Genomic DNA, 89,419 nt, shown 5'->3' on the forward strand with positions numbered 1-89,419 from the left:
GGTCTTGTAGGTCGGGGATGTAGGTCTGCTCATGCACCCCAGCTACCACGCTGGATTCATGAGATGAATCCCACAGGGGTTTGTGCAACAGAGCCATTTGACAGCAGAAACGCGCCTAGTGCGGCACCCCCGATCATGATCATCTCGAAAGGCAGGGATTTGAGAATGATCCCCAGCTTGCCGCCGGCAAGAATATACCCGCCGAACACCATGACGAAGATTATGACAATACCGACGAGGCCGAACATCGGCACCTCCTTCCCGCTGCATCTCCAACGATCTTTCCGCGTGGCAGGTTAAGATTCCCTCACTCCCTTGGAGCATTCGCGTTGCGACCCGCGATCAGCACGCTCATCGCATAGGCCGTATCCGGCGGCATTCCGGCGAGGATTGCCGCAGCAGCCTGCGGCTGCATCCTTCCAAGGAAACCTGCGGCAAACTGCGGGTCCATCCCGGCAAAGATCGCTGCGGCCTCTTTGGGCTTCATGGCCTGATAGACTTCGGTCAGTTGCGTAAGATCCCGCTCTGCCGCACCGTCGGCGAGCGAAAGCGTTGCGCGAAGACGATCCTCGGCGGTCGCGAGCTCGGCCAGCCGTCTGGTCACAACATCCTCAGCAAGTGCAAGCGCTGCGGTCTTTTCAGCCAGTGCTGCTTCCTGCACCCTGACCCTTTGCTCCCGCAGAGAAAGCGCCTCGACCAGAGCGGCGGGCGGCGTGGGGCAGTTCAGCGGAACCGCCGCCGGGCCTGTCTCCTCCGATGCGGCCAGTGCCTGACCGACGTTGGTGCCGATCCGCAGTGATGCGCTTGCCAGAAGCAGGACCGACAGCAGATAGAGCGCGCCACGTCCGGGCCGACGCACCATCCTGCTCATATTCCGGTCTCCGCTTCATCGCGGCCATTCCGCCGACGCACGAACCGCAATCGCCGGTCCCCCGCATCATCGTCGGCCCGCTCCGGCAGATCGTGCAGCGAGGCCAGCATGACCTCCAGTCGCGCGGCGGCGGTTTCGGCGCGCAAGGTCAGTGATTCCAGCGTCGCGGCAGAGCCGGTTGCGGCGGCCTGCGCCCTGGCCAAAGCGCGGGTCATATCGTCGACCTGTGCCGAAAGAACGGCAATCGCACCACCCATTCCGGATTCAAGTGTCGAGAACCGTTTCAGCCGTGCCGAAAGCACATAGCAGTAGAACGCGACGCCAAACGTTCCCGCAACCATCAGAATATCTGCGACAAATGTCATGACTGCCCTCAGTTCAGAACAAATTCGGTGACAAGCAGGTCGCGCACGCGCCCCTCGCCTGTGACCACCTGAATGCGGCGCAGAAGCTGCGCCCTGATCTTCAGAAGGGCACTGGGGTTCTGCAATTCGGCCACTTCGACGGCCCGCAGATAGGAATTGATGACATCCAGAATCCGGGGCATCAGGTTGGCAACCTCGGTCGTATAGATGGGCGAAACCTCCAGCTGCGATCCGAACTTGAGATGCTGGTTGTTTCCTGCGGCACCAAGGGACATCACCACCGTATCGACCGGCACAAAAGCGAGATCGGGCAGGTTTTCTGCCGGAGGTTCCACCTTGGCCGAATGGCCAGGCAGGGGGATCAAACCGCTGTAGGTGCCATAAAACCCGCCCGCTGCGAGCACCAAGGCGAGAATGCCCCCCACCAGCAGAGGCTTTTTGGAAGCTTTTTTCGACGCCGCTTCCTGCGGCTCTTGCGTGTCTGCCATGGCTCTCTCCGCAACCTTTCGGGAAAAAGCTATAACGCCAAGGTCACTAACCGATTGTTAAGCCCGATCCCGCATGAGTCGTCTGAACGGGGGCAGATGCCCGCACGGCGGAGACGGCGCATGCAGAATCTGATTTCGCTTTGGTCGCAGATGAATCTGCGCAGACGAGTCACGCTGATCGGGGTAACGCTGGCCGTATTTCTTCTGGTTTTCGCCATGTCGCAGATCGCCGGGCGCACGGAATATGCCCTTCTCTACTCCGGGCTGGAGCCTCAGGCGGCAGGCGAAATCGTTGCGGCGCTGGAACAGCGCGGTATCGCCTATGAGGTGCGCGGCAACGCCATTCAGGTCGATGCCGCGCGCCGGGATACGATTCGCATGACCCTTGCTGCCGAAGGCCTGCCCGCTGCGGGGGGCGCAGGCTATGAGCTTCTGGATGGTATGTCCGGTTTTGGCACCACTTCGCAGATGTTCGATGCCGCCTATTGGCGAGCGAAGGAGGGTGAGCTGGCCCGAACCATTCTGGCCAACCCGGCGATTCGCAACGCGAGGGTTCATATCGCCCAGTCTGCTGCGCAACCCTTTCGCAAATCTGCGCCGCCCACTGCTTCGGTCACCGTCACCACAGCCTCAGGGACAGTTTCAGCCGAACAGGCAAAGGCTCTGCGCCATCTGGTTGCGGCCGCAGTCAGCGGAATGCGGCCGGAAGATGTTGCTGTCATCGACAGCGTGGGCGGTCTGGTTCCGCCAGACTCCGACCCCGCCACGAATGCCGCGGCTTCTGACCGGGAAACTGCCTTGCGCCAGAATATCGAGCGTCTTCTTGAAGCCCGCGTCGGACCGGGGAACGCCGTGGTCGAACTCTCGCTGGATCTGGTCACCGATCAGGAGCAGATCACCGAGCACAAATTCGATCCGCAGGGCCGGGTGGCGATCTCGACCGATACGACCGAGAAATCGGGCACCAATCGTGAGGCCAATCAGGATGTCACGGTCGCTTCCAACCTTCCCGAAGGGAATGCCGGACAGAATGGCGGCAGTCAAAGCCAGAGCAGCGAAACACGCGAAAGGGTGAACTTCGAGGTTTCGGAAACCCGGCGCGAGCTGGTCCGGGGTCCGGGCACCATTCGAAGACTCACCATCGCCGTTCTGGTGAACGGCCTGCCCAGCCTCGGGCAGGATGGAAGCACAAGCTGGCAGCCCCGACCCGAGACGGAGCTTGCCGATCTGCGCGAACTCGTTGCTTCCGCCTCAGGGCTCGACACGTCGCGTGGTGATGTCCTGACCCTGAAATCCCTGTCTTTCGAGTCGTTTGCGCCGCAGGGCACTTTGGCCGAGGCGAGCTGGCTGCCGCCGCTTGACGTGATGCGGCTTGTCCAGATTGGTGCGCTTGCACTTGTGACGCTGGTGCTTGGGATTTTTGTTCTGCGTCCCCTGCTGACCGGCGCCAGGCAGATCCCTGACTCGGATACCCCCCTTCTGCCCGCAACCGGCACCGGTATACTGCCTGTCCCCGCGGGCATGACCGAAAGTCCGCGCGTGGTTTCGGGCGAGATTGACGATATCGGCGATATTTCCGGCTTCGCCGATATCCCCGGCGAGAGTGTCGACCTTCCTGATGATCCGGTCGACAGGCTTCGTCGACTGATCGAGGCACGTCAGGCCGAATCCGTGCAGATCCTGCGCGGCTGGCTGGAAGAGCCGGAAGAGAGGGCATCGTGACCCTGAAGCTTGAAGTCTTCGAGTCGCGGGAAGAATCCGAGGCAGCGACACCTCCGCGTGCCTCGGTTGCCGAGGAAGAGCGGCTTGCAGCCTATGAACAGGGATATTCCGCCGGCTGGGAAGATGCCGCGAATGCCGCGAGTCAGGAGCAGGGCCGGATGACGGCCGACCTTGCCCGCAGCATTCAGGCGCTTGGCTTCACATTTCATGATGCGCGGATGCATGTGCTGAAGGCGCTGGCACCGCTGATGCAGGAAATCGCCTGCCGCCTGCTGCCCGGGGTCGCCCGCGAGGCACTTGCGCCAACAGTGCTCGAAACCCTGATGCCCCTGGCGGAGGAACTGGCAGAGGCACCTGTTGAGCTCGTGCTCAATCCTGCCGCGCGCACGTCGGTGGAGATCCTGCTTGGCCAGGCAACAGGGCTTCCGCTTCGTCTGGTCGAGGAGCCGACCCTGAGTGAGGGGCAGGTCTATCTGCGCCTCGGGGAAACAGAAGCGCAGATAGACCTTGATCGCGCGACCAGCGAACTGACCGCAGCGGTTCGCAATTTCTTTGGATTATCAGAACAGGATCGCACAGCATGAACGACACGGCAGATAGCAACCCTTTCGGGCAGGTGCCCATAGAAATCGTGATTTCCGTGGGCAAGGCACGGCCACGCATCCGGGATCTTCTGAAACTCCAGCGTGATGCGGTCCTGCCGCTCGACCGCCGTGTGGACGATCCGGTGGAACTTTACGTTGGCGACCGGCTCATCGCGCGGGGCGAGTTGCAGGAGATGGAGGGTGATCAGGCCGGGCAACTGGCGGTTCGCCTGACCGAAGTCGCCAATCTGCGTGGTGAGCTGTAATGCGGGGAACCCTTTTGACTGGCACTCTGCTGCTGCTGGCCGGCCCGGTAGCGGCGCAAAGCCTGACGGTCGATCTGGGCGCGGGGCCGACATTGGGCCTGCGGTCCATGCAACTGATCGCGCTGATCACATTGCTTGGCCTGGTGCCGGGACTTGCAGTCATGGTGACCTGCTTTCCCTTTATCCTGACCGTGCTGTCCATCCTGCGACAGGCGATCGGCCTGCAACAGGCCCCACCCAACATGCTGATGGTCAGCCTCGCCCTGTTCCTGACCTGGTTCGTCATGGACCCCGTTCTGACAGAGGCATGGACCAAAGGCGCAGGCCCGCTGTCACGGGGCGAGATTGAATTGCAGGAGGCGATCCCACTGACCATCGCGCCCTTCCGCCGCTTCATGGCCGCGCGAACGAACCCCGAGACCTATGCCGAACTCGCCTCGCTGCGCGAGAACGAGCCACCCGAGGTCACAGATGCCGCACTGCCGCTGCTGGTGCCGTCCTTTCTGCTGTCCGAACTGCGCCGCGCCTTTGAAATCGGCTTCATGGTCTTCCTGCCCTTCCTGATCATCGACCTGGTTGTTGCCGCGATCCTGATGTCCATGGGCATGATGATGGTGCCGCCAGCCATCGTTTCCCTGCCCTTCAAGCTGGCGTTCTTCGTCGTTGCCGACGGGTGGAGCCTGCTGTCCGGTGCGCTGGTCCGAAGTTACCTTTAACGCTCGCGCAGCGCCTGCTGCGATTTGTAAAGCGGCTTGGTCAGATAGGTCAGAATGGTCTTGCCACCGGTCTGCAATTCCACATCCGCCAGCATGCCGGGCCGGATTTCCAGCGCCTGCTGGCGTTCGGTCAGCTTCGACAGGTCCACCTTTACCGTGACCTTGTAATGCGGGTCGCCATCGGGATTGCGCGAGCGATCATCCTTGAACGTATCGGCAGAAATGAAATCGACCTTGCCCTGAAGCGTGCCATAAATCGTGTAATCATAGGCGGTCAGCTTGATCGTGGCATCCTGATCCTTGCGGACCTGCGCGATATCCTCTGGTTTCACCCGCGCCTCGATGTAAAGCTCGTCCTCCAGCGGAATGATCTGAAGGATTTCCTCGCCCGGGCGGACCACACCGCCGATAGTGGTGATCGACAGTTTGTTGACCACGCCTTTCATCGGCGCCACCAGAACCGTGCGGCGCAACTGGTCTTCCGCGATCTTCAGCTGCTGTTTCAACGAGGTCAGCTTGGCCAGCGTCTCGGAATAGTTGGTGGCGCGATCCAGCTCCATCTGGGTAATCACGTCATTCAGCCGGTTTTCGGCTTCCGACTGCTGCTTGCGCGCATTCGTCACCTCGATCAGCGGCACCACTTCCATCGCAAGCATCTTCTCAAGGATCTCAAGTTCCTTGTTCGCCTGCTTCAGAACCTGCTCGGCGCCTTCTTTCTTGGAAGAGAAGTCGCTTTGCCGGGCCCCGAGAAGTGTGGTTTCCGAGGCCACGATATCCGGCACCCGCGCGGCATACTCCGGTGGCACATCGAAATCCGCGAGGTTCAGCATCTCGGCCTCCAGCCGGAGACGGCGGATTTCCAGTGTCGCAACCTGATCGGTCAGATCGTCCACCTGGGATTGGTATTGCGTGCCGTAAAGGCGGGCCAGAACCTGACCGGGTTTGACGATATCGCCCTCCGACACGTTCAGTTCGGCCAGAATGCCGCCCTCAAGGTTGTTGATGATCTGCGGACGCGACGAGGAAACCACCGTTCCGGGTGCATGCACGATCTCTGCCACCCAGGCGATGGCCGACCACAACAGAAAGACGACAACCGCAAGACCGATAACCCAGATGGTGACTGAGGGGCGGCGGGTGCGTTCGGACAGGTCGTGATCGAAGGCTGCGCTGCTCATGCCTTGCCCCCCTGCGCCTTGGACAGATGCGCCAGCACGGCGTCGCGCGGGCCATCGACGGCCATCTTGCCGTTCTGGAGGATCACCGTGCGTTCCGTCAGTTGCAGGATCGGCACGCGGTGGGTGGCGATGATCGCAGTGCGCCCCTTCAGCCAGCCATGCAACCGGCTGACCAATGTCGCCTCAAGGGTCTGGTCGAGCGCGGCGGTCGGTTCGTCCAGCAACACGACTGACGGGTCTTGCAGCCAGAGTCGCGCCCAGCCGATGCTTTGCCGCTGCCCGACCGAAAGCCCCTCGCCCAGTTCGCGGATCTCCAGATCAAGCCCGCGCGGATGGTTGCGCACGAAGGGGCCAAGACCCGCAAAATCCAGCGCGGCGAACAGCCGGTCATCATCGCGTTCCAGTTGGGTGAGGTTCAGGTTGTCGCGCAGGCTGCCCGCAAACAGTCGCACCTCCTGCCCTAGATAGCCGATCCCGCGGCGCAGGTCGCGCGGATGCACCTGCCCCAGATCCACCCCGTCGATCAGGATGCGGCCGCGCGTCGGGTCAAACAGACCCGCCAGCAACCGCAGCAGCGTCGATTTGCCGGAACCATTGGCCCCCAGCACCGCGACGTGCTGGCCGGGCGGAATGGCAATGCCGGGGATATCGACCACGGCGCTGGATTTCTCATCATAGCGGAATTCCACGTTGCGCAGCTCGAACCCGCCTTTGATGCGGTCACGGCGCAAATAGCTGCGGCCCGCTTCCTCCTGCTGTTCGGCACTGGCGATGCTTTCCAGCCCGTCCAGCGCCGCGCGCACATTGGCCCAGCGCGCCAGCGTGGCAGAAATCTGCGACAGCGGGCCAAGCGTGCGCGAGGTCAGGATACCGATGGCGATGATCGTTCCCACCGTGAAATCGCCGGCAAAAACCTTGTAGGCCCCCACAACCACGGCGCTGACATAGGTCGCCTGCTGCACGCCCTGCGCCCAATAGGTCAGCAGCGACGACATATGCCGCTGTTCCGAAGATTTCAGCGCCGAAAGCGCAGTCAACTCGGCCCAGATGCGAGAAATCCGGTCCTGCGCGCGCTGGGTTGTGACCGTTTCATGTTCATAGACCGCTTCGTAAAGCAGCCGCGCCGCGCGGGTGGAGGCGCCCTGTGTCGCTTGTGTCAGCGCGATCATGCGCTTCTGGAAGAACAGGCCCGGCGCCACCATCAGGATGCCGCCGACCACCAGAATCCATACCAGATTGCCGCCGATCGAGGCGACAAGCAGGAAGAAAATGATCAGGAAGGGCAGATCCGCCAATGTGCCGATGGTGGTGGAGGTAAAGAATTCACGCACCGAAGAGAACTCGCGCATCGCCGAAAAGGTTTGCGACGGCGTGCGTTTTCCGGGGGCGGCGCGCATGTTCAGCAGCCGCTGCATCAGCCGTTCCTGCACCGACAGTTCGATCCGGCGGCCGGTGGTATCCATCAGGGTCGAGCGGGCGACCTTCAGCATGCCCTCAAGCACCACCGCCAGAAAGGCGCCCAGGGCCAGAACCCAGAGTGTGGGCTCCGACTGGTGCGGAATCACCCGGTCGTAGACCTGAAGCGAAAACAGCGCGACGGCGACCGCCAGCAGGTTCGCAACCAGCGAACCGGCCGCAACCTCTGCCAGCTGGCGGCGATACCCCCTGAACTCACCCCAGAACCAGTGCGGACGCGGCGCATCCTCGGCGTGGCGTTGTTCCAGCGCCGCCATCGAAGGCCGTGCACGCAGGAAAGTGCCACCGAACACCGCCGCAAATTCCTCCAGTGCGACTTCGGCACGCTTGTCCGGCAGGGTGGCGTCATAGATCGTCACGCTGTCATCGGATTGCGAAAGCACCAGAACAAGCTGCCCCGAGGACATTTGCGCAAGTGCGGGCCAGAAGGCAGGCTCTGGCGCAGCAGCACGATCAACCCGCGCGACAAGGCCCAGTTCGGTCAGCGCGCGACAAAGGTGATTGAGGTCAGGTGTCGCCCCGGCGTCGGCATGCCGTACCATCGCCTCGGCCAGATCGGCGGCGGAAAGCTCGGCGCCGGTCAGACCCAGATAGATCGTCGCCAGCCGCGCGCGGGCCAGGGCCTTTTCGCCCGGCTTCACGGCGGGATGTGCCGGGGCGGCGAGGCGCGGCTGCACCGCACTGCGATTGGCATTCAACTCGAATGCGACGACCCGATCGGTCATAGCTGCGCCCCGCTTACCAGAACCCCGCGGTCGCGGGCGATTTCCAGCCTGCGCAACGCAATTTCATATTTCAGTCCGGCCTGTTCGCGCTGCATCGCGACGACGGTCTCGAACATGCCCACCAACTCCATCAGCGGGCGGCGGCCCATCTTGTATTGCTGGGTAAAAGTCGCAAGCGTCGCCTCGGTCTGCGCAAGAACAGTCGCGCCCTCGGCCTCCCGTGCCTGCAAGGTGGCAATGTCATGCTGAAGCGAGACAATCCGCCGGTTGGTATCTTCGGCGCTTTTGGCAATCCGACGGTCCACCACATCGCCTGTGGATTTCAGCGCCTCAAGCTCGGCCCCGGTGCCAAAGCCAAAGGCATTGTCGGCCCCGATAGAGAGGCCGGACAGCAGGCCATCGTCATTCAGCTTCGCCTCGGCCTTCATCCCCGGAAAATAGCCCGCACGCAGGATATCAGCCTCGGCCAGCGTGCGCGTGCCCTCGGCGCGGGTTTTCAGGACCGCAATCGGCTCTGGTGTGGCGGCATCCGGCGGCAAGGACTGAAGACCCGAAACGGCATCCAGCGGCCGGGACGACATCGCGTTCAGCTCAGCCAGGGTCTGGCTGGCATTGAACCTGTCATCATTGAACCTTGCCCGCATCTCGGCGGTTTTCTGTTCGATGACCCGCTGCTCGGAACGGTCTGACAGGCCGCCATCGGCGCGGATCGTGACGATCCGCTGAAATTCGGCCATGCGGGCCACTGCCGCTTCGGACAGCCGCGCGTAATCGCGCGATTGCTGCGTCTTGATATACAGCGACAGGCCATCATAGACGCGCGCATTGGCATCGGCAGCCAGCGAGGCGGCGGCCACTTCGACATCAGCAGCGGAATAGGCCCGTTCGGCCTTCCTTGCGCCGCCGTCGAAAATGGTCTGCTCGATCAGGATGGAAGCGGCGACCGCACCAAGCGAGGTCAGGCTGACGCTCGGCCCGATCTTTGGCAGCCAGTTTTTTGACTTCGCCTCGGACCGCAGCCGCGCCACCCGCAGCTCGGCACGGGCCACACCGGCATTGGCCTCGGTCACGGCCTGCGCGACCTCGGCATAAGGGCCGGAAGGTGGCAGGATCGACTGGCGCGCCAGCAACGCGTCGATGATGTCGGACCGCTGTTTGGCATCCTGCCCGGCGCGACGAAGTTCCGTCATTCCAGCCGGTTGGTCGGGGCGATATCCCGCCCCGAACCCTGATTTGGTTACATCCGGCCCCGGACCGCCCATGCAGCCGGCCAGCGCCAGCACAAGCGTCAGGGCCGGGCCGGGGCGCAAAACCCCGGCGCGAACTGGTTTACACTGCACGGGCATCCTGTGCCCTCCGTCAGATCAACGTCGTATTGATATCGTCGTCGATCAGAACCGAACCGTGCCCGTCGCCCAGCGTGTAAACCGTATAGGTCTGCCCGTCGATCGACTGGGTGCCCGTCGCGGCGAAGTCGCCGCTCAGCTTCACGTCATCGGCCGCATCACCCTTGATCATCATCTGATTGTCCGGCCCGGTCAGGCGGGTCAGGTCATCTGCCGTCAGGGTCATCTGCGCATCCGGTGCCCAGGTCAGGTCCACCGCCGCGAAATCGAAGCCGTGCAGCCCGGCGCGATCAAGATCGACCTCCACCGAATTCGTGGTGTTCACGATCAGCAGCGTGGAGGACGAGTTACCCGCCGCATCCGCATTGTTGATCACCAGATAGCTGCCGTCCGGCACCGTACCGCCAAAGCGGAACTCGGTTTCGTTGAAGGTGGCGTTATCGGTTTCCGTCGCCGAAACATGGCTCACCGCGCCCGAAGCATCCACACGGTCGAATGTGTAGATGTCATCGGTCATCTCGGTATAGAGCGCCCGCATGCCGATGGCGTTACCCAAGGCATCCTTTGTCGGCGTGATCGCGGTGATCTCCGGCGACAGCGGTGCGACCGTATCGACATGGATCGTTTCGGTGAAGAAATCGACGTTGCCGACGCTGTCGGTGGCGCTGACGCGGATGTCGGTATCAATGCCATCCCCGACCGGCAGTTCGCCCGCCGCCAGGGTGACCGACCACTTGCCATCCGCACCGGCATTCACCGTATGGCGCGTGCCGTTCTCCAGCGTCACGGTCACGGTCGAATTGGCCTCGACCGTGCCCTGAACCACAACGCCCTGGGCATATTCGGCGGCATTCACCACGCCATCGCCCGCGATCTCGCCCGAAAGGCCCAGATTGCGCACCAGCGTGTCGACATGCACGGCCTGAGTCAGCGTCTTCGTGTTGCCGATGTGATCGGTCGCCACCATGGTCATCGTCAGGTCATGCTCACCCGCCGGGATCTCGGCCGAGGGCACCCGGACAGACCAGTTGCCGCTGGCATCGACCGTCGCATTGTGCCACGCACCATCGGCCAGCTTGACCACAACGCGCGAGCCGACTTCAACCGTGCCCGAGACGACAAGATCATTGGCCGCTTCCGCGCCATTGATCACATCATCCCCCGCACCGGCGAAGTTCTGCACCTCGGTGTCAATCGAGACCGTATGCGTTGCCGTGTCGGTGTTGCCCGCCGCATCCGTCGTTGTCACACTGACGACCGAGTCGCGGGTTCCTTCGGCAATTTCGCTGCCGAGGTAGGTCACGCTCCACTGGCCATCGGCGCCCACGGTCGTCGTGCGGGTGATACCCTCGAATGTCACTTCGACCGATGCACCGGCCTCGCCCTCGCCGGTCAGCACGATGCCCGCGCTGCCCGAACGCTCGGCGGCCGAGATGTAGTTATCCCCCATCTGCGGATCGTCGATGCTGAGCGAGATTTCGGTATCCACGTCGATGGTGTGGGTCGCGGTCGCGCTGTTGCCCGCCGCATCCACCGCCGTGACCGTGGCCACCGTGCCGCTGTAGGTGCCCGAGGCCACCACACCGGCCGCGAAGCTCGCGGTCCACGACCCATCGGCAGCCACCACCGCATTCACCGTGGTGCCCAGCCATTCAACCGTCACTGTTGCCCCGGCCTGAGCCGAGCCGGTCATGGTGATCGTACCAGCCGCCTCGGCCGCGTTGATCACATCGTCCCCGGCAATGGCGGCATCCGCGAAGGCCACGGTGGTGAAAGTATCCACCACCACGGTTTCATGGATGACCGTCTGGTTGCCCAGCGGATCAGTCGCGGTGATCGTCGCGGCATAGCTGTGCTCACCCGCGGCGATTTCCTCGGTCGAGAAGGTCACAGACCAGTTGCCCTCGGCATCGACCACAGTCGTGTGGGTCGTGCCCTCGATCTCGACTTCGATCGTGGCGCCAGCCTCGCCTTCGCCCCCGATGGTCACGCCATCAAGATATTCGGCGCCGTTCTCAATGTCGCCGACACTTTCCACCCCCGAGGTCGCCGAGACTTCGGGCGGGGTCATGTCGATCACGAAGCTCGGACCGTCAAGCTCATAGGTGAACCCGCCGCCGGTCACGGTGACTTCGGCCCGGAACGAACCGTCCGAGGGGAACGAGCCATCTTCGAAAGTGACACCCCAGGTGCCACTTTCGGTGATCGTGGTGGTCTGCGTCTGATCGCCGACAACTACGGTCACGGTATCGCCCGGCTCGCCGGTGCCGGTCACGACACAGCGCGGTTCCTCGGTGTTGGTCGTCAGAGTGTCGGATGACTCGGGGTGATCGACGGTCGGGGTGGCACGGGTATCGCCGTCACCATCTCCGTCGCCGTCGCCGTCACCATCTCCGTCGCCGTCGCCATCTCCGTCGCCGTCGCCATCTCCGTCGCCGTCGCCATCTCCGTCGCCGTCGCCATCTCCGTCGCCGTCGCCATCTCCGTCGCCGTCGCCGTCGCCGTCACCATCTCCGTCGCCGTCACCATCTCCGTCGCCGTCGCCGTCACCATCTCCGTCGCCGTCGCCGTCGCCGTCACCATCTCCGTCGCCGTCGCCGTCACCATCTCCGTCGCCGTCGCCGTCACCATCTCCGTCGCCGTCGCCGTCACCATCTCCGTCGCCGGTGCCATCGGTGCCATTACCGCCACCGCCGCCCAGAAGGGCAGCGCCACCGATAAGACCGGCCGCAAGCGCGCCTGCGCCAAGGCCACCACCAAGCAGGCCGGGGGCCAGGAAGCCCATACCGGCCGGCTCGTCGCTGACCATTTCAGCAGCGGCATAGTTGTCGGCTTCCGCAAAACGGATGTCGTCGAGAGTGGAAAACTTGTTCCAGGCGTCGACCGGGCCATAGCTGGCATAGATCACGCCATTTGCGCCGCTGTCTTGCAGCAGCACTTCGCTGACTTCACCATCAGCCGAAAGGTAAAGCCGGTTCACCCGGCCCGGGTCTGCATCGAAGAACCCGGCGAGGTCGACCGTCTGGCCATCCACCAGTTTCACGATCAGATCGGCGCCCTTGCGCTCGTATCCTACGACGCTGGAATGCGCGAGGTGCAACGAGACCTGCTCGCCGGACCCTACCTGAATGAAATTGCTTCCACTTCCACCTGCCGTGCCCTGCACGACACCGCCCGCAGAATTGCGGACAGCGAACTTAATCGCTTGCACCATTTTACTGCTCCGCCTCAAATCCGGGATAATGCCCGGATGATGGGTTATGGCCCCGTTATCGGGGTCCGATTGCCACCATCAATACGCGCGGACCGGCACAATTTCTAGGGGGCAGAAATGGTTGTGCCGCATTTTCTTCCAATTTCCCCATATTCTGGCCACATTTGTTGCTTCGGAGACCAGATAAGCCTTCAGAAAATCCAGAGCCTATATATAGAGGGAACTGGAAGGACTAATACAATCTCTGGCCATCTTCATCGAAGAAGAACAGTTTATTCTCGTCATAGTTGAGCGAGATTTCCTCATCCACCGCGAACTCATGTTCCCCAAACAGCCGGATGGTGATCAGACCATGTGTCGGATTGACCACATAAACCAGAGTTTCGCCGCCCAGTTTTTCGAGGTGGCTGACTTTCGCCACCAGCTTCCCGGCACCGCGATCCAGCGTCAGATGCTCAGGCCGGACACCGACAGTTGCCGCCCGCAGGCCCAGCGCCTCGCCGTTCAGGAAGTTCATCTGGGGCGAACCGATGAAACCCGCGACGAAGGTATTCGCCGGATTGTTGTAAAGCTCCATCGGGGCACCGACCTGCTCGACCCGGCCTGCCCGCAGAACAACGATCCGGTCGGCCAGAGTCATCGCCTCGACCTGATCATGCGTCACATAGATCATGGTCGCGCCAAGATCGCGGTGCAGCCGGGCAATCTCGATCCGGGTCTGCACCCGCAGCGCGGCATCAAGGTTCGACAAGGGCTCGTCGAACAGAAACAGCTTGGGCCGCCGCACGATGGCCCGGCCGATGGCAACCCGCTGGCGCTGCCCGCCCGAAAGCTCCGCCGGGCGCCGCTCCATCAGGGCATCCAGCGACAGCATGGCAGCGGCCTTGTCGGTTGCCTGCGCAATTTCGGCCTTCGGTACCCCGGCCTGCTTCAGCGCCAGACCCATGTTGTCGCGCACGGTCAGATGCGGGTAAAGCGCATAGCTCTGGAACACCATGGCAATCTCGCGCTTCGCGGGCGCCACATCGTTGACCCGCCGCCCGTCAATCATCACATCGCCGGAGCTTACATCCTCCAGCCCTGCGATCATCCGCAGCAGGGTGGATTTACCGCAACCGGACGGGCCGACGAAGACGCAAAACTCGCCATCGTTCACCGTCAGATCGACACCCTTGATGACATCGGTCGCGCCGAAGGATTTCGTCACTTTGGTCAGATTGAGCGTTCCCACAGGGCGGTTCCTTACAGTTTCACGGGATGGCCGGTGCGCACGCTTTCATCCGCCGCAAGGCAGATGGCGAGCGACCGGACGGCATCGGTCATATGGCGGCCAAGGTCGAGGTCTTCGCGGATCGCCCGCGCGACGAAAGCCTGTTCGCGGTCGCAAAGCGCCTGATGGCCGGGTTCATCGGTCATGTTCAGGTCTTCATCCCCCTGCCCCACGCGATGAATGCGCAGAGTGGAGGTCTTGGTATGTGTGTCGATATCATCTGACCGCGCGCTTTCGGGCATACGGATCGAAACGGCACCGCGCGGGCTGACGACATCCTTCACGAAGAAGGCGGTGTCGCTCATCATCGGGCCCCAGCCGGCCTCGTACCAGCCGCAGGAGCCATCGGAGAACAGCACCTGAAAATGGCCGTAGTTATACATCTCCGGCGCAATCTCGTCCGACAGCCGCAGCCCCATCCCCCGCACCTCCACCGGCGCGGCATCGGTGATCTGGCACATCACGTCGACGTAATGCACCCCGCAATCCACGATGGGCGGCGTGGTCTGCATCAGCGCCTTGTGAACCTCCCAGGTCGGGCCGGAGGATTGCTGGTTCAGGTTCAGGCGGAACACATAGGGCCCGCCCAGATCGCGCGCTTCCGCGATCAGCCGCTGCCAGCTTGGATGGTGGCGCAGGATATAGCCCACCACCAGCTTGCGGTTCAGTCGCGTGGCGGTCGCCACCACTCGTTCGGCATCGGCCACCGTCGTCGCCAGCGGCTTTTCGACGAAGACATGCGCGCCCGCCTCCATCGCCGCCACGGCGTAATCGGCATGGCTGTCGGAATAGGTGGCTACACAAACCAGATCAGGCTTCAGCCGCTCCAGCGCCTCGGCATAATCATGGCTCAGCGGGTAGCTGCGCAACGCCTCGGGCAGATCCGGCACCGAGCGGTTCACCAGCCCGACAATCTGAAAGGCAGGGTCATTATGATAGGCAAGCGCATGGCTTTGCCCCATGTTTCCAAGGCCGGCAACAAGAATCCGGATCATTTCACTGCCCCCGCTGTGATGCCGCGGATCAGCTGCCGCGAGAAGATCAGATACAGAACAAGCACCGGCACGATGGCGAGGCTCAGCGCCGCCAGCACCGCGTTCCAGTTGGTGACGAACTGCCCGATGAACACCTGGCTGCCCAGCGTGATGGTCTTCGTCGCCTCGGACGGCGCCAGGATCAGCGGGAACCACAGGTCATTCCAGATCGGGATGAGGGTAAACACCGCCACCGTTGCCATGGCGGGCCGGACCAACGGCAACACCAGCCGGAAGAAGATCGTGTATTCGCTGAGGCCATCAATGCGCCCGGCATTCTTCAGATCGGCGGAGACATTGCGCATGAACTCCGACAGGATGAACACCGCCAGCGGCAGGCCCTGTGCGGTATAGACAAGGATCAGCGCGGTCAGCGTATTCACCAACCCGCTTGCCACCATCATTTGCAGGATCGCCACGGTGCCCAGCCGGATCGGGATCATGATGCCCAGCGCAAGATACAGCCCCATCAGCAGATTGCCGCGGAACCTGTATTCCGACAGGGCAAAGGCCGCCATCGCGCCGAACATCAGCACGAAGAACAGGCTCACCACCGTCACCGACATGGAGTTCAGGAAATACTGAAAGAAGTCGCCCTGCTTCAGCACAGTCTGATAGCCGACCAGATCGAAGGTTGCGGGTCCGGGCAGGGCCAGCGGATCGGCAAAGATCGCCTTGCGTGACTTGAAGCTGTTGATGACCGTCACGAACACCGGGAACAACGCGATGACCGTATAGGTGATCAGGATGGCATGCGCCCCGAAGGTGCGGGCGGTGGAATGGCGTGCCTGGCTCATGGCGGCCCCCTCAGAACTGATAGCGGCGCAGCCGCGTCTGGATGGCGAACAGGTAGAAACAGACGCCGACAAGGATGATCCCGAACATCGCCGTCGCAATCGTCGCCCCCATATGCGGGTCGCCCAGTTGCAACTGGAAGCCAAAGAAAGTGCGATAGAGGAACGTCCCCAGGATGTCGGTCGCAAAATTCGGCCCGGCCAGCGCGCCCTGCGCCACATAGATCAGGTCAAATGCATTGAAGTTGCCGACAAAGGTCAGGATCGAGATGATCCCGATCGACGGCAGGATCAGTGGCAGCTTGATCTTCCAGAACTGCGACCAGCCGGTCACCCCGTCCATCTCTGCCGCCTCGATCACCTCATCCGGGATCGACAGCAGCGCAGCATAGATGAGCATCATCGGAATGCCCACGAACTGCCAGACCGAAATCAGGGCCAGCGTCGTCAGCGCATATTCCTCTTTCCCCAGCCAGGGCGCGAACAGGCTCTTCAGCCCCACCGCATCCAGCATCCCCGGCGCAATCCCCCAGATCGGCGAAAGGATCAGTTTCCACACGAAGCCCACGATGACAAAGCTCAGGATCGTCGGAATGAAGATCGCCGTGCGATAGAAGGCCGAGAACCGCAACCGGGGCGAAGACAACAGCGCCGCCAGCAAGATCCCCACCGGGTTCTGCACCAGCATATGCACCAGGAAGAACCAGGCGTTGTTCGCCAGCGCGTTCCAGAACGCCCCTGACCAACGCGGATCACCGAACAATGTCGCGAAATTCGCCAGCCCCACGAAAAGCCGCGTCTTGGTTTCGTCCAGATTGAACAGCGACAGGTTCAGCGTGCCGAACAGCGGCACGATCATCAGCGCTGTATAAACCAACACCGCAGGTGCCAGAAATACCACGATATGCCAGCGAACAGGCTTCCGCTGCGCCATGACCGTCCCCTTTGCTTCTTGAAAAATACTCTCGGGGGTCCGGGGGGGCAGACAGCCCCCCGGCCTCTCCGCAAGAACAGCCTTACTTGGCCTTTTGCGGCTCGTACCAGCTGGCAAGCCCGTCCTGAAGCCGCTTGGCGGCATCTTCCGGGGTCTCGGTGCCCTTGATCACATTGGCGCTGGCATTCCAGGTCTCGTTCTCAAGGTTCGGCGTGCCGCGCGACAGGATCTGGTAGGTGGACCGGATCGTCGGCTTGCAGGTCTCGCGCCAGCCCACGAACTCCTTGGCCAGCGGATCTTCCATCTCCACCGGAGTGGAATTCAGCGAGAAGAAGCCAGGCAGGGCATTTGCGTAGAGTTTCGCAAATTCGGGCGAGCCTACCCAGTCAAGGAACACTTTCGCGGCGTCAGGATGGGCCGTCTTCGCATTCATACCCAGCCCGATGTCGGTGTGATCCGAGATGTAGCAATCAGCCCCGGCAGCCGGCACCGGCGGGGCAAAGGCGCCCATCTTGAATCCGGCCTGCGCGTTGAAGCCCGAGATTTCCCACGACCCGGCCGGGTAAATCGCCGCGCGGCCCAGCGTGAACAGGTTCTGGCTGTCCGGATAGGTCTGCGCCTCGAACCCGTCACCCAGATAGTCCTTCCATTTCGCCAGCTGGCGATAGGGTGCGACCCAGGCCTCATCCGTCAGCTTCTGGGTGCCTGCGATCAGCGCCTTGCGGCCTTCCTCGCCCTTCCAGTAGTTCGGACCGATGTTCTGATAGCCCATGGTCGCAGCTTCCCACTGGTCATTGGTGCCCATCGCCATCGGGATATAGGTGCCATCTGCCTTGATCTTGTCGAGCGCGGCAAAGAACTCGGCCTCGGTCTTGGGCACTTCGATACCCAGTTCGGCGAAAGCATCGGCATTGTAGATGAAGCCGTGGATCACCGATGCCATCGGCACACAGAACGTGGCCGCGCCGTCATCCGTCTGCCAGGCCGATTTCGCCACATCCGAGAAATTCGCCATCGAGGCGAGACCCGAAAGGTCGGCAAGCTGACCCTTGTTGTAAAGCTCCAGCGAGGCGTCGAATGGGCGGCAGGTGATCAGGTCGCCCGCCGAACCGGCATCCAGCTTCGAGTTCAGGACAGCATTGTATTCCGCTGGGGCGGAAGGGGCAAAGACCACCTTGATACCCGGATTGGCCGCCTCGAAAGCCGGAATGATGGTATCCTGCCAGATCGACAGGTCATCGTTGCGCCAGCTTTCGATGGTCAGCGTGACATCCTCGGCCTGTGCCGCCCCTGCGAGCATGGTGCTCGCCAGCAGCGCGAAACGCATGGTTCTTTTCATCGTCATCTCCCTGATGCGGGCCTTGTTCCGGCCCTGTGGCTGTTATCGTTCAAGTAGTTCGGCCAGATGCCCGCCGCTGCGATCCAGCGCGACCCGCGCCTCTGCGGGCGACAGGCCCTGCGCAACCAGGATCGCGGGCTTCACCGCGCCTTCAGTCTGTGACAATGCGGCGTCAGCCTCTGCCCGGCTGACCCGTGCGACCGCCGCGACGATGCGCGCCGCACGGTCGAGCAGCTTGGCATTGTCGGCGATCACATTGACCATATAGCCGTCGTGCACATGGCCAAGGCGCAGCCCGATCAGCACCGACACCATGTTCAGCGCCGCTTTCTGCGCCGTTCCTGCCCCCATCCGGGTGGAACCGGAAACAACCTCGGCCCCGGTTTCCAGCAGGACCGGCAGATCCGCCCGCGCCAGCAGCGCAGAACCTGCGACATTGGCAAAGCCCGCCACCGTCACCCCGCGCGCCTGCGCGGCCTCGGCCAGCGTCAGCGCGTAGGGCGTCGTGCCCGACGCCGACAGGACCAGCAGCACATCGCCCGCGCCAAGGCGCGAGGCCTCAAGATCCGCCAATGCAAGTGCCGGATCATCCTCGACCGCGCCCGTCATATGCAGCAGCGCAGCGGCCCCCCCGGCAAACATCATCGGCGTGCGATCCGGCGACAGGCCGAATGTTCCCGCAAGCTCCAGGCAATCCGCAAGCGCCATCAACCCGGAGCTGCCCGCCCCGCCATAGCCCAGGCGCCCGCCCCGACGCAGCGATTCAGCCCCGGCGTCAGCCACACGTTCCAGCGCGGCAAGCGCCGGACGCACCGCCGCAAGTGCCGCGACCTGCGCATCCAGAAGCAGGGCAAGCACCTCATCCGCCGGGCGCGCGTGCAGCCCTTCGGATTGTGTATGACGTGCTTCGGTGCTGCGTATTGCCATGTGATTCCCCCTTGCCTCTGGATAATGCCAAACCAATACCAATTGTAAAGAACAATCTTCAATCTTACAGAAATCCCTTGTTTTTCAGAGATGTGAACTTTCCCCTTTTCATTTGGTATTGTTTTGGTATTTTATATGTAGCGTGAGGAGCAGCATGGTCGTCTTTCTGGGAATCGATGGTGGCGGCACCGGATGTCGCGCGGCTGTAGCCGATAGCGCGGGCACCATTCTGGGGCTGGGCGCGGCCGGGCCTGCGAATGTGAACACCGACGTCACCGGGACCTTTGCCAATATCATGACGGCCACCAGACAGGCCCTGTCCGGCCACACCATTGCGGAAACCGATCTTGTGGCCGTGCTGGGGCTGGCGGGCGCGAATATCAGCGCGGCAGTGGATCACCTGCACCAGATGCTGCCCTTCGCCCGCACCCGCATCGTCACAGATGCCGTGACCGCAGCCCGCGGCGCTTTGGGTGGGGCGGATGGGATCGTCGCGGCCATGGGCACCGGATCGGTTTTTGCCGTCCAGCGTGCGGGCGTTATGCGGCAGTTTGGCGGACGGGGTTTTGTTCTGGGCGATCAGGGCAGCGGCGCCGTTCTGGGTCGCACCCTGCTGGCCGAAGCCCTGCGCGCCGATGACGGCTTTGCCCCGATGACACCACTTCTGGCCGAAGTCCTCGGCGAATTTGGCGGGATCGAGGGAATCATAACTTTCGGCTTTCGCGCCAGACCCGCAGAATTTGCCGCCCTCGCCCCCCGCATCGTGCAAAGCGACGATCCGGCAGCCCGGCGCATTTTCGAAGACGCGGTGAAAGAAGTGCGCGGCATCGTTGAAACGCTTCAGGCGGGGGACAGGCTGCCGCTTGTATTTCTGGGTGGCCTCGGACCGTCTTATTCCAGACACCTCGGCGAACTGTGGGAAATCCGCGCACCACTCGGCTCGGGTCTGGACGGGGCGGTGCGACTGGCGCTGGAGGAGGCGTGATGGATCACCTGTTTTCTCCCGAGGGGTTTGACGATACCGGCGCCGGGCCGCTGTATGTGCAATTGCACCGCCGGATTGCGGAGGCCATCGCCTCGGGCCGCCTGAAACCCGGTGACAGCCTGCCGGCCGAACGCGAGATGGCGGCGATGACCGGCCTCTCGCGGGTCACTGTCCGTAAAGGGGTGGAGGCGCTGGTCGCCTCTGGCCAGCTGGTGCAGCGGCGCGGCTCCGGCACTTTCGTCGCGCCAAAGGTCGAGAAACTGGAACAGGCGCTGTCACTACTGACCTCGTTCACCGAGGATATGCGGCGGCGCGGGCTGAACTCGGAATCCCGCTGGCTGTCCCGTGCCCTCCACAGCCCCTCGCCCGAGGAAGTGATGGCACTGGGCCTTGCCGCTGATGAGCGTGTGGCCCGGCTGGAACGGGTGCGCACCAGTGACGGCCTGCCGCTGGCCATCGAGCGCGCCTCGCTGCCGCAGGCGATCCTGCCCGAACCGGAGCGGGTGACGACCTCACTTTATGCCGAATTGCAGGCACGCGGCCTGCGCCCGGTGCGTGCCGTGCAACGCATTTCCGCTGTCAACGTGACACCCCGTGACGCCGAACTTCTGGACGTGCCCGCCGGGGTCGCCGGGCTGCGGATCGAGCGGATTTCCTACTTGCCCGGTGGCAAGGTGGTGGAATTCACCCGCTCTCTTTATCGCGGCGATGCCTATGACTTCGCCGTGGAACTGAAACTTGCCCCCGAGGGCGAAAGGAAAGCCGAATGACCGACAGCCACATGGCCCGCGAAGTGGCCGAAATCCCCGAAGCGGCGGCCCGGTTTCTGGAACGGTCGCGCATTGCCGTGGTCGCGGCGGCGGCGGCACTGCGCCGCACTGACCCCGGCCTGATCGCCACCGTCGCACGGGGCTCGTCCGATCATGCGGCAACCTACCTGAAATATGCGATCGAGCTGGAGGCGGGCATTCCCGTCGCCTCGGTCGGGCCGTCGGTCGCCTCGATCTACAAGCGCCCGCTGAAGCTGCGGCAGGCGGCCTGTATCGGGATTTCACAGTCTGGCCGCAGCCCGGACATCGTGGAAATGATGCGCGCGGCGGGCGAAGGCGGAGCACTGTCCATCGCCATCACCAATTATGCCGACAGTCCGATGGCGCAGGCCTCGGCCCATTGCCTGCCCTTGCAGGCGGGCGAAGAGAAAAGTGTGGCCGCCACCAAGACTTTCGTCACCAGCGTGCTGGCCGGGCTCGCCCTGCTGGCGGAATGGCGCGAGGATGAGGCGCTGCGCGCAGCGGTCGCCGGGCTGCCAGAGGCGCTGTCCCGCGCCGTGACGCTGGACTGGTCACCGCTGTCGGCGCGGTTGGCACGGGCGAACTCGGCCTTCGTGCTGGGCCGGGGGCCGGGGTTCGCCGTGGCCAGCGAGGCAGCGCTGAAGTTCAAGGAAACCTCGGGCATCCATGCCGAAGCCTATAGCGCGGCAGAGGTGTTGCATGGCCCCGCCGCCATCGTGCAGGCCCAGTTTCCGGTTGTGGCGCTGGGGGTCGAGGATGCCGCTCTGCCGCAACTGACGGCGACCGCCGCACGGCTGACAGCGCAGGGCGCCGATGTTTTCGTGACCGGCGCCGAGGTCGAGGGCGCGACCACGCTGCCATCGGTCGACGGGCTGCATCCGCTGGTGGCACCTCTGGTACTGATCGCGGGGTTCTATGCCTTCGTCGAGGGGCTGGCCCGCCGTCGCGGCTTTGACCCCGACACCCCGCCGCATCTCCGCAAGGTGACGGAGACAGTCTGATGCGACAGGTTCTGACGGGGGCCCGGATTTTTGACGGACAAAGCTTTCGGGAAAATGCAGCGCTGGTGATCGAAGGCGACCGGATCGCCGCGCTGATCCCGGCAGACACGGCGCCCGCTGATGCCCGCCCGGTCGAGGGAACCATCGCACCCGCGTTTCTGGACCTTCAGGTCAACGGTGGCGGCGGGCATCTGGTGGGCTCGGAAACCACGGTCGAGGGGCTGCGTCAGGTTTGCGCGGCGCATCTGCGGTTGGGGGCCGCAGGGGTATTGCCCACGCTGATCACCGATACCGCCGAAACCACCGCCCGCGTGATTGGGGCAGGCATTGCCGCAGCGGAGGCCCGGATGCCCGGCTTTCTGGGCCTGCACCTGGAAGGCCCGCACCTGGACCCGCGCCGCAAGGGCGCGCATGACCCCGCGCTGATCCGGCCGATGGAGGCGCAAGACCTCGCGCGCCTCTGCGAGGCCGCGCGGCGCTTGCCCGTTCTGATGGTGACGCTGGCCCCCGAAAGCGTGACGCTGGACCAGATTGCGGCGCTGGCCGAAGCGGGCGTGATCGTCAGCCTTGGCCACAGCGATTGCAGCTATGACACCGCACGGGCAGGCTTTGCTGCCGGAGCGGGCTGCGCCACGCATCTGTTCAACGCCATGAGCCAGATCGGAAACCGCGCACCGGGTCTGGCCGGGGCGATCCTTGATGGTGATGCTTTCGCAGGGCTGATTGCCGATGGGATCCATGTCCATCCGGCGGTGATGCGCATGGCGTTGGCGGCGCGACGCGAGGGGATTTTCCTCGTGACCGATTGCATGGCCTTCGCGGGCACAGACGCCACTGAAATGCTGCTGAACGGACGCCGCGTGCTGCGCCGGGACGGGCGGCTGACGCTGGAGGATGGCACGCTCGCCGGGGCCGACCTCACACTGGCCGAGGCGATCCGTATTCTCATCCGCGATGTTGGGATCCCACCCGAACGCGCCTTGCGCATGGCCAGCGCGGAACCCGCGCGCCTGCTGGGCCTGCAAGACCGCTACGGCGCAATCGCTCCGGGGCGAGCGGCGGATCTCGTGGTGCTTGGGCCGGATGGCAGCCTGACAGCCACCTGTCACGGCGGCGTCTGGCTTTAGACGCCCCGCCGCCGCATCTCGGCCAGCAGGTCATCAAGGCGCCAGCCGACGCGGCCGGTCAACCCGTCGCGCACCGCCCAGCCCAGAAGCCGCAGGAACGTGCGGCGGTTTTCACCCTGTGCCATGCCCCGCAACAGCCACTTCGGCAGCACCACCGCCAGCGCGGGCCAGAACCACAGGCCCGCCGCCTGTTTGTAAAGCAAAAGCAGGTTGCGGTGATAGAAATAGGTCTTCCAGACCGGGGTGAACTGGCCTTTCGCACCGATGGTCGAGCAATCATGCTCGAACCGGATGCCGGGGAAGAAGCCGATCCGCCCGCCTGCCCGGCTGATCGCCATGGAATAAAGCCCGTCCTCGGCATAGACGAACAGCCGCCCATCGGGGAAGCCGGCAAGGCCGATGGCCCGGCGCGACAGAAAGAGACCGACGAAAGACCCGCCATCCACCGGCGTGGGCGCGTCTTTTACATAATCCGCATCCGTCAGGTGAAAGGCTGCCCGTCCCCCGCCCGCCATGGTGCGCAGGAAGATCGAAGGGTGCCAGAACGGGTTGAGCACCGGCCGGTTCATGCCGCAAACCCGCCCGTCGGGGTAATAGACCGCTGCGGCCACTGCATCCCAGCCGCTTTTGTCCGTTTCCAGAAACGCCGTAAGTGCGCCTTGCTCTGGCCGTGCATCGTCGTCCATCACCACAATCCAGTCAGGATCGCAGGTGGCAACCGCATGGCGCAGCCCGGCCTCGAACCCGCCTGCCCCGCCAAGGTTTTCCGCCATTTCCAGAACATCCAGCCGCGCATCCGGCTGCGCCGCCAGCCATTCGCGCGAGCCATCGGTCGAACCGTTGTCGACCACGATCAAACGGTCCAGTGGCCCGGCCAGAAGCCGTTCCACCGTCCGGGTGATCTGAGCAAAACGGTTGAAGGTCACCACAACGGCACACAAACCATTGCCGGGCGTCCTGTATTCCACGTCCAACTGATACATCTCCGCGCGCAGGGCGTTTGCCTGCCACTAGCACAGATCACCCGGATGTAAAGATTGCAGAACCGGCACCGGGGTTGTGGCCGCCCCGCCCCGGCGCCATATTGCCGGCAGGAGGATGCGCAATGGCAGACGACAAGTTTCCCGGCTGGCACGGAACCACCATTCTGGCCGTCCGGCGCGGCGGCGAGGTGGTGGTGGCGGGCGACGGACAGGTGAGCCTGGGCCAGACCGTTATCAAGGGCACGGCCCGCAAGGTGCGCAGGCTGTCGCCTGGCGGGCGCGATGTGGTCTGCGGCTTCGCCGGATCGACCGCCGATGCCTTCACCCTGCTGGAGCGTCTGGAGAAGAAGCTGGAAACCGCACCGGGTCAGCTGGCGCGTGCCTGCGTCGATCTGGCGAAAGACTGGCGGATGGACAAATACCTCCGCAATCTGGAGGCCATGCTGATCGTGACGGACGGTGCGGACCTGTTTGTCATCACCGGCGCAGGTGACGTGCTGGAGCCGGAGCATGACATCGCCGCCATCGGATCGGGCGGCAACTTCGCGCTCGCCGCCGCGCGCGGGCTGATGCAGACCGATTTCGACGCCGAAACCATCGCCCGCAAGGCCATGGCCATCGCAGCGGACATCTGCGTTTACACGAATGGAAATCTGACGGTGGAGCGGATCGCGAAATGACCAACCTCACCCCGCGCGAGATCGTCTCGGAACTGGATCGTTTCATCATCGGGCAGGCCGATGCCAAGCGTGCGGTTGCCGTTGCGCTACGCAACCGCTGGCGGCGCAAACAGTTGGGCGACGACCTGCGCGACGAGGTTTACCCCAAGAACATCCTGATGATCGGCCCCACCGGCGTCGGCAAGACCGAGATCAGCCGTCGTCTGGCCCGGCTGGCCCGCGCGCCCTTCCTCAAGGTCGAGGCGACGAAGTTTACCGAAGTGGGCTATGTGGGCCGCGATGTGGACAGCATCATCCGCGATCTGGTGGATGCGGCGATGATCGAAACGCGCGAGCGGATGCGCGAGGATGTGAAGGCCCGCGCGCTCAAGGCCGCCGAGGATCGGGTGATCGAGGCCATCGCCGGCAAGGACGCCCGTGAACAGACACGCGAGATGTTCCGCAAGAAGCTCAAGTCCGGTGAGCTGGATCAGACCATGATCGAGCTGGATGTGGCCGACAGCGCCCCTTTCCCGATGATGATGGGCGGTGGCAACGGCATGGAAATGCAGATGCAGGGCCTTCAAGACCTGTTCAAAGCCTTCGGTGGCCGCACTACCCGCAAGAAAATGACCGTGGCGGACAGCTATGACATCCTGCTGGGGCAGGAGGCTGACAAGCTGCTGGATGACGAGGCGGTCAAGGCCGCTGCGTTGGAAGCGGTGCAGGAAAACGGCATCGTCTTTCTGGATGAGATCGACAAGATCTGCGCCCGCGCGGATGCCCGTGGCGCCGATGTCAGCCGGGAAGGTGTGCAGCGCGACCTGCTGCCGCTGATCGAGGGCACGACGGTTTCCACCAAATACGGCCCTGTAAAAACCGACCATATCCTGTTCATCGCTTCGGGTGCCTTCCATGTGGCCAAACCCTCGGATCTGCTGCCGGAATTGCAGGGTCGTCTGCCGATCCGGGTAGAATTGCAGGTGCTGACCGAGGGCGATTTTGTTCGCATCCTGACCGAGACGGACAATGCGCTGACCCGTCAGTATGCCGCACTGATGGCCACGGAAGAGGTGACGGTCAGCTTTACCGAAGACGGGATCGCCGCGCTGGCCCGGATTGCGGCCGACGTGAACCGCAGCGTCGAGAATATCGGCGCGCGGCGGCTTTACACGATTCTGGAACGCGTTTTCGAAGAACTGTCCTTCACCGCCCCGGACCGCGCTGGTGAAACGGTTGTGGTTGACGGTGCCTTTGTTGAACAGAATGTGGGGGCGCTGGCGAAATCCGCCGATCTGAGCCGTTACGTCCTCTGATCCCTCTTGGCGCGCGGCGTCAAATCGGCAATGCCTTGGGCGTAGCAGGAGTTTTCTCGTGACCGCCCATCGTATTGCCCTTGGCATCGCCCTGACACTTCTGGTCGCCTGTTCACCGCGGGGCGCGATCACACTGGACCCGGCGGCGGCGCAGGTTGGCGCCGTCGAAGAGATTTTCGTCGCGACAACACGACAGATCGACCCTGAAACCGGCACCTTCGGCAGGCAGCGGTCAGAGACCGAGCATTTCGCCCGGTTCGAGATTTCCGTACCGCCGGAACGCAAGCTCGGGTCGATCACCTTCCCCCGGCGCGGCGGAAAGCCGGATCCGGCCAAGGACTTCCTGACGACGGAACAGCTCATCCATCCGAATGCGGCGACCTTCCAGAAGGATCTGTCCACCGCCCTGAGCAGCCTGCCCCGCGGCAAGCGGGATGCGGTTATCTATGTCCATGGTTTCAATAACACTTTTGCCGAGGGCCTGTATCGGATCGCCCAGTTGAGCCATGACCTGAACATGCCGGGCGTGACGCTGCACTATTCCTGGCCTTCCGCCGGAAATCCGCTGGGTTATGTGGCGGATCGCGATTCCTCGATGTTTGCCCGCGACGGGCTGGAGGAGCTGATGGACCGCGCCGCCGATGCCGGCGCGGAGCGGATCGTGCTTGTCGCACATTCGATGGGTTCTGCCCTCACGATGGAGGCGCTGCGTCAGGTCGCCATCCGCAACAACAAGGATCTGATGCGTCGCATTTCTGGCGTGATTCTGATCTCGCCCGATATCGACGTGGATCTGTTCCGCACGCAGGCCCGTGCCTACGGGACATTGCCGCAGCCCTTCCTCATCTTCGGGTCCGACCGCGATACATTGCTGAATATTTCAGCCAAGCTCACGGGCGCCCCGGAGCGGCTGGGGAACCTGCGCGATATTTCGCGCGTCGCAGATCTGAAGGTCACCTTCCTTGATACCGTGGCATTTTCCGAAGGGGCGGGGCACTTCAACCTCGGTGACAGCCCGGCGCTGATCCAGCTGATGAACCGGATCGGGGATGTGGACGCGGCTTTCGGATCGGATCAGCGCGGCAAGGTGGGTCTGCTGCCCGGAGTCGTGCTGACGGTGCAAAGCGCCACGCAGATCGTGCTCCGGCCCGTGGGCGCGGTGGCGGAGGAACTGGCGAACTAGCGCCCGCGCCGCAGATAGACGTAGTAAGCCCCTGTTCCGCCATGCTTCAGATGCGCCTCGGTCACTTGCAGGACGCAGGGACCGAGTGGCGGCAGGCGCAGCCAGTGCGGCACCTGATGTTTCAGCACGCCATAACGCTGCGGGATGGGGCCGAAATCCGGCCCGGGTTTGCCCTTTCCGGTGATCACCAGAACCAGCCGCAGCCCCTGCGACCAGCTGTTCATCACAAAACGGATGAGTTCGGGATGGGCTTCAGCGACGGTCATTCCGTGCAGGTCGATCCGCGCCTCGGGCACCAGCTTGCCACGGATCATGCGGCCATGCTGCTTGTGATCCATCTGGACAGGCTGGGCAGTAAGACGATCCGGCAAGGAAGGTTGCAGATCGTGCCGCGCCTCGGTCTTGCTGCGCTCGCCGATGCGAAAGCGATTCAGCCCTGGTTCCGGCGGGGTGGGTTGCACCTCGGGCCGATGCAGCGGCGCCTCCGGCGTTTCATCGGCCGGGGGCAGGTGGTTGCCACCATGCATCGGCCGCGCGGTGCGGGCCACGGCCTGCCAGAGCTCGCGCTCGTCCGGGCGAAGGCTGCGACGGCGGGCCATGGCTCAGCCCTCGGGGTAAAGCGCATAGGCAAGGTCGATGGGCAGAAGTACGACCATACGCCCGCCGTCCTTGACCGCCCCCGCCGCATCACCCGCAGCATCGCCCGTCCCGTAGAAGATATCGGCACGTTGCGCGCCCTTGATCGCACCGCCAGTATCCTGCGCCACCATCAGGCGGTGCAGCGGCGCGCGGCCCGTCTTCTCGATCCAGATCGGTGCACCCAGCGGATTATGCGCGGGGTCGACCGCCAGTGACCGCATCCCCGTGATGGACCGGCCCATCGCGCCGATCGGACCCTTCTCTGGTGCAAGATCGGGCAGTCGGCGGAAAAACACATAAGAGGGGTTGGTATCCAGCAGATCCATTCCCGTGCCAGGATTAGATCGCACCCAGGACCGGATCGCCTGCGCCGAAACCTGATCAGGCGTATGCGTGCCACGACGGATCATCTCTTGCCCGACCGAGCGGTAGGGGTGGCCGTTCTTGCCCGCATATCCCACCCGCATTACACGGCCATCAGGCAGACGGATGCGGCCAGATCCTTGAATCTGCAAGAAAAACACCTCAACCGGATCTTCCAGCCAGGCAAGCTCCAGCCCGCGTCCGCGCAGTGCACCGCCTTCGATGGCCGCGCGGCTGTGAAACTGCATGCCGTCACGGAGTTCCGGCGGACGACCATAGATCGGCCAGGCATATCTTGGTGACCGCGTGAGCGATCCGTGCAGCTCCGGCTCATAATATCCGGTGAAGAGGGCAGGCGGTGTGCCTATAACCAGCGGACGGAAGAAAAGCTCGAAAAACTGCCGAGCCGAGGCGGGGCTTGCCCCCGCCTGCGTCGCGAATTTGCAGATCGGCCCCCATTCGGGTTCCTTCAGCAAATCGCAGCTGTCCTGAAAGACCTTCAGCGCCGCGCGCTGATCATCTTCTTCCCAGCCGTCGAGATCGTGAAAGGACAGGATCTGTGCCTGCGCGCTCATCGCCGCACCGACGGCAAGAATTGCCGCGAGCAGAAAGGCGCGAGCGGCACCCATCACTCCCCGGTCGCGACAAGCTGCCAGTTGGGATCGGCGGCACCCATACGGCGCGCGAAGGTCCAGACATCACGCTGGCGCTTCACCTCGGTCGGACTGCCTTCGATCACTTCGCCAGCCTTGTTGCGAACGACCGAGGTAAGCTCTCCGACAAAGCGCACCGTCACTTCACCCTCGCGCGTGGTCTGATCGAAAGTGGCATCGTTCAGCCCCATTTCCCGCAGGCCGACAAAGCTTGCCTCGACCGTCAGACCCTGTTCCTCACGCACGCGCACAGCCGAAGCGAAGCTGTCGTAGACGTCCGGCGACAGGAACGCCTTAACCTGCGACAGATCGCCCCGCTCGAACGCCATCAGGATCATTTCATAGGCGCCGCGGGCACCCTGAAGAAACGTGTTGACCGAAAACGACGGCTCCGCCTGTTTCATCGCGGCAAGCGCGACGGCGGCGGGGCTGCCCTCGGGCACATGATCAGTGATATCGCGATCCGGTCCGCCCTCGATCACATCGAATTTACGCTGCTGAACCGGGTCTGGCCGCGCAGCTTCCTCGGGCGGCAAGGGCGGCTTTTCAAAGCCTTCGCGCGTGCCCAGAACGCTGCGCAGCTTGAGGATCAGGAAGACCGCGATCCCGGCAAGGACAAGAAGTTGGATCAGCGCGTTGTTCATTTGGCCTCGGCACGTCGGTTGGTGGTTGGGGTTGGTAACTGGCCCCCTTCGCCCCTATGTAGGGAAGGGGTGTGGACAAGTCTACCTTCACACCACGAAGTTCATGACGGGAGATTGCAAGATGCGGCTGTTTGGCCCGATCCTGGTGCTGACGCTGATTGAAATAGCACTGTTCATCACGGTCGGTGGCTGGCTGGGCCTTGGCCTGTCGCTGCTGGTGATCCTGGGCACGGCGGTTCTGGGTTCCGGTCTGCTGCGGCTGCAAGGGCAACGCATGGCACTTGATCTGCGTCAGGCCATGAACGGGATCGGGGATCCGTTATCACCCATGGCGCAGCGTGGCCTGATCATGATGGCTGCGGCCCTTCTGATCCTTCCGGGTTTTCTGGGCGATACGCTGGGGCTGCTGCTGCTGCTGCCTCCGGTCCGGCATATGATCATTGCCATGGTCGGCCGCCGGGTGCAGATGCACCGCCCGCCCATGAATGATCCGCACCGGCACGGCGTGGTGATTGACGCGGATTTCGTCGAACTGGACGAGCCGCCTTCCGGACCGCCACCAGCGCGACGTTCGGGCTGGACGCAGGATTGAGGCGCCGCGCGGCGGATGCTAGGAAGAACAGGATCAAGGTGGCCGGAATGGCCAAACCAACAGGAGATTTGCAATGACCGAAGCCAATGGCGAAACTCAGGGCCAGGGCGAAGCGCAGAACGGCGGCTCCCAGGTGCGGATGAGCGTTCTCGCCCAGTTCATCCGTGACATGTCCTTTGAAAATGTTGTCGCGCAGAAGGGCCTTCAGGGCGGTGATGTGCAGCCCGATGTGCAGGTGGCGGTCAGCCTTGACGCCCGCAAGCGCCCTGCGGATCACCAGTACGAGGTGATGCACAAGTTCCGTGTGACCTCGAAGAACAAAGCCAACGGCGACACGCTGTTCCTGCTGGAGCTGGATTACGGCGGGATTTTCCACGTCGAGGGCGTGCCGGACGAGCAGTTGCATCCGTTCCTGCTGATCGAATGCCCGCGCCTTCTGTTCCCCTTCGTGCGCCGCATCATCTCGGACATTACGCGCGATGGTGGCTTCCCGCCGCTGAATATCGACACCGTGGATTATCTGGCGCTGTATCGTCAGGAACTGGCGCGCCGCGCCCAGGCACAATCCGCCGAAGCGGTTCCGGTTCAGTAATCAGCCACGCTTGAGCCAGATTGCCCCGTCGCCCATCTTTGCCACAAAGGCCTCATGGGCGGCGGCTTCCGTCGCAGTGATCCGCGGAGCAAGCGGGGTCGGACGTGGACGCGGACGCCATGTCGAATCTTCCTGAACCGCATCCTTGCGCGGGGTGACGCTGGCCGGGGCCAGAACAAGGTCAGGCTGCCGCCCGCCGATCAGTTCAAGATAGACTTCTGCCAGAATTTCGCTGTCGAGAAGTGCTCCGTGCTTTTCACGCATCGAATTGTCGATACCGAACCGACGGCACAGAGCATCCAGCGAGGCGGGCGAGCCCGGAAATCTTGACCGCGCGATCATCAGCGTGTCGATAGCCTGATTGTTCGGCAGTTGCGGAAAGCCGTGGGTCCGCAACTCCCAGTTCAGGAATTTCATGTCGAAGCTGGCATTGTGGATGACCAGCTTGGCTTCGCCCACGAAATCGAGGAAATTCTGCGCTTCCTGCCGGAACAGGGGCTTGTCGCGCAGAAAATCATCCCCCAGCCCGTGCACCTCGAACGCCTCTTTCGGCATAGGGCGTTCGGGGTTCAGGTAAACGTGAAACGTCCTGCCGGTCGGCAGATGATTGAACAGTTCGACCGCGCCAATCTCGACAATACGATGCCCTTCGGAAGGTTCGAATCCCGTGGTTTCGGTATCAAGGACGATCTCACGCATCGCAGCTCTCCCGAATATAGGCGATCAGCGCCGTGACCGCCGCCTCGACGGAGGCGAGGCTCAGCGTTTCGATGATATGTGTCGCGCGGGCGCGTTTCTGCGGGTCGGGCATCTGCCGCGAGAGGATAAGGCCAAACTGCGCCTCAGTCATTCCGGGTCTTGCTAGTACGCGCGCGCGTTGCAGGGCAGGGGGGGCGGTCACCAGAAGCGTGGCATCCATTTCCGCCTCTGTCCCCTTCTCAAAAAGAAGAGGAATATCAAAAACAGCAATATCAGTGACTGTTTCTGCCGCGAACCTGTCCCGGTCTGCTGCGACGAGCGGATGAACAATAGCCTCGATATCGGCAAGAAAGGCAGGGTCTTTCGCCAGTTCCTGTTTCAGCACGTCGCGTGAAACCCCGAGCTCCGACGCTGCGGTCGGGATCAGCCTGGCAATCGGCGCAACAGCCGCGCCGCCCGGCGCGTAAAGGCGATGCACGGCCGCATCCGCATCCCATACCGGCAAACCAGATTTGCGGAAAAACTCCGCCGTCGTGGATTTTCCCATCCCAATCGAGCCGGTGAGGCCAAGCCGAAACGCTGTCATGCTGACAGAACCGCCTGCCTGGTCGCTTCATCAACCTCGGGGCGATGGCCAAACCAGCGTTCGAATCCCGGCGCAGCCTGATGGAGCAACATGCCAAGACCGTCGACCACCGTGGCTCCCGCCGCCTCTGCCTCAATCAGGAACTGGGTTTTCAGCGGTGTATAGACCAGATCCGTCGCAAGGGCGCCCGGTTCCATCGCATCAAGCGGCACCCGAAACTCCGGCTTGCCTGTCATGCCCAGCGAGGTGGTATTAACCACAGTCGCCGCACCTTCGAGCATGTTTCCAGCCTGAATCCAGTCATGCACCATCACCTTCGCCCCGAAATCGCTGCGAAAGACTTCGGCGCGTGGCCGGGTACGGTTTGCGATACGGATTTCGGGCGCGCCAACTTCGATCAAGGCAGCGACAACAGCCCGTGCAGCACCCCCCGCCCCAAAGACCACAGCCGGCCCTGCGGCGGGGTTCCACTGCGGAGCGTTCTGCCGCAAATTCGCTATGAACCCCGCGCCATCGGTATTGTCGGCGTGAATCCGACCATCTTTGCGGAAGATCAGCGTATTGGCCGCACCGATCAACGCCGCGCGATCTGTCACGATATCGGCAAGGCCGAGAATGGTCTCTTTATGCGGAATAGTGACGTTCAGCCCGACAAAGCCCATGCGGGGCAGCAGGCGCAGCGCCTCTGGCAGATCGGCCTGCGCAATGTCCATCGGGATATAATGGCCCTTGATGCCATAGCGGCGCAGCCAGTAGCCATGCAGCGCGGGCGAACGGCTGTGCGCGATCGGAGAGCCGATCACGCCGGCCAGCGGAAGGCGCGGATGGTCTGTCATGTCTCGATGAACCCCCGAAGTTCCAGATAGGCCAGCAGCGGCAGAAGCGGCAGCCCCAGAACTGCAAAGTAATCACCCCGGATGTCGGTGAAAAGCCGCACGCCCTCTTCTTCCAGCTTATATCCCCCGGCAGAGTGGCGCAGGCTGTCCCAGTTGCGGGAAATGTAGCCATCCAGCCAAGCGTCGGAAAACTCCCGCATGGTCAGATCCACCCGGCCGATATGGCGCCAGACCGGCTTTGCCTGATCGTAAAGAACCAGGGCTGACAGCAGCCGATGGGTCTTGCCACGCATCGCAAGCAGTTGAACCCGCGCTTCATCGGGCGAGGCGGGCTTGCCCCAGGCACGACGATCAAACTCCAGCACCTGATCACAGCCAAGAACCAGCGCATCGGGATGCCGTTCAGCGATCTTGCGCGCCTTCATCTCGGCGAGAGCATCGGCGATATCCTGCGGATGTGCGCCCTCAGCCTCCAGCGCGGCGCGGATGGTTTCCTCATCAATGCGGGCGGGCAGCGCACTCGCCGCGACCCCTGCGTTATGCAGAAGCGCGAGGCGCGTTGGGGAAGCGGAGGCAAGCAGGATCTGGCGCGGCATCTGGGGGCGTATCTGTGGAAAATCTGGGTTTGTTCCCAAGGTCGGTCTTGGGGTCATTCAGGCGTCTGGCAAGGATTGGCGACGGCAATCCCGGTTTGTCAAGCAAAGCCGGAATCTTTTCCACCTGTGGGAAGGACATCCCGGCGGCTTGGGACAGCGGAGTAACACACAATGCCGGTATGGCTGACCGCTGTTTGCGAGAAAAGCTCATCTATCTGAAAATAATGGAGAAAGTTCCAAATTTTCTGGTTTCTTCCATAGGTTATGCGAAGTTATCCACCATCGGGCGTATGTGGAAAAGCCTGGGGGTTGCGCCGCAAATCCTGTTATCCACTGCCCCAATCACATCATTCCTTTTTCTCTTTCTTTTATTAATAAGAGGTAAGCACAGCAGGAGGCAGACATGGGCGATTTTCTGGCGGGAGCCTATCCTTGGCTGAAGTTCCTGCATGTGATCTCGGTGATCAGCTGGATGGCAGGTCTGTTCTACCTGCCTCGGCTCTACGTCTATCACGTTGAAAAAGTGTCAAAAGGTTCGGAAACCGATGCTCTTTTTCAGCTTATGGAGCGGCGTCTGCTGCGGGCGATCATGAATCCTGCGATGATCGCGACCTGGCTTTTCGGACTCGCCCTTGTACTCACGCCCGGCATTGTGGACTGGTCGATGATCTGGCCCTGGACAAAGGCCGCGAGCGTGCTTGGCATGACATGGTTTCACATGTGGCTTGCCGCCCGCCGCAAGGATTTCGTCGCTGGGATGAATGCAAAGACCGGGCGGACCTACCGGATGATGAACGAAGTTCCGACGCTTCTGATGATCGTGATCGTGGCCTCGGTCATCGTGAAGTTCTGATTTTGTTGACTCAGGGCTGTCGCAGGCTTATGTGGGCCGCTGAGCAGGGCCGTCCGGCCTGATGCGTTTCCCGATGACAGAACGATCCGGGCCCCCATTGGGGCTTTCGTGGATGGACCATTTCCCATGACCCTTGAACGGCTGAACCTTTCCGATCTGAAAGCCAAGACCCCGGCAGAACTGCTGGCGATGGCCGAGGAATGGGAGATCGAGAACGCGCCTTCCATGCGGAAGGGCGAGATGATGTTCTCGATCCTGAAAGAGCATGCCGAAGAAGGCTGGGAGATTGGCGGCGACGGCGTTCTGGAAGTGTTGCAGGATGGCTTTGGCTTTTTGCGCAGCCCCGAAGCCAACTATCTGCCTGGTCCCGATGACATCTATGTCAGCCCCGAGATGATCCGCCAGTTCAGCCTGCGCACCGGGGACACCATCGAGGGTGTCATTCAGGGGCCGCGGGACAATGAGCGCTATTTCAGCCTCGTGAAAGCGGAGCGAATCAACTTTGACGATCCCGAGAAGGCCAAGCACAAGGTCCATTTCGACAACCTGACGCCGCTTTACCCCGATGAGCGGCTGAAGATGGAAATTGAAGACCCGACCATCAAGGACCGTTCGGCCCGTATCATTGACCTGGTGGCCCCTATCGGGAAGGGCCAGCGGGCGCTGATCGTGGCACCGCCGCGCACGGGTAAAACCGTGCTTTTGCAGAATATTGCGCATTCCATCGAGGTTAACCACCCGGAATGCTATCTGATCGTTCTGCTGATCGACGAACGTCCTGAAGAAGTGACGGACATGCAGCGCAGCGTCAAGGGCGAGGTCGTTTCCTCGACCTTCGACGAACCTGCCACCCGGCACGTTGCGGTGGCGGAAATGGTGATCGAGAAGGCGAAACGCCTGGTCGAGCACAAGCGTGATGTCGTTATCCTGCTGGACTCGATTACGCGTCTGGGCCGGGCTTTCAACACCGTGGTACCGTCGAGCGGCAAGGTGTTGACCGGCGGTGTTGATGCCAATGCTCTGCAGAGGCCGAAGCGGTTCTTTGGGGCGGCGCGAAACATCGAGGAAGGCGGCTCGTTGACCATCATCGCAACGGCGCTGATCGACACGGGCAGCCGGATGGACGAAGTGATCTTTGAAGAATTCAAGGGCACAGGTAACAGCGAGATCGTGCTGGACCGTAAAGTCGCGGACAAGCGGGTATTCCCGGCGATGGATATTCTCAAATCCGGTACCCGGAAGGAGGATCTTCTGGTCGAGAAGGCGGATCTGCAAAAGACCTATGTGCTGCGCCGTATCCTGAACCCGATGGGTACCACGGATGCCATCGAGTTCCTGATCGGGAAGCTGAAGCAGACCAAGAGCAATTCCGAATTCTTCGATTCGATGAATACCTGATCACGGCGTGATACGGGTGCGGGATGGATACGATTTATGCCTTGGCCTCGGCTCGCGGACGTGCGGGCGTGGCGATCATTCGGGTGTCCGGACCCGCAGCCTTTGAGGCTGCGCGAAAGCTGACGCGTGGCGCTTTGCCACCTGAACGTCAGGCCGTCCTTCGCAAGATCGAGCTGGATGGCGAGATTTTGGACGAAGGCCTGCTGCTGCTGTTCGGCGCGGAGCGGAGCTTTACGGGGGAGGCCGTTGCAGAGTTCCACCTCCATGGTTCGATTGCCGTAACGGGTGCCGTCCTGCGCGCGATGTCAACGATTCCAGGCTTGCGGCCTGCGGGTCCCGGGGAGTTTACGCGCCGGGCCCTAGAGAACGGGCGACTGGATCTTGCTCAGGTCGAAGCACTGGCCGATCTGATCGACGCGGAAACCGAGGCTCAGCGTCGTCAGGCTGTGCGCGTTCTTTCCGGGCATATCGGTCAGCGGGTGGAGGCGTGGCGCGGGCGCCTGCTGCGCGCGGCTGCGCTGATTGAAGCGACGATTGATTTTGTTGATGAGGATGTCCCGGTCGACGTTACCCCTGAGGTTCGCGAGATCGCGACCGCCCTCCTGGATGAGATGCAGAAAGAGATTTCGGCATCTGCGGTCGCAGAAAGGGTGCGTCAAGGCTTCGAGGTGGCGATCGTTGGTGCGCCGAATGCAGGCAAGTCGACGCTGCTGAATGCGTTGGCGGGGCGGGAGGCTGCGATTACCTCCGAGGTCGCAGGCACGACGCGCGATGTGATCGAAGTCCGAATGGACATCGCCGGATTTCCGGTCACCTTGCTGGATACTGCGGGGCTGCGCGAAACCGACGATCATGTGGAGGGCATCGGTATTGCCCGTGCCATAGAGCGCGCGGGTCAGGCCGATCTGCGGATATTCCTGCTGGAAAACAGAGCCGATGTGTTGCCGATGACACCGGAGGAGGGGGATATCATCCTCCTCGGTAAGGCTGATCTGTGGGAAGATGCCAATATTCTTTCTGTTTCTGGCAAGACGGGGCAGGGTCTCGACAGGTTGGTTGAACGGATTGGCCAGCAATTGAGCGGTCGCTATGATGGTGAGCCGCTGCTGATTCGTGAACGTCAGAGGCTGGCCTTGATGGATGCGGCCGCGTCATTGAAGGTCGCACTTGCCTGGCTGTCCAGTTATGATAGCCGGGTAGAACTGGTTGCCGAATCCCTTCGTGCGGCGAGCCGGTCGCTGGATATGCTGATTGGCAGGATCGGGGTTGAAGATATCCTCGGTGAGATTTTCTCGAGTTTCTGCATCGGAAAGTAGGAGTGTTCCACGTGAAACATTTCGATGTCATTGTCATTGGCGCAGGTCATGCTGGCTGTGAGGCTGCGGCAGCAGCTGCGCGGATGGGTGCGCGCACGGCATTGGTAACGTTGCGAATGGCAGATATCGGCACCATGTCCTGTAACCCGGCCATTGGTGGGCTTGGGAAGGGGCATATCGTGCGCGAAATCGACGCGCTGGATGGTGTGATGGGCCGTGTTGCCGACCGTGCAGGAATTCAGTTTCGTCTGCTGAACAGGCGGAAAGGCCCGGCAGTGCAGGGGCCTCGGGCGCAGGCGGATCGCAAGATCTATCGGGCCGAAATGTTTGCAGCGCTTTCCAATTATGAAAATCTTGAGATTGTTGAGGGAGAAGTGGCCGATATCCTTGCCAGGGATGGCAAGGTTCATGGTGTCATGCTCGCAGATCAAAGCGAGATACTTGCGCGACAGGTGATCCTGACGGCGGGAACCTTCCTCAATGGCGTGATTCACATTGGTGATGTGAAGCGCAGTGCTGGCCGGATGGGGGACAGGCCTTCGATACTGCTGGCGGATCGCCTTGCAGAGTTTGATCTGCCGCGCGGTCGGCTGAAAACCGGAACTCCACCGCGACTGGATGGACGGAGCATCGACTGGTCGATTCTGGACAGACAGGAGGGCGATGCCGATCCGGTTCTGTTTTCCTTTGCCCACCGGAAACCTTTTGTCCGACAGATCTCTTGCGGAATTACTCACACTAACGAGCAGACGCATGACATCATTCGGAAAAATCTGGATCGGTCAGCGATGTACGGTGGGCATATCGAAGGAGTAGGGCCGCGATACTGCCCCTCGATCGAGGATAAGGTTGTCCGTTTTGCTGACAAGACCAGCCATCAGGTGTTTCTTGAACCTGAGGGCCTGGATGACGATACGGTCTATCCGAATGGGATTTCCAGCTCCTTGCCGATTGAAGTGCAAGAAGCTTATGTGCGGTCCATCCGCGGGCTGGAGAACACCCGTATTCTTCAGCCGGCCTATGCTATCGAATACGATTTCTTCGATCCTCGCAGCCTGAAGCAGACGCTGGAAACGCGTGCGCTTCAGGGGCTTTACTTTGCCGGGCAGATCAATGGCACGACGGGATATGAAGAAGCTGCGGCGCAGGGGCTGGTTGCAGGCCTGAACGCTGCGGCGACGGCGCTGGGGCGCGATGCCATCATCTTCTCGCGCACCGATAGCTATATCGGCGTAATGATCGATGATCTCCTGACCTTCGGCGTCACCGAGCCATATCGCATGTTCACTTCCCGAGCAGAGTTTCGGTTGTTGCTTCGTGCAGATAATGCGGATCAGAGGTTGACAACGAAGGGCCGCGAGGCCGGTTGTATCAGCGATGAACGCTGGGCATTGTTTGAAACGAAGTCGAGGCAGCTTGCCCAGGGCCGTGCTGCGCTGTCTGCGTGTCAGGTGGCACCGAAAGAGGCCGTTGCCATGGGGATCAATGTGAGCCTGGAAGGGGGGCGGCGCTCGGCGTTGCAGCTTTTGACTTTCCCTGATGTTGGGCCGAATGATCTGCGTGGCCTGGCCGAAGATTTTGACAGCCTGCCGGATGATATCAAGATGCAGCTGCGCATTGATGCGCTCTACGATGCATTTTCGGATCGGCAGAAGACGGATGTGATGGCAATTCGGCAGGATGAGGGAAATATGATCCCACCCTCGCTGGACTACCGCGCCATTTCAGGGCTTTCGAATGAGCTGGCAGACAAGCTCAGCCGGATACAGCCGGCCAATATCGGTCAGGCAAGCCGGATCGAAGGGATGACGCCTGCGGCTTTGGTTCTGATCATGGCGCGGATTTCAAAAGAGAAACCTGAACGGATTGCCTCGTGACGCTTCCTGATGGTATCGGAGTAGATGTTTCACGTGAAACATCTGATGCGCTGACGCGGTATGTCAAGCTGCTGGAAAAGTGGAACAAGGCGATCAACCTCGTTTCAAAAGGAACGGTTGCGGATATCTGGACAAGGCATATTGCCGATTCCGCCCAGCTTTTCAGAATGCTGCCTGCCCAGGCTTCAAGTTGGGTGGATCTCGGCTCTGGTGGGGGTCTTCCGGGGCTGGTTCTGGCGATTCTGAGTCGCGATCTGGAGCGGGAGTTGAATTTTGTTCTGGTTGAATCTGACCAGCGAAAGGCAACGTTTCTGCGGCAGGTTGCGATGGAGCTTGCGCTTCCTGTAAAGGTTTATGCTTGTCGCGTGGAAAATCTGCCGGTGGGACTTCGCGCTGATGTCGTTTCTGCGCGCGCGCTGGCGCCTTTGCAGGATCTTTGCACCATGGCTTCACCGCTCCTCGCACCAGACGGGATATGTATTTTTCCGAAGGGCGAGACCGCCGGGCAGGAGATTGAGGCTGCAATGCAGCATTGGCACTTTGATCTTGAACGCTTCCCGAGTATCACAAGTGCGAACTCTGAAATCCTGAAACTTTCGAAGATCCGTCATGTCTGATCCCAGCCGACCGAAGCTTCCCCGTATCGTGGCGGTCACCAATCAGAAGGGTGGCGTTGGAAAGACGACAACCGCCATCAATCTGGCGGCCGGGCTGGTCGAACTGGGTGCCCGGGTGCTGGTGGTTGATCTTGATCCGCAGGGGAATGCGTCCACCGGCCTCGGGATTGAGGCACAAGACCGGGCAGTTACCACTTACGACGTGCTGCTGGATGATGTGCCGATCTCGGACGCGGTTCAGACCACAATCATCGAGAACCTGTTGATTTGTCCGGCCAACGCAGATCTTGCCTCGGCCGATATCGAGCTTGTAGCGAACGAGAAGCGCAGTTTTCTGTTGCACGATGCCTTGCGCGCCATCGATATCGACAATCTGAAGCTGGATTATGTCCTGCTGGACTGCCCACCCTCGCTGAGCTTGCTGACCGTGAACGCCCTTTGCGCCGCACATTCGGTGCTTATTCCTTTGCAGAGCGAGTTTTTCGCGTTGGAGGGCTTGTCCCAGCTCATGCTGACCATCCGCCAGGTCCGGGAGGCAGCAAATCCTGCCTTGCGGATCGAAGGGGTGGTTCTGACCATGCACGATGCGCGGAACAACCTTTCCCAGCAGGTTGAGGCTGATGCCCGTGCGACGCTGGGTGATCTGGTTTTCAAGACCATCGTGCCGCGGAATGTCCGCGTCAGCGAGGCGCCTTCTTATGCAATGCCGGTGCTGACTTATGATTCTGCCTCCAAGGGAAGCGAAGCTTATCGCGCCCTGGCTCTGGAACTGGCGGTGCGGCACGGATTAGCGCAGGAAAGGATCTGACGATGGAAAAGAAAGTTGAACGCCGTGGCCTTGGCCGTGGTCTTTCCGCGTTGATGGCCGATGTGAGCGTGAGCAACCCTCAGGAGGTTCCGGGAACCGCCCGGAAGCCCGATGTCCTGCCCATCGAGGCCATAAAGCCGAACCCGGATCAGCCCCGTCGCAGTTTTACGGATGGTGATCTGGAGGATCTTGCAGCGTCGATCCGTCAGAAGGGTGTATTGCAGCCGCTGATCGTAAGGCCGGTGGAAGCGGGATATGAGATTGTGGCGGGTGAGCGGCGCTGGCGGGCGGCCCAACTTGCAAACCTGCATCAGCTTCCTGTTCTGATCCGGGATTTCGATGACACGGAAGTGCTTGAGATCGCGATTATCGAGAACATTCAGCGCGAGGACCTGAACGCGATCGAAGAGGCTCTGGCTTTCCGGCAGCTGATGGACCGTTTTGGCCATACCCAGGAAAAGCTGGCAGAGGCGCTTTCCAAGAGCCGCAGCTATATCGCGAACCTGCTGCGGCTTTTGAACCTGCCCGAAGATGTGCAGCGGCATGTCCGTGACGGGCGGCTGAGCGCCGGTCATGCACGGGCACTGGTAACCCATTCCGATGCCTCCGCCATTGCGCAAGAGGTCATCGCGAAGGGCCTGTCTGTGCGGGAGACCGAAGAGCTGGTTCGGAAAGTTGGGGCGCCCGCTCGCACCCGGCGATCCGCTCAGGCCGGGGCGTCGGAGAAAGACGCGGATACAAGAGCCCTTGAACTCGATCTGTCAGCGAATCTTGGAATGGGCGTGACCATCGCGCATGGGGTCGATGGTGAGGGCACATTGTCGATTCGCTATCAGTCGCTCGACGAGCTGGATTTGCTGTGCCAAACGCTTTCTGTCATGCGTCGGGACGTGTCCATATGAACAATGCAGCGGCGGCCATTGCGGTCGCCTGCAGGGCTAAGACGCGATAATCCAGCCCGATTGCCAGAGCCAGCAGTACGGAAGCAACCATTGAACCTGTGCTCAGCCGCTTCGCCCAAGGAGAAATCGCACCCCGCTCGCGCCAGGCCATAATAGGTGGCCCCAGCCTCGGATGCGAGATGATCCAGTTATGGAGGCGTTCTGAGGATTTCGAAAATCCGAATGCAGCAAGGATAAGGAATGGCACCGTGGGCAGGATCGGAGTGACAATGCCGATGACACCCAGGGCGAGGGCCAGCACTCCGATCAGAAGCCAGAGAATGCGCATCTAAAGTGCCCCTGCCAGCTGCTCGATCACCGCATTCAGAAGCGGGCGACCCTTTCTTGTGACGCGCAAAGTGTCTGCTTGCAGGTCGATCATGCCCAGCTCACTCAGCTCGGCCAGCTTGCCGGCACGGATGGATGCGTGTGCCATAGCCTCCAGACGAGAAAGTGAGATACCGCTACCGAGCCGGAGGCCCATCAGGAGGTATTCGAGGGCGCAATCCATCTCTCCCAGCGGCTCCAGTTCCAGATTGCCTCGATCTTTGGCTGTTTCACACCATTGGACGGGCATCGGCTGCATCGTCGTGGCATAGCGAGTATCGCCAAGCGTCAGGCGACCATGCGCCCCGGGCCCGACGCCCGCATAGTCACCTGCCGACCAGTAAATCATGTTGTGCCGGGATTCAGTCCCAATGCGGGCGTGATTGGAAACCTCATAGGCAGGCAGCCCGGCTGCTTCCATCATGTCTTGTGTCACGGCGAAGAAATCTGCGCCCTGGTTCTCATCGGGAAGGCCCAACAGCTGTCCGCGTGCAAAGCGCTCGCCAAAGACAGTGCCTTGTTCAATTGTCAGCTGGTATAGCGACATATGGGAGGCGCCAAGTGCGATAGCCCGGGCAAGCTCCTTCTGCCAGCTTTCAAGGCTTTGGTTCTGGCGGGCATAGATAAGGTCGAAGGAAACGCGGTCAAACGTACCCTGCGCGATGTCAAGTGCGCGGAGCCCCTCTGCGACGGTATGCTTGCGGCCAAGCATTCGCAGGTCGGTGTCGTCCAGAGCCTGCATGCCGAGAGAAACCCGGTTCACGCCAGCCGTGCGATAGCCCTGAAAATTGGCCGCATCCACAGAGCCGGGGTTTGCCTCCAGCGTAATCTCGATGTCGTTCGCGAAGTCCCAGTGATCTGCGGCGCGTTCAAGGATCGCTGCCACGGTGTCCGGTCGCATCAGGGAAGGGGTCCCACCGCCAAAATAGATCGAATTGAGTACGCGCCGCCCTGTCATTGTGGCGACGCGATCAATCTCCTGTTCATAGGCGGCTGCCCAGGCACTTTGGTCGATCTTCCCGGCGACATGGCTGTTGAAATCGCAATAGGGGCATTTCGACTGGCAGAAGGGCCAGTGAAGATACAGCCCGAAGCCTCCGGACCGCCAGTCTTCCTTCGCAATTGGCGCGGTATCTGCGGGAGCCCGGGGCAGGGGATGTTTCACGTGAAACACTCCATGAGCTTATGGAATGCTCTGGCGCGATGGCTGATCCGGTTTTTTTCCCAGCGATCCATCTCACCAAAGGTCTGGCTGTAACCTTCGGGGATAAAAATCGGGTCGTAGCCATGCCCCTGATCCCCCCGTGGAGGCCAGCTGAGATGCCCCGGCATCTGGCCTTCGAACACTTCGTCATGGCCATCAGGCCAGGCGAGAACCAAGGTGCAGCAGAAGCTGGCATGATAAGGTGGCGCGGCGGCGATGCTGCAAAGCTCGTCTTGCACGCGCTGCATGGCCATCCCGAAATTCCTGCCATCCGGCGTTTCAGCCCAATCTGCCGTATAGACCCCGGGCGCGCCGCCCAAAGCCTGAACGGAAAGACCGGAATCGTCCGCCAATGCAGGCAGACCGGCTGCCCGAGCGGCGGCGTGGGCTTTAATGCGCGCGTTTCCGACGAAGGTTGTCTCGGTTTCCGCAGGCTCTGCCAGCCCCAGATCTGCCGCAGAAACCACCGAGATGCCAAAAGGTTTCAGCAGGTCGGCGATTTCCTCGAGCTTGCCCTTGTTGTGGGTGGCAACCAGAAGTGTTTGATCCGAAAACTTCCGCATTATGCGATGGCCGAGTTCTGGATCGCGACAAGATCGGCAATGCCCCTCTCTGCAAGGTCAAGCAACTGTGCCATCTGCTCCCGTGAGAAGGTCGCGCCTTCCGCTGACATCTGAACTTCGATCAATCGTTGCGATCCCGTCAAAACGAAGTTGCCATCGGTGCCTGCGGCGGAGTCCTCGGGGTAATCCAGGTCGAGCACGGGTTGGCCTGCGTAGATCCCGCAGGAAACGGCGGCGACGTTGTCCATGATCGGATCGCTTGTCAGAAGGCCGGCCTTAAGAAGCTTGTTTACCGCAAGGCGCAAGGCGACCCAGCCGCCGGTGATAGAGGCACAACGTGTGCCGCCATCGGCCTGGATCACATCGCAGTCCACCACAATCTGCCGTTCGCCAAGCGCCGAGCGATCAATCCCCGCGCGTAGCGAGCGGCCAATCAGGCGCTGAATCTCCTGCGTCCGCCCGCCTTGCTTGCCAGCGGCAGCCTCCCGACGAGTGCGGCTGGTTGTGGCGCGGGGAAGCATGCCGTATTCAGCCGTTACCCAACCCAGTCCCGTGTTCTTCAGGAAGGGCGGAGTCTTGTCTTCGATTGTCGCGGTGCAGATGACATGGGTATTTCCCATGCGGATGAGGCAGGACCCTTCAGCATGCAACGAGACATTGGTCTCGATGCTGACTGCACGAAGTTGATCGAGTTTTCTTCCGGAAGGCCGCATCTTTGTCATCCTGTAATTGGGTGCCTTCAGGTATCGCCAGCCCTATATGGGATGCAACTGTTATTGACGCTGCCGCGTTCCCCACCTTTATTGAACTTCCAGTGATGCGGACAATGCCATGGGCTCGAACAGCAATATCCTGACCGAACTGAACCAGCGTTCGCGCGAGGTGTTTCGACGTGTAGTCGAAACCTATCTGGAATCAGGCGATCCGGTGGGCTCACGAACGCTGACCCGCGGCTTCTCTGAAAAGATCAGCGCCGCCACGATCCGCAATGTCATGCAGGACCTGGAATATCTTGGCCTTCTGAACAGTCCGCATATTTCGGCCGGCCGAATTCCGACGCAGCTTGGGCTTCGCATGTTTGTTGACGGGCTTCTGGAGGTTGGTGCGGTTGCCCATGCGGATCGGGAAATTCTGGAATCCACGCTGGGCCATGAAGCCCCTGATGTGGCGTCGACGCTGGATCGCGTGGGCGCTGCGCTTTCCGGGATTACGCGGGGGGCCAGTATTGTCCTTGCGCCGAAGCACGACGAGGCCGAAATCCGACATATTGAGTTCGTCAATCTCGGGCCGGGGCGGGCACTGGTTGTGCTGGTGCTTTCGGATGGCCAGGTTGAGAACCGCGTTTTTACCCCGCCGCCGGGGCTGACGCCTTCGGCGATGCGCGAGGCGGCAAACCTGCTGAACGCCCTTGCCGGAGGTAAAACACTCAGCGCACTGCGCAGCACAGTGCGTCGCGATATGGATTCCCGGCGACGTGAGATCGACACACTGGCCCAGGCGCTGGTCGAAAGCGGCATCGCGCTTTGGGAAAACGCCGGCGAAACCGGAGAGCGTCTGATCGTCCGGGGCCGCGCCAATCTGCTGGAGGGGACTCGCGAGGCGGATGATCTGGAGCGTGTTCGCCGTCTTTTCGATGATCTTGAACGCACGCGGGACCTGGCGGATTTCCTTGATCTTACAGAGCAGGGTGACGGGGTTCGAATTTTTATTGGCTCAGAGAACAAACTCTTTTCACTTTCGGGTTCCTCTCTGGTGGTCTCTCCCTATATGAACGCTGATCGGAAGATTATCGGTGCGGTGGGTGTGATCGGGCCGACGCGTCTGAACTATGGGCGTGTCGTTCCGGTTGTCGACTATACGGCCCAACTGGTGAGTCGGTTGGTGTCGGATCGCGGCCGAGGTTAGAAGTGACAAAGGATATGAAGATGGCTGATGAAAGTGCATCGAGCCCTGAGCTGAACCTTGAAGAACTGGAAGAGTTCATCGGTGCGGATGAGCTTGAGGCGATCCGCGCTGAGCGTGATGCGTTTCGCGACAAATTCATGCGCGCGCTTGCCGATGCGGAGAACGCCCGCAAGCGCGGGGAGCGTGATCGTCGTGAGGCCGAGCAATATGGTGGTTCGAAACTCGCCCGCGACATGCTTCCGGTTTACGACAATCTGCGCCGGGCTCTGAATGCCGTGCCGGAGGAAAACCGCGCGCAGTCTGCCGCTCTGATTGAAGGCATCGAACTGACCTTGCGCGAACTGCTGGGCGTGCTGAACAAGCATGGTATCTCTCTGATCGTGCCCGAAGTGGGTGAAAGCTTTGACCCGCAGATGCATCAGGCAATGTTCGAGGCACCGCTTCCGGGAACGAAGGCTGGTCAGATCATTCAGGTTCTTACCGAAGGCTTCATGATCCACGACCGCCTTCTGCGCCCTGCGCAAGTCGGCGTCAGTTCGAATACCGCAGGCTAAATTCTGCTTTGTTTCACGTGAAACATCGGGGCGCTGGCTATTCAGCCAGCGCCTTTTTCAATTCATAAACCAGATTGAGCGCCGCCATCGGTGTCAGTTCATCCGGGTTAACCGATTTCAGCCGCTCCTCCAGCGCCGATTCCTTCGGCGGGGCGGGCGACACGGGTGGTGCAATGCGGAAGAGCGGCAAATCATCGACCAGCGTTCTGCGCCGGTTTCCGCCATCCCGATCCCCCGATTCCAACGCCTCAAGAACCACCTTTGCACGCTCGATGACCGGCTCGGGCAGCCCCGCGAGCTTGGCCACCTGCACGCCATAGGAACGGTCCGCCGCGCCGCGTCGCACTTCATGCAGGAAAATCACATCGCCTTTCCATTCCTTGACGCTTACCGTCGCATTCTCCACGCCGGGCAGCTTCTGGGCGAGTGATGTCATCTCGTGGTAATGGGTTGCGAACAAAGCACGACAGCGGTTGGCATCGTGCAGATGTTCAAGTGTGGCCCAGGCAATCGAAAGGCCATCATAGGTCGCCGTCCCCCGGCCGATTTCATCCAGTATGACAAAGGCCCGGTCATCTGCCTGGTTCAGGATCGCCGCCGTTTCCACCATTTCGACCATGAAGGTTGATCGCCCGCGCGCGAGATCGTCCGAGGCACCGACGCGGCTGAACAGCTGGCTTACCAGGCCGATATGAGCCTTCGCGGCGGGAACGAAGGAGCCCGACTGGGCCAGTAGCGCAATCAGCGCATTCTGGCGCAGGAAGGTCGACTTACCAGCCATGTTGGGGCCCGTCAGCAGCCAGATCGCGGGGGCGTCGCGTGCGGTCAGCGCGCAATCATTGGCAACGAAGGCTGCGGCGCCCTGGCGTTGGAGTGCTCGTTCCACAACCGGATGCCGACCGCCTTCAATCAGGAAGGCATGGCTTGCATCAACCCTGGGCCGGGTCCATCCTTCGCCGGATGCGAGATCTGCGAACGCGGCTGCAACATCCAGCTCGGCAAGGCCCGCCGCGGCAAATCCGATCGGGCCGGCAGCAGACAGTATAGCCGTACGCAACCTGTTGAAATGGTTCTTCTCCAGCTCAAGCGCATGATTGCCAGCGTTCAGGATGCGGGTTTCCAATTCACTCAGCGGAAGCGTCGTGAAGCGGACCTGGTTCGCTGTGGTCTGCCGGTGAATGAACTTTTCGTTCAGCGGTGCCGACATCATCTTTTCAGCATGCGTTGCTGTGACTTCGATGAAGTAACCAAGCACATTGTTATGTTTGATTTTCAGGCTCTGTACGCCTGTTTCGGCGGCATAATCGGCCTGCATCCCGGCGATCACGGCCCTGCCTTCATCACGAAGCTTCCGCGTCTCGTCGAGATCGGGGTCAAAACCGGCTGAAATAAAGCCGCCATCCCGGGCCAGAAGTGGCGGATCCTCTACAAGAGATTGATCTAAAAGGGAAATTATGTCCTCATTTCCGGTCAGTGATTTTGCGGCCTGGGTCAGAAGACCGTCGTCCACCCCTGCCACGAGACTGGCAATCAATTGCGCCTGCGACAGCCCGTTCCGGATTGCAGCCAGGTCGCGCGGGCCGCCCCGATCCAGCGCAAGTCTCGAAAGCGCACGATCCATGTCCGGTACACGGCGCAGCGCCTCGCGTAACTGATTGCGCAACCCTGACTGGGCCAGCAGGCAGTCGACGGAGTCGAGTCGCCCACTGATAACGTTCAGATCGCGGGAAGGGGCCGACAGCCTGCGTTCCAGCAGCCGCGCCCCGCCTGCGGTCGCTGTCCGGTCGACGGTTTCAAGAAGTGAACCCGCGCGGCCGCCAGCGAGGGCAGAGGTGATTTCAAGATTGCGGCGGGTCGCAGCGTCGATCAGCATTGCGCCGCCCAGTGCCTCGCGCACCGGCGGGCGCAGCAGCGGCAGCTTGCCTCGCTGGGTCAGGTCCAGATAGTCGACGAGCGCGCCCATGGCAGACAGTTCTGCGCGCCCATAGGTGCCGAAGGCATCCAGCGTCGCAACCTGCCACAGCGCGCACAGCCGCCGCTCCGCCCCGGCAGAGTCGTAAGAGGCGCGCGCGACTTCGGTCACGGCAGCACCAAGATCCGTCGCCACCGAGGTTACCGGCGTATCACTGGCATCGCTGACCAGAATTTCACGCGGCATCAGACGCGCCAGCTCAGGTGCCAGACGGGCGCGGGCACAAGGCATCACCCGTAACTCGCCTGTGGAAATGTCGGTCCAGGCGAGCGCACCCTCGTCACGCACCTCTGCCCAGGCGCAAAGAAAGTTATGCCGCCGCGCCTCCAGCAGGGAATCCTCGGTGAGTGTTCCCGGCGTGACAAGCCGGACGACATCGCGCCGCACCACGGATTTTGAGCCGCGCTTTTTCGCTTCGGCGGGATCTTCCATCTGCTCGGCAATTGCCACGCGAAAGCCCTTGCGGATCAGCGACAGCAAATGCCCCTCGGCGGCGACCACCGGCACACCGCACATCGGGATTGGTTCGCCCAGATGAAAGCCACGCTTCGTCAGCGCGATGTCCAGCGCCTCGGACGCCGCAACAGCATCATCAAAGAACATCTCGTAGAAGTCGCCCATCCGGTAGAACAGGATCGCATCGGAATACTGCGCCTTAATCTCCAGATATTGCGCCATCATCGGCGTCACGCTGTCGTCGGTCACACTGGTCCCCTTCCATCGGCAAGGGTGACCCTACAAAAGGCGAAACCCGGCGAAAAGCGGCAAACCGCAATTGGCACAGGGTCGCGGGGGCGGTAAGAGGGCAGGATAACCCCACAGGATGGCCCCCTGATGACCAAGACCAAGATTACACCCGAAGAGGCGCTCGCATACCATCTGGAACCGCGCCCCGGCAAATACGACATCGTCGCCTCGACCCCGATGGCCACCCAGCGCGACCTGTCGCTGGCCTATAGCCCGGGTGTAGCCGTTCCGGTGCAGGCCATCGCGGAGCGGCCGGAGACGGCATACGATTATACGGTGAAGGGGAATATGGTCGCGGTCGTCTCGAACGGCACCGCCATTCTGGGTCTGGGCAATCTGGGCGCGTTGGCCTCTAAGCCGGTGATGGAGGGTAAGGCCGTCCTGTTCAAGCGTTTCGCCGATGTGAACGCCATCGACATCGAGCTGGATACCGAAGACCCGGACGAGATCATTCAGGCCGTTCGCCTCATGGGGCCGACCTTCGGGGGGATTAACCTCGAAGACATCAAGGCGCCGGAATGCTTCATCATTGAACAGCGGTTGAAAGAGATCATGGACATTCCGGTGTTCCATGACGACCAGCATGGCACGGCCGTGATTTGCGCTGCGGGTCTGCTCAATGCGCTCGAAATCAGCGGCAAGAAGATCGAGGACGTGAAGATTGTCCTCAACGGGGCCGGGGCAGCGGGGATTGCCTGTCTGGAACTGCTGAAGGCCATGGGGGCCAGGCATGACAACTGTATCATGTGCGATACCAAGGGCGTGATCTGGCAGGGCCGGACTGAGGGCATGAACCAGTGGAAGTCGGCCCATGCGGCGCGCACTGATGCCCGCACTCTGGAAGAGGCGATGATGGGGGCCGATGTTTTCCTTGGTGTTTCGGCCAAGGGTGCGGTGACGCCGGAGATGGTGGCTTCGATGGCCGATAATCCGGTGATCTTCGCCATGGCCAACCCGGACCCCGAAATCACGCCGGAAGAGGCGCATGCGGTCCGGGCTGATGCCATCGTGGCGACCGGGCGCAGCGATTACCCCAATCAGGTCAATAACGTTCTGGGTTTCCCCTATCTGTTCCGGGGCGCGCTGGATATTCATGCCCGCGCCATCAATGACGAGATGAAGATTGCCTGCGCCAAGGCGCTGGCTGCCCTCGCGCGCGAGGACGTGCCGGACGAGGTGGCAATGGCCTATGGCCGCAAGCTCAGCTTCGGGCGCGACTACATCATCCCCACGCCCTTCGACCCCCGCCTGATTCATGTCATACCGCCTGCCGTTGCCAAGGCAGGCATGGATACCGGCGTTGCGCGTCGGCCGATCATTGATCTGAAAGGGTATGAGGCAAGCCTTAAGGCCCGGATGGACCCGACGGCCTCGATCCTTCAGGGTGTGCATGCCCGCGCCAAGGCGGCGCAGGCGCGGATGATCTTTGCGGAGGGTGACGACCCGCGCGTCCTGCGCGCGGCGGTTGCCTATCAGCGGTCAGGCCTGGGCCGCGCGCTGGTGGTCGGTCGCGAGACGGATGTCCGCGAAAAGCTGGAAGCCGCCGGGCTTCAGGATGCCGTGCGCGAACTGGAGGTGGTGAATGCCGCCAATTCCCGACATCTCGACCAGTATCGGGATTTTCTTTACAAAAGGCTGCAACGTCAAGGGTTTGATAGCCACGACATCCGCCGTCTGGCCACGCGTGACCGGCATGTTTTCTCGGCCCTGATGCTGGCCCACGGGCATGGCGATGCGCTGGTAACCGGGGCCACCCGCAAATCGGCGCATGTGCTGAACCTGATCAATCACGTCTTTGATGCAAAGGCCGCGGATGGCGCGGTGGGCGTGACAGCCCTGCTGAACAAGGGGCGGATCATCCTGATCAGCGATACGCTGGTGCATGAATGGCCGGAACCGGAAGACCTCGCCACGATCGCCATTCGGTCGGCGGGTGTGGCGCGCAGCCTTGGGATCGAGCCGCGCGTGGCCTTCGTCAGCTTCTCGACCTTCGGTTATCCGGTCTCGGAGCGTGCGACCAAAATGCACGAGGCGCCCAAGGTTCTGGACCGCATGAAGGTCGATTTCGAATATGATGGCGAAATGACCGTGGATGTGGCGCTGAATGCGCAAACCATGGCGCAGTATCCGTTCTGCCGCCTCTCTGGACCTGCCAATATCCTGGTTGTTCCAGCGCGGCATTCGGCCTCGATCTCGGTCAAGCTGATGCAGGAAATGGCCGGGGCTACCGTGATCGGGCCGATTCTGACCGGGGTCAAAAAGCCGATCCAGATCTGCTCGACCAATTCGACGGTGAATGACATTCTGAATATGGCGGCCCTTGCCGCCTGCAATATCGGCTAAGGGCGGGGCGCGGCATGGCGATATTCAATCTCGGTTCGATCAATATCGACCTTGTATATCAGGTGCCGCATCTGCCCAAGCCGGGCGAGACCCTGTCTGCGCTGGCCTTTTCGCAGGGTCTGGGCGGGAAGGGGGCAAACCAGTCTGTCGCTGCGGCGCGAGCCGGGGCAAGCTGTATTCATATTGGCGCCACAGGGCCGGGCAGTGAATGGCTGCTCGCGCTCATGTCGGATTACGGGGTGGATACCGGATCGGTAACACAGCTCGATGAACCGACAGGCCACGCTGTGATCAACGTTGATCCTGAGGCAGAGAACAGCATCGTCATCTATCCTGGCGCCAATCGGCAGATCACCGGCGCGATGGTCGAGGTTGCCTTGGCGCGGGCAGTGGCGGGCGATAGCCTGCTGTTGCAGAACGAGACTTCGGCTCAGCAGGAGGCTGCGGCTCTGGCGCGGGCCAGGGGCATGCGGGTAGTCTATTCGGCCGCCCCATTTGATCTGGCGGCGGTGCGTTCTGTTCTTGGCCATGTTTCGCTGCTGGTGATGAACGAAGGCGAAGCGGCAGAACTGCGCGCGGCCGAAGGACAACTGCCTGCGGTCGATTGCATCATCACCCGAGGTGCAAATGGCGCAGAATGGATTTCCGCGGAAACAGAGCCGCTTTTCATGCCATCTTTCCGCGTGGAGCCCGTTGATACGACCGGTGCAGGCGATACGTTCATCGGCACTTTGGTCGCGGCGCTTGATCTGGGGCTTGATCGTTCTTCGGCCATGCGCCGCGCCGCGGCAGCTTCGGCACTGCAGGTCACGCGACCCGGCGCGGCGCAGGCGATCCCCGCTGCCGCCGAGGTGACTGCATTTCTCGCAGCGCAGGGCGCTTAGTCGACAAGCATCATCCGGGCCTTGCGGGTCCAGAGCAGCGCCGTCTCGATCTGTCGACCGGGGTAGATTTGCGTTAATGCGGCGCGATAGGCGCGCATCTGGCGTATGAGGCCCTCGGGTATCTCTTGCGGTGCTTCCGGTACGATTGCATTGGATTTGAAATCCACGGCGATAACCCGGCTCGGCAGAACGATCAGCCGATCAATCGCACCGGCAAGCGGCTGGCCCTGAAATTCTGCAACGACAGAGACTTCGCGTAGCGTTGATGGCGCGAAAATCTGCTGAAATTCGGGCCTGTCAATGACCGATCGTGCTTCGAAAAGCAGTTCTGCCCGAAGGACGGGATCGGGGATCAATATTTCGGCAAGCCGGGTCTGACGTTCTGCGGTCAGACCTGGCAGGTGTTCGAACAATCCGTGCAGCAGAGTGCCGCGCGCCTTCGCATCCGGGTTTTCGCCCTCGTAATCGCCCGCAAGAACCTTGGCTCCGCCAAGATTGCTGGGGTTCAGCATCTGTGCCGGGCGCAGGGCAGGCGCCGCAGGTTGCAAAGCCCAGGCAGGCAGAGGCTGCGGTGTTTCCGGGGGGGCCTCCGTCGTCAGGTTGTCCTGCGGCTTAGGCCAAACTCCAAACTCATGCACCAGTCGACCCTTCACCGACGGAACCGCACCGCTTTTCTCCGCCCCGGTGCGGATCAGATCGTACCATGCGGGTGGCTTGTCGCTGTCGGCCTTGCCGCTTTGCGAGGCCAGTTTGCCAGCGGCCGCCACGATCAGCCAGGACTGTGCACGGGTCATGGCGACGTAGAGCAGGCGCATCTCCTCAGCCCGGCTGCGCCGGGCACGCTCGGCGCGGATGCGGGAAATGTCGGCGGGGCTGGCATCCGCCGGGGTGCGCCAGACCGCCGTGTCATGCATCCGAAACAACTCATCCCGGTCATTCGCGGTCATGTCTGCGGTATCGGGCAAGATCACGATCGGGGCCTCCAGGCCCTTGGAGCCATGAACCGTCATCACCCGGATTTTCCGGCCCCCCGAATCCATCTGGCGTTTCACCTCGATATCATCGGTCTGAAGCCAGGTCAGAAAGCCGGTGAGGCTGGGTACATCGTTGCGTTCATAGGCGAGTGCCTGGGAAAGCAGCTCATCAATCCCGTCCTCGGCTTCCTCACCCAGCCGGGCCAGCAAGCGCCGCCGCCCGTCGTGCCGGGTCAGCGCGCGTTCAATCAGATCGAACGGGCGCAGGAAGTCGGCCTGATCACGCAGATCATGCAGCATGGCAAGCAAGTCGGGAAATGTCTCTGTCTGTGCCCGAAGGGCTTCCCACAGGTAGCCTTTTCGAGGTTGTGCCAGAGCGTAGAGTTGCTGCTCGCTCCAGCCGCACAGAGGAGAGCGCAGCAGTTCAGCCAGCGCCAGATCATCCTCGGGCGTCGCCAGAAAGGCCAGAAGCGCGGTCAGGTCTTTTACCGCGATTTCACCACCAAGATGCAGCCGGTCGGCCCCCGCGATGGGCAGTTTCGCGGCTTTACAGGCGCGGATGATCTCTGCAAACAGCGGCGAACGGCGGCGCACGAGGATCAGGAAATCCCCCGCATGCACAGGTCGCGCCCCCGTCGCATCGGGTATCATCGTGCCATTGCCGAGGATTTCCCTAATGCGGTCGGCGATCTGCCGCGCGAGGATTGCGTTATGGTGCTCGCCGGTGACCAGATCGACGGGGTTCGCCCAATCGCCGTCCTCAGGTGTGTCAGCCGGCTCAACGGGGGGCCAGATCTCGACCCGGCCAGGCATGGCGTCGCGGAAGGCGATGTGATGCGAGGGGCCACCGAGGTCGGGGTGCAGGTCTGGCGGAAAGGTCTGGTCCACGAGTCGCAGGATCGCCTGCGACGAACGGAAGGAATATTCCAGCTCCAGCGCGTTGAAAGGGGCATCAATCGCTTTCAAGCGCCCTGCGAAAGCCTCACGCATTTCCGCGAAGGCAGTCACATCGGCCCCCTGGAAGGAATAGATGGATTGCTTCTGGTCTCCGACGACGAAGATTGTGCGCTCGATCTCCCGCGCCCCGGTTCCGGCCGTAAACTCCTGTGCCAGAAGTTCGATCACCTTCCATTGATCTGGCGAGGTGTCCTGCGCTTCATCGACGAGAATGTGGTCAATGCCCCCATCCAGCCTGAACAACACCCATTGCGCTACTGTTGGGTCCGTCAGCAGGCCCATTGCGCGTGAAATCAGATCGTCGAAATCAAGCGCACCGCGCAAGGCCTTGCGATGCGCATAGGCGGGCAAAAACGCCGCGGCGAAAGAGTGCAGTCGCGCAGTCCGATCCGCTGCAGCGAGGGCCAATCGCCTTGGTCGCGCAGCCTCTACTCTGAGCATCAGGGCATGCAGGGCCGGTGACAGGGCTGCAAGTTTGGGTTGCGTGGCCTTGGTGGCAAGCTGGTCGCCCTTGGCGGTGAAGCGTTTGCTTTCCTCCTTCACGTTGCCACTGAACAGCAACACCTCTTCCAGAGCGGCAAGCATGGTCAGATCCTGCCGCGCGCCACGCAGGGCGGCAAGTTTGGCCCCTGCCTGCTGATCCTTGGTGGAACCTGTCATAAGAATGTCGGCGGTGTCCGACAGAAGGCCGGCTTCCCCACCAAGAAAGACCTCGTCCAGCAGGTCTATGGCGGTAAAACCGGGTGGCAGACCAAAAAGTGTCAGGCACCCTGCCGCGTCCAGCGGGGGCGACAGTGCATCGGAGTGGCGGGCGATTTCGGCGGTAAGCGCCGAAAAGTCCTCGCCCGTATAGATCGCTGCCAATGCTGCAATCACATCGGACTTTGATCCAGAAGCAAGGTCCGCGACAATATCTTCGCGCAGCAGTTTGGCGGCACGCTCGTCCATCTCGGTGAATTGCGGCGAAACCCCCGCCTCCAGCGGAAAGCGACGCAACAGGCTGGCGCAGAAGCTGTGGATGGTCTGGATGCGCAAGCCACCGGGGGTCTCAATGGCACGGGCGAACAGGCGCCGCGCTTCGGCCAGTGTTTCACGTGAAACGGGCGCGATGGCGCCAAGGTTCAGCAGCGCCTCCCGCAGGTCAAGGTCGGGCTTCATCGCCCATTCGCCCAGCCGCTGAAACAGCCGGTTCTGCATCTCTGACGCGGCGGCCTTGGTATAGGTCAGGCACAGGATGCGGCCGGGCTCGACCCCGGAAAGCAGCAGCCGCGCCACTCGGTCAGTCAGGACGCGGGTCTTGCCCGATCCCGCATTGGCGGAAAGCCAGGTCGAATATCCGGGATCTGCGGCCTGCACCTGCCGTTCACTGGCGGCGTTGCGAGTCATTCCACATCCTCCGGCGTCGCGCTGTCAGTCATGTCCCATTCCCCGAAACGGGCGAGATGGTCATAGTCGCCGGGAAACCGGCTGGCAAAAACCGCCCGTCTGGCGGTATAGCCCGTTTGGCGGCTCTGATAGCGCCGGACAAGGCGATGGAGGTCTTCCCAGACCTTGTCCAGGTCCTCAGGCATCAGGGCAGTGGTTTCCAGCTTCGGGTTGGTGCCCAGTCCGACATAGGTAATCCGGGCGACCTCGGTCGGGCCGACCTCCTTGAAAGCGCCACGTTCGGCCATGGCCGCCGCCAGAAGAAGCTGTTTGTCGAATTGCTCCTGCTGCTTGCGGGTCGGGGGCGTGCCGGTCTTGTAATCCAGAATGTGCAGGCGTCCGTCCGGCAGCAGGTCGATGCGGTCCGGTGTGCCGAACAGTTCGAAATCCAGCGGATCAAGCCCGATGCGGCCACGCTGCTCCAGACTGACGGGCACCCCGCCATCCGCGCCGTCGTGGCTGATGAAGAAATCGGCAGCACGCGAAATCCGGGCCAGCCACAGAACCCGAGCGGCTGGCCAGGGCACCTCTGTTTCCAGCACTTCGGCGGCAAGGCTGATTAGCCGGTCTCTTGCGGCCTCCATGCTTTCGGCCTGCCGCTCCCGAACAAACCGCTCCAGAATCTTGTGCAGGATAGAACCACGCAGCCGCGCATCGGATTCTCGATGCAGTGGCTCAAGCTTGTTCAGACGCAAGATGTAGCGAGCATAGATCGCGTAGGGATCGCGGATAAGCGTTGCCACCCGCGTCAGCGCGAGCTCTTTCGGGCGGGCAGCAACGGGGGGGCGGGGGGCGGGGCGATGCGCGGAAGGCAGTTGGGCGGCAGGCTGCTCCAGCCGTTTTGCCAGCATCAGCCAATCCTGTCCGCGTGCCCGCATGGCTTCGAGCCCCTCGCGGCCGCCACGCTCCGGCAGACCGTCCAGAAGGTTTGTCAGGCGGTTCACCCAGCGGGAAGGGACGGTTTCCGCATCCGCGTCCCGCCGGGCGCGGGTCAGAACCACTTCACCAGCCGCTATGGCTTGCTGATAGTCATGGGCGGCTAGGCCGATACGCCGTTCTGGCAATAACAGAGCCGCATCCTTGCGCATTTTCCGGTTCAGCCAGGGGTCGGGAGGTGGCAACTGGGGCCAGATCCCGTCATTCAACCCGCCAAGGATTACCAGATCGGCACCCTGAACACGGGCCTCCAGTGTGCCCCAGATCATCAGGCCGGGATGGCCCAGAACCTCATCGCGGACTTCTCCACGGTTCAGGACGGCATCGAACAGGTCTCGATAATCGTGCAGCGCGAAATCGCCCCCGGCATCCGCCTCGGAGCGTAGGGCATCGACCTGCGCAAGTGCCGCCTCTCCGGCGGCTGCGTGCCACAATTCGCCCGTATCCACTCCCCAGGGGCCGCGGGAAACAGTCTCTGTTATTGCCAGATGATGTTCCAGCCGTGCGGCCAGAGAGGTATCGGCAAGCGACGCGGCAGCATCAAGGATGTCGGAAATCCAGGCGACCCAGCCGGGCGCGAGCGGATCATTCCGCGCTTCGGCCCAATGCGCCAGCATAGCTTTGTCGGGGAAGGGCGGACCAAATCGGCGCAGGTGCAACTCAAGATCCCGGGTCAGCCGCAGATGGCTGCCTCGATCCCCGCCGGTCGCAGTCAGCGGGTGTTTCAGCAGGGTCAGCAGCGTCTCGCCGGAAATCCTTTCGCCCAGCAATCGCGCGACATGCCGCAGCAACCGGCCCGGGGCGGACAGAGCGAGCGGCCTGCCAGCGGAATCATCGGGAACAAGGCCCCAGCGATCCAGTGCCGCCGTAACGCGGCGTGTCAGGTTCCGATCCGGGGTGATCAGGGCCGCCGAACGCCCGTCCTCAACCGCCTTGCGCAAGATCAGCGCCACGGAAAGCGCCTCGTCGCGCGGAGACTCCGCCTCGATCAACGTCAGATCGGCGGTCGTGGCGACAAGATCGTCCAGCATCTGCCCCTCGGTCAGCCACTGGTCTGTGACCGGCGCTGGACGCAGTGACAGTGAAACAAGCGCATTCCGTGCCGGATTCGGCGCTTCTGTTGCCGTCCAGCGCCGCACGTCGCCGGGCCTGGCATCCAGCGCGTCCATCAGGCGACGGAAGCGGTATTGCGGGTGATCCTCGGCCGTCAGCGCATCAGACATTCCTGACCAAACGGCGAGTGGCAGGTCGAAATCATACCCCGGCAGGACGAGCGCACCCTGCGGCAGTGCCGCAACAGCCTGCATGAATCGCAGGGTGGTCCCGCGCGAGCCGGTTGAACCCGCAAGGATGACCGGCCCCGAAGGCGGATCGGTAGCCCACCGCTTTGCAAGCGCCTCGACGGTGCGGCGCTGTCGGGCTTCGGGGTCGGGGGCTTCCGCAGTTCCGAAGAAAGGTTCCACGATGCCAAGGAATTGCTGCGTCCGCGTCCAATGGGCGGAATGGTTCGACACATCCAGCGCGGCAATCGTCTCGGGCGCGACGCCTTCGCCCTGCATTTCGTCCATCAGGGCGGCGAGGCTGTCCGCAAGATCGTAAAGGGCGGCACGGGGGGCAAGATCGGGCGCAGAATCCAGCAGACCGGCGATCAGCCGTGTCAGCTCCAGCCGACGCCGCAGGGGCGATACGGCGGGCGGTATCCCCTCCAGCGACGCTTCGATCCCCAGATCGGTAATCAACCGTATTTGCGGCAGAAAGCCGGGGCCTGAAGCTGCAAACAGCTCGACGATGCGTCGGCGCATGCGCTGGGTATTCACGAAAAGCTGCACACGGGCCATGGCCTCGGGCGGCTCGCCCTCCAGACGGTCGCGCAGGCCGCGCACGAGTTCGGCCGGAAAGTCCACACCCGGTGGCAGCGCGAACAGGCGGGACTGGCCGGGTTCAAACATCTCTGGCCTTCCCAAGGAGCGCTTCGGCCTCGGCAATTCCCTCTGGCCGTCCGACATCACACCATCCGCCATCATGCACGACGCCGAAGGCACGCCCCTCGGCAATCGCGATATCCCACAGCCGGTTCAGCGAGAAAACAGTCTCTGATATGGCCGAAATATGCTTCGGAGACAGAATTTGCGCACCAAGATAGGCATAGCTCGGTGCGCCTTTGGCGCGGACAATTCTGCCATCTTCGTCCATGACGAAATCCCCGGTGCCGCGATAGCCTGTGGCCTTTTCGGCAGGCAGCAGCAGCAGCAGCGCATCCATCCGGCTGGCATCCCACCGCGACGCAAGCTGGCTCAGCGCGGGTGCGCCGGTCCAGACTGCATCGCTGTTCAGGGTGTAGAGCGGGCCGGGGCCGAGCTGGGGCAGGGCGGCGCGCAATCCGCCGCCGGTTTCCAAGATCGCGTCGCTTTCATCAGAGAACGCAATTTTCTCTCGGTCCGCAAGATGGGTGCGGATCATCTCGGGGCGGTAGTGCAGGTTAATGACGATCTGACGGGGCCTGATGGCCGCTGCCTGATCCAGCGCATGATCTATCAGGGGGCGTCCCGCCACTTCGATCATCGGCTTGGGTCTGTCTGCTGTCAGTGCGCCCATCCGCGTGCCGAAACCGGCAGCGAAAAGCATCACGGCATCGGGAATGCACGGCATTGGCCTTCGATCCTTACAAGGGCTTCAGGGGTCGGTTCCGGCAGGAGCCGGGCGCAAACCTCGGCCAGTTCCGTCAGTTCGGGATGCGCAAGGTTGCGTTGCAACTGGCCCCAGACGCGGGGCACCAGGCGCAGATAGGCAGGCTTGCCCGCAACAAGGCAGAGGCGTGCGAAAATGCCAAGAATGCGCAGGGCACGTTGCGCCCCCAGCGCAGCATAGGTAGCGGAAAAATGGTCTGCGGGAATGTCCAGCGCCTTGCGAAAGGTCGCACAAACAGCGGTCTCTGTTTCGGGCGCCACGTTACGGCGGGCATCCTGCAACAACGAAACCAGATCATAGGCAGGCTGCCCCATCTGGGCGAGCTGGAAATCCAGCAGCCCGACCCGTGCAAGGCCGCTGCGGTCGTCCAGCCACAGCAGGTTTTCCGCATGATAGTCACGTAGAATAAGAACGCGCGGGCCATCTGCAAGACGCCGCAGGCTGCGCGTCAGGCAATCCACGAACAGCTCTCTGTCGCCGCTGTCGCCCAGAATTGCATGGCGATACCAGTCCAGCGCGAAAGCGGCAGCCCGGGCCCAGTCCGCCGCGCCAGGATCGGGCAGATTCTCGGGTGCGGGAGCGGCCTGAAGGTGCAGCAACACCTCTGCCGCCGCATAATACAGCGCTGGTTCCCGCGCCGGAGCTTGCGAGACCAGTCGCGCAAAGATGCCGTCCCCCAGATCTTCCAGCAGCAGGAAACCGTGATCGAAGTCGCTGGCCTTCACTTCGGGCGCCGAAAGGCCGAGCGCGCGCAGATGCCCGGCGATACGGGCGAAATCGCGCGGATCATCGCCCCTACCCGGTGGAGCATCCATCAAAACTGCGCTTCTGCCGTTCAGCGTCAGGCGCTGATAGCTGCGATCCGATGCGTCACCAGCAAGGTGCCGGCGCGTCGCCGCACCCCAACCTGCCCGTTGCAGAAAGGCCTCTGCCTGGGTTTTTCGCAGATCCGTCATGCGTCCAAAGCCATGAAAGCGCCGCGCAAATCGTCGCGTTTACCGAAATCCAGCATCGCAAGGCGGCCCTCACCTTCGGGGCGGAACGCGATGCGGAGGGCATCGGGCGGGGTTTGGTTGCCAAGCCGGTCTGGCCATTCGACCAGACAGATCGCCGTCTCGAAAGCCGAGATCAGACCCAGTTCCGCAACCTCATCGGGATGGCCAAGCCGATAAAGATCGGCGTGCCAGATATCGCCCCGCGGATCTTCATAGGTCTGGACCAGCGTATAGGTCGGCGAGGGGACATCGACCTCTGCGCCAAGCCGCTGGCGGATGAAGGCGCGGGAGAAATGGGTTTTTCCAGCACCGATGCCGCCCTCCAGCAGCAGGGTCATGCCCGGCTGCGCAAGGGTCGCAAGGCGACGCGCCAGCCGGTCTGTCGCAGTATCGTCTGGCAGGAAAAGGGTAAGGGGCGGGTGGCTGTTCATGCCCGCAGTTTTATCCGCCGCGTTTGCGGCTGCAACCCGGCTCAGGCGCGCAGACGTTCCGTTGCCATCGCGCCCGTCGCATCCTCGATCCGGGTGGCGATTTCAAAACGGGCAAGGGTGGCGCCGCCGGGCAGGGCCGAAATGCGGCATTCGACCAGACGCCCGTCCAGCAGGCGGGCTTCTCCGTGCAGGGGCGCGCTGTCGGTATCATGGGCCGCAGCAAAGCTTTCCGCTTCGGCCCAGAACGGATTTGGCGCGCTGCGGCCCTGCCAGTGCGCACAAAGCGTCGCGAAACTGCCTTCTGAAACGGTGCTCGCCGGATCGTGGCCCCACAACCGGCAATAGGCCGCATTTGCCATCACCAGCGCAGAGGCTGGGGAGAAGACCGCAAGCGCCTGATCCACGGAATCGACAACCGCCTGGCTAAGCTCCAGATCGGCCCGGTATCGCCGTATGCGGCCGATTTCGGTTGAAATATCCTCGATCAGCAGCGCCAGCGCGCCGTTGGGATGGGGGCGTCCGACCACCTTGTAGGTGAGGCCGGACGGCAGGCTCCATGTTTCCTCGAACAGGCCGGAGGAGGCCGCCTGTTCCAGCGCCACCATCTGCCGACGCCAGGTGCGATAATCTTTCGGTTCCGGGATCATGTCGCGGTCGCGCATGGCGTCCAGAAAGGCAAACAGCGTTGGGCGCATCGAAAGGAAATCGGGCTGAAGGCCTGAGAGATCCAGCAAGGCAGGATTGAACAGCACAAGTTGGCGCTGGCGGTCGAAAATCGCCAGCCCGATCGGCAGATGGGCGAAGGTTTTGACCAGGGTTTGCGTGAAATCCCGTAGCGATGCCTCGGCCATTACCAGCGTATCGGCTGGCAGCGCGAATACCAACTGTTCGGCGTCGTCCTGATAGGCGTGAAGTTCGAACCATTTGTCGGGTTGCCCCTGCTGCACCAGCCGGTGACGCAGGGCGGTGCCGGGTTGGTCGGTTGTGCGCTCAAAAAGGCGCGGCAGTGGCCATGTCAGATCCTGTCCGGGGGGTAAACCATCTGCAACGCGGTGCAGATAGGCGGCGTTGGCCCACAGAAGCTGGCCATCCGGTCTTTCACGCCAGACCGGCATCGGGGCCAGCGCCAGCGTATTGCGCAGCCGGCTCAGCTCGTCCTCCGTTGCCTTGCGGGTCAGTGCGTCGTGATTTGGAGCGGTGGCCTGAGCCTCCGGGTCTTCGAGGCTGATCCGGGTCAGCCCGCCGGCCAGTTCGGCCCGCAACAGAATGGGCGTTCCGTTCGTGTCGCAGGAGGTGAGGATCAGCAGCCCTTCCTCGGCGAGATTGGCAAAACGGCTTTCGAAATCGGCAAACCGCGCGCCGAGATAGGAGCGGAGCCGCAGCCAGGCAGGGCCCCGGATCGGGCTTTGGCTGATCAGGGCTCGGGCGGCGGGTGTCGCATCCAGAAGCGTTTCGCCGTCGAAAAGAAAGCTGGTTCCACCTGCGGTATCGGCGAAGATGGAGCGCGGTCCGCGCTGGGTCTGCGGATCAAGGGCCGCAATGGTGAACAGGCCGGCGACAGCGGCCAGAATGGACACAAGGAGCATCATGAAGGCCAGGGCCCAGTCGATCACCATCGAAATTCTCGCACAAGGTTTCAGCCGCAACCTTGGCGGGTGATAGTTAAGGCTTGGTTAAGGCATTGATTGCAGTCATCGCCCCTGAGGCGAAAGCCGCGAAAACCTGTCAGCTGTTCAGCGAGTTCTCTCCCAGGGCGCCGGTTTCAGCCAGAATGCGGTTGGCGGGCCAGATCACCTCGACAATGGCGCCGCGCCGGTCTGCCATCGCCTCAGGCTGTGCATTGGCGAAGGACAGCCGGGCGCCCGTCCTTTCCAGCAGGGTTTTCGCGATGAACATGCCGAGACCCATGCCCTCATACCCCGGTCGTTGCGCGGGATCGGCCTTGCGATTGCGCAGAAAGGGTTCGCCCATCCGGCCCAGAAGATGCGGGGGATAGCCCGGCCCGTCATCGACAATCCGCAAGACAAGCCGATCGCCCCGCCATTCTGCATCGACCCAGACATTGGCATCTGCGAAATCCACGGCATTCTGGATCAGGTTGCGCAGGCCGTGCAGGATCTCGGGCTGCCGCTGAACCACCGGGTCGCTGTCAGGCAGGGTGAAATGCACCGCCTTACCCCGCTTCAGATGCGGTTCGGCGGCCTCGCGCAATACGAGGCTCAGCGGCCCCTGCCGCATCAGCCGGTCATCCTTGCCCGCCTGCCCCATGGAACGCAGGATGTCGCGGCAACGGTCTGCCTGATCGCGGATCAGTTGCGCGTCGTCGCGCAGGTCTGGGTGATCTTCCAACTCCTCCATCAACTCGGCGCTGACCAGCTTGATCGTGGCCAGCGGTGTGCCCAGTTCATGCGCCGCTGCCGCCACCACACCGCCCAGATCAGTCAGCTTCTGCGCCCGTGCCAGCGCCATCTGGGTTGCGAGCAACGCATCCTGCATCGCGTGAATCTCTGCTGCGACGCGGTGGGCATAGATCCCGAGGAAGACGATGCCGATGACGATGGCCAGCCAGAAGCCGAATGAAAACAGCCGGGGCAGGGCAAAGATTGTACCGTCCCCCATGCTCATCGGCACGGCGAACAGGGCAACGACAGAGACCAGAACCAGTGCCACCGTGCCCAGAACCAGCGTCGCCCGTCCCTCCAGCGCTGTTGCGGAAATCGTGACCGGCGCCAGAAACAACAGGGCGAAAGGGTTGGTCAGCCCGCCTGTCAGCATCAGCAGGGTAGCGAGCTGCGTCAGGTCGAACAGCAGGGTGAAGAATACCTGCCGTTCGGTGAGGCGGGTGCTTTCGGGGAAGATGAAGACCGAGATCAGGTTGACGATAACGGACGCGCCCACCACCAGCAGGCAAAGCCCCAGCGGCAGCCGGATTTCCAGCCAGAACTGCGCGGCGAGAAGCGCGATGATCTGGCCGCCAATGGCGATCCAGCGCAACAGGTTCAGCGTGCCCAGGCGCAGCAGGTCTCCGGGGGCCTGAGTGCCGGGCAGGGGCGGTTCGTCCGGGGAAAGGGGCAATGCGGCCATGGTCCTTGCTGTCGCAGAAGGGTGTTTTGGCATTGTTAAAAGTCTCATGATGCGGGATCAATGCGCCACGCAAGAAAGGGGAAAGCCATGTCAAAGCTCTATGCAGGTCTCGCGGTGGCGGTGGTCGTCGGTCTGGTTGGCGGCAGTGCGCTGTGGATCATGTCGAACAAGGCGTCCGATGCGTTCGCGCAATGCCGTGCCGGAGCAGTTGGCGGCGGCGAGATCGGCGGCCCCTTCACGCTGGTCGATGGCGATGGCCGGACGGTAACCGACAAGGATGTTCTCACCAAACCCTCACTGGTCTATTTCGGCTACACGTTCTGCCCGGACGTCTGCCCCTTCGACAATGCCCGTAACGCGGAGGCAATCGACCTGCTGGTGGACCGTGGCTATGACGTGCAGCCGGTGTTCATCTCGATTGACCCGGAGCGAGATACGCCCGAAGTGGTGAAGGATTTCGCGGCCAACCTGCATCCCCGCATGATCGGTCTGACCGGCTCGGCCGAACAGGTGAAGGCGGCTTCGCTGGCCTACAAGACCTATTTCAAGAAACAGGAGGCCGAGGACGAATTCTATCTCGTCGATCACTCGACCTTCACCTATCTGATGCTGCCGGGCAGCGGCTTTGCCGAGTTCTACAAACGCGAGGCAACGCCCGAGCAGATGGCCGACAGTGTTGCCTGTTTTGTCGATGCGGCAAAAGCTGCCGGTCAAAATTGACCTTCCGGTGAATTCGCCCTAGGGTCGGCAGGATTTTCACGACGGAGAGCATCGCCATGGCAGAGGATCTGAGCGCCGAAATCGGGCCGGACCGTTCGCTTCTTCTGGTGGATGACGACGAATCCTTCGTGAAACGCCTTGCCAAGGCGATGGAAAAGCGCGGCTTCATCCCCGAAACCGCCGAAACGGTGGCGGAAGGGAAGGCCATCGCACAAAGCCGTCCGCCCGCCTTTGCTGTGGTCGACCTGCGCCTGGAAGATGGCAACGGGCTTGATGTGGTCGAAGCGCTGCGTGAACGCCGCCCCGATTGCCGGATCGTCGTGCTGACGGGTTATGGAGCCATTGCCACCGCAGTCGCTGCGGTGAAGATCGGTGCCACTGATTACCTGGCCAAGCCCGCCGACGCGAATGAGGTCACCAATGCCCTTCTGGCGCGGGGTGATCTGTTGCCCTCGCCGCCGGAAAACCCGATGTCCGCCGACCGCGTGCGGTGGGAACATATCCAGCGCGTCTATGAGATGTGCGACCGCAATGTCTCGGAAACTGCGCGGCGGCTGAACATGCACCGCCGCACGCTTCAGCGGATTCTGGCCAAGCGCAGCCCGAAGTAAATCGCCTGACAGCGTATATTTGCCGTGCTGCAGTGCGGCTCTTGCCGCGTGGCAAGAACGAACGCTTCCCAAACCGCTGGTTTTGCGCTATGCGGGCGCCCATCTGAGACGTGAGGCCATGCCCCGGGCCGCATGCATGAGGATTGGGGGCGGCGGCAATGGGGCCGCCAGACATCGGGAGACCCGGGATGCGCCCGGGAGAGCTCCCAGGATAGGATGACAGATGTTCAATATCACGAAAAAGTCGATCCAGTGGGGCGATGAAACGCTCACGCTGGAAACCGGGAAGGTTGCGCGCCAGGCCGATGGTTCGGTCATCGCGACGCTGGGCGAAACCAGCGTCATGGCGAACGTGACCTTCGCCAAGAAGGCGAAGCCCGGTCAAGACTTCTTCCCCCTGACCGTTCACTACCAGGAAAAATATTACGCCGCCGGCAAGATCCCCGGCGGCTTCTTCAAACGTGAGGCCCGGCCGTCCGAAAAAGAGACGCTGGTTTCCCGTCTGATCGACCGCCCGTGCCGCCCGCTGTTCGTCGAAGGCTTCAAGAACGAAGTGCTGGTCATGGCAACCGTTCTGTCCTGTGACCTCGTGAATGACCCCGATATCGTGGCGATGATCGCGGCCTCCGCCGCGCTGACCCTGTCTGGCGTGCCCTTCATGGGTCCGATCGGCGCCGCGCGCGTTGGCTTCGTCGATGGCAAATATGTGCTGAACCCGGCGATGGACGACATGACCCAGCTCCGCACCAAGCCGGAGCAGCGTCTGGACCTCGTGGTCGCGGGCACCAAGACCGCCGTGATGATGGTGGAATCGGAAGCTTACGAGTTGTCCGAAGAAGAAATGCTGGGCGCCGTGAAGTTCGGTCACGAGGCGATGCAGCCGGTAATCGACCTGATCATCTCGCTGGCTGAAACCGCCGCGAAAGAGCCCTTCGATTTCTCGCCGCCGGACATTGCAGAACTCTACGGCAAAGTGAAAGCCGCTGGCGAGGCGCAGATGCGCGCCGCCTTCGCGCTGAAGGACAAGCAGGAACGTACCAACGCCATTTCCGCCGCTGTCGCCGCGATCACCGCGTCGCTGTCGGAGGAAGACCAGGCCGACATCAACCTCGGCTCGGCGATCAAGAAGCTGGAAAGCGCGATCCTGCGCGGCGACATCATCAACGGTGGCGCCCGGATCGACGGTCGCGACACCAGGACCGTGCGTCCGATCGTGTCGGAAACCGGCATCCTGCCGCGCGCCCATGGGTCGGCCCTGTTCACCCGCGGTGAAACGCAAGGTCTGGTCGTCACCACGCTGGGTACCGGCGAGGATGAACAGATCATCGACGCACTGAACGGCAACTACCGTTCCAACTTCCTGCTGCACTATAACTTCCCGCCCTATTCGGTTGGTGAAGTGGGCCGCGTCGGCTCGCCTGGTCGCCGCGAGATCGGTCACGGCAAGCTGGCATGGCGTGCACTGCAAGCCGTGCTGCCGGCGCCGACCGATTTCCCCTACACCATCCGCGTGGTGTCGGAGATCACCGAATCGAACGGCTCCTCCTCGATGGCTTCGGTTTGTGGTGGCTCGCTGTCGATGATGGATGCGGGCGTGCCGCTGAAAGCGCCGGTCGCCGGTGTGGCCATGGGCCTCATTCTGGAAGATGACGGCAAATGGGCCGTGCTGACCGACATCCTCGGCGACGAGGATCACCTCGGCGACATGGACTTCAAGGTTGCAGGCACCGAATCTGGCATCACCTCGCTGCAAATGGACATTAAGGTCGCGGGCATCACGCCCGAGATCATGGAGCAGGCCCTGGCGCAGGCCAAGGACGGCCGGATGCACATTCTGGGCGAGATGAACAAGGCGCTGTCGGCCCCGCAGGGCTTCAGCGAATACGCCCCGAAGATCGAGACCCTCTCAATCCCTACCGACAAGATCCGCGAAGTGATTGGTTCGGGTGGCAAGGTGATCCGCGAGATCGTGGAAACCTCGGGCGCCAAGGTCGACATCAATGACGACGGCGTCATCAAGATTGCGTCCTCGTCGGCCGATGCCATCAAGAAGGCCTATGACATGATCTGGTCGATCGTGGCAGAGCCGGAAGAAGGCCAGATCTACACCGGCAAGGTCGTGAAGCTGGTCGATTTCGGCGCCTTCGTGAACTTCTTCGGCAAGCGTGACGGCCTGGTCCATGTGTCGCAGATCGCCAACAAGCGCCTGAACCACCCGAACGAGGTTCTGAAGGAAGGTCAGGAAGTGAAGGTCAAGCTTCTGGGCTTCGACGACCGTGGCAAGGTGCGCCTTGGCATGAAGATGGTCGACCAGGAGACGGGGGCAGAAATCGTGCCCGAGAAGAAGGAAAAGGAAGAAGCCTCCGAAGGCTGACTTTCTGAAAGGCCCCGGCGATGTCCGGGGCCTTTTGCTTCAGGCATCCTGTCGGGTGATATCAGTGATCAGCACATCGCTGACAATGCCGGGCAGGATGGTGCGCGCCGACTCCAGCAGGGCCCGGCGCAGCGGCGCAAGGCTGGTGCCTTCGGTGAAAGTGCCCCGAAAGCCGCCGCTGTTGGCATGATCGAACAGGATTTGCAGGAAACTGTCGCGCAGCTTCGGCTCGCGTGCAAAGACGGTTTCCTGTGCACCCGCCGTGGTCTCCAGGCTGAGAAACAGCACCACGACCGAGCTGATGCGGCCATCTTCGACAATCGGCACGATGAACTGGTTGCTCAGCTTCACATATTCAGGCCCGGTATTGCCCTCTTCCGACCCGTGCCCCTCTGCCGGGGCGGGCGCATCATGTGACGCATCTGCCGCCACATCCTGCCCGGCCTCTTGCGGCGGAGCTTCGGTCGGTCGCAGGAAATAGCCGCCGGCAAGGCCGCCGAACAGGCCGACAAGCGCGAGGATCAGGGGGAGGATCAGGCGTTTCATGGCGATCAGAATGGCAAGAGAACATCGGCGATCTGCTGGCCATAGCGCGGCTGCTGCACATCAGTGATCTGGCCGCGCCCGCCATAGGAAATCCGGGCGCCCGCGATCTTGTCATAGGTGATCTCGTTCTGGCGCGAGATATCTGCTGGCCGGACGTAGCCGGTCACGATCAGCTCGCGCAGCTCGTAATTTACCCGGACCTCCTGCTGGCCTTCGATCCGCAATACGCCATTCGCAAGTTCTTCGACCACCGTGGCGGCAACCCTCAGGGTGAGCTTTTCCTTGCGCGACACCGATCCCTGGCCCTGATAGGCAGAGCTGGAGCGGGTTTCGACCGCGTCGGCCATGCTGGCGCCCTCAGGCAATTTCTCGTTCAGGCGCTCGGGAATGCCGAACAGGGATGGTATGCCCATCGAGTCATTTCCCGCGCGGCTGCGGCCAGATGTATTCGACATCTCGGCCTTGTCGTCGATTTCGATAACAACGGTCAGGATGTCGCCACGCCGCGCAGCCCGGCGCTCGCCGAACAGCGCCTCGCGGTTCGCTGACCACAGCGACGAGGCATCCGCAGGCGTTGCGGGCGGGATGTCATGTGGCAGCGGTGTCGAATACATTGCATGATGCTGGTAACTGCCTTCCAGTGGTGAGAAATCCGGGCTTTTTCCAACCTCTGCCAATCGCGAGCAGGCGCTCAGGCACAGGGTCAGAAGGATCAGGCGATACATGGCGCTCCTCAGGGTTGGGGGCTGGTGATGACGGTGCCATCCGAGCTGACGCGGCCGGTAACGGTGCTGCGGGACGACAGGTTCATGACCCGCACCGTTTCGCCCACCCCGGCCCGCGCCAGTGCGCGGCCTTCGGTCAGGATGTGCAGGGGGCCGGTGCTAAAGCGCAGCGTCACGATCTGGTTGCGTTCGATCAGGGCGGGGGGGCCGATATCTTCGGGCCGGATCGGACGGTTGGCATAGATCGCCACGCGCGCCTCCATCCCTACCACCTGAAGCGGATCATCGAAGCCCTTGCCGCCGGAAACCTGCATCACATCGGCGTCGGTCAGGATGTCCAGCGCGCGAATGGTCCGGGTTGCGACCAGCGTATCGGCCAGCGCGGGCAGCGGCAGCAGGGCAAGCATCAGCCATCGCATCAGCGCACCTGTGTCGTGGCAGCCAGCATCTGGTCGGCAGCGGTGATCACCTTGGCATTCAGCTCGTATCCGCGCTGGGCCTTGATGAGTTCGGTAACCTCGCGCACCGCATCGACCGAGCTTTCCTCAAGGTAACCCTGCCGCAGGCTGCCCAGCCCGTCACTGCCTGGTGTGCCGCTTTGCGCCGGCCCGGATGCAGCCGTTTCAAGGTAAAGATTGCCGCCGATCGCCTCCAACCCCTTCTCGTTGGTGAAACCGGCGAGGGTGATCTGGCCAAGAAGCTGCGGCTGCACCTGATTGGCAAAATAGGCATAAACCTCGCCTTGTGCATTGATGGTCAGGCTGCGGGCATCAGCGGGTATGGTGATGCCTGGCGCAACTTCGTGACCTTCGGAGGTGACGATCAGCCCGTCGGCCGTGCGTTTCAGCCCGCCATCGCGGGTATAGGCAGTGCCGCCGGAGGGTAACGTTACCTCCAGATACCCGCGCCCTTCGATGGCCAGGTCAAGGTCGCCATTGGTCTGGCTCAGCGTGCCCTGCGACAGCACCACCGAAACAGCGGCCGGACGCACACCCATGCCCATCTGCACGCCGGTTGGCAGCATCGCACCATTCTCGGCCGAAATCGTGCCGGGCCTGGCGATCTGTTCGTATTGCAGATCTGCAAATTCGGCCCGCCGGGCGTTGTACGCGGTTGTCGACATGTTCGCGAGATTGTTTGACACGACATCGACGCGCATCTGTTGTGCCGCCATGCCGCTCGCCGCGATCTGAAGCGCCTTCATTTCATCCTCCGAGTGTTCGTATCGCCGTCTGCATCCGCTCGTCCTCACGGTCGAGGAAGCTTTGGCCCAGCTCATAGGCACGCTGGACTTCCATCATCCGGGCGATCTCTGAAAAGGTGTTGACGTTGCTGCCCTCAAGACTGCCCTGGTGCATCCTGCCCCCCTGCATCGGCAGGATTTCTCCCTCGACCGAAAACAGTGTGCCGCCCTCGTGGCGTAGTGCGGTGGCGTTTTGGGGCTGCCACAGACCGATCCGGGCCAGCGGTCCCTGAATGGTCGAGAGCGTGCCATCTTCCGACAGTGCGATCTGACCGGCATCAGCCGGTACGAAAACTGGCCCTCCTGCCTCGTCCAGCAGGCGGTAGCCTTCCGCGTTCACCAGTTCGCCGGTGGCGGAGGGCGTGAAATGTCCGGCGCGGGTCAGCCGGTTTCCCTGCGGCGTCTCGATCTGGAAAAAGCCATCCCCGTCGACCGCAAAATCGAATGTCCCGCCGGTCTGTTGCATCTCTCCGCGGCTCAGATCCACATTGCGGGCCGAAGCATGGGCCATGGACAGCGACGGTGCATCGTCAAGCGCCTTCACATACTCCGCAAAAACCACGCCCTCGCGCCGGAAGCCGGTGGTTGAACTGTTGGCGATATTGTTGGCGATGACCTGCAATTCGTGCAGCAGGCCGTTCTGCCGTGTCAGCGTGGTATAGCCAGAGGCATCCATGGTCAGCCTCCGGCGATCTGCGGGATGATGCGGTCGGTGAAGAAGCCCACCAGCGTCGCGGTCATGAAGCTCATCGAGACCCAGAAGACGATCAGCATGGCGCCGACCTTGGGCACGAACGTCAGTGTCATTTCCTGCACCGAGGTCAGGGCCTGCAACAGGCCGATGGCAAGGCCCGCAATCAGCGCGACGGCAAGAAGCGGGGCAGAAACCCTGACCGCGATCCAGAGTGCCTGACGCAGCAGATCAAAGACCTGATCAGCGGTCATACCGGCATCCTCAGGATTTCCTGATAGGCCTCGACCACTTTGTCGCGCACGGTGACGGCGGTTTCCACTGCCAGTTCGCTGGCGGAAAGCGCCTGAACCAGCGCATGCGGATCGGCGTTGCCGGTCATGGCCGCGCGGGCAGTTGCCTCGCCCTGCGAGAGGATCTGTTCAAACTCCTGCGCCGCGGCAACAAGTCCATCGGTCTGTCCGGCGTCAGGGGGGACGGCGACCACCGGGCGGGCAAGGCCATAGCTGCGGGCGGCCGAAGCGGGGTTCATGTCCATTCTGGACCTCCTTATTTGCGCAAAAGATCAAACAGGCTTTGCGTCATGCGGCGCGCCTGATCGAAAAGTTTCAGATTGGCTTCGTAGCTGCGCTGTGCCTCGCGGGCGTCGGCCACCTCGACCACCAGATCGACGTTGGAGCCATCGTAGTGCCCGGTCTCGTCGGCAAGCGGGTGCCCTGGCGCATAGATACGGTTCAGTGCGCTGCGATCCAGGCGGACAGGCCCCGGTTCCACCCCCGATCCATCCGCGATTTCGCGAAAACTGATCAGCTTGCGATGATAGCCGGGCGTATCAACATTGGCCATGTTTTCAGATACATGCCGCAATCTGGCAGCCTGTGCCTGCATCCCGGAGGCGGCCTGCAACAGGGCGTTGAGCAGATCTGACATGGCCTATCTCCGCCCCAGGCTGGTTCGCAGGACGCTGGCGGCGCTGCGATAGATCCCCAGCGCCATCTCGTGCTGCTGTCCGACTTCGACCGACTTCACCATCTCGGTTTCCAGCGAGACAGTATTGCCGTTCGGTGCGGCTGCTCCCCTTTGCGTGCGGAGGACGGGGGCAGGGCCATCGGTTTCTCCGGACAACAGGTGACCGGGGCGGGTCCGGCGCAGAGCATCCTGTGATGCGTCATAAACCTCGGCAAAAGGCGGCAGATCCCGCGCCTTGAAGCCCGGCGTATCGGCATTTGCCACATTGCGTGCGATTTCGGCCTGCCGCGCGCCAGCATGCACTGCCATCGCCTGCGCCATTCTGACAAGTTCAAGTTTTTCGAACATCGGGGCTTCTCCCTCGACAACCTTCATCAAGGCTTAAGGGTGATTCCTTTAGAAACGGTAAGCGGCGAACAAAGGGAGAATCTCATGGCCGGCCTCTTTGATGCCTTGCAAGCCGAAATCGCGGCGATTGCGCCCGTGCGCCGGATCGGCCGCATCACCGAGATCGGGCGCGGCACGCTGGCGGTGAGCGGGCTGGCAGGCTGTGCCGGTCTTGGGGATCGTGTGTGCATTGGCAGAGGCTACGGCGAAGTGATCCGCCTTTCGCGCGAGGGGGCAACGATCCTGCCCGACAACCCGCCAGAGGGTATCCGGATCGGCGATCCGGTGGATCTCGTCGGTCCGGCAACCATCGCGCCGGACGACAGTTGGATCGGGCGTATCGTCGATCCTTACGGCCTGCCGCTGGATGGCCGCCCGTTGTTTCGCGGCCCGGTTTCGCGGCCGCTGCGCGCCGCCGCGCCTGCTGCCGCGCAGCGTCGTCATCTGGGCGGGCGATTACGCACCGGAACAGCGGCCTTCGACACGCTTCTGCCGCTGGTGCGCGGGCAGAGAATTGGGCTTTTCGCGGGCTCCGGGGTCGGCAAATCCTCGCTGCTGGCGAAATTCGCTCGGGGGGTGGAGGCGGATGTCGTTGTCATTGCGCTGATTGGCGAGCGCGGGCGCGAACTGCGGGATTTCACCGAGAAGGTGCTCGGTCCGCAGGGCATGGCGCGGTCGGTCGTAGTGGCCGCGACGTCGGACCAGTCACCGCTGGCCCGCCGCCGCTGTGCCTGGGCGGCGATGTCTGTCGCGGAACATTTCCGCGATCAGGGGCGCCATGTACTGTTTCTGGCCGATTCGATCACCCGCTTCGCGGAGGCGCATCGCGAGGTCGCGCTTGCCTCCGGCGAGGGCGGAGATCTGCGGGGCTACCCGCCGTCCGTTGCACATATGATCATGTCTTTGGCCGAAAGGGCGGGGCCGGGACCGCAGGAGGCGGGGGATATCACGGCGGTCCTGTCCGTGCTGGTTGCCGGGTCTGATATGGAAGAGCCGGTGGCCGATATCCTGCGCGGTGTACTGGATGGTCATGTGGTCATGGACCGGCGGATTGCCGAGCGTGGACGATTTCCGGCGATCGACCTGCTGCGATCCGTGTCGCGCAGCCTGCCCGACGCCGCCAATGCGGAGGAAAATGCACTGATCGGTGAGGCGAGGCGCCTGCTGGGGGCGTATGACCGCGCCGAGATGATGATTCAGGCGGGTCTCTACAGCAAAGGGTCCGATCCGGTGGTGGACCGGGCAATCAGGGTCTGGCCCGCGCTGGATGGTTTCCTGGCCGAGGACTCGCCCGAGGGGATCGCGGCAAGTTTCCGTCGGCTTGCAGCCTGTCTTGCGCTGTGATGGGACTGGGCGTCATGACAGGCTCTGAACCGAACCCTCCTGCCCCGTCCGAGGCCGCCCGGACATGGGCGCGCATCGCCGCGCTGAGTTTTGGCGGCCCGGCGGGCCAGATTGCGGTGATGCACCGTATTCTGGTCGAGGAGAAACGCTGGATCGGCGAGCGACGTTTTCTGCATGCCCTGAATTTCTGCATGTTGCTGCCAGGACCTGAGGCGCAGCAGCTTGCCACCTATCTGGGCTGGCTGCTGAATGGCACGCGCGGCGGGCTGATTGCGGGTGGGCTGTTCATCCTTCCCGGTCTGCTGTCGATCATGGCGCTCAGCTGGCTTTATGCCCTGCATGGCGAGGCGCCGCTGGTGGCTGCCATATTTTTCGGGCTGAAGGCCGGGGTGTTGGCCATTGTGCTGCAAGCGGTCATACGTCTGGGACGGCGGGCGTTGGGTGGCTGGCTGGCGCGCATTGTCGCGGTGGTCTCGTTCCTGTCGATCTTCGTTCTGGACGTGCCCTTTCCGGTCATTGTGATCGGTGCGGCACTGATAGGCCTGCTCGCCGGGCGCGGGGGGCAGAGCCGGAAGGGGGAACCGGATGAAGACGGGTTGAAGACGCCCCCGATGGCCGGAGCGTTGTTCGCGGGATGTCTGGCCTTGCTGGCATGGCTGGTCCCGGTGGTCCTGCTTGCGCTTTTTGTCCCCGGCACGGTTTTCGATGTGATTGCGCGCTTCTTTTCGCAGATGGCGGTGGTCACGTTCGGCGGTGCCTATGCGGCGCTGGCCTGGGTCGCCCAGGAGGCTGTGGCGGTGCAGGGATGGCTGCGCCCGGGGGAAATGCTGGACGGTCTGGGGCTGGCAGAAACCACGCCGGGGCCGCTGATCATGGTGCTGCAATTCGTGGGCTTTCTCGCCGCCTTCCGCGATGCAGGTGGTTTGCCGCCGCTTCTGGCGGGGACGCTGGGCGGCCTGCTTGCAACCTGGGTGACCTTTGCCCCCTGTTTCGCCTGGATCTTCCTTTGTGCCCCCTGGATGGAAAGGTTGCGCGGCAGTGTGGCGCCTGCGGCTGCGCTGTCCATGGTGACGGCGGCGGTGGTCGGCGTCATTCTGAATCTCGCCCTCTGGTTTGCTCTGCACAGCCTCTTCGGGGACGTCATGCTCTGGCAGGCCGGACCCGTCCGGTTGACTCTGCCGGTGCTGGTCAGCTTCGTGCCGTCGTTCGCCGCCCTGACGCTGCTGGCGCTGGGCCTGATCTTCTGGCGAGGTGTTGGCATCGGCACCACGCTTGGCATCATGGCGGTGGTCGGGGTGGTAGTGCATCTGGCCGGTTTGGTCTGAGCCTGTTTCCCGTGGAACAGGCCGCTGCGCGACCGACCAGAAATCGGTTCCGGGGCGGGAATACGCCTGCTAGGCTGAGGCTCTGGCCAAACGTGAGGACAGAGCCATGCCTGCCACCCGCCGCCTTTTTCTTGCCGCGCCAGCCCTCTTGCTGGCGACGCGTGGTTTTGCGCAGGCGCCTGTCGGTGTCACGCTGGCGCTGACCGGGCAGGCCATTCTGTCGCGCGGAAATGCGGAACAGGCGTTGCACCCTGACGATCCGCTGCATGAAGGCGATACCGTCAGCACGGGTGCCGCAAGCCTTGCTGCGCTGGAGCTGTTTACCGCGACACGGATCAACCTTGGCCCCGAAGCGCGGTTTATGCTTGATCGCTTTGCGGCCGATCTGGGGGGGACGATCACGATTGGCGGGGCCATGGTCTTCGACCGGCCCGATACGCTGGCGCCGCTGGACCTTGAAGTGCAAAGCACCTTCGCCCGTATCGGCGTGCGCGGAACGCGGTTCTACGCGGGGCCGAGCCGGGGCGTTTTCGGGATTTTCGTTCAGCGCGGCCGGGTTGAGGTCATGGCTGCGGGGCAAATCCGGCAGATCGGCGCGGGTGAAGGGGTGAATATCCCCGCTCCCGGGGCGGCACCGTCAGAGGTCAGCATCTGGGGGGCCGAACGGATTGTCGAGGCGTTCACGAGTGTCGGCCTGACCCCGTAAACCGTCCCTTGTCATCTGCCCCAAGCGCGGTTTTCCTTTCCGGCAGAAAGGCCTATATCTTACCTCCGACCTGTTTTGAGGCAGTTTCCCCATGTTCCGGTTTTTTGAAGGGCTTGTTGACCCTTATCAATCCTATGCGCGCAGCGATGCCCCGCCCCGCAGGCTTTGGCCCTTCCTGAGGGAATACGTCCGGCCATTCCGCGGCGTTTTCGCGGTAACAGCGCTGCTTTCGGTGCTTGCAGCAGGGTCGGATGTGGCGCTGATCTGGTATGTGGGGCGTCTGGTCGACTTGCTGGCCACGGCCAGCCCTGCCGAGGTCTGGAATGGCCATGGAACCGAGATCATTGCGGTCGGTCTTGCCGTACTGATCCTTCGGCCGCTGTTGCTGGTGTCGAATGTGGCGCTGCTGCACAACACCATCCTGCCGAATTTCGGAACGATGATCCGCTTTCGCGCGCATGATCATGTGCTGCGCCAGCCTGTCGGCTGGTTTGAAAGCGATTTCGCGGGTCGCATTGCCAACCGGGTGATGCAGACGCCCCCGGCGGCGGGGGATGCGGTGTTCCAGACCTTTGATGCCGTGGCTTTTGCCAGTGTTACCATTGTCGGTGCAGGTATCATGCTGGCCGATGCCGACCCGCGTCTGGTGCTGCCGCTTCTGGTCTGGTTTGCGCTTTATGCGGCGCTGGTGCGCTGGACGCTGCGGCGCGCCGGGCCTGCCTCGAAGGCCAGTTCCGATGCGCGGTCAGCCATCACCGGGCGTGTGGTGGATGCATATACCAATATCCATTCGGTAAAGCTGTTTGCGCATCACGATCTGGAAATGCGGCATGCGACTGATGCCATCGAGCATGCGCGATCCACATTCCAGAAGGAAATGCGGGTTATCACCAAGATGGACCTTGCGCTGACCGGCCTCAACGGCGGGCTGATCGTGGCTGTTACCGGCTGGGCGCTGGTCCTGTGGTATCAGGGGCAGGCGAGCGTTGGCACCGTGGCGGCGGCGACTGCGCTGGTGTTGCGGCTCAATAACATGACCTACTGGATCATGTGGGCGACCACCTCGCTGGTGCAGGCGCTGGGCGTGGTGCAGGAGGGGATGGAGACGATCACCCAGCCCATCGGTCTGGTCGATGCCCGCGAGGCAAGGCCCCTGTACCTGACCAGAGGCGAGATCCGGCTGGAAGGTGTGTCCCATCACTATGGGCGCGGTTCGGGCGGCCTGCGTGATGTTAACCTGACCCTGAGGCCGGGTGAGCGGATTGGCGTTGTCGGCAGGTCCGGCGCGGGCAAGTCCACACTGGTGAAGCTGATGCTGCGGTTCTACGATTGCGAGCAGGGGCGCATCCTGATCGACGGGCAGGATATCTCGCAGGTCACACAAGACAGCCTGCGCCGCGAGATCGGCATGGTTCAGCAGGATTCGAGCCTTTTGCACCGGAGTGTACGGGAAAATATCCTGTATGGCCGCCCCGAGGCGACCGAGGAGGATATGATTGCCGCCGCCCGCCGGGCCGAGGCGCATGAGTTCATCCTGACGCTGGAAGACCCCGAAGGCCGCAAGGGCTATGACGCGCATGTCGGCGAGCGGGGGGTGAAGCTTTCGGGCGGGCAGCGGCAGCGGATCGGGCTGGCGCGCGTCATCCTGAAAGATGCGCCGATCCTGATTCTGGACGAGGCGACATCGGCGCTGGACAGCGAGGTCGAGGCGGCGATTCAGGAAGCGCTCTATGGCGTGATGCAGGGCAAGACTGTCATCGCTATTGCGCACCGTCTGTCCACCATCGCGGCGATGGACCGTATCGTCGTGCTGGAGGATGGCGCAGTGGCCGAAGAGGGCAGCCATGCCGAGCTACTGGAACAGGGCGGGCTTTACGCCCGCTTCTGGGCACGACAATCGGGCGGGTTCATCGGAACGGAGGACGAGGCATGAAGGCACTGCGCGGTCTTGCCGGTTTCATTGATGCCTTCCGTCCGGCGGAGGGTATGCCGCCGCAAGAACTCGGTCCGTTCTTCCGCTGGTGCCTGAGCGGGGCTTGGGCGCCGCTGGCTGTGGCGGGGGCGATTTCGGCGCTTGCGGGCACGACCGAAGTGGTTTCGGCGTTGATCCTTGGCATGGTGGTCGATGCGGCGGTCGGTTCAGGCCCTACCGCGTTCTTTGCCGAACAGGCCTGGCTTCTGGTGCTGTTCATGGTGTTCTACCTTGTCCTGCGGCCACTGACCTTTGCCGCTTCCGCCGCCTCAAACTCCATCATCGTCGGGCCGAATGTGATGCCGCTGGTGCTCAGCCGGCTTCATCGCTGGACGCTGGGGCAAAGCGTCACCTTCTTCGACAATGATTTCGCGGGACGGATCGCGCAAAAGCAGATGCAGGCCGCGCGGGCTGTTACCGATACCGCGACCGAGGTCATCAATACTGTCTGTTTCGCGCTGGCCTCTGTCATCGGATCGGCGATCTTCCTGATCGCCATTGATGCCTGGATTGCCCTGGCGCTGCTGGTCTGGCTGGTGGCCTATCTTGCGCTGATCCGGTTCTTCATGCCGCGGGTAAAGGGCAATTCGGCGGCCCGGGCTGCGGCGCGGGCCATGGTTTCCGGACAGGTGGTGGATACGATCACCAATATCAAGACGGTCAAACTCTTTGCCCATGCCGCCTTCGAGGATCGCGTAGCCCTGCGCAGCATGGAGGTTTTCCGCGAGCGCAGTGTCGAATTTGGCGAGATTTCGACCTGGTTTCGCCTGTCGCTGATGACACTCGCCGGGGTTCTGCCGGTGCTGCTGATCGGTGGTACTGTGCTATTGTGGCAGCAGGGCGGGGCGACGGCGGGCGATATCGCGGCGTCGGGCGCGGTAGCGATGCGGATTGCGCAGATGACTGGCTGGGTCAGCTTCACGCTCATGTCGATCTATACCAGCATTGGCGAGGTCGAGGACGGCATGCGCACGCTGGCGCAGCCGCATCAGCTTGCCGATGCGCCGGGGGCAGTGGACCTGCCGCGCATCAGCGGCAAGGTTGATTACCTCGACGTCAGCTTCGCCTATGGCCGCAAGCGCGGCGGTATCGACAGGGTCACGCTGCATATCGCGGCTGGTGAGAAGATCGGAATTGTCGGGGCTTCAGGGGCGGGGAAGTCGACGCTGGTTGCCTTGCTTTTGCGGCTCTATGACTGCGAAAAAGGCAAGGTGACGCTGGACGGTCACGACCTGCGCCATGTCACGCAGGAAAGCCTGCGCCGCCAGATCGGCATGGTCACGCAGGAAACCGCGATGTTCAACCGATCCGCGCGGGACAATATCGCCTATGGCCGCCCGGATGCGTCGGAGGCCGAGATCATCGCCGCCGCCCGGCAAGCCGAGGCGCATGAGTTCATCCTTGCGATGGAGGATCATCAGGGTCGCAAGGGCTATGACGCCTATCTGGGCGAGCGGGGGGTGAAGCTTTCGGGTGGCCAGCGGCAGCGCATTGCGCTGGCGCGCGCCTTCCTGAAGGACGCCCCGATCCTCGTGCTGGATGAAGCGACAAGCGCGCTCGACAGCGAGGTCGAGGCCAGCATCCAGGAGGCGCTGGGCCGTGTCATGCAGGGCAAGACCGTGCTGGCCATTGCGCATCGCCTGTCGACCATCGCCGAAATGGACAGGATCATCGTGCTGGATCAGGGCCGGATCGTCGAAGAAGGCCGCCACGAGGCACTTCTGGCGAAAGGGGGGCTTTACGCGCGCTACTGGAACCGGCAATCGGGGGGCTTCATCGTCACCGAAGAGGCAGCGGAATGAAACTGACCATCGCGCGGCTTGGGCACCATGGCGACGGCATCGCCGAGGGGCCGGAAGGTCCGGTCTATGTGCCGGGCATGTTGCCGGGCGAGGAAGTGGAGGGGGATCTTCAGGGCAGCCAGTTGACCGCGCCGAAGATCGTGACGCCCTCGGCGGACCGGGTGAAGCCGCCCTGCGCCCATGCAAAAAGCTGTGGCGGCTGTCTGATGCAGCATGCGCGTGACGGTTTCGTGGCTGACTGGAAGCTGGGCATCGTGCGCGGCGCGCTGGCGGGGCAGGGGTTGGAGGCACCGTTGCGGCCGATCCTGACCTCGCCACCACGCTCGCGCCGTCGAGCCACGCTGGCCGGGCGGCGCACCAAGGGCGGGGCGCTGATCGGCTTTCACGCGCGCGGGTCAGATACCATTATCCCCGTGCCGAACTGCCAGCTTCTGCACCCCGATCTGATGGGCGCGGTGCCCGCGCTGGAGGCGCTGGTGCGCACAGGCGGCTCCCGCACGGGCGAGCTTGCGCTGACGGTGACGCGCAGCCTTGCCGGGCCGGATGTGGCGGTACAGGGCGGCAAGCCTCTGGATGCGACGCTGCGGCTGGATCTGGCCCGCGTGGCCGAGGCGCATGGCCTGTCGCGGCTCAGCTGGGGCGATGAGGTGATCGCCCTGCGTGCTGCGCCGATGCAACGCATGGGCCGCGCGCTGGTCGCCCCGCCGCCCGGTGCCTTTCTGCAAGCGACCGAAGAAGGGGAGGCGGCGCTGCTGTCCGCAGTGACCGAAGCCGTGGGCGATGCGCCGCGCATCGTCGATCTGTTCGCGGGCTGCGGCACCTTCACCCTGCCGCTGGCCGAACGTGCCGATGTGCTGGCCGCTGAAGGCGACGCCGCGATGATGGCGGCGCTGGACAAGGGCTGGCGTCAGGCCGGGGGCCTGCACCGCGTCACCTGTGAAACGCGCGACCTGTTCCGGCGCCCGCTGGAGCCTGACGAGTTCAAGGGCGTGGGCGCCGTCGTCATCGACCCGCCGCGCGCCGGGGCCGAGGCGCAGGTGGCGACGCTTGCGCACAGCCGGGTGCCGGTCATCGCCATGGTCTCATGCAATCCAATCACCTTTGCCCGTGACGCAAAGGTGCTGATTGCGGCGGGGTGGCGGCTCGATTGGGTACAGGTGGTCGACCAGTTCCGCTGGTCGGCGCATGTGGAGCTGGCTGCCCGCTTCAGCTTGTGAGTCCGCGCACGAAGGCGTGAAGCGACTGTGAGCATCTGCACGCATATACAGGCTGTGCAGTTTCTGCCATTTTGGCTATGGGCAGAAAAAACAAAGCAGCAGGCACCCCATGACTTTCGCGCGCCTTTTATCGGCATTCCTTCTTGTGGCGTTGTTGGCCGCATGTGGCGGAGGCAACAGCAAGTTCCGCAGTTACAAGGGCCCGGCGGTCACCTCGATCCAGGTCCACAAGGGCGCGCGCAAGATGTATCTTCTGCACGACGCCAAGGTGCTGAAACAATACGATATCGGTCTTGGCTTTGCACCCGAAGGCCACAAGCAGTTCGAGGGCGACGGCAAGACGCCGGAAGGCACCTACTTCATCAGCTTCCACAATCCGAAAAGTCGCTATCACCTGTCGCTGGGCATTTCCTATCCCAACCTCGCGGATAGTGCCTTCGCCGCCTCTCAGGGCAAGCGGCCGGGAGGCGACATCATGATACATGGCCGTTCCAACTACAAAGGCACCAACAAGGGTGACTGGACCGCGGGCTGCATTGCCGTGCGCGACAAGGAGATGGAAGAGATCTATGCCATGGTCCGGCAATATACGCCGATCCATATTCTGCCCTGAGCGCAGCCGCGCAAAAGCAAAAAGCGCCGGTCGCGGGACTGGCGCTTTTTCATTTGGCAGGGCAGTTTACTGCGCCGGAGGCGCGCCGCCGACGTGATCCATCTCGGAGGTCACGGTGCGCCCAAGTGCCGTGGCCGAAACCCGGGCGACGGGTGCGCGTGTCGAATCCCCGGTCAGCAGGGTCCACCAGATCTTGCCGCTCGGCTCCTGATACCAGGAGAAGCCGATTTCGTTCGACTGCGGGTCCATCACGACAGCCCGCGTATCAGGCACAGCGGTCCAGGACGCCAGCGTATCCAGCTCGGTTTCATAGGTTTCCGAAATCAGCTCGCCCTGAAGATGCCCGGCATATCCGGCCCGTTGAACCCGGAGCAGCGGCGACGAGCCGTCCGAACCGAAGTGCCAGGGACGGTTCTGTTCCGACATGTCGCGGGAATGTGCATTGGCGGCGGCGATCAGCGCCCCGTTATATTGCAGCGGCTGCACCCCCTTGGCCGAGCGCAGGGTATTCACTGCCTCCAGCAGACGGCCCGGAATCTCGGCCTCGGTCCGCTTGTCGATGTGATAAACGCGCGGAAGCGGCCGACCGTCCGCCCCGATCGTGGGCTGGGTATCGGGGGCCGCACAGGCCGCCAGCAGAGACAGGGCACAGATCGACAGAACGGGAAAGCGCGTCATTGGGGGCACCAAGTGGGATTTCGACCGCCCGTCTTTATCCAATCGCGGCGGGGTTATCAAACGCAAGTCTGCGTGATTTCGCCAAGTGACATCTCTTTGATTTGCGAGTTTGCCGCACAGCGGCTAAAAACCGCCCAATCCAACCCTCAGGAGATCAGCGATGTCAGCTGAACATTCGCACGGGCCCAGCCGCAGGGCCGTTCTTGTTGGCGCTGCCACGGTGGCCGCCGCCGCAGCCATGCCCGCCTTCGCTCAAGTGGAAGGGTCGGTTCGCAACAATATCTCGAGCTTCCGCATGCTCGACTGGCAACCCTATTTCAGCAATCTCGCCAAGGGCGCGATTCTGGTGGATACGACCTCGCGGGCGCTGCACTTCTGGTCCGAGGACCAGTCGACCTACAAGCTGTATCCCACGTCGGTGCCGCTGTCGGACGAGCTGACTCGCCGTGGCCGGACCGAAATCATCAAGAAGGTCGTCGGCCCGGAATGGCGCCCCACGCCTTCGATGAAAGAGCGTAATCCCGACTGGCCGGATTATATTGGCCCGGGCCCGGACAACCCGCTGGGGACGCGCGCGATGTGGCTGTCCTGGACCTATTACCGCATCCACGGCACGCATGACACGCGCAAGATCGGCCGCAAATCATCGAACGGTTGCATCGGCATGTACAACGAGCATGTCGAGGAACTTTTTGATCTCGCCCAAGTCGGCACACAAGTGTTGCTAATTTGACGACAGGCGCGGGTGCATTCGTGCACCGGGTGGGAGCCAATTGCGCCGGTTTGCGTTCAAGTCTAAACACGCCTTACGAGGTACAGTCTTGGGTGCGCGGTGTCGCCTCTGCAACATCCGATCCCGCGCGTTATCTGGAGAGATCGAAATGAAGAAACTCGCTCTTGCTGCCGCTCTGTCGGTTGCCGCCACCACCGCCTTCGCCGGCGGCATGGTCGAGCCGGTGATGGAGCCGGAAGTTGTGGAAGCTGCCACGTCGTCGTCGTCGGGCGCGCTGGTTCCGCTGCTGCTCCTGCTCGTCGTGGCCGCTGCGGTCGCTTCGAACTGATTTGACTTCACGTCATGGAAAAGGCGGCAGGGTGACCTGCCGCCTTTTTCATTTGGGCCGCAGGTAAAGCGGGCCGGTCAGACCCAGCCCGCCAGATTGTCGCGCACGACGCTCGCCAGTGCCTCGATATGGGCCGCATCGGCGTTCAGGCAGGGGATGTAGGTAAAGACCTCACCCCCGGCATGTTCAAAGCTTTCGCGGATCTCGCCGTTGATCTCTTCCAGCGTTTCGATGCAATCGGCGCTGAAGGCGGGCGCGATGACCGCGATCCGCTTCCTGCCCTGTCTGGCCAGCGCGGCGACATGCTCCACGGTATAGGGCCGCAGCCATTCCTCGGTGCCGAAGACCGACTGGAAGCTGGTGTCGATGCTGCCCTTTTCCCATCCCAGCCGCTCGCGCAGCAGGCGCGTCGTTTTCTGACACTGGCAGTGGTAGGGGTCGCCCTCCATCAGGTAGCGTTTCGGCATGCCGTGATAGCTGGCCACCAGCACATCGGGGCGATGATTCAGCGCGGCATAGGCGCGTTCCACCGATTGCGCCAAAGCCTCGATGTAAAGCGGATGGTCAAAATATTCGGGCACGGTGCGCACGGCGGGCTGGCGCTTTTCCTTCATCAGCGCGCGGAAGAACTGGTCATTCGCCGTGGCCGAGGTAGCGCCTGCGTAATGCGGGTAAAGGGGGAAGAACAGCACCTTTTCGCAGCCCGCCTCCACCATCGCGCGCAGGCGTGATTCGGTCGACGGGTTGCCGTAGCGCATGCAGAAATCCACCATGACCCGGTCGCCGAAATCGGCCCGCAGTGCCTCGGCCAGCGCAGCGGTCTGATCCCTGGTGATGGTCATCAGCGGGCTTTCGCCCTTTTCCTCGTTCCAGATCAGCTTGTAATTCGCGCCGCTGGTGAAGGGCCGCTTGCTGAGGATGATCAGTTGCAAAAGCGGTTGCCATTTCCAGGCCGGGTAGTCGATGACCCGCCGGTCCGACAGGAATTCGTTCAGATAGCGGCGCATCGACCAGTAGTCGTAGTTGTCCGGCGTGCCCAGATTGGCGAGCAATACCCCGATCTTCGGGGCGCGCACCGGAGGGTGATCGGCAGGCGCATGTGCCAGACGGCCTTCGCCCGGCCGGATCAACCCGGCCACCGCATCGCGCAGCGCATCAAGCATCGTCTTCTCCTGCATTCGGTTTCGCGCCCCAGATAGTGCCATGGGGGCAGGGGTCAACTGTCGTTTTTCGTCGCACCTGTGCGGGCGGCGTTCAGTGCATCTTCCAGCCGCTGCACGGCCGAACCGGGGCGCAGCGGTTTTTGCTGGCTTTCATGCGGGCTCCAGCCGGTCAGGCAGATCACTTCGAACTGCGCCTCGATACGGCCATCGGCACCTGTTTCGTACCGCTGCGCGGCGTCCTGCAAAATCCTTCGCCGGGTAAACCGGCGTGACCTTTCGGTCATTGCATTGGCCTCGCCCATGGCGCGCAGGTCGGCCATCAGATGCAGCGCATCCCGATAGCTGACCCGGCGGGTAAAGCTGTCGGCGACCGGCAGGTTCAGCCCGGCGCGTTGCAGCAGCGCACCCAGATCGCGGATTTCGCCCATCGGCAACACGCGCGGTGACAGCCCGCCGGTTTGCGCCACCTCGGCTTCGGCCAGAGCGGCCCGCAAGGCCACCAGCGTCTGCCCGCCCAGAGTCAGGCCGATGAACAAACCGTCAGGGCTCAGGGCACGGCGGCACTGCACCAGTTGTCCGACCGGATCATTCGCCCAATGCAGTGCCATGGCGTGAATCACCAGATCATGCGCACCGGGGACGAGGTTCAGCATCTCGTCATCGGGCACGATCTTCGCATCCGGCAGGACGCCAGCCCAGATTTCCGCGAAAGGCGTCACAATGGCGGGTTTCGTAAACTGCCTGTTAACCGCAGCGAGTCTTTCCTGAACCTCGGTGACGGCTTCGTCATGCAGGAACAGCGCGTCGGGGCGGGCGCGGCGGCGGTTCCGGGCAAGGGCTGGGCGATCAACAAGCTGGGGCGGGGTCATGCGGGCTCCTTTCCGCGGACCATAGGAGGGTCGGATGGGAATGCAAGCGGCTGTGCAACTGGTTTACCCGCCACAGTGCCTCAGTTGCGATGCGCTGGTGACTACGGATTTTGGGCTTTGCGCACGTTGCTGGCGGGAAACGCCGTTTATCGCGGGGCTTGTCTGTGATTGCTGTGGCACCCCCTTGCCGGGCGAAGAGGGCGGCGCACCCGTGCAATGCGACGATTGCCTGACCATTGCCCGGCCCTGGGGGCGGGGGCGGGCGGTGATGCTGTACCGCGACAATGCGCGACGGCTGGTCATGGCCCTCAAGCATGGCGACCGGCTGGATTTGGCCCGGCCCGGCGCGCAATGGCTGCATCGCGCAGCGGCCCCGCTGTTGCAGCCCGATACATTGCTTGCGCCGGTACCGCTGCACTGGCTGCGTCTGTTCCGGCGGCGCTACAACCAGTCGGCGTTGCTGGCGGCGGGGCTGGCCCGGCTGGCTGATCTGCCGCATTGCCCGGACCTTCTGGTACGCCGCCGCAATACCCGCAGTCAGGAAGGGCGCGACCGGGAGGGGAGGTTCCGCAATTTGGAAGAGGCGATCCGGGTCAACGAGCGACGGCGCTGGCAGATGGAAGGGCGGCCGGTTCTGCTGGTGGATGATGTGATGACCTCCGGCGCCACGCTGGGGGCCTGTGCCGATGCCTGTCTTGCGGCGGGGGCCGCGCGCGTGGATGTGGTGGTGCTGGCACGCGTTGCGAAAGACGGATGAATCCCTATAGTCTTGCCGCAACTGCGAGACTGAGCGGACCTCATCATGAAAACTGTCGAAATCTACACCACCCCGACCTGCCCGTATTGCCTGGCGGCCAAGCGGCTGCTGACGCGCAAGGGCGCGGCTTTCACCGAAATCGACGTGAGCCGCGACCCTGATCTGCGGGCGGCAATGACTGACCGGGCGAACGGGCGCCGCACTGTGCCGCAGATTTTCATCGGCGGGCAGCATGTCGGTGGCAGCGATGACATCCACGCGCTTGACCATGACGGCAAGCTTGATGCCCTGCTGGCGGGTTAGGCGATGCGGGTTGCGCTTGTCCAGCTGACGGTGACCGATGATCCGGCTGAGAACCTGCCGGAAACGCTCGCCTTCCTGCGCATCGCGGCAGAGGGTGGCGCCGATCTGGTGCTGACGCCGGAATGCACCAACATGCTCAGTTCATCGCGCGAACATCAGCGCGCCACGCTGCGGCATGAAGACGATGATCCCACGCTGGCTGCTATTCGCGCCGAGGCGAAGGCGCTTGGCATCTGGGTGCTGATCGGGTCTCTGGGGCTGCTGACCCAGGATGCGGACGGGCGCTTTGCCAACCGCTCCTTCCTCATCGGGCCGGAGGGTGAGATCGCCGCGCGCTATGACAAGATCCACATGTTCGACGTGAACGTGACCGAGACCGAGGTTTACCGCGAAAGCGCGGCCTACCGGCCCGGCGCGCAGGCGGTCGTGGCGGACATCCCGCTGGCAAAGATCGGCATGACGGTCTGTTATGATCTGCGTTTCCCGCATCTGTTCCGCCGTCTGGCACAGGGCGGCGCGCAGATCCTGACCGTTCCGGCCGCCTTCAACCACCTGACCGGGGCCGCGCATTGGGAGGTGCTGCTGCGCGCCCGTGCGATCGAGACCGGCTGCTTCATACTGGCGCCCGCACAGACCGGCTTCCACCCCGAAAGCGCGGGCAAGGGACGCAACACTTATGGTCACAGTCTTGCGATTGCACCCTGGGGCGAGGTTCTGGTGGATGCGGGCACCGATCCGGGTGTCACTTTTGTCGATCTCGACCTGACCGAGGTTGAAAAGGCGCGGGGCCGCGTGCCTTCGTTGTCACACGACCGCAGCTTCGACGACCCGTGATGGCAGAGAAGACCGAAGATCTGGCGATTGCCCTGTTTGGCGAGCTGTTCATGGCCGATCAGCTTGCCCGCAACCGTTTGACCAAAGCGCTGCCCAAAGGGATGGAGCTGTCGCATTTTGGTGTGCTGAACCATCTGGCGCGCATTCAGGAAGAACGCACCCCGGCCCAGCTTGCGCGCAGCTTTCATGTCACGCGCGGCGCTATGACCAACACGCTGGCAAAGCTGGAATGGGCAGGCCACATCCATATCCGGCCGGACTGGGACGATGCGCGACGCAAGTTCGTTGCAATCAGCCCGTCGGGCCGGGCGGCCCGCGATGCGGCGGTGCAGGCGATTGCACCCCTTATAGGCGAGGTGGTGCAAGCCCTCGGCGCTGATCGCGTTCGCGCGGTGTTGCCCGTGTTGCGGGAACTGCGGACCAAACTGGAAGGCGCGGAATAGCCGCTCCGGACAGGGCGGCCCGCGCAGGCTGGCCGTCGCGGTTATCTGACCAGACGATCCAGACGCGTGCTGATGCCAACGGCATCATAGAACAGACCAATGATCGTCTTGGTATTCGCCAGCGAGGTCTGGGTGGCCAGAACGAGATCGCGGTCCTGCACGAGGAATTCCCCGGCACTGAACAGCCCGTCGGCGGTGGTCAGGTCCAGCGCAAAGATCACGCGTTCCTTGCCGGGGCCACTGCCATCGCTGCGCAGATCGCCGGGTTTGTAGTTCCGCAGGATTAGCACGCTTTTGGGGTTGGCGCGGGTATCATTCAGGCCGCCAGCCAGTGAGGCGGCATCCAGCGCGGTCACCTTGTCATGCGGGAATGGGATCTGCGCCTCGCGTCCGGTGGCGCCCAGCGACAGGAAGTAGCGCGAATCGTCCTCGACATAAACCTTGTCGCCCCCGCGCAGCGTCGTATCCTGCGAAGGGCTTTTCAGCAGGCTTTCCGCCGAGGTCGCATAAAGCTTGCCGCCCCGCATCAGGCGCACCTGCGGGTTTCGCAGGCTCTTGGTGATCCCGCCACCCATAGCGAGAAGGCTCAGGACCGTGAAATCGCGATCCGGCATGACATAGTTGCCCGGAGAATTTACGCCGCTGACCAGATCGACCGAGCTTTCACGTCCTGCGTGATGGCTGAGCTGAACCTGGGCAGAGGGGATGATCTGCGAAAACTCGGCCTGTATCGTATTGCGCGCCCGGTCGGGGGACATCTTCGCGACATAGACCTGATCGACGTAGGGCAGGAACACCTCACCCGCAGGTGACACGCGGATGCCCTTCATCTCGACCACCTTCTGACCCGACTGGGTCAGAAGCGAGCTGTCGCCGTTGTCCCAGATGGCGAGGTCAAGCGTGTCGCCCGCCTCGATGATCTGCGAACTGGGGCCCTTGGTGCGTGCGATCCAGCCGCCCGCCGGGCTTGCGCCGCGCGTGGGCCAGGACGAAAGCTGCGGAAGCGTCGCGCGGGTCACGGGATAGACGGCGAAATCTGCGTCTTCCTTGTCGGCACCGGCAAGGATCTGACCGGCATTCGGACCGCCCGCCGGAAGGTCGCCACAGGAGGCGACCATCCCGAGGCTGGCTGTAGCCAGGCAAAGCCTAATCGCAAATTTCCGCATCAATATCTCCGATCGGGCCGCACCTGGCAGGGTGGACTTTGACAGCGGTTGCAAGATACTGGGGTGAGGCCGGGGGTTCAACAGCCTAGTTTGGTCCGGTGAATTTGACGGCAAGGCTGCGATGATCTGTGTCTCAGGGGCTTCAGGGCGACTCGGCTCCATTCTGCGGGCCACCTGGGCGCGCGCGGATGTGGTCTGGAGCCGCCGGCTCGCCGGGGAAGGCTGGCTCGCCTGGGACATGATGACAGAGCCATTCCCCGCATCCGGCACCGATCTGCGGGGGGGCGTGATGCTCTGTCTGGCCGGGGTGGTTCCGGCGCCGGGCGCTGTGCTGGCTTCGAACATCCAGATTGCGCTGGCGGCCTGCGAGGCGGCACAATCTGTTGGCGCGCGCCATGTTTTCCTGGCATCTTCCGGTGCGGTTTATGGCCCCGGGGGCCTCAAATCGGTGCCTTTTGCGGAAACCGCCTTGCCGCATCCGACGTCTGAATATGGCGCGGCGAAGCTCGCGGCAGAGCGGGAGGTGGCCCTTTGGCAGGCGCGCCATCCCGGGATCGGTGTCACCCATCTGCGGATCGGAAATGTCGCCGGGGCGGATGCGGTTCTGGGGCGCCCGCTGGATGTCCTGCGCCGGATCGATCCGGTTCCGGGGTCTGCCGGAGGGCCATTGCGGTCCTATATCGGGCCGCAGGGCTTTGCCCGTGTCCTGTCCGGGCTGTGCGATCTGGCGCTTTCCGGCGGCAATATTCCGCCGATCCTGAACATCGCCGCGCCGGGGGCGGTGGCCATGGGTGATCTTCTGACCGCCGCCGGGGCCGACTGGGAGACGGGTCCGGCCAATGCTGCGGTCATTCCGGCGATGGTTCTTGCCACCGGGCAGCTGGAGCGTCTGTTGCCCGGGGTGGCGGGAAGCGGAAGCGTCGATGATCTGGTGGCGGACTGGCGGATCTGGAGGGAGCGGGCGTGACCTGGGGCAAGAGGCTGTTCGATCTGGGGCTGGCGCTGCTGTTGTCGGCGGTTCTGGCCGTGCCTTTCACGCTGCTGCTTCTGGTGCTGTTGATCCGGGACGGCCGGCCGGTTTTCTACGTTGCCGAGCGGATGAAGGCGCCGGGGGTGCCGTTCCGGCTCTGGAAGCTGCGCACCATGACCGTCGCACGGCAGGACAGTGGCGTTTCCGGCGGTGACAAATCGGCCCGGATTACGCCGACCGGGCGGTTCCTGCGCGCCACGCGACTGGATGAAGTTCCACAATTGTGGAATGTGATCCGGGGCGACATGAGTTTTGTCGGGCCGCGCCCGCCGCTGCGACTCTATGTCGAGCGCTTTCCCCGGCTCTATGCAGAGGTGCTGCAAAGCCGCCCCGGAATTACCGGCCTGGCCTCGTTGCATTTTCACCGGCACGAGGAGTACCTGCTGTCGCGCTGCGGCACTGCGGAGGAGACGGATGCAGTCTATGCGCGCCGATGTGTGCCCAGAAAGGCCGCGCTTGATCTGATTTATCAGCGAAATCAGCCCACATTCTCCAAGTAAGTCGCTGATTTCGCTGTCGTAATCGTGATATTTCGCATATAAATCATGGCGTTGACGGCTGCGAGGGGCGCGTTTCA

The 89,419-nt window shown here is 62.6% G+C and carries 88 protein-coding genes and 1 pseudogene; 42 read left to right on the plus strand and 47 right to left on the minus strand.

The genetic code is table 11. The features are described 5' to 3' along the window. Nucleotides 1-95: 95 nt before the first annotated feature. The 4 genes and pseudogenes from C8N34_RS20615 to C8N34_RS20630 form a co-directional block, all read right to left on the minus strand. Nucleotides 96-248: pseudogene (locus C8N34_RS20615) on the minus strand (motility-associated protein); the annotation flags it as partial. A gap of 59 nt (nucleotides 249-307) precedes the next feature. Then, entirely contained in the window at nucleotides 308-871 is a 564-nt protein-coding gene (locus tag C8N34_RS20620) for a MotE family protein (RefSeq protein ID WP_054303964.1), read from the minus strand. After that, complete coding sequence (locus tag C8N34_RS20625; protein ID WP_054303965.1) at nucleotides 868-1,236, minus strand: hypothetical protein; 369 nt, start codon at nucleotides 1,234-1,236, stop codon at nucleotides 868-870. Before C8N34_RS20625 ends, C8N34_RS20620 begins: the two co-directional genes overlap by 4 nt. 8 nt (nucleotides 1,237-1,244) lie before the next feature. Next, a complete protein-coding gene (locus C8N34_RS20630) occupies nucleotides 1,245-1,724 on the minus strand; it encodes a flagellar basal body-associated FliL family protein (RefSeq protein ID WP_108130329.1) in 480 nt (159 codons plus the stop codon). A gap of 120 nt (nucleotides 1,725-1,844) precedes the next feature. Between C8N34_RS20630 and fliF the strand changes: the two genes are divergently transcribed. From fliF to fliP, 4 genes are read left to right on the plus strand one after another with little or no spacing between them, the layout of a single operon-like run. Then, on the plus strand, nucleotides 1,845-3,446 hold the full coding sequence (gene fliF, locus C8N34_RS20635) for a flagellar basal-body MS-ring/collar protein FliF (protein ID WP_108130330.1): 1,602 nt from the start codon (nucleotides 1,845-1,847) through the stop codon (nucleotides 3,444-3,446). Beyond that, nucleotides 3,443-4,030, plus strand: coding sequence for a FliH/SctL family protein (locus tag C8N34_RS20640; RefSeq protein WP_242013868.1), 588 nt, complete (start codon nucleotides 3,443-3,445; stop codon nucleotides 4,028-4,030). The genes fliF and C8N34_RS20640 overlap by 4 nt, the downstream gene beginning before the upstream one ends. Continuing rightward, a complete protein-coding gene (locus C8N34_RS20645) occupies nucleotides 4,027-4,296 on the plus strand; it encodes a FliM/FliN family flagellar motor switch protein (RefSeq protein ID WP_108130332.1) in 270 nt (89 codons plus the stop codon). The genes C8N34_RS20640 and C8N34_RS20645 overlap by 4 nt, the downstream gene beginning before the upstream one ends. Next, nucleotides 4,296-5,012, plus strand: a complete 717-nt coding sequence (gene fliP / locus C8N34_RS20650) for a flagellar type III secretion system pore protein FliP (protein WP_054303970.1) — start codon at nucleotides 4,296-4,298, stop codon at nucleotides 5,010-5,012. Before C8N34_RS20645 ends, fliP begins: the two co-directional genes overlap by 1 nt. Here the strand turns inward: fliP and C8N34_RS20655 are convergent. The 10 genes from C8N34_RS20655 to C8N34_RS20700 form a co-directional block, all read right to left on the minus strand. Beyond that, complete coding sequence (locus C8N34_RS20655; protein WP_054303971.1) at nucleotides 5,009-6,190, minus strand: beta-barrel domain-containing protein; 1,182 nt, start codon at nucleotides 6,188-6,190, stop codon at nucleotides 5,009-5,011. The genes fliP and C8N34_RS20655 overlap by 4 nt on opposite strands. Next, complete coding sequence (locus C8N34_RS20660; RefSeq protein ID WP_108130333.1) at nucleotides 6,187-8,391, minus strand: ATP-binding cassette domain-containing protein; 2,205 nt, start codon at nucleotides 8,389-8,391, stop codon at nucleotides 6,187-6,189. The genes C8N34_RS20655 and C8N34_RS20660 overlap by 4 nt, the downstream gene beginning before the upstream one ends. Beyond that, nucleotides 8,388-9,737: a TolC family protein gene (locus tag C8N34_RS20665; RefSeq protein ID WP_108130334.1), complete on the minus strand. Its 1,350-nt coding sequence runs from the start codon at nucleotides 9,735-9,737 to the stop codon at nucleotides 8,388-8,390. The genes C8N34_RS20660 and C8N34_RS20665 overlap by 4 nt, the downstream gene beginning before the upstream one ends. Before the next feature lie 13 nt (nucleotides 9,738-9,750). Further along, nucleotides 9,751-12,951 carry an Ig-like domain-containing protein gene (locus C8N34_RS26470; RefSeq protein WP_108130335.1) on the minus strand — a complete coding sequence of 1,067 codons (3,201 nt, stop codon included), beginning with the start codon at nucleotides 12,949-12,951 and terminating at the stop codon, nucleotides 9,751-9,753. 232 nt (nucleotides 12,952-13,183) lie between these two features. Then, on the minus strand, nucleotides 13,184-14,182 hold the full coding sequence (locus tag C8N34_RS20675) for an ABC transporter ATP-binding protein (RefSeq protein WP_054304210.1): 999 nt from the start codon (nucleotides 14,180-14,182) through the stop codon (nucleotides 13,184-13,186). 11 nt (nucleotides 14,183-14,193) lie between these two features. Then, entirely contained in the window at nucleotides 14,194-15,216 is a 1,023-nt protein-coding gene (locus C8N34_RS20680; protein ID WP_189381631.1) for a Gfo/Idh/MocA family protein, read from the minus strand. Then, complete coding sequence (locus C8N34_RS20685) at nucleotides 15,213-16,052, minus strand: carbohydrate ABC transporter permease (protein WP_108130336.1); 840 nt, start codon at nucleotides 16,050-16,052, stop codon at nucleotides 15,213-15,215. Before C8N34_RS20685 ends, C8N34_RS20680 begins: the two co-directional genes overlap by 4 nt. Nucleotides 16,053-16,062: 10 nt before the next feature. Further along, nucleotides 16,063-16,983: a carbohydrate ABC transporter permease gene (locus tag C8N34_RS20690; protein WP_054304208.1), complete on the minus strand. Its 921-nt coding sequence runs from the start codon at nucleotides 16,981-16,983 to the stop codon at nucleotides 16,063-16,065. An 82-nt stretch (nucleotides 16,984-17,065) separates the two neighbouring features. Continuing rightward, the gene (locus C8N34_RS20695; protein ID WP_199750736.1) at nucleotides 17,066-18,322 is read right to left on the minus strand and encodes an ABC transporter substrate-binding protein; all 1,257 of its coding nucleotides are present in this window, start codon (nucleotides 18,320-18,322) and stop codon (nucleotides 17,066-17,068) included. A 42-nt stretch (nucleotides 18,323-18,364) separates the two neighbouring features. Next, the gene (locus C8N34_RS20700) at nucleotides 18,365-19,249 is read right to left on the minus strand and encodes an N-acetylmuramic acid 6-phosphate etherase (protein ID WP_108130338.1); all 885 of its coding nucleotides are present in this window, start codon (nucleotides 19,247-19,249) and stop codon (nucleotides 18,365-18,367) included. 154 nt (nucleotides 19,250-19,403) lie between these two features. Between C8N34_RS20700 and C8N34_RS20705 the strand changes: the two genes are divergently transcribed. Genes C8N34_RS20705 through nagA form a run of 4 tightly spaced genes read left to right on the plus strand, consistent with a single transcriptional unit; the run spans nucleotide 19,404 to nucleotide 23,153 of the window. Beyond that, nucleotides 19,404-20,234: a glucosamine kinase nucleotide-binding domain-containing protein gene (locus tag C8N34_RS20705; RefSeq protein WP_108130339.1), complete on the plus strand. Its 831-nt coding sequence runs from the start codon at nucleotides 19,404-19,406 to the stop codon at nucleotides 20,232-20,234. Further along, the gene (locus tag C8N34_RS20710) at nucleotides 20,234-21,004 is read left to right on the plus strand and encodes a GntR family transcriptional regulator (RefSeq protein WP_108130340.1); all 771 of its coding nucleotides are present in this window, start codon (nucleotides 20,234-20,236) and stop codon (nucleotides 21,002-21,004) included. Before C8N34_RS20705 ends, C8N34_RS20710 begins: the two co-directional genes overlap by 1 nt. Further along, a complete protein-coding gene (locus C8N34_RS20715) occupies nucleotides 21,001-22,026 on the plus strand; it encodes an SIS domain-containing protein (RefSeq protein ID WP_108130341.1) in 1,026 nt (341 codons plus the stop codon). The genes C8N34_RS20710 and C8N34_RS20715 overlap by 4 nt, the downstream gene beginning before the upstream one ends. Continuing rightward, nucleotides 22,026-23,153 (plus strand): N-acetylglucosamine-6-phosphate deacetylase, encoded by a 1,128-nt coding sequence (gene nagA, locus C8N34_RS20720; RefSeq protein ID WP_108130342.1) that lies wholly within the window; start codon nucleotides 22,026-22,028, stop codon nucleotides 23,151-23,153. The genes C8N34_RS20715 and nagA overlap by 1 nt, the downstream gene beginning before the upstream one ends. Here nagA and C8N34_RS20725 read toward each other — a convergent pair. After that, complete coding sequence (locus C8N34_RS20725; protein ID WP_108130343.1) at nucleotides 23,150-24,136, minus strand: glycosyltransferase; 987 nt, start codon at nucleotides 24,134-24,136, stop codon at nucleotides 23,150-23,152. The genes nagA and C8N34_RS20725 overlap by 4 nt on opposite strands. 122 nt (nucleotides 24,137-24,258) lie before the next feature. Here C8N34_RS20725 and hslV point away from each other — a divergent pair, with 122 nt between their 5' ends. The 3 genes from hslV to C8N34_RS20740 are packed head-to-tail and all read left to right on the plus strand — an operon-like array spanning nucleotide 24,259 to nucleotide 27,294. After that, nucleotides 24,259-24,816, plus strand: a complete 558-nt coding sequence (hslV, locus tag C8N34_RS20730) for an ATP-dependent protease subunit HslV (RefSeq protein ID WP_054304200.1) — start codon at nucleotides 24,259-24,261, stop codon at nucleotides 24,814-24,816. Then, the gene (gene hslU / locus C8N34_RS20735) at nucleotides 24,813-26,111 is read left to right on the plus strand and encodes an ATP-dependent protease ATPase subunit HslU (RefSeq protein WP_108130344.1); all 1,299 of its coding nucleotides are present in this window, start codon (nucleotides 24,813-24,815) and stop codon (nucleotides 26,109-26,111) included. The genes hslV and hslU overlap by 4 nt, the downstream gene beginning before the upstream one ends. Nucleotides 26,112-26,169: 58 nt before the next feature. Continuing rightward, on the plus strand, nucleotides 26,170-27,294 hold the full coding sequence (locus C8N34_RS20740) for an alpha/beta hydrolase (protein WP_108130345.1): 1,125 nt from the start codon (nucleotides 26,170-26,172) through the stop codon (nucleotides 27,292-27,294). Here C8N34_RS20740 and C8N34_RS20745 read toward each other — a convergent pair. The 3 genes from C8N34_RS20745 to C8N34_RS20755 are packed head-to-tail and all read right to left on the minus strand — an operon-like array spanning nucleotide 27,291 to nucleotide 29,593. Then, the gene (locus C8N34_RS20745; RefSeq protein ID WP_108130346.1) at nucleotides 27,291-27,893 is read right to left on the minus strand and encodes a Smr/MutS family protein; all 603 of its coding nucleotides are present in this window, start codon (nucleotides 27,891-27,893) and stop codon (nucleotides 27,291-27,293) included. The genes C8N34_RS20740 and C8N34_RS20745 overlap by 4 nt on opposite strands. 3 nt (nucleotides 27,894-27,896) lie before the next feature. Then, a complete protein-coding gene (gene mltA, locus C8N34_RS20750; RefSeq protein WP_108130347.1) occupies nucleotides 27,897-28,925 on the minus strand; it encodes a murein transglycosylase A in 1,029 nt (342 codons plus the stop codon). Then, a complete protein-coding gene (locus C8N34_RS20755; RefSeq protein WP_108130348.1) occupies nucleotides 28,925-29,593 on the minus strand; it encodes a Tim44/TimA family putative adaptor protein in 669 nt (222 codons plus the stop codon). The genes mltA and C8N34_RS20755 overlap by 1 nt, the downstream gene beginning before the upstream one ends. Nucleotides 29,594-29,714: 121 nt before the next feature. Here C8N34_RS20755 and C8N34_RS20760 point away from each other — a divergent pair, with 121 nt between their 5' ends. Beyond that, on the plus strand, nucleotides 29,715-30,185 hold the full coding sequence (locus tag C8N34_RS20760) for an FxsA family protein (RefSeq protein WP_108130349.1): 471 nt from the start codon (nucleotides 29,715-29,717) through the stop codon (nucleotides 30,183-30,185). A 73-nt stretch (nucleotides 30,186-30,258) separates the two neighbouring features. After that, nucleotides 30,259-30,777, plus strand: a complete 519-nt coding sequence (gene secB, locus C8N34_RS20765) for a protein-export chaperone SecB (protein WP_054304193.1) — start codon at nucleotides 30,259-30,261, stop codon at nucleotides 30,775-30,777. On the opposite strand, the gene dnaQ is transcribed toward secB, so the two are convergent. The 4 genes from dnaQ to C8N34_RS20785 are packed head-to-tail and all read right to left on the minus strand — an operon-like array spanning nucleotide 30,778 to nucleotide 33,494. Then, the gene (dnaQ, locus tag C8N34_RS20770) at nucleotides 30,778-31,476 is read right to left on the minus strand and encodes a DNA polymerase III subunit epsilon (protein ID WP_054304192.1); all 699 of its coding nucleotides are present in this window, start codon (nucleotides 31,474-31,476) and stop codon (nucleotides 30,778-30,780) included. Next, complete coding sequence (gene coaE / locus C8N34_RS20775) at nucleotides 31,469-32,062, minus strand: dephospho-CoA kinase (RefSeq protein ID WP_108130350.1); 594 nt, start codon at nucleotides 32,060-32,062, stop codon at nucleotides 31,469-31,471. The genes dnaQ and coaE overlap by 8 nt, the downstream gene beginning before the upstream one ends. Beyond that, a complete protein-coding gene (locus tag C8N34_RS20780; RefSeq protein WP_108130351.1) occupies nucleotides 32,059-32,898 on the minus strand; it encodes a shikimate dehydrogenase in 840 nt (279 codons plus the stop codon). Before C8N34_RS20780 ends, coaE begins: the two co-directional genes overlap by 4 nt. Continuing rightward, the gene (locus tag C8N34_RS20785) at nucleotides 32,895-33,494 is read right to left on the minus strand and encodes a Maf family protein (RefSeq protein WP_108130352.1); all 600 of its coding nucleotides are present in this window, start codon (nucleotides 33,492-33,494) and stop codon (nucleotides 32,895-32,897) included. The genes C8N34_RS20780 and C8N34_RS20785 overlap by 4 nt, the downstream gene beginning before the upstream one ends. A gap of 403 nt (nucleotides 33,495-33,897) precedes the next feature. Between C8N34_RS20785 and C8N34_RS20790 the strand changes: the two genes are divergently transcribed. From C8N34_RS20790 to C8N34_RS20820, 7 genes are all read left to right on the plus strand, one after another. Next, the gene (locus tag C8N34_RS20790; RefSeq protein ID WP_054304188.1) at nucleotides 33,898-34,347 is read left to right on the plus strand and encodes a CopD family protein; all 450 of its coding nucleotides are present in this window, start codon (nucleotides 33,898-33,900) and stop codon (nucleotides 34,345-34,347) included. A gap of 126 nt (nucleotides 34,348-34,473) precedes the next feature. After that, the gene (rho, locus tag C8N34_RS20795; protein WP_108130353.1) at nucleotides 34,474-35,745 is read left to right on the plus strand and encodes a transcription termination factor Rho; all 1,272 of its coding nucleotides are present in this window, start codon (nucleotides 34,474-34,476) and stop codon (nucleotides 35,743-35,745) included. A 23-nt stretch (nucleotides 35,746-35,768) separates the two neighbouring features. Next, a complete protein-coding gene (mnmE, locus tag C8N34_RS20800; protein ID WP_054304186.1) occupies nucleotides 35,769-37,061 on the plus strand; it encodes a tRNA uridine-5-carboxymethylaminomethyl(34) synthesis GTPase MnmE in 1,293 nt (430 codons plus the stop codon). A gap of 11 nt (nucleotides 37,062-37,072) precedes the next feature. After that, entirely contained in the window at nucleotides 37,073-38,938 is a 1,866-nt protein-coding gene (gene mnmG, locus C8N34_RS20805; RefSeq protein WP_108130387.1) for a tRNA uridine-5-carboxymethylaminomethyl(34) synthesis enzyme MnmG, read from the plus strand. Next, nucleotides 38,935-39,555, plus strand: coding sequence for a 16S rRNA (guanine(527)-N(7))-methyltransferase RsmG (gene rsmG, locus C8N34_RS20810; protein WP_242013867.1), 621 nt, complete (start codon nucleotides 38,935-38,937; stop codon nucleotides 39,553-39,555). Before mnmG ends, rsmG begins: the two co-directional genes overlap by 4 nt. Continuing rightward, nucleotides 39,548-40,363 carry a ParA family protein gene (locus C8N34_RS20815; protein WP_054304184.1) on the plus strand — a complete coding sequence of 272 codons (816 nt, stop codon included), beginning with the start codon at nucleotides 39,548-39,550 and terminating at the stop codon, nucleotides 40,361-40,363. The genes rsmG and C8N34_RS20815 overlap by 8 nt, the downstream gene beginning before the upstream one ends. Before the next feature lie 2 nt (nucleotides 40,364-40,365). Beyond that, nucleotides 40,366-41,265, plus strand: coding sequence for a ParB/RepB/Spo0J family partition protein (locus C8N34_RS20820; protein ID WP_054304183.1), 900 nt, complete (start codon nucleotides 40,366-40,368; stop codon nucleotides 41,263-41,265). Here C8N34_RS20820 and C8N34_RS20825 read toward each other — a convergent pair. The 4 genes from C8N34_RS20825 to rph are packed head-to-tail and all read right to left on the minus strand — an operon-like array spanning nucleotide 41,240 to nucleotide 44,111. Continuing rightward, nucleotides 41,240-41,593, minus strand: a complete 354-nt coding sequence (locus C8N34_RS20825) for a YbaN family protein (protein WP_108130354.1) — start codon at nucleotides 41,591-41,593, stop codon at nucleotides 41,240-41,242. The genes C8N34_RS20820 and C8N34_RS20825 overlap by 26 nt on opposite strands. Next, nucleotides 41,594-42,796 carry a radical SAM family heme chaperone HemW gene (hemW, locus tag C8N34_RS20830; protein ID WP_229825602.1) on the minus strand — a complete coding sequence of 401 codons (1,203 nt, stop codon included), beginning with the start codon at nucleotides 42,794-42,796 and terminating at the stop codon, nucleotides 41,594-41,596. It lies immediately after the preceding gene. Beyond that, on the minus strand, nucleotides 42,793-43,398 hold the full coding sequence (gene rdgB, locus C8N34_RS20835; RefSeq protein WP_108130355.1) for an RdgB/HAM1 family non-canonical purine NTP pyrophosphatase: 606 nt from the start codon (nucleotides 43,396-43,398) through the stop codon (nucleotides 42,793-42,795). Before rdgB ends, hemW begins: the two co-directional genes overlap by 4 nt. Beyond that, complete coding sequence (gene rph, locus C8N34_RS20840; RefSeq protein WP_108130356.1) at nucleotides 43,398-44,111, minus strand: ribonuclease PH; 714 nt, start codon at nucleotides 44,109-44,111, stop codon at nucleotides 43,398-43,400. The genes rdgB and rph overlap by 1 nt, the downstream gene beginning before the upstream one ends. A 118-nt stretch (nucleotides 44,112-44,229) precedes the next feature. On the opposite strand from rph, the gene hrcA reads away from it, so the two are divergent. Further along, nucleotides 44,230-45,303, plus strand: a complete 1,074-nt coding sequence (gene hrcA / locus C8N34_RS20845) for a heat-inducible transcriptional repressor HrcA (protein WP_054304179.1) — start codon at nucleotides 44,230-44,232, stop codon at nucleotides 45,301-45,303. Between the two features lie 20 nt (nucleotides 45,304-45,323). Continuing rightward, entirely contained in the window at nucleotides 45,324-45,857 is a 534-nt protein-coding gene (locus C8N34_RS20850) for a nucleotide exchange factor GrpE (protein WP_108130390.1), read from the plus strand. A gap of 37 nt (nucleotides 45,858-45,894) precedes the next feature. Here C8N34_RS20850 and mutS read toward each other — a convergent pair whose 3' ends face one another. After that, the gene (gene mutS, locus C8N34_RS20855) at nucleotides 45,895-48,534 is read right to left on the minus strand and encodes a DNA mismatch repair protein MutS (protein WP_108130357.1); all 2,640 of its coding nucleotides are present in this window, start codon (nucleotides 48,532-48,534) and stop codon (nucleotides 45,895-45,897) included. Nucleotides 48,535-48,663: 129 nt separating this feature from the next. On the opposite strand from mutS, the gene C8N34_RS20860 reads away from it, so the two are divergent. Continuing rightward, the gene (locus C8N34_RS20860; RefSeq protein WP_054304177.1) at nucleotides 48,664-50,919 is read left to right on the plus strand and encodes an NADP-dependent malic enzyme; all 2,256 of its coding nucleotides are present in this window, start codon (nucleotides 48,664-48,666) and stop codon (nucleotides 50,917-50,919) included. A 14-nt stretch (nucleotides 50,920-50,933) separates the two neighbouring features. Then, nucleotides 50,934-51,803, plus strand: coding sequence for a ribokinase (locus C8N34_RS20865; protein WP_108130358.1), 870 nt, complete (start codon nucleotides 50,934-50,936; stop codon nucleotides 51,801-51,803). On the opposite strand, the gene addA is transcribed toward C8N34_RS20865, so the two are convergent. From addA to regB, 7 genes are all read right to left on the minus strand, one after another. Beyond that, complete coding sequence (gene addA / locus C8N34_RS20870) at nucleotides 51,800-55,120, minus strand: double-strand break repair helicase AddA (protein WP_108130359.1); 3,321 nt, start codon at nucleotides 55,118-55,120, stop codon at nucleotides 51,800-51,802. The two genes, C8N34_RS20865 and addA, sit on opposite strands and share 4 nt — an antisense overlap. Beyond that, the gene (gene addB, locus C8N34_RS20875) at nucleotides 55,117-58,044 is read right to left on the minus strand and encodes a double-strand break repair protein AddB (protein ID WP_108130360.1); all 2,928 of its coding nucleotides are present in this window, start codon (nucleotides 58,042-58,044) and stop codon (nucleotides 55,117-55,119) included. The genes addA and addB overlap by 4 nt, the downstream gene beginning before the upstream one ends. Beyond that, nucleotides 58,037-58,720: a nucleotidyltransferase family protein gene (locus C8N34_RS20880; RefSeq protein WP_422387673.1), complete on the minus strand. Its 684-nt coding sequence runs from the start codon at nucleotides 58,718-58,720 to the stop codon at nucleotides 58,037-58,039. The genes addB and C8N34_RS20880 overlap by 8 nt, the downstream gene beginning before the upstream one ends. Then, complete coding sequence (locus tag C8N34_RS20885) at nucleotides 58,720-59,739, minus strand: aminoglycoside phosphotransferase family protein (protein WP_108130362.1); 1,020 nt, start codon at nucleotides 59,737-59,739, stop codon at nucleotides 58,720-58,722. The genes C8N34_RS20880 and C8N34_RS20885 overlap by 1 nt, the downstream gene beginning before the upstream one ends. After that, nucleotides 59,736-60,209 (minus strand): tRNA (adenosine(37)-N6)-threonylcarbamoyltransferase complex ATPase subunit type 1 TsaE, encoded by a 474-nt coding sequence (gene tsaE, locus C8N34_RS20890; RefSeq protein WP_108130363.1) that lies wholly within the window; start codon nucleotides 60,207-60,209, stop codon nucleotides 59,736-59,738. Before tsaE ends, C8N34_RS20885 begins: the two co-directional genes overlap by 4 nt. A gap of 41 nt (nucleotides 60,210-60,250) precedes the next feature. Further along, a complete protein-coding gene (locus C8N34_RS20895; protein WP_108130364.1) occupies nucleotides 60,251-61,825 on the minus strand; it encodes a PAS-domain containing protein in 1,575 nt (524 codons plus the stop codon). A gap of 109 nt (nucleotides 61,826-61,934) precedes the next feature. After that, entirely contained in the window at nucleotides 61,935-63,284 is a 1,350-nt protein-coding gene (gene regB, locus C8N34_RS20900; protein ID WP_407646055.1) for a sensor histidine kinase RegB, read from the minus strand. A gap of 96 nt (nucleotides 63,285-63,380) precedes the next feature. Here regB and C8N34_RS20905 point away from each other — a divergent pair, with 96 nt between their 5' ends. The 3 genes from C8N34_RS20905 to pnp all read left to right on the plus strand — a co-directional run bounded on the left by C8N34_RS20905 (nucleotide 63,381) and on the right by pnp (nucleotide 66,998). Beyond that, nucleotides 63,381-64,013: an SCO family protein gene (locus C8N34_RS20905; RefSeq protein WP_054304168.1), complete on the plus strand. Its 633-nt coding sequence runs from the start codon at nucleotides 63,381-63,383 to the stop codon at nucleotides 64,011-64,013. Between the two features lie 56 nt (nucleotides 64,014-64,069). After that, nucleotides 64,070-64,624 carry an ActR/PrrA/RegA family redox response regulator transcription factor gene (locus C8N34_RS20910; protein WP_054304167.1) on the plus strand — a complete coding sequence of 185 codons (555 nt, stop codon included), beginning with the start codon at nucleotides 64,070-64,072 and terminating at the stop codon, nucleotides 64,622-64,624. Nucleotides 64,625-64,847: 223 nt separating this feature from the next. Then, entirely contained in the window at nucleotides 64,848-66,998 is a 2,151-nt protein-coding gene (gene pnp / locus C8N34_RS20915) for a polyribonucleotide nucleotidyltransferase (RefSeq protein WP_054304166.1), read from the plus strand. 39 nt (nucleotides 66,999-67,037) lie between these two features. On the opposite strand, the gene C8N34_RS20920 is transcribed toward pnp, so the two are convergent. From C8N34_RS20920 to C8N34_RS20960, 9 genes are read right to left on the minus strand one after another with little or no spacing between them, the layout of a single operon-like run. After that, nucleotides 67,038-67,544, minus strand: coding sequence for a flagellar basal body-associated FliL family protein (locus tag C8N34_RS20920; protein ID WP_108130366.1), 507 nt, complete (start codon nucleotides 67,542-67,544; stop codon nucleotides 67,038-67,040). A gap of 5 nt (nucleotides 67,545-67,549) precedes the next feature. Continuing rightward, nucleotides 67,550-68,269: a flagellar basal body L-ring protein FlgH gene (gene flgH / locus C8N34_RS20925; protein ID WP_108130367.1), complete on the minus strand. Its 720-nt coding sequence runs from the start codon at nucleotides 68,267-68,269 to the stop codon at nucleotides 67,550-67,552. A gap of 8 nt (nucleotides 68,270-68,277) precedes the next feature. After that, nucleotides 68,278-68,688: a flagellar basal body P-ring formation chaperone FlgA gene (gene flgA / locus C8N34_RS20930; protein WP_108130368.1), complete on the minus strand. Its 411-nt coding sequence runs from the start codon at nucleotides 68,686-68,688 to the stop codon at nucleotides 68,278-68,280. Beyond that, nucleotides 68,688-69,473, minus strand: a complete 786-nt coding sequence (gene flgG / locus C8N34_RS20935) for a flagellar basal-body rod protein FlgG (RefSeq protein WP_108130369.1) — start codon at nucleotides 69,471-69,473, stop codon at nucleotides 68,688-68,690. Before flgG ends, flgA begins: the two co-directional genes overlap by 1 nt. Nucleotide 69,474: 1 nt before the next feature. Continuing rightward, a complete protein-coding gene (locus C8N34_RS20940) occupies nucleotides 69,475-70,188 on the minus strand; it encodes a flagellar hook-basal body complex protein (RefSeq protein WP_108130370.1) in 714 nt (237 codons plus the stop codon). A gap of 2 nt (nucleotides 70,189-70,190) precedes the next feature. Next, nucleotides 70,191-70,457 carry a flagellar biosynthetic protein FliQ gene (locus C8N34_RS20945; protein WP_054304160.1) on the minus strand — a complete coding sequence of 89 codons (267 nt, stop codon included), beginning with the start codon at nucleotides 70,455-70,457 and terminating at the stop codon, nucleotides 70,191-70,193. After that, nucleotides 70,454-70,741: a flagellar hook-basal body complex protein FliE gene (gene fliE / locus C8N34_RS20950; protein WP_108130371.1), complete on the minus strand. Its 288-nt coding sequence runs from the start codon at nucleotides 70,739-70,741 to the stop codon at nucleotides 70,454-70,456. The genes C8N34_RS20945 and fliE overlap by 4 nt, the downstream gene beginning before the upstream one ends. An 11-nt stretch (nucleotides 70,742-70,752) precedes the next feature. Next, nucleotides 70,753-71,133 (minus strand): flagellar basal body rod protein FlgC, encoded by a 381-nt coding sequence (flgC, locus tag C8N34_RS20955; protein WP_108130372.1) that lies wholly within the window; start codon nucleotides 71,131-71,133, stop codon nucleotides 70,753-70,755. 3 nt (nucleotides 71,134-71,136) lie between these two features. Then, the gene (locus C8N34_RS20960; protein ID WP_054304213.1) at nucleotides 71,137-71,520 is read right to left on the minus strand and encodes a FlgB family protein; all 384 of its coding nucleotides are present in this window, start codon (nucleotides 71,518-71,520) and stop codon (nucleotides 71,137-71,139) included. Nucleotides 71,521-71,604: 84 nt separating this feature from the next. Between C8N34_RS20960 and C8N34_RS20965 the strand changes: the two genes are divergently transcribed. The 7 genes from C8N34_RS20965 (at nucleotide 71,605) to C8N34_RS20995 (ending at nucleotide 80,538) form a co-directional block, all read left to right on the plus strand. Continuing rightward, the gene (locus C8N34_RS20965) at nucleotides 71,605-72,903 is read left to right on the plus strand and encodes a FliI/YscN family ATPase (protein WP_108130373.1); all 1,299 of its coding nucleotides are present in this window, start codon (nucleotides 71,605-71,607) and stop codon (nucleotides 72,901-72,903) included. Between the two features lie 14 nt (nucleotides 72,904-72,917). Continuing rightward, entirely contained in the window at nucleotides 72,918-74,228 is a 1,311-nt protein-coding gene (chrA, locus tag C8N34_RS20970; RefSeq protein ID WP_199750735.1) for a chromate efflux transporter, read from the plus strand. 106 nt (nucleotides 74,229-74,334) lie between these two features. Beyond that, complete coding sequence (locus C8N34_RS20975; RefSeq protein WP_108130375.1) at nucleotides 74,335-74,934, plus strand: FecR family protein; 600 nt, start codon at nucleotides 74,335-74,337, stop codon at nucleotides 74,932-74,934. Nucleotides 74,935-75,025: 91 nt separating this feature from the next. Beyond that, complete coding sequence (locus C8N34_RS20980) at nucleotides 75,026-76,867, plus strand: ABC transporter ATP-binding protein (RefSeq protein ID WP_108130376.1); 1,842 nt, start codon at nucleotides 75,026-75,028, stop codon at nucleotides 76,865-76,867. Next, nucleotides 76,864-78,708, plus strand: a complete 1,845-nt coding sequence (locus C8N34_RS20985) for an ABC transporter ATP-binding protein (RefSeq protein ID WP_108130377.1) — start codon at nucleotides 76,864-76,866, stop codon at nucleotides 78,706-78,708. The genes C8N34_RS20980 and C8N34_RS20985 overlap by 4 nt, the downstream gene beginning before the upstream one ends. Further along, nucleotides 78,705-79,925, plus strand: a complete 1,221-nt coding sequence (locus tag C8N34_RS20990) for a class I SAM-dependent RNA methyltransferase (RefSeq protein ID WP_108130378.1) — start codon at nucleotides 78,705-78,707, stop codon at nucleotides 79,923-79,925. The genes C8N34_RS20985 and C8N34_RS20990 overlap by 4 nt, the downstream gene beginning before the upstream one ends. 109 nt (nucleotides 79,926-80,034) lie before the next feature. Beyond that, the gene (locus tag C8N34_RS20995; protein ID WP_054304152.1) at nucleotides 80,035-80,538 is read left to right on the plus strand and encodes a L,D-transpeptidase family protein; all 504 of its coding nucleotides are present in this window, start codon (nucleotides 80,035-80,037) and stop codon (nucleotides 80,536-80,538) included. A 66-nt stretch (nucleotides 80,539-80,604) separates the two neighbouring features. Here C8N34_RS20995 and dalA read toward each other — a convergent pair whose 3' ends face one another. Beyond that, entirely contained in the window at nucleotides 80,605-81,216 is a 612-nt protein-coding gene (dalA, locus tag C8N34_RS21000; protein ID WP_108130379.1) for a divisome-associated lipoprotein DalA, read from the minus strand. 160 nt (nucleotides 81,217-81,376) lie between these two features. Between dalA and C8N34_RS21005 the strand changes: the two genes are divergently transcribed. Both C8N34_RS21005 and C8N34_RS21010 read left to right on the plus strand, forming a co-directional pair. Beyond that, nucleotides 81,377-81,949 (plus strand): L,D-transpeptidase, encoded by a 573-nt coding sequence (locus C8N34_RS21005; RefSeq protein ID WP_054304151.1) that lies wholly within the window; start codon nucleotides 81,377-81,379, stop codon nucleotides 81,947-81,949. A gap of 148 nt (nucleotides 81,950-82,097) precedes the next feature. Then, nucleotides 82,098-82,277 (plus strand): hypothetical protein, encoded by a 180-nt coding sequence (locus C8N34_RS21010; protein WP_054304150.1) that lies wholly within the window; start codon nucleotides 82,098-82,100, stop codon nucleotides 82,275-82,277. A gap of 77 nt (nucleotides 82,278-82,354) precedes the next feature. Here C8N34_RS21010 and hemH read toward each other — a convergent pair whose 3' ends face one another. Continuing rightward, nucleotides 82,355-83,440 (minus strand): ferrochelatase, encoded by a 1,086-nt coding sequence (gene hemH / locus C8N34_RS21015; protein WP_170120568.1) that lies wholly within the window; start codon nucleotides 83,438-83,440, stop codon nucleotides 82,355-82,357. A gap of 53 nt (nucleotides 83,441-83,493) precedes the next feature. Continuing rightward, nucleotides 83,494-84,309: a methyltransferase domain-containing protein gene (locus C8N34_RS21020; RefSeq protein ID WP_108130381.1), complete on the minus strand. Its 816-nt coding sequence runs from the start codon at nucleotides 84,307-84,309 to the stop codon at nucleotides 83,494-83,496. A gap of 34 nt (nucleotides 84,310-84,343) precedes the next feature. On the opposite strand from C8N34_RS21020, the gene C8N34_RS21025 reads away from it, so the two are divergent. From C8N34_RS21025 to C8N34_RS21040, 4 genes are read left to right on the plus strand one after another with little or no spacing between them, the layout of a single operon-like run. Continuing rightward, nucleotides 84,344-85,066 carry a double zinc ribbon domain-containing protein gene (locus tag C8N34_RS21025; protein ID WP_054304147.1) on the plus strand — a complete coding sequence of 241 codons (723 nt, stop codon included), beginning with the start codon at nucleotides 84,344-84,346 and terminating at the stop codon, nucleotides 85,064-85,066. A 45-nt stretch (nucleotides 85,067-85,111) separates the two neighbouring features. Then, nucleotides 85,112-85,369 (plus strand): glutaredoxin 3, encoded by a 258-nt coding sequence (gene grxC, locus C8N34_RS21030; RefSeq protein ID WP_054304146.1) that lies wholly within the window; start codon nucleotides 85,112-85,114, stop codon nucleotides 85,367-85,369. A 3-nt stretch (nucleotides 85,370-85,372) separates the two neighbouring features. Next, nucleotides 85,373-86,203: a carbon-nitrogen hydrolase family protein gene (locus tag C8N34_RS21035; RefSeq protein WP_108130382.1), complete on the plus strand. Its 831-nt coding sequence runs from the start codon at nucleotides 85,373-85,375 to the stop codon at nucleotides 86,201-86,203. After that, nucleotides 86,203-86,646, plus strand: coding sequence for a MarR family winged helix-turn-helix transcriptional regulator (locus tag C8N34_RS21040; RefSeq protein WP_054304144.1), 444 nt, complete (start codon nucleotides 86,203-86,205; stop codon nucleotides 86,644-86,646). Before C8N34_RS21035 ends, C8N34_RS21040 begins: the two co-directional genes overlap by 1 nt. A 41-nt stretch (nucleotides 86,647-86,687) precedes the next feature. Here the strand turns inward: C8N34_RS21040 and C8N34_RS21045 are convergent, their stop codons facing one another. Then, a complete protein-coding gene (locus C8N34_RS21045) occupies nucleotides 86,688-87,812 on the minus strand; it encodes a polysaccharide biosynthesis/export family protein (protein ID WP_108130383.1) in 1,125 nt (374 codons plus the stop codon). A 121-nt stretch (nucleotides 87,813-87,933) separates the two neighbouring features. Here C8N34_RS21045 and C8N34_RS21050 point away from each other — a divergent pair, with 121 nt between their 5' ends. Continuing rightward, nucleotides 87,934-88,779: an NAD-dependent epimerase/dehydratase family protein gene (locus tag C8N34_RS21050; protein ID WP_108130384.1), complete on the plus strand. Its 846-nt coding sequence runs from the start codon at nucleotides 87,934-87,936 to the stop codon at nucleotides 88,777-88,779. Beyond that, the gene (locus C8N34_RS21055; RefSeq protein WP_108130385.1) at nucleotides 88,776-89,342 is read left to right on the plus strand and encodes a sugar transferase; all 567 of its coding nucleotides are present in this window, start codon (nucleotides 88,776-88,778) and stop codon (nucleotides 89,340-89,342) included. The genes C8N34_RS21050 and C8N34_RS21055 overlap by 4 nt, the downstream gene beginning before the upstream one ends. The last annotated feature ends 77 nt before the right edge of the window (nucleotides 89,343-89,419 follow it).

Origin of the sequence: Gemmobacter caeni (genome assembly GCF_003054195.1) — a bacterium.
Lineage (GTDB): Bacteria > Pseudomonadota > Alphaproteobacteria > Rhodobacterales > Rhodobacteraceae > Gemmobacter > Gemmobacter caeni.

Excerpts from the sequence above, each read along its gene's own strand:
- C8N34_RS20620 (WP_054303964.1), bottom strand. The coding sequence starts at position 871 with ATGAGCAGGATGGTGCGTCGGCCCGGACGTGGCGCGCTCTATCTGCTG.
- C8N34_RS20625 (WP_054303965.1), bottom strand. The coding sequence starts at position 1,236 with ATGACATTTGTCGCAGATATTCTGATGGTTGCGGGAACGTTTGGCGTC.
- C8N34_RS20630 (WP_108130329.1), bottom strand. The coding sequence starts at position 1,724 with ATGGCAGACACGCAAGAGCCGCAGGAAGCGGCGTCGAAAAAAGCTTCC.
- fliF (WP_108130330.1), top strand. The coding sequence starts at position 1,845 with ATGCAGAATCTGATTTCGCTTTGGTCGCAGATGAATCTGCGCAGACGA.
- C8N34_RS20645 (WP_108130332.1), top strand. The coding sequence starts at position 4,027 with ATGAACGACACGGCAGATAGCAACCCTTTCGGGCAGGTGCCCATAGAA.
- fliP (WP_054303970.1), top strand. The coding sequence starts at position 4,296 with ATGCGGGGAACCCTTTTGACTGGCACTCTGCTGCTGCTGGCCGGCCCG.
- C8N34_RS20655 (WP_054303971.1), bottom strand. The coding sequence starts at position 6,190 with ATGAGCAGCGCAGCCTTCGATCACGACCTGTCCGAACGCACCCGCCGC.
- C8N34_RS20660 (WP_108130333.1), bottom strand. The coding sequence starts at position 8,391 with ATGACCGATCGGGTCGTCGCATTCGAGTTGAATGCCAATCGCAGTGCG.
- C8N34_RS20665 (WP_108130334.1), bottom strand. The coding sequence starts at position 9,737 with ATGCCCGTGCAGTGTAAACCAGTTCGCGCCGGGGTTTTGCGCCCCGGC.
- C8N34_RS26470 (WP_108130335.1), bottom strand. The coding sequence starts at position 12,951 with ATGGTGCAAGCGATTAAGTTCGCTGTCCGCAATTCTGCGGGCGGTGTC.
- C8N34_RS20680 (WP_189381631.1), bottom strand. The coding sequence starts at position 15,216 with ATGATCCGGATTCTTGTTGCCGGCCTTGGAAACATGGGGCAAAGCCAT.
- C8N34_RS20685 (WP_108130336.1), bottom strand. The coding sequence starts at position 16,052 with ATGAGCCAGGCACGCCATTCCACCGCCCGCACCTTCGGGGCGCATGCC.
- C8N34_RS20690 (WP_054304208.1), bottom strand. The coding sequence starts at position 16,983 with ATGGCGCAGCGGAAGCCTGTTCGCTGGCATATCGTGGTATTTCTGGCA.
- C8N34_RS20695 (WP_199750736.1), bottom strand. The coding sequence starts at position 18,322 with ATGAAAAGAACCATGCGTTTCGCGCTGCTGGCGAGCACCATGCTCGCA.
- C8N34_RS20700 (WP_108130338.1), bottom strand. The coding sequence starts at position 19,249 with ATGGCAATACGCAGCACCGAAGCACGTCATACACAATCCGAAGGGCTG.
- C8N34_RS20705 (WP_108130339.1), top strand. The coding sequence starts at position 19,404 with ATGGTCGTCTTTCTGGGAATCGATGGTGGCGGCACCGGATGTCGCGCG.
- C8N34_RS20710 (WP_108130340.1), top strand. The coding sequence starts at position 20,234 with ATGGATCACCTGTTTTCTCCCGAGGGGTTTGACGATACCGGCGCCGGG.
- C8N34_RS20715 (WP_108130341.1), top strand. The coding sequence starts at position 21,001 with ATGACCGACAGCCACATGGCCCGCGAAGTGGCCGAAATCCCCGAAGCG.
- nagA (WP_108130342.1), top strand. The coding sequence starts at position 22,026 with ATGCGACAGGTTCTGACGGGGGCCCGGATTTTTGACGGACAAAGCTTT.
- C8N34_RS20725 (WP_108130343.1), bottom strand. The coding sequence starts at position 24,136 with ATGTATCAGTTGGACGTGGAATACAGGACGCCCGGCAATGGTTTGTGT.
- hslV (WP_054304200.1), top strand. The coding sequence starts at position 24,259 with ATGGCAGACGACAAGTTTCCCGGCTGGCACGGAACCACCATTCTGGCC.
- hslU (WP_108130344.1), top strand. The coding sequence starts at position 24,813 with ATGACCAACCTCACCCCGCGCGAGATCGTCTCGGAACTGGATCGTTTC.
- C8N34_RS20745 (WP_108130346.1), bottom strand. The coding sequence starts at position 27,893 with ATGGCCCGCCGTCGCAGCCTTCGCCCGGACGAGCGCGAGCTCTGGCAG.
- mltA (WP_108130347.1), bottom strand. The coding sequence starts at position 28,925 with ATGGGTGCCGCTCGCGCCTTTCTGCTCGCGGCAATTCTTGCCGTCGGT.
- C8N34_RS20755 (WP_108130348.1), bottom strand. The coding sequence starts at position 29,593 with ATGAACAACGCGCTGATCCAACTTCTTGTCCTTGCCGGGATCGCGGTC.
- C8N34_RS20760 (WP_108130349.1), top strand. The coding sequence starts at position 29,715 with ATGCGGCTGTTTGGCCCGATCCTGGTGCTGACGCTGATTGAAATAGCA.
- secB (WP_054304193.1), top strand. The coding sequence starts at position 30,259 with ATGACCGAAGCCAATGGCGAAACTCAGGGCCAGGGCGAAGCGCAGAAC.
- dnaQ (WP_054304192.1), bottom strand. The coding sequence starts at position 31,476 with ATGCGTGAGATCGTCCTTGATACCGAAACCACGGGATTCGAACCTTCC.
- coaE (WP_108130350.1), bottom strand. The coding sequence starts at position 32,062 with ATGACAGCGTTTCGGCTTGGCCTCACCGGCTCGATTGGGATGGGAAAA.
- C8N34_RS20780 (WP_108130351.1), bottom strand. The coding sequence starts at position 32,898 with ATGACAGACCATCCGCGCCTTCCGCTGGCCGGCGTGATCGGCTCTCCG.
- C8N34_RS20785 (WP_108130352.1), bottom strand. The coding sequence starts at position 33,494 with ATGCCGCGCCAGATCCTGCTTGCCTCCGCTTCCCCAACGCGCCTCGCG.
- C8N34_RS20790 (WP_054304188.1), top strand. The coding sequence starts at position 33,898 with ATGGGCGATTTTCTGGCGGGAGCCTATCCTTGGCTGAAGTTCCTGCAT.
- rho (WP_108130353.1), top strand. The coding sequence starts at position 34,474 with ATGACCCTTGAACGGCTGAACCTTTCCGATCTGAAAGCCAAGACCCCG.
- mnmE (WP_054304186.1), top strand. The coding sequence starts at position 35,769 with ATGGATACGATTTATGCCTTGGCCTCGGCTCGCGGACGTGCGGGCGTG.
- C8N34_RS20815 (WP_054304184.1), top strand. The coding sequence starts at position 39,548 with ATGTCTGATCCCAGCCGACCGAAGCTTCCCCGTATCGTGGCGGTCACC.
- C8N34_RS20820 (WP_054304183.1), top strand. The coding sequence starts at position 40,366 with ATGGAAAAGAAAGTTGAACGCCGTGGCCTTGGCCGTGGTCTTTCCGCG.
- C8N34_RS20825 (WP_108130354.1), bottom strand. The coding sequence starts at position 41,593 with ATGCGCATTCTCTGGCTTCTGATCGGAGTGCTGGCCCTCGCCCTGGGT.
- rdgB (WP_108130355.1), bottom strand. The coding sequence starts at position 43,398 with ATGCGGAAGTTTTCGGATCAAACACTTCTGGTTGCCACCCACAACAAG.
- rph (WP_108130356.1), bottom strand. The coding sequence starts at position 44,111 with ATGCGGCCTTCCGGAAGAAAACTCGATCAACTTCGTGCAGTCAGCATC.
- hrcA (WP_054304179.1), top strand. The coding sequence starts at position 44,230 with ATGGGCTCGAACAGCAATATCCTGACCGAACTGAACCAGCGTTCGCGC.
- C8N34_RS20850 (WP_108130390.1), top strand. The coding sequence starts at position 45,324 with ATGGCTGATGAAAGTGCATCGAGCCCTGAGCTGAACCTTGAAGAACTG.
- C8N34_RS20860 (WP_054304177.1), top strand. The coding sequence starts at position 48,664 with ATGACCAAGACCAAGATTACACCCGAAGAGGCGCTCGCATACCATCTG.
- C8N34_RS20865 (WP_108130358.1), top strand. The coding sequence starts at position 50,934 with ATGGCGATATTCAATCTCGGTTCGATCAATATCGACCTTGTATATCAG.
- addA (WP_108130359.1), bottom strand. The coding sequence starts at position 55,120 with ATGACTCGCAACGCCGCCAGTGAACGGCAGGTGCAGGCCGCAGATCCC.
- addB (WP_108130360.1), bottom strand. The coding sequence starts at position 58,044 with ATGTTTGAACCCGGCCAGTCCCGCCTGTTCGCGCTGCCACCGGGTGTG.
- C8N34_RS20880 (WP_422387673.1), bottom strand. The coding sequence starts at position 58,720 with ATGCTTTTCGCTGCCGGTTTCGGCACGCGGATGGGCGCACTGACAGCA.
- C8N34_RS20885 (WP_108130362.1), bottom strand. The coding sequence starts at position 59,739 with ATGACGGATCTGCGAAAAACCCAGGCAGAGGCCTTTCTGCAACGGGCA.
- tsaE (WP_108130363.1), bottom strand. The coding sequence starts at position 60,209 with ATGAACAGCCACCCGCCCCTTACCCTTTTCCTGCCAGACGATACTGCG.
- C8N34_RS20895 (WP_108130364.1), bottom strand. The coding sequence starts at position 61,825 with ATGGTGATCGACTGGGCCCTGGCCTTCATGATGCTCCTTGTGTCCATT.
- C8N34_RS20905 (WP_054304168.1), top strand. The coding sequence starts at position 63,381 with ATGTCAAAGCTCTATGCAGGTCTCGCGGTGGCGGTGGTCGTCGGTCTG.
- C8N34_RS20910 (WP_054304167.1), top strand. The coding sequence starts at position 64,070 with ATGGCAGAGGATCTGAGCGCCGAAATCGGGCCGGACCGTTCGCTTCTT.
- pnp (WP_054304166.1), top strand. The coding sequence starts at position 64,848 with ATGTTCAATATCACGAAAAAGTCGATCCAGTGGGGCGATGAAACGCTC.
- C8N34_RS20920 (WP_108130366.1), bottom strand. The coding sequence starts at position 67,544 with ATGAAACGCCTGATCCTCCCCCTGATCCTCGCGCTTGTCGGCCTGTTC.
- flgH (WP_108130367.1), bottom strand. The coding sequence starts at position 68,269 with ATGTATCGCCTGATCCTTCTGACCCTGTGCCTGAGCGCCTGCTCGCGA.
- flgA (WP_108130368.1), bottom strand. The coding sequence starts at position 68,688 with ATGCGATGGCTGATGCTTGCCCTGCTGCCGCTGCCCGCGCTGGCCGAT.
- flgG (WP_108130369.1), bottom strand. The coding sequence starts at position 69,473 with ATGAAGGCGCTTCAGATCGCGGCGAGCGGCATGGCGGCACAACAGATG.
- C8N34_RS20940 (WP_108130370.1), bottom strand. The coding sequence starts at position 70,188 with ATGGATGCCTCTGGCTATACCACGCTGACACGGCAGAACGGCCTGCTG.
- C8N34_RS20945 (WP_054304160.1), bottom strand. The coding sequence starts at position 70,457 with ATGACCGCTGATCAGGTCTTTGATCTGCTGCGTCAGGCACTCTGGATC.
- fliE (WP_108130371.1), bottom strand. The coding sequence starts at position 70,741 with ATGGACATGAACCCCGCTTCGGCCGCCCGCAGCTATGGCCTTGCCCGC.
- flgC (WP_108130372.1), bottom strand. The coding sequence starts at position 71,133 with ATGTCAGATCTGCTCAACGCCCTGTTGCAGGCCGCCTCCGGGATGCAG.
- C8N34_RS20960 (WP_054304213.1), bottom strand. The coding sequence starts at position 71,520 with ATGTTCGAAAAACTTGAACTTGTCAGAATGGCGCAGGCGATGGCAGTG.
- C8N34_RS20965 (WP_108130373.1), top strand. The coding sequence starts at position 71,605 with ATGGCCGGCCTCTTTGATGCCTTGCAAGCCGAAATCGCGGCGATTGCG.
- chrA (WP_199750735.1), top strand. The coding sequence starts at position 72,918 with ATGACAGGCTCTGAACCGAACCCTCCTGCCCCGTCCGAGGCCGCCCGG.
- C8N34_RS20975 (WP_108130375.1), top strand. The coding sequence starts at position 74,335 with ATGCCTGCCACCCGCCGCCTTTTTCTTGCCGCGCCAGCCCTCTTGCTG.
- C8N34_RS20980 (WP_108130376.1), top strand. The coding sequence starts at position 75,026 with ATGTTCCGGTTTTTTGAAGGGCTTGTTGACCCTTATCAATCCTATGCG.
- C8N34_RS20985 (WP_108130377.1), top strand. The coding sequence starts at position 76,864 with ATGAAGGCACTGCGCGGTCTTGCCGGTTTCATTGATGCCTTCCGTCCG.
- C8N34_RS20990 (WP_108130378.1), top strand. The coding sequence starts at position 78,705 with ATGAAACTGACCATCGCGCGGCTTGGGCACCATGGCGACGGCATCGCC.
- C8N34_RS20995 (WP_054304152.1), top strand. The coding sequence starts at position 80,035 with ATGACTTTCGCGCGCCTTTTATCGGCATTCCTTCTTGTGGCGTTGTTG.
- dalA (WP_108130379.1), bottom strand. The coding sequence starts at position 81,216 with ATGACGCGCTTTCCCGTTCTGTCGATCTGTGCCCTGTCTCTGCTGGCG.
- C8N34_RS21005 (WP_054304151.1), top strand. The coding sequence starts at position 81,377 with ATGTCAGCTGAACATTCGCACGGGCCCAGCCGCAGGGCCGTTCTTGTT.
- C8N34_RS21010 (WP_054304150.1), top strand. The coding sequence starts at position 82,098 with ATGAAGAAACTCGCTCTTGCTGCCGCTCTGTCGGTTGCCGCCACCACC.
- hemH (WP_170120568.1), bottom strand. The coding sequence starts at position 83,440 with ATGCTTGATGCGCTGCGCGATGCGGTGGCCGGGTTGATCCGGCCGGGC.
- C8N34_RS21020 (WP_108130381.1), bottom strand. The coding sequence starts at position 84,309 with ATGACCCCGCCCCAGCTTGTTGATCGCCCAGCCCTTGCCCGGAACCGC.
- C8N34_RS21025 (WP_054304147.1), top strand. The coding sequence starts at position 84,344 with ATGGGAATGCAAGCGGCTGTGCAACTGGTTTACCCGCCACAGTGCCTC.
- grxC (WP_054304146.1), top strand. The coding sequence starts at position 85,112 with ATGAAAACTGTCGAAATCTACACCACCCCGACCTGCCCGTATTGCCTG.
- C8N34_RS21035 (WP_108130382.1), top strand. The coding sequence starts at position 85,373 with ATGCGGGTTGCGCTTGTCCAGCTGACGGTGACCGATGATCCGGCTGAG.
- C8N34_RS21040 (WP_054304144.1), top strand. The coding sequence starts at position 86,203 with ATGGCAGAGAAGACCGAAGATCTGGCGATTGCCCTGTTTGGCGAGCTG.
- C8N34_RS21045 (WP_108130383.1), bottom strand. The coding sequence starts at position 87,812 with ATGCGGAAATTTGCGATTAGGCTTTGCCTGGCTACAGCCAGCCTCGGG.
- C8N34_RS21050 (WP_108130384.1), top strand. The coding sequence starts at position 87,934 with ATGATCTGTGTCTCAGGGGCTTCAGGGCGACTCGGCTCCATTCTGCGG.